The following is a 113,215-nucleotide window of genomic DNA, read 5'->3' as shown; positions in this document are numbered from 1 at the left end:
CGACGAAAAAGCCGAAATTGACGCTGGCATCGGCCGGCCCGCTCGGGTGTTTCCAGGCATTCATGTGCCCGCCCGGCCCCTGCAGCATGATACCGAAAGTCACATTCTTCTTGGTCATGACAGTTCCTTCCCGGAATGATCAGGCGGCGAGAGACAGTCGTTCTCGTGCAATGAGTTCGATCGAGGCGAAGCGTTCGGCAGCAGCAACCGAGGGCGTGTCGATGATGAATTCCTGGACGCCGTAGCGACGATGCAAGTCGTCGAGCTCCCGGCGCACCTGCCGCGGCGTGCCGGTGAGCACGCTCGGCGTCTTTATCTCGACGCGGTAATCGGTGATGCCGGCCTGGCGGGCGTATTCGGCTGCCTGCTCCTCGCTGCCGACATTTACGCTCTGGCCGTTTGCAACCAGCACCTTGAAGATCTTCAGATCGGCAACGCGTTCGCGCGCCCGCTGCTCGCTTTCGGCCGCGAAAGCTGCGAGAGCGAGGAGCGGCCGCTCGCCCTTCGTTGCGCGATCATAGGCGTCGAAGGTTCTTTGCAGATTGTCCGGATCGCCGTTGAGATGGCCGGCAAAGACAAGCTTCCAGCCCTTTTCGGCAGCCAGCAGCGCGCTGTCGACGCTCGCTCCCAGGAGGAAACGTTCCGGCGCAGCAGGCGGCAGTGGCGTCGCCAACAGCTCCGAAGCCGCGTGGCCCTCCGCCAGGAAATAATGGTTGAGATCGGTTAGTTGCTCGGGGAAGCTCGGTCGCAATGCCGGGTCAACTCCGACCTGCAACGCTTTGGTGGAGAACGGAAAACCACCAGGTGCCTTGCCGACGCCGAGATCGACCCGGGATGGGGCGAGACTGGCGAGAAGATTGAAGGTCTCGGCGACCTTATAGGCACTATAGTGCTGCAACATGACGCCACCGGAACCGATGCGGATCTTCGACGTCTTCGCCAGGAGGTACGCGATCAAGGTTTCCGGCGCGGAGCTCGCGAGGCCGGCTATGTTATGGTGCTCCGCGACCCAGAAGCGATGGTAGCCCCACTCCTCCGCCTTCACGGCAAGGTTGGCCGTCGCATGCAGGGCGTGTGTCGGTGTGCCTCCGGGATCGACGGGACTCTTGTCGAGAAGGCTGAGCAGATAGGACATGGGTTCTGAGTTCCGGCATAGTTGACATCATAACGTCATTAAATACATAATTTTTATAGATTATAGGAATGACGTTCTCTTTCGCTGCCCAAAACAAGAAAAGTTGCCGCATTCGTTGACGTCCCGAGAGGCGCCTTTCTCCAATCGTGGATCGGACCCGGATGCCTGCCGATGTTCGGGGCGTCTCAAGCGTCCGTTGTTCGACGAGGCGACACCTTATAGATTGGAACGCCACCCTGGAGATTGGAAACATGGCGCTCAAGCGGATGGACAACGTAGGAATCGTCGTCGAAGACCTGGCAGCGGCGATTGATTTCTTTCGCGAACTCGGCCTCGAGCTCGAAGGCCAGGCAACGATCGAAGGAGAATGGGCCGGACGTGTCACCGGACTGGGTGATCAGCGTGTCGAGATTGCCATGATGCGCACACCGGACGGCCACAGCCGGCTCGAGCTCTCCCGCTTCCTCACGCCACCTGTGGTCGCAGATCACCGGAACGCCCCGGTCAACGCCCTGGGCTACCTCCGCGTCATGTTCGCCGTGGACGACATCGACGAGATGCTTAAAAGGCTATTCAAGCGCGGCGCGCAGCTCGTAGGCGAAGTAGTCCAGTATAAGGACGCGTATCGGCTCTGCTACATCCGTGGACCTGAAGGGCTTCTCATCGGACTAGCCCAAGAACTCAGCTGAGTGCAATACGAAGACAAGTGGTAAAGTGTGGCCAATGTCAGCGGGCGCGTCTTGGGCCGACCCGCCTGTTCAAAGAGAGAACAAGGGCCATTGCGTACGACCTTCAAATAGCACATGCTCTCATCTTCAGTAGCCATTTTCAGGGCGCTGCTGCTTCGGGGCGTTAGTGTCCTGGCCCCAACGAAAGGAGGACCGCGTGTCTTCCGAGCTTCACCTTCACAGTACCGCGCGTAATCTCGTCAACGTTAGCGGGTTTGGATACCGCGAACGCGGTCGGCTTCAGCAAATTTGTAAAGGTGAAACTACGGCCGCACTCCGTATCAAGCGGTTCAGTTCGGCAGCACGAGGCCCCAGGCTTTCCTGCCTCCGTGGCGGAACGTTCCGTCCTTGCTGAGTGGACACAAAGGCACGGTCATGTCGCAGCATTGAAATTCTGCAACCCATAATCAACCGAAAATCCAGGAGGATCAGATGGCCAAAGGCCAAGTAAGAAGCAATCGCGAAGTTCGAAAGCCGAAAAAGGACAAGTCCGTGGCACCGGCCGCCGCCGCCGCGCAGGGCAATCAGGTCAAGTTCGCCACGAGCGCGCCCAGCGTAGGCAAGAAGCAGAAATAGCGCTAGTGGAGCAGAGGCGACTTGCATGCCGCCTCTGCCACGGCTGATGACGCCAAGGGTTATCAGCTTATCGACGGCGAGCGGTGGGCAGCTTTGAATAGGGCGGTGGCTCATCTATGGAGCTTCCGTTTTCATCCGTTCGGCTACCTGATCCGGCCGGCACGCGCCGTGGCGATCCCGGATTTGCAAGCTTTTCGAACGCCGCCCTGCAGGAGATAATTGCGCTCAACGCTATTGCATTGCGCATCCACTTCGTAGGATACGTTCCGGCACGCAGCGCCCGAAGGTTCAATGCTGCCAAGTTATGGCACCCTCCCGCGACATTCACCTTGCCACCAGAAGCGCACCCATGACGATATTTTGACCGACGAGGCCGAGCGCGATCGCCGTTATACGGCGCGCATGGCTCGTCGGGCCCGACACTCTCCACCATTGCGCTTGAAACTCCGGCGCAAGCCATAGGCCTGGCAGGTTATTTGCGAGGCGAGGAAATACGGACCAGTTTTGATGAACACACATGTCTACTCACCGGCATCACTTGTAGAAAATGATGCCCGAGCGTGGTTGAAGATCCTCGCGAAATACCGTCAGCCCCGCATTGGGCGCAGCGCCTTGGAGCTTCTTGTCACAGTCGTGCCGTTCGCCGGCTTCTGGGCCATCGCCTATTTTGCCCTCGCGTATGGGTTCTGGTACGGGCTGATCGCAATCATTCCCGCCGCAGCCTTCCTCCTACGCCTTTTCATGATCCAGCACGATTGCGGCCACGGTTCGTTCTTCGCCCGTCGCGGCCCCGACGATTGGACGGGTCGTGTCATCGGTGTGCTTACGTTGACGCCATACGACTACTGGCGCCGGGCGCACGCTGCTCATCACGCCTCGGCCGGCAATCTGGACGAGCGGGGTACCGGCGACATCACCACGCTCACGGTCTCGGAATACCGTGCACTTTCACCCGTGAAACGCCTGGGCTATCGCTTGTACCGGCACCCGCTTGTGATGTTCGGCATCGGCCCTGCCTGGCTCTTTCTCCTTAAGCAGCGTGTGCCTTTCGGGATGATGAAGGGAGGTGCCCTGCCCTGGGTCTCCACCATGGCGACGAACGCTGCGATTCTGGTGTGCGCCGCCTTGGTGGCTTGGATGGTTGGGCTCCTGCCTTTCCTCTTGATCCACCTGCCGATCGTGCTCTTGGCGGGCGCCGCCGGCATCTGGCTCTTCTACGTGCAGCACCAGTTTGAGGAGACGCACTGGTCGGCCGGCGAGGATTGGCAGTTTCCCCAGGCAGCCCTCCACGGCGCATCCCACTATGACCTGCCGCTGGTGCTGAGATGGCTGACCGGCAATATCGGCATTCATCACGTGCATCACCTGTCGAGCAGGATCCCTTACTACAGATTGCCGGAAGTTCTGCGCGACCACCCCCAACTCGCGGATATCGGCCGTATCACTCTTTGGGAAAGCTTGCGCTGCGTCAGGCTCGTCCTGTGGGATGACGGACGCCAGAGACTCGTTTCATTCCGCGATGCTGCCAATAAGGCCATTCACCCTTAACAGTCGGGTTCCGGCTTCGTCTGGGTGTTGTTCACCCGCAAAGGATCCCGCGATGATCTCTGCATTCGCCGTCAAGCACAGAGCTGGAAGGAGCAGCTTGTCCACAGCAGCCGTTTCGTGAGAGAATCGAGAAATCGGAAGTACCGAAGCGCTCGACGGGTAAGCTCGGCCAAGTCCAGTCGTGTTTCAGCCTGTTGACAAGTTGGCCGCGGAACATGGACCTTCTCTTCGCTCTTGGCCTGATCGCCATCAAGATCGCGTTGCTGATCGCAATGCTGCTTCTGCTACCCTTGCCGCTGACCTGGCTGGAACGCAAAATTGCCGGCCATATGCAGCAGCGGATGGGTCCCATGCGCGTGGGGTGGCACGGGTTGTTGCAGCCCGTGGCGGACGGTATCAAGCTTCTGACGAAAGAAGACCACATCCCTGCAGAGGCTGACCGCTTCCTGTTTAAGCTGGCGCCGATCCTGGCGCTCGCTCCGCCCTTTGTCGTATTCGTCGCGATCCCCTTCGGGGAGACAGTTTCAGTGCTCAATGCCGAGATCACGCTCTACGTTTCGAACCTGAACGTGGCACTGCTTTTCGTCTTCGCGGTGATCGGGTTGGAGGTCTATGGCGTCATCTTCGGCGGCTGGGCCGCCAACAGCAAATACGCGGTTCTAGGCAGTCTCAGGACCTGCGCGCAGATGATCAGCTACGAAATCCCCATGGGTTTCGCGGTCATCGGCGTCGTCATGCTGGCACAGTCGATGAGCCTCGTGGACATCGTGCGCGCCCAGAGCGATCTCTGGAACATTGTCTATCAGCCGATCGGGTTCTTCGTGTTCTTCGTCGCGGGCTTGGCCGAAGCGCAGCGCATTCCCTTCGACCTGGCCGAGGCGGAAGGGGATCTCGGCGCCGGGTTCCACACCGAGTACAGCGGTATCCGCTTCGCGTTATTCATGGTCAGCGAATACGTCATCGTGCTCTTGGTATCGGTCCTCTCCGTCATCCTGTTTTTCGGCGGCTGGAACGGTATCCTACTTCCGCTGCCACCGCTTCTCTGGTTTGCGCTCAAGGTGGCATTCTTCATTTATGTTTTTATGTGGTTCCGCTTCACCCTACCCCGCTACCGCTATGACCAACTGATGGCGATCGGATGGAAGGTCTTGCTTCCTTTGTCGATGGCGAACATAATTATCACCGGTATTGCTTTCACTTAGGGGCCATGGCGGCTCCTCCGCGTGCGTTCCTGGATCGGTGTCGATCCGAGGAAGGTACGTGCAGCGATCGAAGGGACTACAGCGACCCTCCTGCGTCGCAATAGACGCACGCCGCTGTAGAACGGCGCGATGATGTCACGCGTAGTCGACAGAGCTGGAACATGGATCGGCTGGGCGCTTTTTGCCGATCTGCTAAGCGCCTTTACGCTGACCTTTGGCTATATGTTCTCCAAGCCGGTGACCATGCAGTATCCGGACAAGGAGAAATGGCTCCCCTACTCGCGCTATCGCGGGCATCACTTCCTGAAACGGGACGAAGAGGGCGAAATCAAATGCGTCGCGTGCGAACTTTGCGCTCGCATCTGCCCCTGCGATTGCATCGAAGTCGTTCCTTATGAGGACGAGAAGGGCAACCGCCACCCAGCAAAATTCGAGATCGACACGGCCCGGTGCCTGTTCTGCGGCCTGTGCGAGGACGCCTGCCCTGCGGACGCCATCGCACTTGGCCAGCAGTATGAGTTCTCGAGTTTCTCGTCACGTGACCTGGTGATCGGACGTGACGATCTGCTTGGCAAACCTGGAAAGGCAATGACCGGCGGTGGCGTCGTCACCGCACGCCTGAACACGGAACAGGACGTGCTGGTCGAGACGAGCGAGCCGCATGGCTATAACTGGTGGCGCAACATCCGGCGAACGTGAGGAGCAACGATCAAACCGGCGCGCGCAGATAGGAGGCTTAGATGCTTGTCGGTGAAATCGTGAAAGAGAAGGGCGCTGGAGTGATCGCGGTCGCTCCCGACCAGACGATGGTGGAGATCCTGCGGCTCTTTCGTGACAACAATATCGGCTTCGTGGTCGTCAGCCACGCGCCCGGAAGGTATCTGGGCACGCTGTCGGAACGGGACTGCTGCAACGCACTTGCGGAATACGGGCCCGAGGCGGCGCTGATGCCGGTCGCCGATATTATGAACCGCAACGTGGCGATTTGCTCGGCTGTCGACGGGCTACCCCTGGTGATGTCGATCATGACCCAGAGACGGACACGTCACGTGCTGGTCATCGAGGAGGAGGCCATTGTGGGCGTCGTCAGCATCGGCGATGTGGTCAAGCATCGGCTGGACGAAGCGCAGCGCACGGAGCGGCACCTGCACGAATACATTGCCGGGGCCGGTTACCACTGATGAGGTTTCGCGCCGGCCGAATGGCGAGAATGGAGGGAACAGTGCCTCGCGCCCAACCTCACGCTCCACGCCAGATCCGATTCGTACCCTTGATTTCGTGGGCGGCTTGCGCCTTTTGAACCTGGACCGGACACGGGTATTCACCCCGCTGCAGCAGGCTGTTGAGGCGCAGAGACCGATAGTTTTCTGGAATGAAGACGAGGCCCTTGGGAAACGGTTTCTCGACCTTGAGTTGCGCCGTTAGTTCGCCACGGGTTGAACGAACGATAACCTGATCACCATCCGCAAGGCCAAGCTGCGCAGCATCCTCAGCGCTCGTCGCGACATAGGGGTCGTTGGCGACCGTATTCAGAATCTCCGAGCGCTCCGAAAGATAGCCATTGTGGAACAAACAGTTGCCAGTGACGAGCATGAGCCCGTCGCTCGCCCGCGAAACAGCCGGCGGTGCATAGAAGGCGCCCGAGGGTGGCGTCGGGCTCGCCTTGGTGAAGGCACCGTCGGCGCCAAGCCCGGCCCAAGTCAACGCCTGATAGGCCGGAAGCAGCCGGGCGATCTCATCGAAAATCTCGACGTGCGTCAAATGCTGCAATGCTTGGCCGCGCAGTGCTGCGACAAAATCGAAGATAGCGAGATTGCCCCGCGCCTCGAAGACCGGTTCCCGGAACTTGCGGACCTGCTGGATGCGACCTTCGTTGTTGGTAAAGCTGCCGTGCTCTTCACCGTAGCCCGCCGCTGGCAAAACGACCTCGGCCAGTGCGGCCGTCTCCGTAAGGAAACTGTCCTGCACGATCAGCAGATCAGCGGCGCCAAGGGCCCGCGCCACGAACTCCCTGTCCGGATAGGCGATCAGGGGGTCGGTTCCGACAAGATAGAGGGCGCCCATCTGCCCAGCGACGCACAGATCCAGCATCGCGTCGAGATCAGAACCAGGCTCGTGAGGGATTTCGGTGCCCCAGTTCCGGGCAAGAGCGCTGCGCACCGTATCGTTGGCGACTGCCTGCAGGCCCGGGAAGGCGCCCGCCAAAGCCCCCATATCCCACGCGCCCATCTGGTTGGCGCGGTCGAAAAGGATCTGCAATGCTGGGGTCTTGCCGAGGAGGCGGAGCAGTTGCAAGAGGTTGTTGAGCTGGTGCAACACCACCCGCGCTTCGGACGATCTCAGGAGGTCGACACCGACGAGCACGGTGACGGTGTCGCCTTCGTTGAGCGCGGCGGCCAGGCGATCCGATCCGTCGCTGCCAATGCGAGCTGCCGGGCCGCCGATCGTTGCCCCGATCTCTGCAAGAACGTCACCCGACAGTTTCTCGCCGGCTGCCACCGCAAGTGCAGCGACGACGGACGCAAGGCTCGTTGCCTCGCCACCGGGCGGTATGCGAACCACAGCCTCCGCATCGGCGTCGAGACGGGACGGCCGCGTTGTGAGCATGAGCAGTCGGGTGCCGCGCCGCCGGGCGGCATCCCGCAGCAGATATTCCGTAATCGGGTTCTCCTCGGTCACGTTGCCACCGATGACAAGCACGCGGTCGACACCGATCACCTCCTGCAGCGGCGCACGCGTGTAGCTCGCCATCAGAGGGGCGAGTGCATCGAAGGGCGTAGACCAGCGCGACGAGCAGTCGATGTTGCTGGTCCGGAAGACCGTACGCATGAGCTTCTGGAACTGATAGAGCACCTCATTGGGCAGGCGCGGCGAGACAACTCCGCCAGAAGCCTTGCTTTCGACCGCCGCCAGCCGCCGGCGCAGATAGTCTCCTGCTTCGTCCCAGGAAACCGGAACCAGCGCGCCATCGCGGCGGATCATTGGTCGTTTGATCCGGTCGTGGCCTTCGATGAAGTCAAGGCCGAACCGGCCGCGTGCGCATAGCGTTTCGCGGTTGACGCCGTGCTCCTCCTTGGAGCGAACCCGCATGAACTCGCCCTTGCGCGCGCCGACCGTCAGCTGACATCCGGTGCCGCAATGCGGGCAAATCGTGTCGACCTCGGCGAGATCCCAGGGCCGCGCCTTGTAGCGATAGGGAAAACTCATCAGCGCGCCGACCGGGCAGACTTCGATGCAGTTGCCGCATTGGTCGCAACTGGCGAGACTGCCCTCGAAGCCGGTGACGGCCGTATCCATGCCCTTCTCGACGGTGCCGAGGGCGACCGCGCCGACGACCTCCTCACACATCCGCACGCAGCGCTGGCACTGGATACAGCGGTTGACGTTCATGATGACGACGGGACTGAGGCGAATATCGCGAGAATGGAAGACGCGCTTGGGATCGTGAAAGCGGCTTCTCCCCGGACCATAGGCCATCACCATGTCCTGAAGCTCGCATTCGCCACCCTTGTCGCAGATCGGACAGTCGAGCGGGTGGTTGGCGAGCAGCATGTCCAGCATGGAAGAACGCGTTTCATCAATCAGCGGCGTGTCTGTTCGCACGACCATGCCTTCAGTGACAGCTGTGGCGCAGGACGGCTGTAGCCGACGCAACCCCTCAATCTCGATGAGACACATGCGGCAGGAGGCAAGCGGCGGCAGGCGCTTCAGGTAGCAGAAGGTCGGAATTTCGATGCCCAATCGCTGGGCGGCCTGCAACACAGTCGAGCCGGCCTCGACTTCCAGTGTTTGCCCATTGATCGTAACGCTAACCATGGCCTACTCGCCCGCGCTAGAGCGCTCCTCAGTGGAACGGACACTTCCGCTCCTCGATATGGGCGACGAACTCCTCGCGGAAATGCGCCAGCGAGGCCCGCAATCCCATCGCCGCGCCGTCACCCAAAGCACAAAACGTATTGCCGAAAATGCCCTTGCAGAGCATATCCAGTTGCTCCATGTCGCCGGGGGCGCCCTCGCCCGCTTCGATCCGGCGCAGCACTTTCACCACCCAGTTCAGCCCCTCGCGGCAGGGTGTGCACTTGCCACAGGACTCGTGGTGAAAGAACTCGATGATGCGGGTGGCGACCTTGACCATGCAGGTCGTGTCGTCGACGACGATCACCCCGGCCGAGCCCAGCATCGTGCCGGCGGCAGCAAGCGAGTCAAAGTCCATCCCGACGTCCAGGCCAGGCTCAGGGATCACCGGCGCGGAAACACCACCTGGGATCACCGCCTTGATCTTGCGACCGGCCGGCGGCCCGCCGGCATGGTCCTCGATGAGTTCGCGAAGCGGAATTCCCATCGGCAGTTCGTAAAGCCCGGGTTTGCGCACCTGCCCGCTGACGCAATAGAGCTTCGGTCCGGGGCTCTTCTCCGGTCCGATGCTGCGGAACCAATCGGCGCCCCGAGCCATGATATGCGGCACGCAGACCAGCGTCTCGACATTGTTGATGACAGTCGGGCTGGCATAGAGCCCGGCAACCGCCGGGAAAGGCGGCTTCAGGCGCGGCTGCGCCCTCTTGCCCTCCAGCGAGTCGAGCATCGCGGTCTCCTCGCCACAGATATAGGCACCCGCGCCGCAATGGACGTGCACGACGAAATTGAAATCCGAGCCCAGTATCCGGGTTCCGAGATACCCTTTGGCCTTGGCCTCCGCGATCGCCTGTTCCAGCCTTCGGATCGCCAGCACATACTCTCCGCGAATATAGACATAGGCGACCTCAGCCCCGATCGCGTAGGCACTGATCGCCATGCCCTCGATCAGCTGGTGCGGGTCGCGCTCCATGACGATACGGTCCTTGAAGGTGCCGGGCTCCCCTTCGTCGGCGTTGCAGCAGAGATATTTCGGCTTGTCGGGCCGCTTCGGCACGAAACTCCACTTCATGCCGGTCGGGAACCCGGCTCCGCCACGGCCGCGCAGGTTCGATCTCTTGACGAGATCGATGATCTCGTCGGGCGTGTATTCCTTGAGAGCTTTGGCAAGTGCGCGATAACCGCCGCAGGCCTCATAGGTGGAGAGGAGATGTCCATCCGGCACGTGCACGTTCTTCAGAAGAACCGGTTCGTACATGGCGCTATTCCCCCGGTGGTTCGGCGGCAGCGAGATCGGCGCCGGTCGTCTCGGGCACCGTCGCGCGCAGCCGGGCGAGGAGCGCATCGATCCGCTCGATGTCGAGATTGCCGTGATAGTCGTCGCCGACCTGCAGCACCGGGGCCATCTCGCAGGCGCCGAGGCATTCGACGGTCGACAACGTGAACAGCCCATCGGGGGTCGTGCCGCCCTTCTTGATCCTAAGGACCTTCTCCAGATGCGTCAGCAGCTCCTCGGATCGCCGCAGCATGCACGATACGTTGTCGCAGAGCTGTAGATGGAACGTCCCCACCGGCTCGGTATGGAAAAGCGTATAGAAGGTCGCCAGCTCGTAGACCCAGATCCGCTCGACACCAAGGATTTCGGCGACCTCTTCCAGCACCGGCCCGGGCAGATGGCCATGTTCCCTTTGCGCGATCAGAAGCGCGGGCATGATCGCCGAGCGCTGGTCGGGGTACCGCGCCGCCGCCTGTTCGATCTTTTCGCGCATCGTCATCACGTCCAAATCCCTGCTACTTGTCCACCTCTGCCATCACAGGATCGAGGCTGCCGAGCACGGCGATCATGTCCGCCAGATAGCGAGCGTTCGTCACTCCGAAGACCGCCTGGAGGTTGACGAACGAGGGTGCCCTGACCTTCATGCGAAACGGTTTCGGCGACCCGTCGCTGATGATGTAGAAGCCCAGCTCACCCTTGGGTGCCTCGATTGCCGAATAGACCTCCCCCTTCGGCACGTTGAAGCCATAGGCCGACAGGTCGAAATGCTGGATCAACGCCTCCATCGAACAATGCACGCGCTCCTTGTCGACGGGGAAGGCGATCGTCGGCATGTCGACCTGGAACGGCCCCTCGGGCATCTGGTCGATGCATTGTTCGATGATCCGCATGCTTTCGCGCATCTCGTCGACCCGGCACCGCCAACGCGCATAACAATCGCCCTCGGTGCGGGTGATGACATTGAAATCGAGCCGGTCGTAGATCTCGTAAGGCTCGTCACGGCGGATGTCCCAATCGACGCCGGAAGCCCGCAGGTTCGGACCGCTGAGGCCCAGATCAATGGCGTCCTCGGCAGAGATGACGCCGATGCCCTGGGTGCGTTTCAGGAACACCCGGTTGTCTTCGAGCAACCGCTCATAGTCGCGGATCCGGTTCGGGAAGATGTCGCAGAACTCCCGGATCTTCGGGAAAAATCCATCAGGAAGGTCCTCGCGCACGCCACCAACCCGGCAGAAGGAAGTGTGCATGCGCGCACCGGTGATCATTTCCATGAGATCCATGATCATTTCACGCTCGCGCATGACGTAAAGCAGCGCGGTCATGGCGCCAAGATCCATCGGCAGCGCGCCGGTGATCAGCAGATGACCGGAGATGCGCGCGAGTTCCGCCATCATCACGCGGATATATTGCGCCCGGATTGGTGCCTCGATGCCAAGGAGCTTCTCCACCGCGAGCGCGAAGGCCAGGTTGTTCGAAGGTGGGCAGAGATAGTCGAGCCGGTCGGTCAGCGGGAAGATCTGCGTATAGGTGAAACTTTCCGCCAGTTTTTCGGTGCCGCGATGCAGGTAGCCGATATGTGGGTCCACCCGCTTGACATATTCGCCGTCCAGTTCGAGGACGAGCCGAAGGACCCCATGGGTGCTGGGGTGCTGGGGCCCGAGGTTGAGAAGCACTTCCTTGCTGTTGAGCGCTTCGCCTTCTGGCCGCGTGAGCTCGGTGACTTCGGTCATCTCAACTCTCCGGCGTCGATAGGTCTCCGTAGTTCATAATGATTTCGGATCGGTCCCAGCGGAAAACCGCCCGCACCAGTCCTTTTCCCTCCCTATGGAATCTCCCGTGTGGCGAGGTCTGGCTGTGTCGGCGGTGGACCTTCGGCACCAAACGGGTTCAGCTTGTCCTTATAACCCCTGAGCGGGAAATCCTTTCGCTGAGGAAAGCCCTCGAAGCCCTCCCACATGTAGATCCGGCGCAAATCGGAATGCCCCTGGAACCGGATGCCATACATGTCCCAGGCTTCGCGCTCATGCCAGTTGGCGGTGCGCCAAACCGAGGTGACCGAGGGGACCTCGGGCGGGTCGCCAAGCCGACACTTGATGCGGACCCGCCAGCGGTTGGGCAGCGAATAGAGATGGTACACCGCCTCGAAGCGCGGCGTTTCGGGATAGTGGTCGACGCCGCAGATGTCGGAAAGGAAATTGAACCTGAGCTCCGGATCGTTTTTCAGGAACCGGCAGAACTCGACGATCTTTTCGGGCGGAACCACAAAGACATCGATGCCATGTGCAGTGCCGAGATCCTCGATCGTTTCCCCGAAGCGCTCCAGGATCGGAGCGCGATTGAGAGACGGCTCGACGCTCATGATACAGCAGCCCGATCGAGAGGCGTTCCGGCCAGTGCGCGGGACCTCTTGATCTTTTCTTGCAGCAGCAGGAAGCCGTGCATCAGCGCCTCGGGGCGCGGTGGGCAACCGGGGACGTGCACGTCAACCGGAACGAAGGTTTCAGACCCTTGCACCACGGCATAGGTGTTGTAGACGCCGCCCGATATGGCGCAGGTACCCATGGCGATCACCCAGCGCGGCTCCGGCATCTGGTCGTAGAGCCGGCGCACGACGGGCGCGAACTTCCGGGTCACGGTGCCGGCGATGATCATTACATCGGACTGCCGCGGCGAAGGGCGGAACACCACGCCGAACCGGTCGAGGTCGTAGCGCGCGCAACCGGCCGAGATCATTTCGATGGCACAGCAGGCGATACCGAAGGTCTCGGGCCACAAGGCCGACCTTCGGCTCCAATTGATGACGCTCTCGGCCGTGGTGAACAGCACGCTGTCCTGGATCGTGTTTCCTACTCCTCCCATTCCAGCGCTCCCTTCAGCCAGGCGTAGGCGAAGCCCACGAGAAGCAGGACGATGAAGACGAACATCTCAAGATAGCCGACGATACCGATCTCTTTGAGGACGACCGCCCAGGGAAAGAGAAACATCGCCTCGACATCGAAGACGACCAGGAGGATCGCGAGGATGAAGAACTGCACCCTGAAGCGCCCCCCAGCGGCTTCGCCTGCTGGGTCCATGCCGCATTCATAGGGCATGTTCTTTTCGGGATAAGGATTGGACGGCCGCAAGAGCGAGGAAACAAAAAGCGTCGCCCCCACCACCAGAACAATTCCGGCGATCATGAAAAGAACCGGGAGGAATTCCGCTGCAGACATATTGCGCAGCCCGGTCACCCATCGGGGACGTTGCTCAAGCCGCGATCGGCTCCTTCGGGCCGGTAACGCGGTCGCCCCGGGAAGCGACTAAGGGCATTCCTTTCCTAAACCGCTAGTTTATTCCGTCGCATAGGCCAATGCAAATCCGATCGCTCAGCCGCCAAAGGCCGACTGCTGAGCGAGCTTCAGAAACCACGCAGGAAACAGTCCGATGCCGACCGTGCCGGCGGCGGTGACGGCAAGTGCGGCGCCGACCAGAGGCGTCAGCGCCGGCTCGAACACCCGTTCCGGCTCGCGCATGAACATCACCATGACGATGCGGATGTAGAAATAGGCGGCAACAGCGCTCAAGAGCACTGCGATCACGGCCAGCAGGACAAAACCACGCTCGACGAGCGCGACCAGCACGTAGAACTTGGCAAAAAAACCGGCCGTTGGCGGAATGCCCGCTAACGAAAACAGATAGAGCAACATCAGTAGAGCCAGCCCCGGATGCAGCTTGGCGAAACCCGCATAATCCTCGATGACCTCGCCCGAGAAATTGCCATTTCGCATCATGATGACGGCGCCGAAGATGCCTAGATTCATGAAGGTGTAGATCAAGAGGTAGAGCATCACACTGGCGACCCCGTCGGCACCGCCGGCCACGATGCCGAAAATGGCAAAGCCGGCATGGGCGATGCTGGAATAGGCGAGCAGACGCTTGAAATTATCCTGCACCAGCGCCACGAAACTGCCGAGCGCCATCGTCACCACCGCGATTACGGCTAATATGATCCAGACGTTGGAGCCTGCGACCAACGGGTTGAGGAACACCCTGAGGATCACCGCGAAGCCCGCCGCCTTCGGCCCGACAGACATGAAGGCGGTTATCGTTGTCGGTGCACCCTCGTAGACATCCGGCACCCACATGTGGAACGGCACCGCGCCAATCTTGAAGACCAGTCCGGCGACAATGAAGACCACCGCCAAAAGCAAGCCCGGATCGAGCGGACCACCGGTGACTGCCGCCGCCATGCGGTCCAGTTGCGTCGTGCCGGTGAGGCCGTAGACCAGCGAGACGCCGTAAAGGAAAATCCCGGTCGAAACCGCGCCGAGGATCACATATTTCAGTGCCGCCTCGTTTGACCGTTGCTCACGCCGCAGGAAGCCGGTCAGCACGTAGGTGCAGAGCACCATCAGTTCGAGACCGACATAGATCGAGAGAAGGTCGGTTGCCGAGGCCATGATCATCATGCCGGAAAGCGCAAGGAGCAGCAGGACGTAGTATTCGCTGCCGCCGATCCCTTCGATATCGGCATAGTTGCGCGAGAGCAGGAACGTCAGGACGATCGCCAGGTAAAACAGGGACTTGAAGAAGACAGAGAACGGGTCGGCGACGAACATGCCTGCATAGGCCGGCTGCGCTCCACCCGACAGTGTGAATGTCCCCAGGGCGGCAAGCAGCACGACTGCGACCGAGGCCCAGACAAGGACAGCGTCCCGTCCCTTCGGCACGAACTGTCCGGCGATCAGCAGGATGCAGGCCCCCGTAACCACGATGATTTCGGGCAGGCTCGCGAGGATCGACGGAAGGAGCGCTACCGCGGTCATGGGCCGTTCCCCTTGTCGTGCACCTGCTGCAAGAGATGCGTGACCGAGCTATCGATGATGGCGAGAAAGGGCTTTGGGTAGAGCCCGACCCAAAACACGAAAACGGCGAGCGGCAGGATCGCCGCCATCTCGCGGCCGTTGACATCGCGGACCTTGAAGCGCGTACCGACACTCGCCGGACCAAGCGCGACCTTCCGGTACATGCCGAGCAGATAGGCTGCGCCCAGCAATGCGCCCAAAACTGAGACCGCGCCGAGGGCAAGGTTGGCCGCAAACCCGCCCGACAGCACCAGCAACTCACCCACGAACGCGTTCGTTCCCGGCAGCGCCATCGAGGACAGCACGAACAGCGCCAGAAACCCGGTGTAGACAGGCGCGACCTTCATCAAGCCGCCATAGTCGGCGATGCTGCGGGTGTGGGTCCGCTCGTAGATCAGGCCGACGAACAGAAACAGGGCGCCGGTCGTCACGCCATGATTGAACATCTGCAGGATGCTGCCTTGAAGGCCAAGCGGGTTGAGGGCAAATATCCCAAGCGTCACGAAACCCATATGGCTGATGCTGGAATAGGCCACCAGCTTCTTCAGGTCGTCTTGCGCCAGCGCCAGCAGGCCGCCATAGACGATCGCGAGCGCCGAAAGCGCCAACATCAGGGTCGAATAATGGACCGAGGCCTCCGGCAGCATCGGCAGCGAGAACCTCAGGAACCCATAGGCGCCCATCTTCAGGAGCACGCCGGCAAGGATGATGCTGCCTGCCGTTGGAGCCTGCACATGGGCGTCCGGCAGCCAGGTATGGAGCGGGACCATCGGCACCTTGACCGCGAATGCGACAAGGAAGGCAAAGAACAGCCAGGACTGAACCTCGAACGGCAGGTCGAGTTCCATCAAAGCAAGGATGTCGAAGGTTCTGCCGCCCTCGAAATACAGCACGATGATGCCGATCAGGAACAGGAGGCTGCCCGCCAGGGTGTAAAGGAAGAACTTGAACGCCGCATAGACCCGGCCGTCGCCACCCCAGATACCGATGATCAGATACATCGGGATCAGCATCGCCTCCCAGCAGACGTAGAACAGAAACAGGTCGAGGGCCGAGAACACACCCAACATCAGGGCCTGCATGGTGAGCAGGCTGATCATGAACTGCTTCACCTTGCGGTCGATGGCGATCCATGAGGCGAGCACCGAGATCCAGCCCAACAGCGCGGTGAGGAACACGAAAAGCGCGCTGATTCCGTCGACACCGAGCGCAAAGGTAATGCCGAGCGCCGGCACCCACGGGCGCTTCTCGACGAACTGCATCTCGGAGGTCCCGGTGTCAAAACCGGCGAGCATCGCGATGGCGAGTGCCAAGTCGAGCACGGTGAAGCCGAGCGCCGCCCACCGCACGAGATCGTCGCTGCGCAGGAACATCACGACCGCTGCCCCGGCGGCAGGTACGAAGACGATGAGGCTGAGCAGCGGGAACGCCATCACACCACCTACTGCCACACGACGGCAAAAACGGCGATCGCCGCGATCACACCGGCGATCATCGCCAGCGCGTAGTGAGTGACGACGCCGGTCTGCAGACGCCGCAGCGCACCGCCGCCAACAAGGATCGCACGCGCGAAGCCATTCACGGCGGCATCGACGCCGTTGAGATCGACCCGCAGCCCGGCGCGCGCCGTCCCGTGCAGAAGCGGCAGCGCTAAGGTGTCGGACACGTTGCTCACCGCCTTTTCATAGCGCGCCAGCGGCTTCTCTGCGAGCCACAGGAAGGCACGCGCACCCTTGCGGTAGAACCAGTCCGTGTCGATGCTGATTGTGTTTTCCGGATCGAGCGCTTTCAGGAACAGGACGAAGCCTAGCGCGGTAAACATCAGCAAGCCCAGGCTCTCGGTGACATGGACGCCCGTATAGGGCTCAAAGGCGACCGGATAGGGAAGCAGCGCGTAAAGCGGTTCCGGGAACACGCCGATCACGATGCAAAACACCGCCGCTATCCCCATGGCAACCAGCATGTTGCGGGGCGGCTCCCGCGCCTCCAGCTTTCGGTCCGTGCCGAAAAACATGTAGTAGGGCAGCTTGAGTCCGGTGTGCAGGAACGTCCCTGACGATGCCATCGTGAGCGCCAGAACCACGAGCGCCCGGTGGTCCTGCCCGGCGGCGGCTATCACCATCGACTTGGTGACGAAGCCCGAGAAGAACGGAAAGGCGGAGATCGCGAAAGCGCCGACCATGTAGAGGGCAACCGTCAGCGGCATGGTTTTATAGAGGCCGCCCAACTCGGTGAGCTTACGCCGCCCGGTGACCTCAATCACCGCCCCCGCGCCCATGAAGAGAAGCGCCTTGTAGAGAATATGGGCGAAGGCGTGGCTGGTTGCTCCGTTCACGGCCATCTCGGTGCCGATGCCGATACCCGCCACCATGTAACCCACCTGGCTGACGATGTGATAGGCGAGCAGCCGCCGACAGTCGTTCTCAAGCACCGCGTAGATGACGCCGTAGAGCGCCATCACAGCGCCGAGCCACACGAGAAGCTCGGTTCCAGGAAATGCGCGCGCCAGCACGTAGACGGCCGTCTTGGTGGTGAAGGCGCTCATGAACACCGCCCCCGTGACGGTCGCCTCGGGATAGGCGTCGGTCAGCCAGGCGTTGAGCGGCGGCACGGCGGCATTGAGCAGGAACCCTGCCAGGATCAGATAGCCGCCGACGTCCATTGTTCCCGCGAGAGCGCCGCCCGCGATCGGACCGAAGAGCAGCGAGCCAGCCGCGAGCCCGTGGAGCACGATACCGCCGAGCAGAGCGACGCCACCGGTGAGATGCACCATCAGATAGCGGAACGCGGCACGGATTGCCCGTTCGCCTCCTTGCGCGAAGACCAGATAGGCCGACGCAAACGCCATGCCCTCCCAGAAGAGGTAAAGGGTGAGGTAGTCGCCGGCGAAGACCACGCCGAGCGCGCTGCCGACATAGACGAAGGCCGCCACGTGCTGGCCGGCTTGCGACAGATGCAGCGCGTAGACCATGCCGATCAGCGCCATGATGGTGAAAACGGTGGCGAAGACGATGCTGAGCTTGTCAACCTTTGCAAACAGGATCTCCTGCCCGATGAAGTGCGCCGCGCCATAACTACCCGGCTCCATCGTGAGAACCACGACGATCGCCAAAACCGGGATCAGCACCAGGTAGGTCTTGCGGATCGATCCCTTCAGGAACGGGATCGGCAAGGCACCGAGCATGAACAGCAGAGCGGGATGGACGAACTCAATCATAGTAGTCCTCGCGCCGCATGAGCCCACCCTGATGGCCGAGGAATTTGGAAACGAAGATAAGCAGCAGGCAGGAGCCGAAGCCATAGACGGCAGACCAGCCAGGCAAGCGGTCCCAGAGGTATTCGGCGTGTTCGCGCGGAACCGGGAAATCGGCGACGACGATGAGAACGAGCACGATATAGAACAACCGGCGGCGCGACCGCGCATAGCCCTCGTCACCAAAGAAATCGACGACACGCTTGATCATCTGACCACTCCTTCCGCCAAGGCTAGGAAATAACCGGGGAAGACACCCATCAACACCGACAAGGCAGCGGTGGCGACCAGCGGGATCGTCACCAGCGGAATTTCACGGACAGGTTCCGCCGCTCCCGGCGCCTCCGCTTTGAAGAAGGCGATATAGCTGACGGGCAGGAAGTAGGCGGCGTTGAGGACCGAGCTCGCCAAGAGGACGGCCAGGAACGCCATCTCGCCTGCTTCGACCGAGCCGAGCGTCAGATACCACTTGCTGACGAAGCCGGCAGTTGGCGGCACGCCGATCATGCTGAGCGACGCGACGAAGAATGCCCCCATCGTCCAGGGCAGCCGGCGGCCGATGCCGGCCATGTCGCTGATGTTTCGCTTTCCCGAGGCGCAGTAGATCGATCCGGCGCAGAAGAACAGCGTGATCTTGGAGAACGCGTGCACGGCGATATGAAGGATACCGCCGACCATCGCGACGGGTGACAAAAGCACCGCGCCCAGCACCACGTAGGAGAGCTGGCTGACCGTCGAATAGGCGAGCCGCGCCTTCAGGTCGTCCCGGGTCAGGGCATAGATCGACGCCATCAGGATGGTGAAGGAGACGAGGTAGGCCGTCGCAATGCCAAGACCCAGCCTGCCCACCAGATCCACGCCGAAGACATGGAACACCACCCGCAACACGCAGAACACGCCCATCTTGACCACCGCCACGGCATGTAGGAGCGCGCTGACCGGCGTCGGTGCAACCATCGCGGCGGGCAGCCAGGCATGCATCGGCATCACCGCGGCCTTGGCGAACCCGAAGAGGTAGCAGAAATAGACAGCCGTCAGCAGCGGCGCCGAGGCATCGACCCTCGCCAGCAACCCTCCGGGCACAAAGTCGAGTGACCCGGCAATTTGATAGGTCAGCGCCAGCGCGGCGAGAAGCACGCTTTTCGATGCGCCCATCAGGTAGACGAGGTACTTGCGGCTGCCCGCCCAGGCCTCTTCGTCCTCATGGTGGTAGACGAGCGGATAGGTCACGAGGCTCAGCACCTCGTAGAAGATCACCAGCGTGAACAGATTGGCAGCAAAAGCACCACCGACGGCGGCTGCGAGACTGGTGGCAAAGCAGGCGAAGAAGCGGGTCTGCGCGTGCTCGTTCAGGTGTCGCATGTAGCCGATGGAATAGACCGCCGCGACGATCCACAGAAGCGAGGAGACGGTGGCAAACACCATGCCGAGCGCGTCGACCCGGAAAGCGAAGTCGATCCCCGGCAGGATCTCGAACAGGCGCAGTTCGACTGTGCCGCCCGCCAGCACGATGGGCGCCATCGAGATTACGATCGCGAACATGGCGACTGCAGCCAGAGGCGAGACGGCATCCCGGACTTTCTCGTGCTTGTTCAGAAGGAGAACTGCCAGTGCCGCCAGCCCGGCGATGGCGACGGCAAGTAGCGGCCGGACTGATAGCACCGGTTCCAAGCCGCTATCCTTTCATCGCCGTCACGTCGTCGATCTTGAGGGTGGACTTGTTCCTCACGAGGGCGACCAGAATGCCGAGGGCGACGGCAACCTCCGCCGCGGTGATGGCGATGACGAAGATCGCGAAGATCTGCCCGCGAAAATCATCGTAGTAACGTCCGAACGCGATGAAATTGATGTTGACCGAGTTGAGCAGCAGTTCGAGCGACATCAGCACGACCAGGATGTTGCGCCTGAGCAGCACACCCGCGGCTCCGATCACGAACAGGACCACTGCGAGCGAAATGTACCACCAGAGCGGAACCATCACCCGGGCTCCTTCCGTGCCAGCACAATGGCGCCGACAAGTGCCGCGAGAAGGATGATCGAAGCGACTTCAAACGGCAGGAGATAGTCGGCGAAAAGTGTCGTGCTGAGCTGCCTGACTTGATCGCCGGCGCGCCGTGCGATCGGCTCAACCGCCGAGAAGCGGCCGCTCCAGAACACCAGTGCAAGCATCTCGACCCCAAGCAGGACGAGCAGGGTCAATGCAGGCAGATTTCGCCCCGGCAGAAACCGCTGCAGCACCGCCTCGCGCACGTCGATCATCATGATCACGAACAGGAAGAGGACCATGATGGCGCCGACATAGACGAAGATCTGCACGACCGCGAGCAGCGGCGCCTCGAGCAGGACGAAGATTGCCGAAATCTGCAGGAAACATGCCATCAGCGCCAATGCGCTGTGAACAGGGTTGCGCGCCAGGACGACTGTCAGGGCGGTGATCACGGCCCCCGCAGCAAACAGAAGGAAGAACCCCTGGCCCATTGACGCAGCCTCTCCCGCGCGAACCGTTCCGCGGCGCGTGACGGCCGGAATTCAGATAGCGCCGCACTTCGGTTGCGTTCATAAATTGTGCCTGAGGGAAGGATTTTTCACAAGAATATTGTCGGCAACATAATCGAATGAGGCTGCGCGGAGCCCAAACCGGCTTCGTATAGGCGACTTGCCAGCGCGCGACCCTCAGGGCGACTCCCTTCTTGGCCAGTCCTCGGGCGTCACTCGCTCTGGCGGAAATTGCGGATACGATCGAAAAGAACCGCGAGGATAGTCGCGCTGCCGATGAACGTACCCTGCCAGAAGGCGTTGATGCCGAGAAGACCGAGGCTATTGCGGATCACCTCGATCAGTGCTGCGCCTACGAGCGCGCCGAAGGCAGTGCCGACGCCGCCGGCGAGATTCGCGCCCCCGATCACGGCCGCGGCGATGACCTGCAGCTCCATGCCGGCGCCGATATTGGTCGTCACCGCACCGAGCCAGCCGGTTTGGATGATGCCGGCGACGCCGGCCGAAAGCGCCGAGATCATGTAGACGCAGACCTTGATCGGTCGCACGGGGAGGCCCGTGGCAGTGGCCGCCTTCTCGTTGCCGCCGATGGCGTAAATGTAGCGGCCAATCCGGGTCCAGCGCAGCACGAAACCGGTGAACAGTGCCAGCATGATCATGTAGATCACCGGATTGGCGATACCGAAGACGGATCCGCCGCCGAGCGACAGCAGCTTGTCGTGGTCGGGGCCGAACTCGAAAACCACCGTATTGTTGGACGCGACCATGGCCAGGCTTCGGGCAATCGAGAGCATGCCGAGGGTCACGACAAAGGGCGGAAAGCCGAGATAGGCAATGAGGATGCCATTGAACGCACCGATCACCAACGCCGTCGCGATCGAAACGGCAATACCCGTCTCGATGCCGTATCCCGCGTGCATCGTGACGGCGAGCACCATGCTGCACAGGCACAGCACCGAGCCCACCGAGAGGTCGATCCCGCCGGTGATGATGACGAGCGTCATGCCAAGGGCGATGATTGCGACGAAGGTGACGTTGCGGGTGATGTTGTAAAGATTCTTTGCGGTCGCGAAGCTGTCGGTGGCGAAAGACAGAAAGATGCAGGCAAGGATGACAGCGATCAGAACCCAGAAGGTCTGGTTGCCGAGGATCGTTCCTCCGAGCGTGCGCTGCCTGCGCTCGATCGTCTGGTCCAGCGTCGTTGCCATCGTTCCTCCCATTCTTCCGGTGCAGAAGATCGAGCTCGCTTGTCCCTCATCCACCCTCGATGGCTCCGGTAATCAGCCCCGTCACCTCCTCCGGCGAAGTCTCCGATATCGGTTTGTCCGCCACCTTGCGGCCTCGGCGCATGACGACGACGCGATCGGCGACATCGAAGACATCGGGCATGCGATGGCTGATGAGCACAACCAGGATACCGCGATCGCGCAACTGCCGGATCAGATGCAGCACTTCGGCCACCTGGCGCACGGAAATTGCCGCTGTCGGCTCGTCCATCAATACGATCTTCGCCTGCGAGATCATCGTACGCGCAATCGCCACCGCTTGCCGTTGGCCACCCGACATCTGCCGCACGAGGTCGCGTGGCCTGGTCTCCGAGCGGAGTTCTTTGAAGATCTCCCCGGCGCGGCGGTACATTGCCTTGTAGTCTAGCACGCGCAAGGGGCCGATACCGCGCCTCAGTTCGCGCCCGAGGAAGACATTCGCGGCCGCGGAGAGGTTGTCACAAAGGGCCAGATCCTGATGAACGATCTCGATGCCGAACTGCCTTGCCTCTATGGGGCGATGCAGGACGATATCGCTGCCGTTAAGGCGCATGGTTCCGTGGCTCGGACGGAAATTGCCTGCGATCATTTTGACAAGCGTCGATTTGCCGGCGCCGTTGTCGCCCATCAGGCCGACAACCTGACCGGCCTCTAACGACAGCGAAATGTCATTCACTGCCTGTATGGCCCCGAAATGCTTGGAAATATTGCTGAGCTCTAGCAGCACGACCAGCCTTCCAGACTCGCCAACACGCGCCAATCCGCCTCGCCGCATGTCCGCCCCCTCGCGAGCCAGCGACTGCTTATTTACGCAAATCGTCATGAACGCGTCAATGATCTCTCACCCGATAAACCTGTTTTGTATGACAAATAGACATTGGGGCGAAGCGATCATATATTAGCTAATTCTTGGGAGATAAGCATGCTTATCCTTGTCACCGGGGCAACTGGCAAGGTCGGGCGGCACCTCATAGCAACGCTGCTTGATCGGCCACGTTATTCGCAAGCGCGCGTTCGCGCGCTCTGCCACAACCGTGTGCTCGATCCAGCCGAGCGGCTCGATATCATCCGCGGCTCTATCGCCGATCGTGCGGTCGCGGAAGACGCGATTGCCGGTGTCAGCCACGTCGTGCATCTGGCGACTTGCAAGGAAACACCGGCCGACGTCATGGACGTGACCGTCAAGGGCCTCTTCTGGCTGCTCGAAGCGTTCAGAACGAGCCCCACGGCACGGCAGTTCATCCTGATCGGCGGCGACGCCGCGGTCGGGCATTTCTTCTATTCTCATGACGGACCGATCACCGAGACGACGCCGCACCGCGCCTATCCTGGCTGCTACGCGCTCTCGAAAGTGCTCGAGGAAGTGGTCGTCGAGCAGTACGCGATCCAATACGGGTTGAACGTCTGTTGCCTCCGGGCGCCGTGGATCATGGAGAAGGACGACTTCAAATATTCGCTTTCCTTCGGCGATGACGTGTTCGGTGGACCCGACTGGAAAACGCTTTTTGCGCCCGACGAAGCCAGGCGCTACGCGGAGGCAGGAACGGTTCCGTTGCTGCGCGATGCCGACGGAAGGCCGCTCAAGCGCAACTTCGTTCACGTCAGCGACCTCGTCTCGGCAATACTCAACACGATCGACAATCCGCGCGCAGAACGCCAGCGCTTCAACGTCGCCATGGATCGCCCGGTCGACTACGGCGAGGTCGCAAGCTACCTCAGGCGCACGCGCGGTCTGCCGTCCGTCGACGTTCCAAGCCACTTCCACTCGAACTGGTTGGACAACAGCAAAGCGAAGTACCTGCTGGGCTGGCAGCCGGAATACGATCTTAAAAAGCTTATCGACCAGGCCTGGCAATACGAGCGTCCGTCAAGCGACCCTCGCATCGTCTGGTATCCGGGTTGATTTGTGCCGCGGACAGACAGTGTCCGCTTGTTCAACGGGAGGATAGAATGAGGAAAGCATTGGTGCTTGCAGTTGCAGCGCTCGCGCTGGCCGCCGGCTCGGCCGGCGCCCAGACGAAGAAGCAACTCGTCATTGTCGTCAAAGGCCTCGACAATCCGTTCTTCGAGGCAATCAACCAGGGATGCCAGAAGTGGAACAAGGAAAACACAAGCTCGGAATATGAGTGCTTCTATACCGGCCCGGCGTCGACCTCCGACGAAGCCGGCGAGGCGCAGATCGTCCAGGACATGCTCGGCAAGCCCAGCACGGCTGCGATCGCCATTTCGCCATCCAACGCCAAGCTGATTGCGCAAACCCTGAAAACCGCCAATCCGACAGTTCCGGTCATGACGCTCGACGCCGACCTCGCCAAGGAGGACGCGGGCCTGCGCAAGACTTATCTTGGCACCGACAACTACACGATGGGGGCGCGGATCGCCGATTACATCAAGAAGGCCAAACCGAACGGTGGCAAGATCTGCACGATCGAGGGCAACCCTGGTGCCGACAACATCCTGCGGCGGGCCCAGGGCATGCGTGACGTGCTCACCGGGAAAGACGGGCTTGCCGAACTGAAGGGTGAAGGCGGGTGGACGGAGGTCGCAGGTTGCCCGGTCTTTACCAATGACGACGGCGCAAAGGGCGTACAGGCGATGACGGATATCCTCGCTGCCAATCCAGACCTCGACGCCTTCGGCATCATGGGCGGTTGGCCGCTCTTCGGCGCGCCGCAACCCTATCGCGACCTGTTCAAGCCGATGGCGGACAAGATCGCGAAAAATGAATTCGTCATCGGCGCGGCGGACACGATCGGCGACGAGGTGGCGATTGCCAAGGAAGGTCTCGTAACCGCGCTCGTCGGCCAGCGGCCGTTCGAAATGGGCTACAAGGCGCCGTCGGTCATGCTGGACCTGATCGCCGGCAAGCCGGTGGAGGATCCGGTATTCACGGGTCTCGACGAATGCACCAAGGACACGGCGGATACCTGCATCCAGAAGTAAAAACGGTGGCCGGGGCGTCGTTTGAGGGCTCCCCGGCGCCTCCGCCTTATCCGCTGCGACCGTGGTCAGCACGCACTCTTGCCGGCTGGCCGCGGCACCTTGCAACGACCCCGCCTGGAAGATCCCTTTGACGAACTATCATCGATAGGCATCCCCCCATTCGTGCAGAGCATGGAGAACACAATGAACAAGCGGATCATCTTCACCGGAGGGAGCGGCAAGGCCGGCCGCCATGTCGTGCAATACCTCGTCGAACAGGGCCACCAAGTGCTCAACCTCGACACGAAGCCCCTCGACAACCCGAAGGTGCGCACGCTGATCACCGACATCACGGACAGCGGCCAAGTGTTCAATGCACTGTCAAGCTACACCGGCCTGCACGAATTCGACCCGTCGCTCGCGCCGCAGCCGATCGATGCCGTCGTCCACTTTGCCGCGATTCCGCGCATCCTGATCGCCCCCGACAACGAGCTCTTTCGCGTCAATGCGATGGGCACCTACAATGTCATCGAGGCGGCGGTGAAGCTTGGCATCCGCAAGATCGTCATCGCATCGAGTGAGACGACCTACGGCCTCGTCTTCGCCAACGAGCCGCGAAACCCGCGTTATTTTCCGCTCGACGAGGACTATGACGTCGACCCGATGGATAGCTACGCACTCTCCAAAGTCGTCAACGAAAAGACCGCGCGCGCCTTTGCACTGAGAAGCGGCGCCGACATCTATGCCTTGCGCATTGGCAATGTGATCGAGCCGCAAGAATACCATCTCTTCCCCGGCTGGTTTGCCGATCCAGGCTTTCGCAAGCGCATTGCCTGGAGCTATGTCGATGCGCGCGACCTCGGCCAGATTACACTCAGGGCCGTGGAGACGGACGGTCTTGGGTTCCAGGTCTTCAACGCAGCGAGCGACGATACGTCCTCCGACATTCCAACCCGCGAACTGATCGACCGGTTCTACCAAGGCGTTCCTGTCAAGGGGCAGATCGGCGAATACGAGACGCTCCTATCAAACCGCAAAGCCCGCGCGATGCTCGGCTTTGAGCCGCAACACAGCTGGCGGAAATATGTTGAGGTCGGGTGACGCTCTGCGCGGCTGGGCGGTACAGATGCGAGAAAATAACGAAAATGGCTGAACGACAACCAGGAAAAGTCTCCGCCGGATCGACCGCGGCGGAGGCGAAGCGTGCGAGCCGACGCCTCGATGCGCCGCGTATGTCGGGACCCAGCGTCCACATGTCGCTTGCCGATGACATCGGGCTCAGTATCGTGCGTGGCGACTATCCGCCCGGAACGATCCTGCCGAACGAGGCGCAATGGACGGAAATCTTCAACGTCAGTCGCACCGCGGTGAGAGAGGCGATCAAGATATTGATGGCCAAGGGATTGCTCGCCTCGCGCCCGAAAATCGGCAGCTGGGTGGAGCCGAGGGAGCGCTGGAACCTGCTCGATCGCGACGTTCTGAGCTGGTATGCGGTCTCACCGGACCGTCTCCAGTTCCTCAAGACCGTACAGGAATTTCGCCACATCCTGGAGCCGGAGGCGACGGCGCTCGCCGCCACCCGCCGGAACGAAAAGCAGATGATCGAAATCAGCGCGGCATTGGAAGACATGCAAGAGGCGACAACGCTGCAGACCCGCATCCAGGCTGACACGCGCTTCCACCTTGCAATCCTGCGCGCGTCGGGAAACGATCTCCTGGTACCGCTGGGCGCGCTGATCGAATCTGCACTCAACCACCTTTTCCTGCTGGTGACCCGAGAGGACAGCAGCTCCGTCCACGCACTGAAGCTCCACGAGAACATCGAGAAAAGCATTCGCCTCCGACGCCCGAACGCGGCCCGCAATGCCGTGCGGCGACTTCTAGCCAATACCGATGAGCTCATAGCGCAATCGGGGCGCTATGTATGATCGTCAGGTCGTATGGCATGAGGCCCTCGAGCGCACCTCCGCTTGTGTGAGAGTTCGCTGCCCCGCCGCGCGATATCGTGCACGAAGAATCGCAGCGCTCGCCTTCATGATCATTGGCACCGTTTACGACGGGCACGGCGAGTGGCCACAGGCGGCCTTCGCTGACAGGACACGAAAAAGCTCGACCGCGAGCCGCGAAGCGCGTGAATGCGCGGTTGCGGGAGTGGGCAGCCTTGAATAAGCTGCAGTGGCAATTTGCAGGCCACTCAGCTGACGAGGATAATCATGGCAATCGGTACCGTTAAGTTTTTCAATCAGGACAAGGGCTTTGGCTTCATCACACCGGACAACGGTGGAGCGGACGTCTTTGTCCATGTGTCAGCGGTGGAAGGCGGAAGCCCACTCCGAGAGGGTCAAAAGGTCAGCTACGAACTTGGCCAGGACCGCAAGACCGGAAAATCGAAAGCCGAAAACGTCAGGCCAGCTTGAACGTCTCGACCTACGGGACTTCTTGTGGTCGGGCGATCTCGGCAATGGCAGGCTGAGCCATCAAAGCGGAAAGTAGATCACCGCTTTAGGTTGGTTTAAAGCCAAGCACGAAATCGACGACCTTCGACGAGGACATTTCGCAGGGCTTGAGCGTGGTGCTCGCACCAGAAAGCACATAAAAGTTGAAGCTGACGACATCCGCTCCGCCCAGTTCCTCGCCATATATCCAGATCCGCCTGCCATCGGCGGAGCGCCTGACGGTCACGCCCCATGGGCGACCTGCGAAGCTTCCCTGTCCATAGCCGTCGGGAAGCTGCGCAAGCGCCTTCTCAAACTTGACCAGCACCTCAGACGATAGCTCTGGCACCGACGGCGTCATTGCGCGAGGCACTCGTCACAATTGCAGCAACCGTCGGCGTCGATTCGCGAGGCCGACCGCTTCTTTTGACAACAGAGGCCTATCATCGCGTTCCGGACTGGCCTCCGTCGTGCTCTGGCGGGATGACGTCGATGTCGATGTCGATGTCGGAAAGAACATTCGTGGCAAACTGATCCATCTCGAGGTTCCATGTCGGGGACGGCAATCTTAGCAGGATCATCATCTGTCCGAGATCGATATGGCCCGGAGATCCGGATCAGCGCTTCACGTCCTTTTTCCCCTGAAAGAGCCGGATCGTCAGGTGCTGAAGCAGAATGATCGTTTTGGCGTCGCGAATCTCACCACGGTCGATCATCTGGATCGCATCGGACAACGAGATTTCCATTACATCTATGTCTTCTCCCTCGTCAGGAGCACCTCCTCCAGTTCCCACCCTGTGTTTCTCGGTATATTCGCCGTAGAAAAATGCCAGGTATTCCGTGACCGATCCGGGGCTCATGTAGATGTCGAAAAGATGCGTCAGTTCGGAGACATCATACCCAGTTTCTTCGATCAGTTCTGCGCGCATCCGCGTTGCCGGCTCGGCACCATCAAGCAGTCCCGCCGGGGTTTCGATCAGTGATTCCAGACCGCCATTCAAAAAAACCGGCAAACGAAACTGACGGGTCAGCAGAACACGGCCACTTCGGGGATTGTACAACAGGCATGTCGCCCCGTTGCCACGATGGTAAGCCTCTCGGGTCTGCCGCTGCCAACCTCCATCCCTTAGCCGAAGTTCAAATTCGTACTTGGTCAGCCGTCCCCAATCATCCGCCAATACACGCTCCGCGATCGGCCGGAAAACACTCTCGTCCATCAAGTCACCACTCTCTTGTTTGCCGCTTCAATGGCCATGCAATCGGCCTCATACAGTCTGCCTAGGCTCTGTTGACAAAGTTTTGTCCCGTCTCCCTGCGGACGCTTTGCCGAAACTCCTGCCGCTGGCCTTTGACCGCTCGTGGAGTGGCAAGATTGCCCGAAATCCTGCCGCTCCGCGTTGTGTTGATATCTCCGCTAATCTTAGACAAGCCGACCTTCATTTTGCGGTGAAACGTCGGTTGTGCCCTCGTAGTTAGAGGTATCGTTTTCGATCACCAATCGTCCCCGGAGTTGGTCGATAGCCCGTTGGAAAACGGCTGGATCGTCCATTGCCCGAGAAAGAATAATTGCTCCTTGGATAGCGAGAACTGCCTCTTCCGCGAGGAGGCGCGATTGATCGGCTTCACGGCCCTGCCGAATAAGCGCTGACTGCAATGCGTCCACCCAAGCTACGAAATAACCTCGGATAGCTTGCGCGAAGAGGTCACGCGTATTGGCCACTGCCAAGGCACCGACGAGGCACACGCGCCTGCCGGACCGAAAATATTGGTCCGTCGAGGCGAGCATGGCACGGATGGCACCATTAACATCGCTCTCGTTACGCAACGGGGAATATACGGCATCCTCGAACCATTGGCCGATTTCGCCGAGAACAGCCCGCACCATCTCTTCCTTTCCGTTCGGGAAGAAGTGGTAGAGGCTGCCCTTGCCGAGACCGGTAGCCTTGCCGATCAAGGCAAGGCTTGCGCCTTCGTAGCCATGTTCGCGGAAAACTTCGGCCAACGGGGCTATGGCGTCGGCTCTTTCAGCGACCATGCGGGCCATGATTAGAGGCCCAGATCGCTGAGGCTGGCGTGATCATCCGGCCGACGGCCAAGAGGCCAGTGGAACAGACGATCGCTTTCAGCAATCGGCATTTCATTGATGCTCGCGTGTCTGTGCGCCATCAGACCGTCCTCTGCGAATTCCCAGTTCTCGTTACCATATGCGCGGTACCAGCGGCCGCCATCGTCGCGATATTCATACGCGTAGCGTACCGCGATGCGGTTACCGGTGAAAGCCCATAGCTCCTTTATGAGGCGGTATTCGTGCTCCTTGTTCCACTTACGTGTCAGAAATGCCTGAGCTTCTTCGCGATTGCTCGCGAACTCGACGCGGTTCCGCCAGCGGGTGTCGAGCGTATAGGCCAGAGCGACTTTCGCCGCGTCTCTAGTGTTCCAGCCGTCTTCGGCCAACCGAACCTTTTCGATGGCGCTTTCGCGGGTGAAGGGGGGGAGTGGGGGACGTGACATCTTTAGTTCCTTGTTGAATTGATGGGATTGTACCGATCGGTAATATGTTTACCGATCGGTACAATCTCGTATGAACATGTGGTTGTCAAGTGGCATTTCCGTCTGGCTGTTTGAGATCGATTTGGAGCGGCACGTGGTAGACTCGTTGGCGGCCGCTACCGACTAGGCCGGAGCGTTCTCACTCTGGCGCGATCGCGAGGGAGGCCGTACGCGACAGCGTATTGTCTTGAAGACGGAGTTAATCTGGCCCAGGTCCTGTTACCCAAGCTGATTCCCAAATCAGCGGAAGCGTGATTCAAAACTGCCTTTTAGGAGGCGGTTTTGGCTCGTGGCGACCTGACGGATATGGAGTGGCGGATCATTGAGGGGCTGTTGCCCACCGAGCGCGGGAGGAAGTCTCGCCCCGCGCACGATAATCGGCAATATCTGAACGGCATGCTGCATGTTCTTCGGGTCGGCTGCCCTTGGCGCGACATGCATGAGCGCTACGGAAAGTGGAATTCGGTCTATGTGCGCTTTCGCCGTTGGGCCGAACAGGGCGTGTGGGATGCTCTCCTTGAGACTCTCGTCGAACTGGGGCTGACGGATGATTGGCAGCACATGATCGACAGCACCACGGTTCGCGGCCACTCTCAGGCTGCGGGCGCTAAAGGGGGACTTATCAGGAGGCTTTTGGTCGATCACGCGGCGGCTTTACGACAAAAATCCACGCCCGTGCAGACGGTCAAGGACGCCCTCTCGGCTTCATCCTGACGGGTGGCGAGGCTTCGGATTACAACGCCGTTCATGATCTGCTGGCGATACCGGTCGGCAAGCCGAAGCTCTTCCTTGCCGATAAAGGCTATGACGGCGATTTCCTGCGTGAAGAACTCCTGATCCATGGGATCAGGCCGGTCATTCCGCCAAAGGCCAACCGCAAGAACCCGCTTGCCTGCGACTACCGGGCCTACAAGGACCGAAACCGTATTGAGCGGATGTTCAATCGCCTCAAGCAGTTCCGTCGCGTTGCGACCCGATACGACAAGACACGAAAATCCTTCTCAGCATTCCTCGCCCTGGCCGCCGCAAAGATATGGCTGCCATACTTTGTCAACAGGGCCTAAGGCTACAAAAGCCTCCGCTCGCTGATCTTGAACCAGGCTTTGGCAATCTTGCCGTTTTCAACTTCATAGATACAAACGACATCGACCTCGCCCTTCCCTTCCGGAAAAGTTCGCGCAACCGTATCGTGGTCGATAACGACATTGCCGACCACGATACGTGTCAGCAGAGTTCCATGTAGATCAGGCTCTTTGAACCGTTCGATATGTCGCTCCCGAATTTCGACAGCCCCCCCTGCCAGAGGTGTGGAGGGAAATGCGTAGTCTGGCAATCATCAGCCCACCAAGGCATGAATGCCTCAATATCTCGGTCGTTATAGGCTTCGAGCTGTCTTTGGACGGGGAGCTCAATTTCTGCCCTATCGATTGTACTCAATGAAACACCTCTTCTTTCCCTTTTCAAAGGCCGTGTAGCCGGCCTTCGACATGCGTGCGCGTTTCGAGCCTACCCAAATTCGGCCAACGTCATCGCGGCCCACATGAAGCCGGCCATGGCGCCCAAGACGGGTCCCCTGGGCGGCGACATAATCCCCATCAACCGCACCTCCAGCGAACAACCACTGTGCGATCGAGGCATTGAGGCTTCCGGTGACGGGGTCTTCGACGATTGCACCCAGATGGTCGCTGAAGAACGCGCGAACCTCGAAGGCTGCATCGCGACCCTTTGCATGCGGACCAACCACACCAACGTCGATCCGACCGGCCCAGTTTCGGAGCGGATTGAGCGAAAGCACTTTCTCCGCCGATGCCAATCTGATCCCCAGCCATCCAGGTCCATTGTCGATCCAGGCGGCATCAAGGATATCGCAAGGTTCAATGCCCAACAGCTGTCGGGCCCCATCCAATTCACCCTGTGTTGGCGCACCGGAACGGATCAGCGGCGGGGCGGCAAACGAAAGCCGCCCCTGCATACGCCGGATCGTGACCAGACCGGCGCGGCATTCCTGAATGATTTCCGTCGCCTTCTTCGGCACCCGCCCCGTCGAGAGCCAGACATGACAGCTTCCAAGCGTCGGGTGCCCGGCAAAAGGCATCTCCCTGTCCAGCGTGAATATCCTGACCCGGTAGTCAGCATCTGTATGCGTGGGCGATAAGAGGAAGGCGGTCTCCGACAAATTGAACCACCGCGTCAACTGCTGCATTTCATCCGTCGTCAGGGCGTCGGCACCGATGACCACTGCCAGCGGGTTACCAGAAAACGGCCCGGCGCCAAACACATCGACCATATGGACGGCAAGGGTCATGACATCGCGCTTTCAATTTGGGTCACTTCATTGGGGCATCGACGGACCCGGATATCAGCTCTGCGAAGCAAGCAGTTTAAGTCCCGCAACCGCGAACACCGCCGAGAGCACACCTTCAATCCAGCGCCGCAATCTCGCGTATAGGGCAATCATGGAGGCCGTCGAAAAGACGATGGCGTAACCACCGAACACCAGGACGCCGAGGATGGCGCAACCGCCAATGATCACCGGCAGCGTGCCTGCGGGAGCATCCTGACGGAACCCCAACGACATGATCGCTATCCAGGCCAGAATCGCCTTCGGGTTTCCGATATGCATGAGAATGCCCTGCCGATAGAGCGATCGATAACAAGGCGTGGCAGCCCTTGTGTCCTTCTTCGTGATGTCGGAGATCGGCTTCAGAGCCGACTTGCCCGCACGAAAAGCCAGATAGAGCAAATAGATACCGCCAACGATCTTGATGACGAAAAGCGCCTCTGCATAGGCGGTCAACGCGGCGGAAATGCCCGTCGCCGCCAGTACTGCCCAGAAGAGTGAGCCCGTGATGACGCCCGCCGCCAAGACGAGGGCGGGCAGGCGGCCGTCGCGCATCGCCGTTCCCATGATCGCCATGTTGCTCGGCCCAGGACTGGCGGTGGCGACGAGATAGGTGCCGTAGACGAGTGCTATCTGACTGCCGATCATTCGAAATTCTCCAAAAACAGAAGGCTTCTCCAGCATCAATGCTGGAGGTCTCCGCGGTGGACGATGTGGACCTTGTTTCCATCGGGGTCGCGCAGATACGCACCGAAGTAACCGTCGCCGTAGTGTGGGCGCGGGCCTGGGGCGCCTTCGTCAGTCCCGCCGTGCGCGAGACCCTCCGTGTAGGCCGTCCTCACAGCCTCCTGCGAGGGGGACAGAAAGGCGGCCAGGCAGCCATTGCCGGCCGTCGCCGGCTCGCCATCGAAGGGGATGTAGACATAGAAGCGCGGCAGTGGCGCTTGAATAGCCACCCAGCAAAGCGCCGGAGGCCCGCCATCGGAGGTAACGACGCGGCGTTTCAGGCCGAGCGGAGCAAGCACGGCGTCATAGAAACGACCCGCCCGCTCAAGATCGCGCGCCCCGACGGTAACATGACTGAACATCTGGCTCTCCATGCGCCCGTCATCGCGGTCAGGCGCCTCCTGCAAGTGTGTATTTCGTTCAGCGTCGTCATAGCGTATGTTACACTTGCTGTTTATATGAATAGTGTCATGTGACACTTTTATCGAGGTGGCGAACATGCTCCTTCAATCGCCATGGGCACCACGTCTCGCCGACATAGAGGCGAATGCCGCCGAGCGGCTGGTGCTCGCTCTCGCCGACGACATCATCGAAGGGCGGCTGACGGGAGGCGACCGCCTGCCGGCGCATCGCGATGTCGCATGGAAACTGGGGATTGGCCTCGGCACGGTGACGAAAGCCTATGCCGCTCTTGAACGGCGAGGTCTGACGCGTAGCGTCAAGGGCCGGGGAACGTTCGTGGCGATCCGCCACGCACACAAGGATCGGCAGATCGATCTCTCATCCAACGCCCCGCCGGCAACGCTCAACGCACGCCTTCTGGCGCGGACATTGACCGGGATCGCGCGCAAGATCGATGCGGATCATCTCAATCTCTACGCCCCACCCGCCGGACATCTGGAGCACCGCCGTGTTCTGGCCCGCTGGCTCGAAACACTGGGTCTCATCGTCGATCCGTCGCATCTGGTGCTGACGAGCGGCGCCCGCCAGGCGCTCTCACTGGCCTTCGACCTCGCCTGCGGTCCGCAGGGACTGCTTCTGACCGAACGGATCACCTATCCCGGCGCGATCGCGCTGGCCCGGCGCAAGGGATATCGGATGCAGGGTGTCAGGATCGACGCAGAAGGGATGGTGCCAGAGGCACTGGCAGAGGCGCTCGACAGCGCCGCATCGGCCGGCAGAAAGGCAGTTTACCTCACCCCGACGCTTCACAATCCGACCACCGCCACGATGGGCGGGGAGCGAAGACAGGCCATCGCGGAAATTTGCCGTCGGGCGGGCGCGTGGATCATCGAGGACGGCGTCTATGCGCCGGCCGAGCCGGCTTTGCCTCCGCTGACGGCATTGGCGCCCGAGATCGCCTTTCATGTGAACGGGCTGTCCAAGTCGCTTGGCCCCGGATTGCAGATCGGCGTGCTCGCGCTGCCGGCTGGGTTTAACGAAGCAGCGGAAGACGCCTTGCAAGACATGCCTCTGGCCCCCTCGCCGCTCTCCTGTGCAGTGGTCGAGGAATGGCTGATCACCGGCGTCATCCCTTCGATCCAGCGGGATCTGCGCCATGAGGCGCGGCGTCGATCCAGTCTGGCAGTCTCGCTTCTCGGTACGGCCGAACTTGTCTCTGATCCCGATGCCTATAACGCCTGGCTACCGATGCCGCGCGAGGCTGCCAACCGTTTCGTATCCGCCGCTGCGGAGGCCGGCATCAAACTGACCCCACCGGATTCCATGATGGTGGACCGAGAGGATCGGGCGAGCGGAATTCGGCTTTGCCTCGGCGGCGCATCGTTCGAAGATCTGAGCGAGGCACTGACACTTCTGGCGCAGTGGCTGATCGAGATGCCAAGGCAATCTGCGAAATAAGACCCGCGAACGCCCTACCTCACGCAACCGCCTGGGCGCCCGTTGTTTGGACAAGCGAGCCACAAATGAACGCGGCTTCCTCCGACACGGCGACTTTAGAACACGAAGTCGCCGTTCGCAGATAGCTCCCGATTTGCCGTAGCTGGCCCAAGCAAAGAGATTGCTTTGGGCGGGCCTAAGTTGCGATTACGACTTCAGAGGTGCTTCAACATCCGAATAGGTCTGGACAGCGTCTGGCAGCCTCGCGCCACGGATCTCGATCACTGACACGGAGACGTTCAGTTCGGCAATTTCGGCGGGCGAGAGCTGGCATGGATGTGGAAGGGGAACGCCCATCGGGCGGCGCCGATCCGGTCGATTGGAGCCGCAAGATCAAGATGAGCTTCGACGTCGTGCGCCAGGTCCACAAACCGCTGGACTGGCGGCGCTACCCGTTCCCCTTCCTCTACGGCCAGATGGATCCGACGCTGTTTGATCTCAACGCCTAGCGTGATTGCGCCCGCCGGGCGCTTGCGCGCGAGGACTTCGTGCTGATGGCGAGCGACTTTGCCGCTGCTGACGACGTGCGGCTCGTCAACTACATTTGCTCGCGCACGCTGCCGCGGCGCGGCATTCATGCCACTCCGGACGAAATCCTCGTCACCGTCGGCGCGCAGAATGCGCTCTGGATCGTCACCCGACTGATCCTGGAAAAGGGCTCAGCCGCCGTCTGCGAAAACCCCTGCCACCCGGATATCAGCGCCTCGCTCCTGCTCAGCGATGCTGACGTCACGACCGTCGACGTCGATCGCGAGGGCCTGTCGCCGGATGCGCTACCGGAGAAAGTCGACGCCGTCTTCGTGACCCCGAGCCACCATTCGCCGACAGGCGCGACCATGCCGGTCGACCGGCGAACGCAACTGCTTGAAGCTGCGGAGGAGAGAGACTTCGTCATTGTCGAGGACGACTACGAGTTCGAGATCAGCTACCTCGCTCCGCCCTCGCCGGCGCTGAAAGCGCTCGATCCGACGGGCCGGGTGCTCTACATCGGCAGCTTCTCAAAATCCCTGTTTCCCGGGCTTCGGCTCGGCAATCTCGTGGCGCCTGCACCCTTCATTCGCGAGGCGCGCGCGCTTCGCTCGCTGATGCTGCGTCACCCGCCCGGCCACCTGCAGCGCACCGCTGCCTATTTCCTGGCGCTTGGGCATTATGACGCCGTACTGCACCGCATGCGGACCGAGTATCACAAGCGCCATGTGCTGATGGCAGAGTCGCTTGGCCGCGAAAACTTGACGATCGCCGGTTCCTCAACCTTTGGCGGCACTTCCTTCTGGATGGAGGGGCCGGAGGGGCTGGATGCCGACCGTCTGGTGAGCGAACTGCGGCAGGACGGCGTGCTGGTCGAATCCGGCTCGCCCTTCTTCCCGAGAAGCGACCAGCCTTGCCGCTATTTCCGCATGGGCTACTCATCCATTCCAGGCGCGAGTATCGCCGAAGGCGTCGCCCGCGTCCGCGCCCGCATCGACGTTCTTACTTGCCGCAACAACTCTGGAAAACTGAACGAGCACCCGGCAGCGCGGGGGACCTAGCCGCTGCGCTTATTGTCGACAATCTGGCTAGAAGTAGTACTCATAATTGTCGACAAATACGTTGACAAATCCTTTTGTCGTGCGATTGTGCCGATCAGCAGCAACGAGCTAGGGAGGAGCAGGTTGATGCAAGGTCTTTGGAAGACGTCGCGACGGCGTATCCGTGCGGCTTTTGGCGACGGTCGCACACGCCAACATGCTCCGCCGGGCCGGCCAGCCTGACATCTCCTCATTCGATCCCTATTCCAACGTCCTACATCGAAACTTGGGTTTCTCAACCACATCCATGAAGGGTGCGGGGACAAGCCTGTGTTCGAGGTGGCGCGTGCGCTGGCTATCGACTGACAACTGATCGACAACAGAACTTGGTGTTTCAAGCATCGCCGGGACGCTTCAACTCGACCGCCTCACTGGCCAGGGACGCGAGTTGATCATGATCCCCGCGCACAGGCTGTCGATGGCCTGGGCGGTGACCGACAAGATCGAGCAGGTCCTTTCCGCGCCAACGACAGGCCGCGCTACTTGCCGACCCGCGTCGGGCGACCAGACGTACGGCCTGCAGGCCGTCCTTGCCTCTTTAAAAGAAGATTCCCGTTCAAGGGGACAGGTGACCTCAACCAAGGAGAACAGCAGAATGCTCAAGAAATTAATCCTCGCAGCCGTCATGTCGGCTGCGCTTTCCGCGCCGGGCCATGCGGAAACGCTCAAATGGGGCGCCTCGCGCGACATCTATTCGCTCGACCCCTATTCTTATGGCGACAGCTACACGCTGTCCTTCCTCAACCACGTTTATGAGGGGCTTGTCCGTTTTGACGCCGAACTGAAGATCGAGCCGGCGCTGGCAACGTCCTGGGAGACGGTGTCAGACACGGTCTGGCGGTTTCATCTGCGCGAGGGCGTCAAGTTCCACGATGGCGCCGATTTCACCGCGGACGACGTGATCGCCTCTCTCACTCGGGTCAGCGATCCGGTGTCTCCGCTGCGTGGCAATCTCCCCGCCTACAAGTCGGCGAAGAAGGTGGACGACCACACCGTCGATATCGAACTGGTCGGACCCTATCCGCTGCTGCTGAACGACCTGACGAACATCCACATTTTCGACGCTACCTGGCTCACCGACAACAACTCGCTGAAGCCGACCGACGTCGGCAAGAAGATCGAAGGCTACGCCACCTACCACACCAACGGCACGGGTCCGTTCAAGCTCGAGAGCCGCGCGCCCGACAGCAAGACCGTTCTCATCAAGAATGACAAGTGGTGGGACAAGTCGCAGTCCAACATCGATCGTATCGAGTTTACACCGATCGTCTCGGCCGCGACGCGCGTCGCCGCACTGCTGTCGGGTGAGATCAACTTCACCGAGAATGCGCCTGCGCAGGATCTACCGCGCCTTCTCGCGCAGCCGGATCTGAAGGTCATGGAGCGCACCGACCTGCGCACCATCATGATGGGCTTCAACCGCAAGCCGAAACTGGCCGACGGCGTCGACAACAAGTTCAACGACCTGCGTGTTCGCCAGGCCGTCGCTCACGCGCTCGACAAGGAGCTCATCCAGAAACGGGTCATGCGCGGCAAATCGAGGACGGCGGGCGCGATCATTGCGCCGGAGATTCCCGGATATAGCGAAGCACTGGACAAGGTGGTGTCGTTCGATCCCGAACTGTCGAAGAAGCTACTGGCAGAAGCCGGCGCAACCGACCTCCCATTCACACTCGTCTGCACGAACGAGGCCTATGTCAACGAGGAGGAGCTTTGCCAGAGCATCGTCAACATGCTGAGCCGCGCCGGCTTCAAGCCGCAGCTCGACATCGGCCCTACGGCCGCACAGGCGCCCAAGCGCACGGGTGGCCTCTCCGACGTCTACATCATCGGTTGGGCGAACGAGCCGATGCTGGACAGCTACTCGATCCTGCTCCAGATGATCGAGACGAAGAGCGACAAGGCGGGCGTGTTCAACTGGGGTGGCTGGAGCTATCCGGAGATTGACAAGCTCGTCATCCAGGCATCGACCGAAATGGATCGGACGAAACGGCTCGAGCTGCAGACCAAGGCACTCCAGATGGTCAAGGACGAAATGATCATGTTGCCGTTGCACCAGCAGCCCATGGCCTGGGTAATGAGCAACAGGATCGACCGGGTCGCTCAGCTGGCGGACAACAAGCCACGCCACTGGCTGACTCATTTCGCGGAGTAACCCTCGCGCGGAGCTGGAACGGCAAGGCGTTCGGGCTCCCGCTCAACATGCGAGGCGGACCGATAAATCCCCGCCCCTCACCTGCCCGGCCGCGCCAGCGACCGGGCAATGTCGGTAATGTCGTCTCTCGCTGCGGTCCGAAGCTTTCGCACAGTTGGAGGCGGGTGTTGTTTTGCCGGCCGGTCTGAACTCGCCGAAGAATGGTAGCGTGGTTCATTGCAAAGTCTGTGCGGTCCGGCGAAAATCGCGCAGTTGCCAACCTGAAAGGTTGGCAACTCACTGGTGCAGGCCGTGAGCTCCCGAGGATAAAAGGGCGCGCCCGTCAGTCGCGTTGCCGCTGTGGGGCCAACGCCATCGTCTGCGCATAGGCGAGCGGCGACCGGTTGCCTGGCAGGTTTTCGTCCAGCACCAACGTCTTGAGGTTGTCGGCGCGGATGTCGAGAGATATGGCCCGCTCGAGTTTGTCGATCGACCAAACGGCGTAGCCGAATTTCGCGTCAAATCCACAATCGCAGCCGCAATCGCCGTCGGCGATTGCCGTCGGCCTTTCAGATAGACACATGATCTGCGGTTTTGGCAGCTTGTAGCAGTGCCCCTCATAGGCATAACCATAAATCACGCCAATGCTCTTTAGATACTCTACTTCACCCCCAAAACTAACGGGAAGGAAGCTATAGTATTTTCCATCAAACAATGCGATCGTTACTCCATCGCCAACGATTCCAGAGCTTTTCTTTATGTAATCCAAAATCTCCTCTATCATCCTGTTTATATCATCAATTATCCCCGTTTCTCCAATAGATCTTAGCTTTTTCTCAATCCCATCGAGAGCTTCTCTAATATTTTTATCTTTATTCTTCCTTTCATAGAACCTTGTCGGTCGTCCATATAACCTAATATCTCCTGGTCGATACGACTTATATTCAATTATATCTTCTAGATCCTTTGGATCTAGTGGATATCCAACAACAGGATTCGCGCAACAACCACTCATTTTTTCCTCCCTTGACTTACCTTGAAGCGATGATTTCGCGCCAAGCGAAATTCTCTTCGAGCAATTCGGCGGCGGGCCCGTCCGCCGAGGCGACGATGGCCTCTGCCGCCTGCTCAAGGCGCAGTGTGTTCAGATCGAGTGTGCTCAATGACGTCGCGAGTGCCGCACCCACCGCGTCTCGCGCGGCGGTCAATGCCAGCTTGAAATATAATGGCTTGGTGCCGAAGGCCTCCGCCGTCGCCTGCCGAAAAGTATCAAATTCGTCCCGCGCCAGTTCCCGGATATCGACATCCAGAAGCCGCCTGTCGGCGCAACCGTTCGCGACCAGATCGCGATGATAAAGTGCAACGATGCTGTCAAAGATGGCGCCAACGAACGGCAGCGCGCGGTCGTGCACCTCGCGGGTAGTTGCGGACATTCGCCGGAAATTGGTGGCCAAGCGAATCTGCGTTTCGGGGCTCGTCTCCGCAAAGCGGTTCAGTTCGTTGTAGAGCAGCAGATTGCCTCTCGTTCGCCGCAAAAGCCGGTCAATCGCGGAATCAAAGTGCAAGAACGAGATCAGTGAAACACAGTCCGAAAATGCTTCGGAGAACGAAAAGAAGTCGCCATCAGGCGATGTCACAGTCGGTACACCCGTCTCCGAGAGCATGATCAGATGTCCGACCTCGTGCGCGATCGTGTCGAAATTCAACGCGTAAGGTCTCAGGATGCCGTCGACGTCGGACCAACCCAGTTCCAGAAAACCGTAGCCCGCTTGAGCATTGTCCCAATCAACAAATGGAACGATTTCTAGCCTTGGAAAGGTCTGATCGAAGAACCAGTGGACCCGCCGCCCCAAATAGCTCTGCCAAATGTCGAGAACGAAACGCACGCAGGCGTAGGCGTGAACAGCAAGAAATGGCCGGGAGGTTGGATCGATGTTGTCGAAGTGACGATCCGGACCCGGCCTCACCGGCGCGCGCTTCGCCCCGCCGAATGGCGGCAAGCTCGCGAGGCCATAGGGCTGCTTGTCATAGAGCGGATCCGCGACATACATGGAGAGGTCACTGGGGCCCTCGCCTAATTCGTCGCGTGATATCGATAGCCACACACGATCGGGCTGTTCGTATCCGGGAATGAAGGGGGGCTGCGGATAAATCCAAAACCGCGTGCCGACACGCGCATTTCCAGAGTCGAGGGCATCGTCCCGAAGCAGACGCATCGCACAATTGCCCCCCTCGATTGAAAAATCTGGGATTAAGGATTCAATTTATAAGTGGTTGCTAATGTTGAGTCAATGCCGCCCGCCTCAAGATCCCGGACAAAGGTGTTCGTTGCAACCCACGCACAGCTCACAGGCCCCGTATTTTCCTGCATCACGAGGGACCGCGCGTTTCGCAGCGCAAGCAGAGCGTCCCGTTTTTTTTGCCCCACCATCTCCTTCTGCAATTGCTTGAGCCCCTCCTCCTGCCATCCTGCATCCCGTAAAATCGCTTCGAACCGGCGCTCTCGAAAGTTCATGTTTCGCGCAGTTGTTGTGAGCAAGTCGCGATCGGCTGCCGTTATGAAATCCCGGCGTGTCAGGCTGGCGAACGTCCGCTGGAGATCGACCAAGGCGTCTGTCAAAGGAAGAAAGCCAAGCTCCGGCGGCCCCGAAAGAACGGCGACCGCATCATCGGGAGCAAGCCGCCAGCGCCGATACCACCTGTAGATCAGGCCGACACCGATCATGCCGAATTCACTGAGTTCCGCCGCCCTGAGCGCGCCCATGCTTGCCGCGCCGATCACGACGATCCCCTGTGCCATTGCCCAGAGGATTTCCTTGTGTCGGACAGCCGGCCTGTCCTCGAATTGCCCGTCGATCAGGACCATCGCCCGCGGGCGGAATGCGTGGGCGGCAAGCAGAATGTCGCCTTGCGCGGCGGGCTGCAGGTAGATGCCGTCGAGAACCGGCTCCGCCTCGGCCAGCCGAAGCGTCGGACCAAGAAACACCAGGATCGGACCTTTCTCGCTCGCATCGACCATGTGAACACTCACCGCACGATCAAAAAGGGACTGGCTCCGGGAAGGATGGTTCTCACGCACTGAACGCCTGTTTCGACGTCCGTTCCCACCGGCACGGCCAATATGGGCCCCATGCCGGCGGATAGGACCCTGTCGATGAGCGCGCCGAGATCCGAAACGCCGGGTGCTTCGATTGCCGGACGCGGCAACCCGGACGTGTCCATAAGAATAAGCTGGCGGGCCTTGGCGACGATCGCGTCGGTGCTACGTCTGTAATGCTCCCGGGTTTGATCGTCGCGGGCGCCCGATATCGCCCCGGCCCGCGCTGACAGCGCTTCGAGCATCGCGCTCTCCGCTGCCGCGGCGATGCTCGGTCCTGCCGCGTAGCCCTCGGTCGGAAGAGCAAGGATCGGTTCGCCGGGGCCTGTCTCGATCGTCTGGCACCAGACCACTGGGACATCTGCCGGCGAAGGGGCTAGCCAAAGGCTGAAGGATATATGGTGCTCGCCCGCAACGGACAGTATCTGATCAACTCCGTCACCCAGCCCCAACGGGGATATGCGCATTCGATCAAAGAAGCCGTGGGTGGCGAAGGCGCGCGCGATAGCGTCGCGCTCGATACATTCGAACAATCCATGCGCAAATGCACCGAAGACGGTCATATGACAGGCGAGACCCGTGGTCGTGCGCATGAACAGGCCATCATGAGCGGGCGGCGGGTCCGTGTAGCAGGTGTGAACAAGTTCCAGGGGGACCGATTGTGGGAAACCAGCCGTGATGTCGACGCCGGTGATCCAGGGTATCGTCCGTGCCCGCCAGTTCCCCTGGCGATCAGGTGCCAGAAGGTTTTCAAACAGGCCGTCGGCGATCTTGAGTTGATCCGCCGTGGTGGAAAATACCCGCTCCGAGGGAATGGCTTCGGCGTAAAACCGCTCAAGCGATTCCATGATCGCCCCCACCGCCGCTCCCGCCATGGAAAGGCCGCGCCCGAGCGACGTGACTTCAGAAAGAGCGGCGGGTCGAACGGCTTGAGCCACCGGCAGGCCGATCCGGTCAAGTCCGGTGAGATCGCCAAGCCGGGTTATGCCCGTACGGCGGCAGAGCGGTAAAATCGCGCGCAAGCATTGCTCGGCCTCTTCGAGGTCCGCGGGGGGAGAAAGCGGCTTGCTAAGGCCGGCAAGTATGGCGTCGCGAAAACGCGCAAGCATCCCCCCAAGGTTTGACGGATCGTCGGTTTTCTGCCTCGTTCGTTCAATGTTGACCGGCAACGCCAAGCTCCTGCATTGAATGTCTCGCCCGTCGCAGAAGTGCCTTTGCTCCTTGACGTTCGGCGATATCTACGGCTGAGCGCAGGTCGAGGATGATGGGATCCTTGGTGGTGTTGCCCCGCGCCTGAAGAACGGCGCGGCGACGGTAGAGCTCCGCGAGCCAATAGGCATGACCGGTTTCCTTCGCCTTTTCGATCGCGTCATTCGTGACCTCGAGCGCTGACTCATAGTTGCCAGCTTGCCCGAGCAGCGTGGCGTGCATGTAGAGATAAATCGGGAGATCTGCGACGACACCGAGGCTTCTCAAGAGCGACAGCCCTTCGCGAAACATCGCATGTCCGCTCGTGAGGCTTTCCCCATGCGCTAGAGCCCATCCAGCAAACAGCAGCGACAGGCCGGACAGCGACTGCATTTCATGCGATCTCGCGAAGTCTGCCATTCTCTTGGAAATTTCGGTGAGACGCCCATAGTCGTCCCGATAGAACGCAGACACCGCTTCCGTATCAAGCGAATGCGCCTTGCTGGGCGCGTGTGATATCCGGTCAACGAACGCGACCATCTTCGAAAGAGCCGAATCCGATGCTTTCGATTGTCCTGTCAGCCACAGCGAAAGGGCCAGTTGCCCTAGACCGCACACCTTGGCGTCATGGCCGCCAAATAACGTTCGGTTGGTTTTCGCCGATTGCTCGTCATAAAGCGCCAGTCCGGCCTTAATCGCATCCTGGGCCTCTCGATGGTGGCCAAGGTTAAAAGCAATGGCCCAGATGCAATGGTTAACCTGGAGCTTGATCTCCGGATCTTCCGTCCCAGCCTGCATGGCCCGCACCTGCAGAGCGCGTTCGCGCATAACGCGAAAGTCTGTTCCCGTGAGCCACCACCCCCAATAGATCGGAAACCATCTGGATTGCTCTTCCATCGGTTGCCGGCGGGCGATGGCTACGCCATCCTCATATAACTTGCGAGCCGGAGGTGAGTTCAGTCCGACAAGACCGGTCAAAACTGGGCCGAGCGAAATCAGCGCGGATAGCTGCAGTGTTTCGATCGCATGTCCCGCGCCGAACCGGTCGCAAATCTCCACGGCGTGCTCCAGGTAGTTGCGCGCCTCTACCATCGCCGATCGGCTCGAGCTTTCCTTCCCTGCCGCAGTGTACAATTCGATTGCGTTTTCGATGAAGCCCGCTCGTTCCGCATGTTCGGCGAGCGTTCCGGTGTCCATCCAAGCGGCCATTTGGCGGTTTTGACTGACAGCAATGAACAGCCGCCGATGCAATGCCTGCCGCTGCCTGCGCAAGAGCCCATTGTAGATCGTTTCCTGAATCAAAACGTGCCGGAAGCCGTAGGCGATATGCCCTCGCGTCCTGATCCGCATCAGGAACCCTGAATCACTCAGGGTATCGGCGGCCTTGACCAAAGACTTTTTGCCCAGCCCTGGCAGCAGTTCGCGAAGCAACGATAGCGTGAACCGGCTGCCCGCAACTGCTCCCGCTCGCGCCACGTCTCTGGCCGTGCCCAGGTGGTTGAGGCGTGCGTCCAGTATTTCCTCGAATGCCGACACATGGCTGGGTTTGACGTTTTCCGACAGGCTCATAGTGTCTGCAGCAACGTTCTCCGAGACCCATTGGCAGATCTGCTCGATGAAGAGTGGGACGCCGCCGGATATCCTCTCGATAACATCATAGAGCTCAGGAAGCATGCCCTGCCTCTGCTCCGGCCATCTTGCCTCTATCGCCCGTCGTGTTTCGTCACGATCAAGCGGGAGCAGCGTCAGCCGCGTGGGGTTGGCCGCGTCCAGCCAATCCGACGCAAACCCGAGACGTGAGGTCGCGACGAGGAAAATCGGAAGTTGGTGTGCAACCCGAGCGGCCTCCGCCAGCAAATCCCGGGAGGTTGGATCGATCCAGTGGATGTCTTCGACAGCCAGGACGATCGGGCCGTTCGCGCACAACGCCGCGAGTGCGCGAAACACGGCGCGATGAGCCTTTTCCCGGATGGCTTTTGGGTCGTTGTCGGCGAGCCGTTGATTTCGTCCCAGCGCACCCAGCAAATACGCGAATGTTTCAATCGTTTCTGCGTCGCGAATGCCGTTTCGTTCAAAGGGATTTGCTACAGCGGAGGCGGACAGGCCCAGTTGATCGTCTTGTCCCGACGTTGCGCCCATAAGACTGTTCAACAGGGGATGCAGCGTCGAGCGATGCCCGCCTGGCAGGCACTGAAAGAAGTACAGCCCTGATCGCCGGTCGCGTGTTATCTTGCGGACTTCCCGCAGAAGCCGCGATTTTCCGATGCCTGCATCTCCTTCGAGCAGGAGGATTTCGCCACCTTGCGCGGTGACCTTTTCCCAACAGGCGGCGATCGTTTTCAACTCGCTTTCGCGGCCAATGAAGGGGCCGCCAAGGCTCCCAAAAGCGTAGAACCTGTCGACATCAATCTTGTGACCGAGTGCGCGCCATACCTTCTCGGGCACAGTGAAGCCCTTGAGCGTCCTGGCGCCTTCGAACACGAAAGCATGCGACCTACCGGCCAGGTCGCGCGTGTCCTCCGAAACGAAAACGCTGTCTGGGTCGGCAATCTCTTCCAGACGGGTGGCTATGGCCAGTGCAGCACCCGTAACCGGTTCCCCCTTCTCCTCCTGCGTCTCTTGAATGAGCGCAACGGATGTCGCGATCCCGACTCGAACGTGCAAGTCGTCGCGCCCGGCTTCTCGGGCAACGCCCGCGCAGCCCTCGACGATCGCGAGACCCGCGCGAATGGCGAGCGAAGCCGCATCCTTCGCACCCAACTCGATCGGAAAGAGCGCCACGCCGCCATCTCCAGCCTCAAGCTGCATGACGCCGGAATGAGAGACTATCGCGTGTTTCGCTGCATTCTGAAACGCAACGATCAGTTCCTGATAGTCTTCTATGTCGAGCAGGTGGAGAAGTCTCGTCGACCCGACGAGATCATAGCAGATGGCGGTGACGATCCGCCGCTCACCTCCATATTCGGAGAGGCGTCCCTTGCGTCCCGAAGGTTTCGTCGGTTGTCGTGGGTTGTTGACCCGACTTTCGAGCATCCGCCACCCCCACCGCTCGCATGTATGATGGATTAGGAATATATAGCATAAGCGAGCGGCGTTCGCGTAGGAGCAGCAATTCTATCGGGCCGCCGCATGCCCCCAAAGCTGTATTCGTCGAGCGCCTTGCCTGGCTTAACGCTTGAGGTTCCAGCCATCGCTGACCTTTGGTTTGCGGAAGGATGCAGTATAACCCGTGTGCATCCGCTGGTGATCGGCCCATTCAATAAGTGAAACCTCCGCCTAAACCGGCGAAGCCCGTTTCAGTCCAGCATTGAGGACAGTCACATAGGACGAGCAATCGCTCAAAGACGACACCGGCGGCACTCTCAGAAGCCAGCTTCTTTCTGATGGCGCACGACGAGGATTGTCAAAATGTCCCCATCAATACGGTAGCGCGTGATGTATCCGCTATCTCCAAAATCAATGAGCCACTCTCGATATTGATCAGGCAGATCATCAATGAGGCGCCCCATTTTAGGATGTGCGCCAAGGGCTTGCACACCCTTCAGAATGGCTTCACCGGCTCGCTTGGCTGCCAATGGGCTTTTGGCCTGCAAGAATTTGCGAAGGCGTTCAAGATCACGAACAGCTGCCGGCGAGAAGACTATTTGTGGCATTCAGGTGCGGCGCTCTCGTCGTCCGTTTCCCACGTGGATAGCCATTTTTCGACCTCGTCCTCAGTGGCATGTAGGCCGGTCGCTTGATACTCCTCCCACGCGCTGAGCGTGGCGTGTCGCAATGCCTCTCGCTTCTCTTCTCGCTCCACGTATTGTGCAATCGCTTCACGCATGATCCAGTGAGAAGACCGGCGGCGGATTTCGGCCAAGTGTTGAACGCGGCCCTTGAGCTCATCATCGAGCTTGAGCGAGGTCGGGGATGCCATGGCAACCCTCCTTAGTTAAAGGTAATACCAGGCGCTAAATATAAGCGCTGTCGTTTCGCTTGTCTATGATCCAGCTGAGACTTGCACGCCCCGCGACTAACAATTCCCTTGCTCTTGACCAGGTTTGAACCGCGTACTTATGCGATCGTTGAAGCACACTTCCTGTACAGCGAGGATAGTGCGCACAGGACATCGTAGACGTGCCTAAGCCGCAATCGGCGTTTCATGCAGATGCCGCCACCGGAGCGAGCCATCCGCTGAAGCTTCCAAAACGACGGTCGAGCGTCTTGCTGTTTCAACCCCGCCCGCATCCGCGTGCGTCGCAATGGCGTTCCTCTCCTGTCACCTCGGCTGGATGCGCCGCCAGTGACGCTCGAAATCGTTAATGTCTTGCATTATGCATTGCCGTTAACGTATTGTTGTACAACACTATTTATATTACCTCAATTGATTAAAGCCATGTAACCCATGACGATGCGCACGAATGGTTCGCAGCGATTGGCCAGCTCGCCTAGGCGACCTGCCCAATGACCGAATGGCGTCATCCGGATTGTGGGCACCCCAAACATCCCAATTCTCCCGGTTCCCCGTACCTCGTAATGGAGATGATGGGAAAACTGCGGTCGCTCCCCGGCCACAATTTTTGGCCTGACGACGTGAGCCCTGTTGGGTCCGGTGATACTGGTCCCACAAAAATTCTGACTGCTGGACAGGTCACTTCGCCCGAGAGTCGCGCTTACCTGCCATGTTGAACTGCATCCTGTAATTGCCTGACGAGTACTGCGGTCCGTGGGTCATTTGGCTGGAGTCGGGCGAGCGCCTCCGCAAACTCAAGCGTCTCGGCATAGCGGCCGAGTTTGAGTCCAAGCTGAATGGCAGTGCCGAGCAGATCGGCGTCAGTCCTACTCCCCGGAACGGTCGGATCGAATAGTTCGAAAGCGTCATCCGTGCGGCCCACCGCATCCAGCGCGATTGCTGCCGTCGTCCTATATCGGGAGTTGGCAGGGGCCAGGCGCACGGCCGCCTCCAGTTCCCGGATCGCGTCCGGCATCGCCTTTTGGCGAACGAGCGATAAGCCATGTCCGTAGCGAAGGTCTGCCATATCCGGGTTGGCGGCGACCGCCTCAGCGTAGGCCTGTTCGGATTTCTCGTTGTCACCGCTGGCGCGATAGAGCTCGGCGAGATTGATGCGTACGCCGGAAAGCGTCGGATCAAGAGCAATCGCCCGGCGGAACGCCTTTTCTGCGTCGTCCGTGCGCCTCTGTTCGAACAGGAAGGATCCGTAGGTGCTCTGGGCCTCGGCGACGTCCGCGTTGGCCTGGACATAGGTGCGCAAATCGTCGACGGCCGCGTCGAAGGCTCGGCGTTGGTCGCCGAGAAGGTCCAGTGACGGGGTGCTGCCAAGAGCCCTGGCAGCGGCCACCCGGACTGCTCGGGTTTCGTCGCCAAGAAGAACGCCGATCGCGGCCAATCGAAGTTCAGGCGGCAGGCTGGCAGCCGCTTCTGCTGCCCCTAGCCGGACGAGCGGATCGGAATCTTTCGCTGCAACTTCGACGTCTGCGGCCGTGGCTCCTCCGACGAGCCTCGTCATTTCGGCAATCGCACTGCCCCTGACGATGCCTGGTTGTTCACGGTCGGCCAAAAACCTACGCAGATCATCGATCGCTGCACGATCGTCCTGCGCCGCTGCCGCGAATGCGTGCGTGATCGTCGGTCGATTGCGCCAGTTCGTGCCGTACCATTTGTCCATGGTCTCCGCTGACCATGCGTTTGTCCTGCCTTCATGACACGAGGTGCAGGCATTCGGGACAGCGTAGGCTTCGGAAAGGTCTGGGCGCGGGATCACGAACGAGTGGTCGCGTCGCGGATCCGCCTTCATGTAGGTGCGCTGGGGCATGTGACAGTTGGCGCATTGCGCGCCGGGCGACCCCGTCGGGTGATGGGTATGTGCCGTCGTGTCGAACACTCCGCTGGGATCGTACTTTTCAAAACGCTCCGGTGCCGTTTCAGTGTGGCATTGCGTGCATAGGGCGTTGCCGACGGCCTTGACCGTACTTTCATGTGGCTTGTGGCAATCAAAGCAGGTGACGCCCGCTCTCGCCATCTTGCTCTGCTGGAAGGAGCCGTACTCGAACACCTCGTCGAGAATCTGTCCGTCCGGAAAATAGAGGTCCCGTCGGAGCAGCGCCGGCGAAAAATGGTCGAGGAAGGCGTTTCCGGGTCGATAGCCATCGACAAGCTTGGTCCGCCGAGCGTGACAGGCAAAACAAGTGCCTGCATCGACCTTCGACAAGCCCAGACCGGGCGCCGCCGTCGGGGCATCTTTGGATTTGGTCTTGGCCCACTCGACATGCTTCGCACCGCCGCCGTGACAGGACTGGCAGCCGATGCTGGTCGCGACATAGGACGACTTGTATTCGTTCGTCTCCGGCTGAAAATTGACCTGAGGGTTGGTGGAATGGCAGTCGATGCAGGTGCGGTTCCAGCGGTAGAAAGGCCCTGTCCAATGATAGGTGGATGCTGGCCGCGCCGATTTGCCTTCGCCGAGCCAGAACCACGCCTGCTTGTCTGTGTCCCAGGCGACGTCGAAAGCCTGCAATCGCCCGTGGCCGAGATCGATCAGATATTGCTGCAGGGGTTCGTAGGCGAAAGTGTATTTAACCTCGAAGTCCGCTTGCCGACCGTCCGGTCCTTCCGTGCGGACGAAGAAGCGACCGTCGCGGCGGAAGAACTCTGCCGCAATGCCATCGCGCTCGAACCGGGTGTTGTTGAAATCGGCGCGCACTGTCTTGTCGTCGGCAAGGGCCATCGCCTTGGCATGGTGCGACTTGGCGAATGCGGCCGCCTCATCGGCATGGCAGGACGTACATGTCTTCTCGGCCACGAACCCGTCATGAATCGCGATCAGCGGATCGGCGGCGGCAGGCGGAGCCGTCTCGGCGGCAACGGTCTGTGCGGCGAACGCAAGCATGGCGCCAAATAATAGGGCTGCCCGAATAAATGCCGCTGAGAAAACAAACCCCGTCAATCGAACGCTCCGTATCGTTCTGGAACAAAGGTCTCCCTGCACCCGGCAGCGTGACCAAAGCATCGGGCAGAAACGAAACCAAGAGAGGCCCAATCAGCCGAATTTACTATTGGGAGGTTGCGCTCGTGCTGATTAGACCAACCAACCAGCTTAGTAGCAAGGCGGGTACGGATAGTAGCCGCATTGCGGCGGGTAGTAGTACGGATTGGCTGCTGCAGCGCCGACGGCGGCACCAGCCACCACCCCCGCGGCAACCGGAGCGCCGCGATACCAAGCCCCGTGATAGACGGGCGCGTGCCAATAGGCACCTCCGACATGGGCGAAACTGGCGTCCCCGACACGCGCATAGCTTCCATGAAACCCGCCGGCACCAAAGTCCCCACCGCGGAAGCCACCTCCGCCAAAACCACCGGCGAAATGATCGATGAAAACCGCAGCGGGTCCGGCCGCACCACTCAGACTTCCTTCCAGAACGGCAATATCGAATGTGAGCGTAGTACCTTCCAGTTTTGGCGATTTCAGAGTGACCACGACGTCACTGACGTCCGAGCCGCCACCTCCCAGCACCGACACCGTTGCGTTTGGAGGGTCGACAGCGAAGTTGTCCTTGCCCTCATCCCACTGCATGATGAACTGTTCGGTGGTTACATGTCCGGCGGCCCGCACCGGTCGGTCGGCAAAGACAATCGAATTTGCCGACACACCAGTCAGAACCAATTTGTCACCATCGATCTTGGCGCCATCCGAGTTGATGACTGCAAGTGACGGCACCGGACCGGTGGGCGCGACCGTTCCGATCGCCTTGCCCAGCGGCACATGCTGCTTCTTCGTGGAATCCTGGGCGAGTGCAGCAGTTGCTGCCAGTGCCAGGCCTCCAACAACGGCTATCAAGCCGGCGACATGATTGATTTTCATCGTGGATGTCCTTCGAGTTTGGGATAAGCGGCAGGGCCGCCTGTCCTGATGGCCTCACGAACGTGGATGGACATTGACTGCACAAGAGTGTCGCACACGATGCACGCAACGCAGTCTACTTCTTCGGAAAGATCTCTTTCCAATCTGCCTTCATGTCGACCACGGTCCATTTGTTTATCGCCGCTGCATCGAGCGCCTCGTCGAGGCGGCCGAATTCCGTGTCGCGATCGTAGGCGTATTCGCGTTCGGCATCGGTGTGATGAATGAGCATGGCGAAACGGACGCTCCCACCCGTCATTGTCGTCCATTGCAGCATTTCCAGGTCGCCGTCGGAATTGCCGAAGGCGGCGATCGGGCGGCGGCCGATATGCTCGTTGATGCCGACCGGCTTGCCGCTCTTGTCATCGATGAAGTTGACCTGCGGCAGGCGAAACAGGGTCGGCATCCCGTCACGCATCTCGAACTGGGTTTTGATCGACGAGCCTACGACCTGCTCGGGCGGGACGCCATAGACCTGTTCCGACCACGGCCGCATGAACTCGATGCCGCCGCCGGATACGATGAAGGTCTTGAAGCCGTTGGCGCGCAGATAGGCCAGCAGTTCAAGCATCGGCTGGTAGACGAGCTCGATGTAGGGACGCTTGAAGTGCGGATCGCGTGCGGTGGCAAGCCAATCGGCAACGACCTTCTGGAACTCGTCGCTGGTCATTCCGCTATGGGTTGTCATGATGAGCTCGATGAGGCCCTTTTCGCCGGATGCGGCAAGGGTCTTCATGTCGCCTTCGAGTACTGCCTTGAACGGCTGCGTGTCCTTCCATTCCGGATGGGACGGAGCCTCGGCCTTCACACGGTCGAGCGCGAAGGCGAGCTGGGTATACATCGGATGCTCGACCCATAGCGTGCCGTCATTGTCGAAGACGGCGATGCGCTCAGGCTCCGGGACGAAGTCGGGCGTGTTCTCCGTCGTCACCTTCTCGACAAAGGCGACGATGGCCGCCTTCGGGGCGGTATCGTTCCACGACGGCAGCGGATCGGTCTGGGCCTGTGAAGGATCGCCGGAGCAGGCGACAGCGATCGGAACCAAGATTGCCGCGAGCGTTACGAACAGTCGACGACGGCCGAGCTCGAAATGATGGAACACTCCCATGTCGTGTCTCCTGTTGTTGGCCGAGCAGTTGCCGCGGTAACGGCAAACGCCTTGGGGGTCGTTCCGCTACTTTCCCGTGAAAAATACCGAGCGATCCGCAGCGCGTCCGGTTGGCAGGCGGCCCTCCTGGGCCGGCTGCCATGTCGTACGCCCATTGGCGCGTCAGTCGTGACCAGTCTTCATTTCCCGGACCTTCTGCATGACCTGCTCCAGATTGTAGCTTGCCGGGTCCTGCATCGGTGGGAATTCGATGTAGCTCTCAAGGTGCCTCAGCCACAACTGCTGCCCGATGGGCAGCATGTTCCAGTCATAGACATAGGCCGTCGACGGAGAGGCGATGGCGCCGCCCATGCCGAACAGTGTCTTGATCTGCTGGCCGACCGAAGTTTCGAACGGATCACGCTTGATGTTGACGACCTGCGTCCAGGAATAGGGCTGCACGCCGGAGATAAAGCCAGCCGGGTCGTCCGACACCATCGCGAAGTACATCTTCCAGTTCTTGTATCGCACTGCCGACGGCTCCTTGCCGGAGTAGTACAAGAAGTGGTCGCGCGCGGATTTTTCCGACTTGCCTTCCAGGTAGTCGCGCTGGTTGACCCCGTCGAGCGTGGTCTTGGCGATGCCAGGATACTCGCCCTTCTCGATCCGCGCCTTCAGCTCGTTGCCCTTGGGGCCGCCGGCAATGTCGACCAAGGTGGGCAGCCAGTCGAGAGCGGCGAACATCTCGTTCTTCACCGTTCTGGGCTCGATATGCCCGGGCCAGCGTACAACCAGCGGCGCGCGCATGCCGCCTTCCCAGGTGGACAGCTTGCCGCCCTTGAAGGGGGTGGTGCCGCCGTCGGGGAAGGTGATCGTCTCGGCGCCGTTATCGGTGGTGAAGACGATGATGGTATTGTCGAGCTCGCCCATCTCCTCGAGCTTTTTCAGCACGTAGCCAATGTTGTCGTCCATCTGCTTCATGCCGGCTTCGTTGACACCCCAGTCCTTGCCGCCAGGCTCGCCGACCATGGCCAGGTACTTGTCCGGGAGCACGGTCGTGATGTGCATACGGGCCGGGTTGTACCAGACAAAGAACGGCTTCTTCGTCTTCTCGGGATCGTTGCGGTCGAGGAAGTCGATAACCTTGGCCGAGATCTCCTCGTCCACGGTCTTCGATCGCTCCAGCGTCAGCGGGCCCTGATCCTTGCAGCTTTGGTTCGCTGCAGTCCCGTCGGAGGATGTGCACGCGAGCATCGGACGCGGTGGCGTCAGGCAAGTCGTCGTCTTGGGATCAACGGCCGCGGGATCCTCCGCAAGTCCTGGGATCGGCGTGTTCTTGCAAGGCGGCGCGAGTGTCTGCTCTGTCGGTGTCTTGTTGATATCAGGGAAGCTTACTCCCTGCATGGCGTCGAGATGGTACAGATACCCCCAGAACTCCTGGAAGCCGTGCGCGGTCGGCAGGGATTCGGTGTGATCTCCGAGATGGTTCTTGCCGAACTCGCCAGTGTTGTAGCCGAGATCGAATAGGAACTTGGCGAGTGAAGGCGTGCCGGTCCGCAAGTAGGACGGGCTTCCGGGAATTTCCGGTAGGACCATGCCGACGCGCACCGGTTGCATGCCGGTGAGGAAGGCAGTGCGACCGGCAGTGCAGCTCTGCTCGGCATAGTACGTCATGAACTTTGCACCCTCATTGCCGATGCGGTCAATGTTGGGTGTTTCACCCACCGCAATGCCTTGATGATAGATGCTCGGCTGCATCCAGCCGATGTCGTCGCCCATGATGAACAGGATATTGGGCTTTCTCGTCTCCTGAGCCTGCGCCGGGGCGATCGCGCCCCAGAGAAAGGCCACAGTCGTCAACGCACCGAGACTGTAACTAAGGGTTTTGCGGCTCATTTTCAGCTCCTCCGGTGAATACGCATTTCCCGTTCGCGAGATGATCCGTTACGGTGGCTTTCACCCGGACGCATGAGAGGGCAATCCATCGAAATTCGGCGACCGCGTGTAAAACCTTGCATTGACGGATGCGCCGGAAGCACGCCGGAGCATTCGCGTCTGCTGCCCGTTGAAATTGGAATTACGCCCAGTTCAAGTAATCGCTACATATGCGAACGCCACCCATCGTATCGGAGCCTAGTGAGGATTGCGCCTCAGCGATATTGTCCTTTGGGGCAGCGCGCATGAACGGCTGCGTGTCCGTCCATTCCGGATGGGAAGCTCGTCCCTTGAGACATGCGGAGGACTGTGCCTTGGAACCAGACGGGCGGCCCTGGAGAGCCGCCCGTCGTGTTGAGCCTGCCTTCTAGTTACCTGGCTTGTTCTTAATTGCGGCGTCGATCTGCTTCTTGACTGCATCAAGATTGAACGAAGCCGGGTCTTGCATCGGCGGATAGTCAATCGCCGTGAGCGCCAGTTTCGTGACCTCCTGTTGGACGCTGACGAACCGCCAGAACTCGCGAGCGAAGAAGTCATTCATATAGCCCCCGCCGAGGTCATTGAGGCTTTGGCCGCCGATCGAGGGCGTCCGCTCGAATGGGTCCTGGCGGATATTCACCATAGTGGGCATGTCAGTGGTTACCTTCGGCCCAGGCCAGCCCTGCGGCTGTTGGAAGAACTGGAACTTGAAGTTGTCGATGCGAACCGCCCCCAGAGAAGGGCCACCGAAGTAGAAAAACTCATGACGCGCGGACGGTCCGTTGCCCTGCAGCAGGGCCAACTGGTTGTAGCCGTCGAGGTGGTTCTTATAGGTCCGGTCACCCAGTTCCTTCCCTTTCAGAAGCTCGTCGGTGATGTTGGCGTTGCCGGCTGCCGCCAGGAGCGTGGGGAACCAATCCAGAGCGGAGAAGATGCCGTTCTCGACAGTGCCCGGCTTGACTTTGCCCGGCCAGCGGATGATTGCCGGTGCGCGAAAGCCGCCTTCCATCACCGTACCCTTGGTGCCCTTGAACGGGGTCATACCACCATCGGGCCAGGTGAAGACTTCGGCACCATTGTCAGTTGTGAAGATGACGATGGTGTTGTCCGTCTCGCCCGCATCCTCCACACACTTCATGATGGCGCCGACGCTGTCATCCAGTTGCGCCATGCCGGCTTCTTCGAGGCCGTAATTGCTGTCGCTGTTCATGAGCGCCTGATACTTTGGCGACAGAAACGTCCAGACGTGCATACGTGTCGTGTTGTGCCAGACAAAGAACGGTTTGCCGCCCGTCTTGGCCTTGTCCATGAAGTCGCACGAGGCCTTGACCAGCACTTCGTCGAACGTCCCCATGTCGTACTTTGCCTTGGGCGTGATGTCATGCATGTTCGCGACGTTGGTCATGTCGGCGAATGGCGCCAGGGGTCCCTCGTCGACGATCCGCTGCTTGCCGATCTTGCCCCAACGCGGCTGTTCGGTCGTGTCGTCCGTATCCATCGCAAAGCTGTGCACCAAATTGCGCGGGCCGACTTTGTCGCGGTACGACTGGTCATTCGGGAACGAATACCAGTAGGGATCCGACATCGCGTCGAGGTGATACAGGTACCCGAAGAACTCATCGAAGCCGTGCAGCGTTGGTAGGAACTTGTTCAAATCGCCGAGATGGTTTTTACCGAATTGACCGGTGGCGTAGCCCTCGGTCTTGAGGGCGGCGGCAATGGTTGCGGCCTTGTCCGGCATGCCGACGTCTGCGCCCGCTTGTCCGACCGTCGTCAAGCCAGTGCGCAACGGGATTTCACCTGTGATGAAGCTTGCTCGGCCGGCCGTGCAGCTCGCTTCCGCGTAGTAGTCGGTAAACAGCATGCCCTCGGAGGCAAGCTTGTCGAGGTTCGGCGTCTTCCCGGACATGATGCCCCGGTGATAGGCGCCAATGTTGAACCAGCCAACATCATCGCCCATGATGACGACAATGTTGGGTTTTTGCTGATCTTGCGCGGCTGCCGGCATAATTGCTGCTGTCGCAACAAAAGTGGAAGCCAGCAGACCAAACCAGATGTTTTTCATCTTGTTCATGGTCTCGATTCCCTCCCTGGCTGCCCGAAATGGGCCGGCAGCCTGCGCCCCATATGGCAACGCCTCATGCCGCATCTTCCAGTTATCGCAGGCGGGTCGATTGTTATCGTCGACACAGCGGAGCAGTTTCCTCGAAGGGATTTCTCAGCGTGCGTGTCCGACACTTCTCCTCAACGCACCAAGACCATAATTTATGGTTGTGCGACTCATTGCCGGCCCCCCCGTCGAACGTGTGATGACGCACTCTGCCAGCCGGAAGATAGCTGACGGTGGCCTGACCACATGCCGACCTTGCATTGATGGATGCGCCGAAGCACGCCGCGCGTCTGTTGTCGTCGAAACTGGAACTACGCCGAGTTCACACAATTGCTACTTACGCGAAAGCCACTCATCGCATCTCAGCCTAGTCACGAACGCGCCTCGGCGGTATTGTCCTTTGGGGCAGCGCGCACGAGTTGGCGCGGTATGGATCGGTCAGCAATCGCATTGGGTGTGGAAGCCGTACGCAGGGCAGGAAGGTTTCGGCGCGGGGGCCGGACTAAATTTTGAAATAGTTGAACGCCGACGGGCAATCGCCCCGGCCGCATCGTCACCTCCGAACGCATTGACGGAGAATGGCGCAAAGGACGTTCAATATGGCTCGTGCATCGACGAAACCATCGAGCCCGTTCACCCGGATCGCATCCGCATTTCTTTGCCTTCTGCTGCTCGTGATCCTGATGGCGGCCGAGCCCTTGTCGGCGGAGGTCGTGGACCAGGTACCACGCATCCTCATCCTCTATCCCTATGACGAAAGGATTCCGGCAACGACCATTGCCGGCGAGACCCTGAGACATCGGCTGCAGCAGGCGACAACGGGGAAGGTCGATCTGTTCTCGGAATTTCTCGACCTTTCCAGATTCCCCGAGAAGGTTCACATCGACCGGATGGCGCGATATCTCAGTGAGAAATACGCCGACCGACGTCCGGATGTAGTGATTGCGCTTGGTGAGGAGGCAACGGGCTTCATCGTCAAGTACCGCCATGCGGTCGCCCCGGATGCGAAGATCGTGTTCTGCGGCTTCAGCAGCGCGGACGCCGAGAAGTTGAGCCTGCCGAGCGACGTCGTCGGGGCCTTCAGCGAGTATGACATCGCAAAAACCCTTCTCATGGCGCGCGGTCTCCAGCCGGATGCCCGCGATCTCGTCATCATCGGCGGGTCCTCGGATTTCGACCGTTCCTGGCTTGCGACGGCGCGCGCGGATCTCGCCGGCCCCGCAAGCGGTCTTAAAACGACCTACGTCGAGGATTTGACCATCGATGAATTCGCGGACCGCGCCTCGCGTGTGCCGGAAGGGAGCATTATTCTGGTCCTCACCGTCTTTACCGATCGCAGCGGCCGGAACTTCATTCCGCGTAACGCGCTCGAACGGATTGCCGCCAAGGCGAGCGCTCCGGTCTACGGTCCTTACTCCACGTATATCGGCCATGGCGCCGTCGGCGGTAATACCGTCACCTTCGAGTCGGTCGGAACGGCGGTCGCCGAACTCGCCCTCGACGCGATCGCGGGAAAACCGATCGCCAACGTCAACGTCCCGAAAACCTTTGTCGCCGATGCGAGAGAGTTGACGCGCTGGGGCTTGCCGGAGAGCGGGCTTCCTGCCGGAACCGTCCTGAGCTTCAAAGAGAAGAGCCTCTGGGAGGAATATTGGGTGGCGATCATCGGCATCGTCGCGGTGCTTGCGCTTCAGGGGGTGATCATCACGGTGCTTCTGGTCGAGCGGCACCGTCGGCTGGCCGCGGAGCAGGAAGCGCGGCTTCGTCTGCTCGAACTCGTGCATCTCAACCAGTCGGCAACGGCGGGGGCCCTGTCGGCATCGATCGCCCATGAACTGAACCAGCCGCTCGGAGCGATCCGCAGCAATGTCGATGCCCTCGAAATCCTGCTTCGGAAAGAGCAGCCGGATCTCGACCTCATCCGGCAGATTCTCGTCGACATCCGCGAGGACGACCAGCGCGCCAGCGATATCATTGTTCGACTGCGGGGACTGCTGAAGAAGCGAAGCGAGATCGACTGGCAGGAATTCGACCTGAATGAGGTGGTCAACAGCGCGATCCATATCCTCCACGCCGAGGCGGGACAAAAAAGCATCGTCGTCAGCTCCAGCGACCCCACCCGGGCGCTGCCGGTGCGGGCCGATAAGGTACATCTCCAGCAAGTCATTCTCAACCTCGCCACCAATGCGATGGACGCCATGGTCGATGCGGCGGCGACCGAGCGGAAGCTGGTCTTTCAGACGGCGCTGATCGAGAATTCCGAGGTCGAGTTGTCGATCTCCGATACCGGCCGCGGCATCCCGAGCGACCAGCTCGACCATGTTTTCCATGCGTTCTACACGACCAAGCCGACAGGCACCGGGCTGGGTCTCTCGATCGCCCGCGCGATCATCGAAACCTATGGCGGCAAGATATGGGCGGACAATCGCGCCGAAGGCGGCGCCGTGTTTCGTTTCGTCCTGCCGCTTGCTCAGCACGGATGACCCAGTTGGAACCCGTCATTCATATCGTCGACGACGACAAGTCCTATCGCACCGCGCTGGCACGGTTGATGGAGGCATCCGGCTATCGCGTCGTCACCTACGGCTCGGGCGAAGAGCTTTTGGCCCACCTGACGGGCTCCGACCCCGGATGCATCCTCCTCGACCTGCAGATGCCCGGTCTGAGCGGGCTCGAGTTGCAGCACCGGCTCACCGAGAAAGCGCCGCTGCTGCCGATCGTGTTTCTGACGGGGCGAGGCGACATCAAGGCGAGCGTCCGGGCGATGAAGGCCGGCGCCGAAGATTTCCTGGAGAAACCGGCCCCGAGGGAGGCGTTGCTGGAAGCCGTCGAGCGGGCGCTGCTTCGCTCGGCGATACGGCGCGCCGAACTCGATCGCGTCCAGGCACTTCAGGCGCGTCTGGAGGCCCTGACGCCACGCGAGTTCGACGTTTTCGGCCTGATCGTCCGCGGCAAGCTCAACAAGCAGATCGCCTACGATCTCGGTACCTCCGAACGGACCGTCAAGGCGCACCGGCACAACGTCATGGAAAAGCTTGGCGTGCATTCGCTGGCCGAGGCCGTGTCGATCGCAGAGAGACTGGGATTTCTCGACCCGACGGCAAAACCGTCTGAAGATGCGCACGGTGCTGTTCGCCGCGCTTCCCCATAGGACAATATCCAGCCTTCGACGTTGGTCATACGATCGTCATGATCGGGGCTGGACATGCCTTTCCGCATGGGGCCTCAGAAAGGCATCCCTTGGAAAGCCAACCACGCAAGGTAGCCGTCGTGGAAGACGATCCGAGCATGCGCAAGAGCGTCGCGCGGCTATTGAACGCGCATGGTTTCGCGACGGAAGGATATGCCTCGGCCGAGGCCTTTCTGAACCGCGCCACGTCGAGCGAGATCGGCTGCATCGTACTCGATGTCCATCTCGGCGGCATATCCGGCATCGAACTCTGGCACCGGCTGAAGGACGGCGGCTCGAAGGTAAAGGTCATCTTCATCACCGCCGTCGACGATCAGGCACTCGAACAGGAGGCGGTCAACGCGGGCTGCGTCGCCTATCTGCACAAGCCGTTCCCGGCCGAATCCCTGATCGACGCAATCAACAGGGCAATGACGGTTTCACCCGGCGATTGAATGACGACCCAGCGGGAGCCGCTCCGAAGCAGCACTCGCGGACGGCGGTTCGAAAGGGGAGACGAAACATGAAGTGGCTCGGACCGTGGCGGGGAATGTGCTTTGCATTGGCGATCGGCTCCTGTCTCGTTGCCAATGCGTTGCCTGTCGGAACAGCATCTGCGCAGCCATCGACGCCAAACATCCTCTTCGTTCTCGCCGACAACATCGGCTACGGCGACATCGGCGTCTACGGCGGCGGGGAGCTGCGCGGGTCGCCGACGCCGCGCATCGACCAGCTCGCCGCAGAGGGCCTGCGGCTGACGCAGTTCCTGGTCGAGCCATCCTGCACGCCGTCGCGCGCCGCATTGATGACAGGTCGCTATTCCATCCGCTCCGGGCTATCGCTGGTTGCGGTCGCAGGCACGCCTTTCTCGCTGCCGGACAAGGAAATCACCATGGCGGAAATGCTGCACGACGCAGGCTACGCCACGGCGATCTTCGGCAAGTGGCATCTTGGCGCCCAGATCTATAGCCAGCCGCAGAACCAGGGCTTCGACGAGTTTTACGGAATCCCTCCTGGTGACACCTGGGACGCGTTCGGGATGATCCGCCAGGGCCATCAGACCAAGTCCATCGACGTCCCGCTGGACAAGGGGCCGCATATCGTCGAGGCCAAGCGGGGAGAGCCGGTGAAGCTGGTGAAACCCTATACCGAGGAAGTGCGTCGCGGGATCGACTGGGAACTGGTGGACCGCGGCGTCGATTTCATGACGCGCCAAAAGGCGGCCGGCAAGCCATTCTTCCTGTATCTGCCGATCTCCCGGACGCACTTTCCGAACCTGCCCTCGAAGCGCTTCGAAGGAGCTTCCCGCATCGGCCAGTTCGGCGACTCGCTGATGGAGGGCGACGCGATCGTCGGCAGGATGCTTGACGCACTGAAGGATCTTGGCATCGAGGAAAACACCATCGTGGTCTTCGCCTCCGACAATGGACCGGACGGCCCCGGTGCGAGCCGCTTCGGCACCGACATGCCGGACATGGGAACGGCAGGACCCTATCGCGGCGCGCTGGGCGACGTCAGCGAGGGCGCGATCCGCACCGCCGCCGTGATCCGCTGGCCGCAACGGATCAAGCCGCGATCCTCCTACGCGATGTTCTCGATCATGGACTTCTTCCCGACATTCGCGAAGCTTGCGGGCGGCAAGGTGCCGGACGACCGGCCGTTCGACGGGATCGACCAGAGCGACCTGCTGCTCGGCGACAATGACAGCGGGCGTCGCGAGCATTTGCTGACCTTCGTCGGTTCCGATCTGGTCGCCGTCCGCTGGAAGCAATTCCGGGCCTATTTCGCCGACGTGGCGCCCGGCCGCAGCGGCGCTGGCGGCGCAATCTTGATGGGCGGTATCGGATCAAGCGCTGCGCCGATGAATGGCTACCCAAAGGTGTTCAATATCGAGGCCGACCCGCAGGAGGAGCACAATATCGGCGAGATGTATAACTGGGTCCTCGGGCCGTTGTTGAAGACGGTGGAGGAATACAAGGCGAGCCTCGCGCGGTCACCCAATCCGCCCGCCGCGAACATGACGAGGTTCTGAACGTCAATACGTTGTGAAGGCGGGCCTTTTGGTTTGAACGCGATCATATTGCCACCGCCGGCGTCACGCCGATGTAGGTCGAGGGCCGGCTAAGGACCATAGGTCGGTTCAGCCGCTCACCGCTACCAGTGGATCGGATTGGAGAAGAGGCCGCCGCCTGAGAAATGATAGCACCGCGCCAGGGACGATAAGTATGCCGACGGAGGCCAGATCGAAAGAATCGCGTGATAAAGGGAGACGCAAGGACTCCCGGCTCGAAAAATTGCTCTTCCGCCTGGAGGCCCAGCGCATCTGCCTCGAATGGGCCTTCAGAGAGATAGCCGGCCGGCCGGGCATTGTATTCGAGATGGGTCTGGGTCACGGTCGCACCTACGACCACTTGCGCATCCATCTCCCGGAGCGCGAGATCTATGTGCTGGATCGCGAGACCGACTGTTTCGCCGACTGCACGCCGCCACAGAACTATTTGCTACTCGGCGACATCGAGGACACGCTTTCTGCCGCAGCCACCCGCTTTGGCGGACAGGTCATCCTGGCACATGCGGATATGGGTTCATATGTCGAAGCGAACAATATTGCGACAAGCGCCAAACTGAGCCGATGCCTCCCGGCGGTCCTTTCGCCGCATGCCATCGTCCTGTCCGATTTGCCGCTCGAACTTGCGGGGACCCGTTCGCTACCGCATCCACCGGGCGCGCCCCAAGACACGTATTTTCTCTACGCCAATGGGCCCCGGTGATCCGCTGGCCGCAACGGATCAAGCCGCGATCCTCCTACGCGATGTTCTCGATCATGGACTTCTTCCCGACATTCGCAAAGCTTGCGGGGGGCAAGGTGCTGACGGGATCGACGAGAGCGACCTGCTGCTCTGCGACAATGACAGCGGACATCGCGAGCATTTGCTGACCTTAGTCGGTTCCGACCTGTCCGCCGTCCGCTGGAAGCAATTCCGGGCCTATTTCGCCGACGTGGCGCCCGGCTGCAGCGGCCCTGGCGGCGCAACGCTGCTGGGCGGTGTGGGAAGCAGCGCCGCACCGATGAACGGCTATCCGAAGGTGTTCAACGTCGAGTCTGATCCGGATGAGGAGCACAATATCGGCGAGATGTACAACTGGTTCCTCGGCCCGGTGTTGAAGACGGTGGAGGCCCTGGATGCGTCCTAAGACGCACCGACCTTAGCCGGTCAGTGAAACTTGCAGAGTATCGTGGCCGTCGATCCTACCAGCGGCCGGCAAGTTCAGACGACTTCCCCTAAGGACAATATCGCTCAGTGGAGTTTCGCGTAATCTCAGTTGGGACGAGTTGCTTGAGCAGCCGCGCTTGGTTGCCACCCCGTCACAAGCGCAAAACCTAGGAAGGAGCATGACAATGAACCGCATTGCGACTTTTTCTATGATTGCCGGCCTCTCCGCCCTTAGCTTCGTTGGAATCGTGCACGGCCAAGGTGCCGCAATGGATTGGCCCAAAGAGATTGAGCAAACTGTGCGCAGCTACAGCGGCGACAAGATCAATGTCGTCGATGTAAGCACACTTGCGGAGCAGAACCAAACGCGCATGTGGGTCGAGCATGCCACGCCGGAACAACGCGCAGCGCTGCTCGAGGCCGTCAAAGCGAACAAGTCCTTGGCTGAAAAGCTGAAGGCGCAGAACGTCGAGATGGACAATATTGGCGGCGCTGAACAGGCGACTGACGGCGGGCTGACGATCTACGTTCGCTAACCCTCCCCGGGGTCAGTAAAGCGGGGTGCGGAACACCGATGGTACTCGCGCCGCATCCCGCTCCATCCGCGAGCATACCGCGGCAGGCGTTCGGTACTCGTTACCTTTATAGGACGCCCCACGCGCGAAACCTCCCCCTCCCCGTCATTTCCCGCAAGCCAAGCTCGCCGACGATCCGGCGGGCTGCCTTCGGCCCAACGTCGAACGCCTTGGTGGACCATACCGGCCGAGACCAGCGGCATGGCCATGACCAACTCAACCAGTTCCGGCAGTTCCGACGAGGCGCGTCAGCCGGTCAGCTTTCGCTCCATCATCTGCCGCGCCAACGCCAGCCGGTCACTTCGAAGCGCTTCGTGCTCGCGTCAATGAACGGCCCGCCAACGCATCTCCGTTCATCGCGCCAACCATCCTCCATCAACCGGGATGACGGCACCATGCATGTAGCGCGACGCCGGCGCGAGCAGGAAAACGGCAGCATCGCCGATATCCTCGGGGGTGCCCCAGCGGCCAGCAGGAATGCGATCGATGATCGCAGCGCTGCGATCGACGTCCGTGCGAAGCGCCTCGGTGTTGTTGGAGACGATATAGCCAGGCGCGATAGCGTTGACGTTGATACCCTGGCTTGCCCATTCGTTGGCAAGAATCCGCGTGATGCCCAGCACCCCATGCTTTGATGCCGTGTAGGAGGCGACGCGAATGCCACCCTGGAAGGAAAGCAACGAGGCGATGTTGACGATCCGCCCGATGCGCTTTTCGTCAAGAAGCCTTCGGCCGTAGGCCTGGCTCAGAAGAAAGGCAGCCTTCAAGTTGAGGTCGATCACCTCGTCCCAGTCCGCCTCCGAGAGTTCGGCCGAGGCGGCGCGGCGAATGATGCCAGCGTTGTTGACCAATCCGTCCAGCGGGCCGCAACTCTCTGAGACGCGATCGATCAACTGCTTGACCGCATCGCCATCGGCAAGATCGCAGGCAAACGGCACAGCCCTGCCGCCCACTGCTTCGACCTTTTCGACCGTCTCGGTCATCGAAGAGCGCCCGACAGCAATCACCTCCCCGCCGGCCCGGCCGATCGAAATCGCTATGCCCTGGCCGATCCCGGTGTTGGCGCCGGTGACCAGCACGCGCCTCCCTTTGAGGCTGAAGGCGGAGAGATCGCTCATCGCAACGTCTCCATCGGCACCGGGTCAGCATCGGTGTAATCGACATTGTCGCCCGCCATCGCCCAGATAAAGGCGTAGTTGGAGGTGCCGCAACCGGAGTGAATGGACCAGACCGGCGACAGGACGGCCTCCTCATTGGCCATCACGATATGGCGCGTCTCGGAGGGCTCTCCGAGGAAATGGAAGACCCGTGCTGGTTCCGGCAGATCGAAATAGAGATACACTTCCATGCGCCGGTCATGGATATGCGCCGGCATGGTGTTCCACACCGAGCCTTTCTTCAATTCCGTCATGCCAACGACCAGCTGGCAGGTCTCGATGCCATTGGTGAACTGGAAGATCGAGCGTTCGTTCGATGTCTCCAGGCTACCGAGGTCGAGGCGCTTCGCGCCGGAGATCGTCATCAGCGCCGTCGGGAAGGCGCGATGCGCCGGCGCCGAAAGCAGATAGAACTTTGCCGGGTTCGCGCGATCGTCGGAGACGAGAACCACATCCTGTCCCATGCCGACATAGATCATGTCGCGCGCGCCGAGAGCATGGCTCTCGCTGGAGACCACGACACGGCCCGGCCCGCCGATGTTCACGGCAATCAGCTCGCGGCGCTCGAGAAAGGTCTTCGTCCCCATCGGCTTGATGGCTTCGAGCGTCAACTCGGTCTCGACCGGCATCGCCCCGCCGACCACCATGCGGTCGTAGTGGGTGTAGGTGAGATTGACGCGATCGCTCGCGAAGAGACCGGCGATGTGAAAGTTACGGCGCAGTTCGTCTGTCCCCATCGCGGCTGCGGCGAGCGGGTCGATGGCATGGCGGGATGAGAAATTGGGGATCGTCATCTCATGTCTTTCGTCGTTGCGGGAGGATCGGTTGATGTCAAAGCGGCACGCCACACATCAGCGTTACGGCAGTCCCCTGCTCCGACAGGAGCCGTCGGAGCGCCTCGACATCTGGCGCTGCGGGCAAGCGGGATAGTTTCCCCTCGCCACCTGCCGGGTCGGCCTGCGCGAGGACAGCGACGGCCAAGGTGCTGACGCCGACCGGAACAGTGGCGAGCAATTGAGGAACCACGGTCTTTGCGGATACCAGATTGGTATTCGGCGCCGCGATGTGGCAGCGCCCGTTGCGGGGAACCGACGAGCCGACATCGATCATGGCCGACAGGTCCGTCGCCGTGGTGACGACGGCACGACCAGCATCCTGTTCACGGACTTCGCCGGCGTCGCGTCCGATCGCAAAGCCGCCTTCGATGGTCTTAAGCGGCCGCGGCGTGTCGATGCGATGGAGCCTGACGTGAAAATCACCATCCCAGTAGAGCCAGGTCTCGACCGAGACATCGGCATAGGGCCGCCAGCGCGCATAGAGAACGTTGTCGGCGATCAGGGCCTCTTCGTTGGTTTCGCGCACGCGGAAATGCACGCCGTCGTCGCTGAAGCCAATCATGGATTCGAGCACAGAATTGTCGAACCGCCAGAGATCGTTTTCGATGCTGAAGCCGTAACGCGCCGAATAGGCGAACTTCGCATATTTCTCCGGCGCGAAGCGGATGAAGGTGTTCGCAGCACTTGTGTGCTGGCCACAGGAGAGCGCAACGGCGTCACCCGGCGGATTGGCGACCAGGAAGCCGATGTGACGCTGGGCTGAGACGGCCGGTCGCGGCGGGCAGACAGCTTCGTCGCTCGCCCAGAACGGATGGTCCTCCGGCAGCATGAGCGGAAGGAAGGCCTTCAGCGCCCAATAGGGCGATTGCGCGGAATTATAAGGTTCCGACATGATCAGGTTAGGATAGGCATAGCCGACGGGCATCACGCCGTCGCGCGCAGCAAAGGGCTGCTTTGCCCACCAGCGCAGATGACGCAGGAAGTATCCCTTCTGCTCGCCGAAGGGGATCGCTTCTTCGCCGACGAGCGCCATGGCGCCGAAGAGGCCGGCGATGGCAAAGCGATAGGTCATCGAGCGACCGAAGCAGAGCGCCGGCCCGTCATCGGCAAACCAGCGGGCCATGTCGCCCGCGATCAACCGGGCCCGCTCACAATATCTGTTCGTCCAGTCGGAACCATCGAGGGCCGCCAGGATCAAGCCATAGAAGTGGAAGGCGAAGGGAATGTAGTGATCAGCGCGGCGTGTATCGCCATCGTGATACCAGCCATCGCCGAGATAGAAGCCGTCAAGTTCGCGCCGGTACTTTTCGTCGGGCCTCCGGTCGTAGTCGACGCCGACGTGGCTCAGCCCCATGCCAACGAGCAGCCGGAAGAACTTCCAATTGTTGTCGCTGTATTCGCAGGCATGACCTTTCAGCAGATAGGCAGCGACATTGCGCCGTTCGGCCTCAGACAGGGGCGTCCAGAGCTTGTCCGGCACGAGTTTTAGCGCGAAACCGATCGCTGCCAGTTCCACCAGGCGCTGGCTGCGGTCGAAGCATTCGCCCCAATATTCCTGGTGTCCCGGATCGCAGCCGTTAGCGAGGCCGCGGGCGATCGGCGCCCAATCGATCCACGTCGCCCCGCCGATGTGCGCCGGCGCCAGGCCCCAGAGCAATCGGGAGTAGCCTTCCATGTCGGCGGATTCCTGGTCGAAATGCGCGGCGTGCGCATCGAGGCGGATGCGCGCACCGCCCGGAGACCGGTACTTTTCGACCGGCTCTACCAGCGCCCTAAGCGCTTCCTCGACATCGGCGCGGTTTTTGAGCGGATTGCCTGCCCAGGGTTTGAACAGGGTTTCGGCGAAGATCGTATCGGACATGTGAAAAGGCTTCCGTTCGGACATTGATGCGCGGGAACAGTGAGCTCCCCGCGCAGCTCGGCAAAGTGGAGCGGATGCTCAGGCCTTGAGGATGCGGTCGGCCGCCGAGATGAGCTCGCTGCCCGCATCCATCGGCGACAGCTGCCCGAAAGCCACCTTGTCGGCGAGCGGCCGGAAGACACGCTCGTCCAGTTCACCGGCGCCAAGCGGTACGGCCGGCGGGTAGGTGCCGACCCGGTCCGCGATGCTGTTGACATAATCGACGGTCTTCTTCGCGGTCGCATCGATCGACGGGAGGACTGCCGCCTGCACGTCGGTGTTCACCGGCACGCCTCGCTCGACCTGAAGGATCTTGCCGGCCTCCAGATCGTTGACGAAGAAGTCGATGAACTGCGCCGCGAGCTCCGGGTTTTTCGCCGTGCTGGCGATCGACCAATGCAGACCGGGACGGTAGAAAAGACCGGAAGGGCCGCCGGTAGCACTGACCGGCAGCGATGTGATGTCGAGTGTGCTCTTGGAGATCTTCTGGAAGGCCGGCAGTTGGTTGGAGAAGGCAATGGCCATGACCGCGTTACCGGTTGCCAACGGGTTGCTGTCGACCAGCACCTTGTCCAGCGCCTGAACCTCGGCGGAAACGCAGCCGCCGTTCTTGGTGAGGCTTTCCCAATAGCCGAACCAATCAGCGGCGTCGCTCGCCTCGTAACCGAGCTTTCCGGCCTCGGTGTAGAGCTTCTTGCCGCGCTGATGCAAAAACGCCTCGAAAGCGAATATGTAACGCGACGCGTTTCCAACCGCCCAGACGTTCTTCTTGCCCATCGCCTTGGTGAGGTCGATAGAGAGCTTGGCGAAGTCATCCCAGGTGGTCTTTGCTGAAGGCGCTGGAAGCCCGGCCTTTGCCACCGCATCCGCGTCGTAGATCATCGCGAAGGCGTTCAGCGATAGCGGCATGCCGGTGACCTTGCCGTCGACCGTTCCAAGATCGAGAACGCCCGGCACCAGCTTTTCGGTGCGGATCACCTTGCCGAGATAGTCGTTGAGCGGCAGGTTGGTGGATCGGCGGCTATAGTCGGCAAAGCGGCTCGGCTCGAGCTGGAAGATATCCGGCGCATTGCCGCCGGCGATCATCGTCGTGAGCTTCGCCCAGTAGTCGCTGCCACCTACCTCGCCGACGATCTTCACACCGGGGTGTGCGGCTTCAAAAAGCTTGGCTGCGCCCAGCGTGCGCTCGGCGCGGCTGGGTGTGCCCCACCAGTAGAGGCGCATGGAATCTTCCGCGAAGGCGCGGAAGGCCGGCATCGTCGCGAGCGTGGCGCCGGCGCCGAACAGTGCAGCGTTGCGCAAGAAATGGCGTCTGTTGATCATGTTCTCCTCCTCCATGATGTGTTTTGAGATCCCGTTTGTTAGATCATTGGCCGATGCGATCGCCGGCCTCGTCGAACAGGTGGCAGTTCTCCACGGCAATTCGGACTTCCAGCGTGGAACCGGCGCTGATCGCGCGTTGGCCGTCGAGGGCGACCGTCAGCGACTGCCCGTCGGAAAGGCGACCGTAGACAATGGTCTGGCCGCCGAGATGCTCGACATGAACGACCGTTAGCGTGCCGAGTTCGAGCCCGCCGGCTCCATCGATTCCAATGTGTTCGGGCCGGAGGCCCAGGCTGAGCTTTGCACCAGCCGCAACACGCTCCTCCATCGGCAGTCGCGCTTGCCGGCCGGCAAAGTGGACCGAAACGCCACCATCGCGGACGTCGCCAGCGACGACGTCGAGGAAATTCATCTTGGGCGAGCCGATAAAGCCGGCGACGAACCGGTTGGCGGGCCGATTGTAGATCTCGAGCGGCGTGCCGTGCTGCTCGATGACGCCGGCGCGCAAGACGACGATGCGGTCGGCGAGCGTCATCGCCTCGACCTGGTCGTGGGTGACGTAGATCATCGTCGCCCCGATGTCCCGGTGGAGCTTGGCAATTTCGACACGCGTCTGAACCCTCAGCTCCGCGTCGAGGTTAGAGAGCGGCTCGTCGAACAGGAAGATCTTCGGGTCGCGAACGATCGCCCGGCCGATCGCGACGCGCTGCCGCTGGCCGCCGGAAAGCTGCTTCGGCTTGCGGTCGAGCAGATGGGTAATCTGCAGGATGTCGGCCGCCTTGCGCACGCGCTTGTCGATCTCTGACTTCGGCATCTTTGCCGTTTCGAGGCCGAAGGACATGTTCTTGTAGACGCTCATGTGCGGGTAGAGCGCATAGGACTGGAAGACCATGGCGATTCCCCGCTCGCTCGCCGCGGTCTCGTTCATGCGCTCGCCGCCGATCGAGAGTTCGCCGCCGCTGATCGGCTCCAACCCAGCAATCATGCGCAAAAGGGTCGACTTGCCGCAGCCGGACGGGCCGACGAAGACCACGAATTCTCCGGAACTGATCGCCAGGTCGACGCCACGGATGATGTCGAGATTGCCAAAGCTCTTCTTGATCTTGCTCAAAGCCAGCGTCGTCATCGTTTTCGTCCCTATCTCTCAAATTCCGTGTGTCAGCGCTTCATGCCGGTTGTCGCGATGCCTTCGATCAGCAGTCGCTGGAACAGGATGAAGAGAATGAAGATTGGCAGCACCGTCAGCGTCGACATGGCGAAGAGTGAGCCCCAGTCGGACGTCCCGGTGGAGTCAACAAAGGTGCGAAGGCCGAGTTGGGCGGTGTATTTCTCGATGTCGTTCAGGTAGATCAGCGGCGCGAAGAAATCGTCCCAGGTCCAGATGAACGAGAAGACTGCTGCCGTCGCGAGCACCGGGGTGGAGAGCGGCAGGATCACCTTCAGGAAGATGCGCAGCGGCCCGCATCCGTCCATGATCGCCGCCTCGTCGAGCTCTCGCGGGATGCCGCGGAAGAACTGCACCATCAGGAAGATGAAGAATGCGTCGATCGCGAGGAACTTCGGCACCACGAGCGGCAGGATGGAGTTCACCCAGCCGAGCTTGAGGAACAGCACATATTGCGGGATCAGTACCGCATGTTGCGGCATCATCAACGTGCCGAGCATCAGCGTGAACCAGAAGCCGCGTCCCTTGAAACGCAAGCGCGTGAAGGCATAGGCCGCCATCGAACAGGAAAAGAGGTTGCCGACGACGACCAGCAGCGAAATCACCAGCGAATTGAAGAACATCCAGCCGAAGCTGACGCTGAGGCCACTCCAGCCGCGACGATAGGCGTCAACCGTGGGATCGGTCGGGATCAGCCCTGTCGAGGTGAAGATCTCGCTGTCCGGCTTGAAGGAACTCGCGACCATCCACAGCAGCGGATAGAGCATCAGAAAGCTGACCGCGACCAGCAGCGCGTAAAGCAAAGCGCGCGTCCACGGCGATACGCTGGGCTCGGCAGCGTCGGCACGCGGCCTGATAGTGGTCGTCGAAAGAGCGGCATCAGTCATCGTAGTGTACCCAGTACCTGGCCGTCAGGAATGACATGGCGGTGAAGAAGGCGATGATGAGCACCAGGACCCAGGCCAGCGCCGAGGCATAGCCGAAGCGGAAATTGGTGAAGGCCTCCTGGTAGAGATAGAGCGTGTAGAACAGCGTGGAGTCGATCGGGCCGCCGGTTCCGTCACTGATGACAAAGGCCGAGGTGAAGGCCTTGAAGGCATCGATCGTCAGGATCACGGCATTGAAGAAGATCACCGGCGTCAGCAACGGCAGGGTGATCTTGAAGAACTGCCGGGTTTTACCCGCGCCATCGATGCTGGCCGCCTCGTACATGTCCTGCGGGATCTGCCGCAGGCCGGCAAGAAAGATGATCATCGACGAGCCGAACTGCCAGACGGCCAGGAGAACGAGCGTATAGAGCGACGTCGAAGGGTTCGAAATCCAACTTGGCCCCTCAAAGCCGAAAAGCATGTTAAGCGCCTGATTGAGCAGACCGTCGCCGGCAAAGACCTGCCGCCAGAGCACCGCCACGGCGACGCTGCCGCCGACCAGCGACGGTAGGTAAAAGATCGCACGGAAGAACGACAGGCCTTCAAGCCCCCGGTTCAACGCCACTGCCACGGCCAGAGCAAAGATGAGCTTCAACGGCACCGACAGAAGCACGAACGTGAAGGTCACGTTCATCGCGGTCCAGAAGCGCGGATCGTCGGTGGCGATGCGCACATAGTTTTCCGCACCCACCCAGTTGGCCGCGCCAAGACCGCTATAGTCGGTCAGAGACAAATAGAATGATGCGACCGCGGGGCCGAGCGTCAGGAGAAAAAAGCCGACAAGCCACGGCGCCAGAAAGCCGTAACCCGCTAGACTGTCTCCGAATTTGAATCGCCCGCCCGCAACCGGCCTCTCCGTTGTCCCCAATGTGGACATTGTACCTTCTCCAACCATGCCCGGCTCCTCCCGAGGAACCAACATCTATCGCCAGAAATTTTTCCCGTCAATAAAAAGTTTCGTAGTTGACGAAATTATCGTAATCAGCGAAAACTTCACGAAACCAACGTGAGGCTTATCAAATGCGCATAGAACGAAACAGCTACTTCAGCGCGGTCGAGATGGTCGGCCAACGCCCCAATCGCAATCGCCATCAGCAGGCTCTTGAGCGCTGCACTGCCAAACTGCTCCAGACCATGCCGATCATTGGGCTGCGCAATCCGAAAATCGGGCTGCCGGATCAGACCTGGAGCTTCTGCGGACCCTATGATTGGGTCGTGAGCTTTCATGCTGGCCAGCTCTGGCTTGCGCTGCAGCTGACCGGCGACCCTCGCTTCCTGAACGCCGCCCGCGCTCGCCGTTCTGTGTTTCGTGACATCTTGCGCCTTCGCGATGCCCAAGACCACGATCTCGGCTTCCAGTTTTCGTTGAGCTGCGTTGCCGAATGGCTGCTGACGGGCGACCAGGAAGCACGCGATCTCGCTCTTGAGGCAGCAGGCAGGCTGCTTGAGCGCTACCGGCCGGATGGACAATACATCCAGGCCTGGAACGCTCGCTCGATCCACGGCGGCATTCGCTCCGAATTCGTCAATGGGCGCGTCATCGTCGATACGATGCAAAACCTCGCACTGCTGCACTGGGCCCATCGCGAGACCGGTCGCTACGATTTTGCCGAGGCCGCCAACGGCCACGCCGCAACGACCCTGAAGCACCTCGTTCGGGCCGATGATACGAGCTTCCATACGTTTCTGTTCGACCCGGCGAGCGGCAAGCCGCTGCGCGGCGAGACCCACCAGGGCTACGCAGACGATTCCTGCTGGTCGCGCGGCCAGGCCTGGCTGATCCATGGCTATGCGCAATGTGCAGCAACGACAGGCAACCCGACCTTCACTGACGCGGCCAGGCGATTGGCGGCGAAGGCAGAAGTGCTGATGGGCGACGACGACGTCCCTGTCTGGGACTATTCGGTGCCTGATGCCAAGACCGCGCCGCGCGACAGCTCTGCCGGCGCCATCATGGCCGCCGGTGTCTTCATCCTTGCCGGGCTCTGCGAACCGGAAGAAGCCTCGCGCTGGCATGCCTTCGGCGATCGCCTGATCGGCGGCCTGCTCGACAGCTGCGACCTCACCAAAGATCCCAAGGCCGAAGGCTTGCTCGCCCATGGAGCCGCCCATGCGAGCGCCGGCTATTCCGATGCCATGCTGCCCTATGGCGACTATTATTTCATGGAGGCACTGATGCGCTCGCTTGGGCACACGCGCTTCTTCTGGTAGTGGACGATCATGACCATGCAGCCGCGATCAATCTCGCCCACTCCGGCCAGATAGGACCTTCGTCGAAATGGATGACGAATCAAACGCCCCGACACTCAAGGATATCGCCGACGCCGCGGGCGTTTCGGTCGCATCCGTATCGAAGGTGCTCAACAATCGCGGCGGCGTCGGCGACGAAAGCCGGCGTAAAATTCTCGACCACGCGGAGCGGCTGGGATACCAGGTTCGGGCCGCCCGCTCGCTGATCCGCGCCGGCGTCGAGAGCACGGTGCTGGTGATGCCGGCGCAGTTCTATGCGAGTTCGGCCTTCTACGAGGACGTCATTCAAGGCGTCCTCTCCGAGGCCAGCACAAGCTCGCTTAGGATCGACGTCAGGCTCGTCTCTCTCGATGCGGAGATCGCAATCGGGGAAATCACCGACATTCTGCGCGACATCCGGCCGGGCGCCCTCGTCCTGCTCGGCATGGACCATCCCGTCATGATCGATAGGATCGTCGACAGCGGCATCCCTGCCGTCATCATCAACGGCATGGACCGGACCATGCGGCTCTCGTGCGTGCTGCCAGACAACTGGTCTGCCGGTTGGCTTGCCGCGCAAAGGCTGCTCGCGGCCGGCCACCGCGAAATCGTGCACGTGACAATACCCCATCGTCTGTCGCTAAGGCGACGGCTCGAAGGTTTCCGCGTCGCTCTGGAAGAAGCCGGCATCGTCTTCGATGAAAACAGGCATCTCTTCGATCTCGGTGGCATGGGCCTGCAGGAGCCCGATACGACTCCAGCGATACGGCAGGCGTTGCAGCAGGGACGCTTCACCGACACGACCGCATTCTTTTGCAGCACAGATCTGATCGCGATCAACGTCATGCAGGCTCTCGAAGCCGGCAGCCATTCGGTTCCGGATGATTTCTCGATCATCGGTGTCGATGATATCGCGATCGCCCGGCACAGCCGCCCACCGCTAACGACGATGCGGATCGACCGGGGCGAGCTTGGCCGCGCCGGCATCCAGCTCCTGCTGGAGCGGATCAACGATCCGGAAATCAATGTGCGCCGGGTCAATCTCGGCGTCCGCCTGGTGGAACGCGCCTCTGTTGCTGCGCCAAGGAAGCAGCATGAATGTTGAACGAGCGTGAAGCGCAGCACGTCTAAGTCGATGCCGATGCGACCTACCCTCGCTCTCGAACTACCAGCGCCGATCCCATTCCGCCCGTCCGAAGCAATCGGGCAGGACGCGGCATTTCGCAAAAAGTATCAGATTTCACCGAGTGAATTCCGTCACCGACATCGTTGAACAGTGCAGAGCATGCGACGCACCGACTGTGACGATCGGATGTCGTGGCAGTTATCCCTCTAGCGGGTCCGACTATTTCCGTTGGCCCGCCGGGCGGCAATCACGCGCCCTTCCATAGCAGCGGCCGTGGCGCGAAGCCGAGTTTTTCCTTCGCTCGCGCGTTCGCGGCACCGGTCAGATGGGTGTGGTAGTAGACCGCTTCCTCGCCGGCCGATTTCAGCGCGTCCTCCACACTGACCCGCCCCGGCTCCGATGCATCAACCCATCGAGCGAAAGCCGGGAGCCATTTGGCGACGGGCATCGGGTCGTCGTCGACGATATGGACGAACGACCAAACGGCATTTCCTTCGCCGATCACCACCGCCTCGCCATTGCGAACCTGATCGGCAATCGCTCCGTCCGGCCGGTACCACGTACCGGGCCCGTAGAAAAAGCCGTAGCGTAGGACGACGCCATCGAGCGACGGCGACGCAAGCACACGGTCCTCATAGGCGCCGATGGTGCGCGTACTCTCGCCGATCTCGCCAGGCGCGTCGTACCTGAGCCTCGCGGTCTCGTCGGCGAGTTGTCCTGCCGGGGCATCGAGGTAGAAGCCACGAGACTGCATGATGTAGCGGCGAACGCCCAGCTTCTGCGCCGCGGCGAGCAGGTTGGCGCCGCCCTCGCGATGAAGGCGCGTATCGTCCGGCATCGCCTTGATGATGTCAGCGGGGTTGGCCGGAAGCCAGGTGAGCTGGTCAATCACGACGTCCGGCGCTGCTGCCGCGATTGCCTCATGGACCGCCCCTGGGTTGAAGGCATCCGCGGTCGACGCGTCGGCCCCGAGTTCGCGGAGACGATCCACGCCTGGGCCTGGGCGCGTCATACCGGTCACCTGATGGCCAAGGGTCAAGAGCGCCCGCACCAGCGGCGAGCCGACGGCGCCTGTGGCGCCCGCGATGAATATCTTCATAGCCAACTCCTCAATTTGAGCGTTTCGGGCGTTCGCCCGCCTTTACTTCTCAAGTGCTGCCTGCGGCGTGTTGCGGAAACTGATCGCCATGCGGTTGTAGGCGTTCATCAGGCCGATCGCGATCGTGAGGTCGGTGAGTTCACGCTCGTCAAACAGCGCACGTGCAGCCGTGTAGGCTTCGTCCGGCACACCCGTCTCGGCGACGCGTGTGACGGTTTCGGCCCAGGCAAGGGCCGCCCGCTCACGCGCGTCGAAGAGATTGCCGGCTTCTCTCCACACCTGAACCAATGTGATCTTCTCGATCGGTTGGCCCTTCTTCAAAAGGTCGCGCGTGTGCATGTCGAGACAGTAGGCGCAATTGTTGATCTGTGAGATGCGAAGATAAACCAGATCCACCAGCACCGGCGGCAGGCCACTTTGCAGGACGTAGCCGTAGACGCCTCCAAGGGCCTTGGCGCCGGCCGGTGCGATCTGGTTGTAGTCGAGACGCTTGCTCATTGTTCTGCTCCTGAATTCGGGTTTACTTGATCGGGGTGGTGAGTTCTTTTTCATCGGTGTCGGCGACGAACACCGCCAGCAGCTTTGCCGGCTTCGTCTGGCTCGCGTTGCGGCTGACGAGATGTTTCGATGCCGGCGGCTCGTACCAGCTCTCGCCGGCGCGGTAGGTCTGTGTCGGACCGTCATTCACCTTGGACACGATTTCTCCGGAGAGAACGTAGGCGAAGATGAAGGACGACTTTGCATGCGTGTGCGGAACCGAGGCGCCGCCTGGGGGATAGTCGACGATCAGGGCGGTCAAGGTCTTGCCCGGAATATTGGGTATCGCCTTTTCGAAGTGCGGCGTGACAACGTCGCCGGGATCGTGCGCTGCGGCCGGCAGCGCGGTGACGATTGCAAGGGCGGCGGCAGCAGCGCCAATGAAGGTATCGTAGGGTCATGCCAGGGATCTCCTTTCCGCGTGGTCCTGATGACGTTTCTTCCTGCCCCTAGAAATGACGACTAACTGGTTCTAAAAAAAGCACCAAAAACCGACAAAAATCATGTACCAAGAAAGCATGGATCAGCTGCTGGAACTGAATCTCGATCGGTCGGCGCGGACGCCACTGGCCGAGCAGATACGAAAGGGCATCAGCGCCGCGATCGAAAGCGGGGTGCTTGCCCCAGGCGCGCGTCTGCCGTCCTGGCTGGATCTCGCCGCTCAGCTTGGCGTTGCACGCGGCACGGTGCGTACGGCCTACGACAAGCTTTCCGCGGCCCAGCTCATCGTCGCCTCGCGCTCGACCGGGACCCGCGTCGCCGCTCGTCCTGCAGCGGTTGCGCGGATCGAGCCGCCACCGGATCCCGGCTCGTTCATGGAGCGGTATCGGGAAATGACAGCCGGCCCGGCGATCTTCCAGATGGGCGTACCGGCGCAGGAAACCTTTCCCGCGACGCTCTTCGCGAGAATCCGCGCGCACGCCGTACGCGTGGAAACGAGCGCTCCGGCGATCTATCCCGACCCACGCGGCGAACTGGAACTGCGCCGGGAAATTGCCGCCTATCTTACCGTCGCGCGCAGCATCGAATGCTCGCCCTCCGAAATCATCATCACCGGGGGATACGCCAGCGGGCTTGGAATGGCGCTCCGCGTCCTCGGTCTCGAAGGGCAAAAGGTCTGGATGGAGGAGCCAGGGTTCCCATTCACCCGGCGCGGGCTGGAGCTTGCGCGACTGGAGATCGTGCCGGTCCCCGTCGATGCCGATGGCGTCAACGTCGAGTATGGCATCCGCCGTGCCCCGGATGCAGCGCTGGTCGTCGCGACCCCGGGGCAACAGGCGCCGCTCGGGTCCACCTTGTCACTGGCACGCCGACTGCGTCTTCTCGACTGGGCGGCGGGGGCGCAGGCCTGGGTGATCGAGGACGACTATCTCAGCGAGTTGCAGCTCGACGGCCGCGCCGCGCCGGCGCTCGCCTCCCTCGACCGCGGTGGACGCGTCATTCACATCGGCTCCTTCAGTAAGACCATCAGCCCGGCGCTCAGGCTCGGCTTTGTCGTCGCGCCGCGAGCGCTCGCCTCCCGTTTTGCGGAAGTCGCAGCCTGTCTCGCACCGCCTCCCGGGCCATCCGTGCAGCTTGCAGCCACTGAGTTCATGCGCGAAGGGCATTACTTGCGGCATCTCAGGCGGACGAAGCGGGTTTACTCCGCCCAGCGCGACGCCTTGCTGAAATCCCTGCGGCCAGAGGAAGCGACAGTTGCCGGATTGGCCGTGCTGTTGCGTTTGCCGGACGGGGCGCCGGATCTCGCTATTGCCAGAGAAACGCTGGCTTTCGGCATGTCGCCCGCGCCACTATCGGCCTGGTACGCGTCGCCGGATTCTGCAAAATCCGGCTTGCTTCTAGGCGTTGCCACGGCGCCGCCACGGCAGCTTGCGAGATCCTGCGACCGCCTGCTTGAGATTGTAAGACGGTTTGCTTGACGTGTTGCATGTGTAAGCAAAGTGCGAACTCTCAAGCGACGGAACCGTTCTGTGCGCCTTCGGACACCTCCAGCCAATGGCAAGAAAATCCTGTTCCGGTCGATACACTGTGCGACCCTTCTGCTTGTCGTGCGAAACCACGAACCTGATTAAGCGGGATACGTGGCTCACCTGCCGGCAATCGCGGATGACACATCAATGGAACTTAACTGGGAGACTTTTTTCAAATGATATCAATGGTGCGCGCCTGCCGGAACAGGCGCGCAGAGTCCCAACGTGTTGGGACTATTCCTCGATATCGACCTTGTCGAAGCGATGCGAACCCAAGGGTTCCATCATGTAGTTCTTCACCTTTTTCGACATCGGCAGCACAACGGTGGAATGAGCAATCGGAACCCAAGGTGCCTGGTCGCTGATCATGGCCTGCGCTTCTTCGTACAGTTTCGTCCGCTCGCTCTGATCCGAGCTGGTACGCGCCTTCTGGAAGATCTCGTCGAGCGGCTTGTCGCACCAGTTGGCATTGTTGCTCCCGCCGACGCCGGAGCAGCTGAAAAAGTAGCTGAGCAAGTTGTCCGGATCGCCATTGTCGCTCGTGCCGCCGAGGATGACGGCGCCGTCGCGCGCTTCGTCGCGCGACTTCTTCAGGTACTCGCCCCATTCATAGGAAACGATCTCGACACCGATACCGACCTTGGCAAGGTCCGCCTGCATCAGCTCGGCCGCGCGGCGGGCGTTCGGCATATACGGACGGCTGACGGGCATCGCCCAGATTTTCATCTTCAGATCTTTGACGCCGGCTCCGTCGAGAAGCTCCTTTGCCGCTTCCGGATCGTAGCTGTAGCCTTCGATGGTGCTGTTATAGCCCCACATCGTCGGCGGCAGGACGCTTTTGGCGACCTGGCCCATGCCCTGATAGACGGAATCAACGATCGCCTTGCGGTCGATCGCCATGTTGATGGCGCGGCGCACCTCCAGCTTGTCGAACGGCGCGACCAAGGTGTTCATCGCGAGATAGGAGACGTTGAGACCTGGTTGTTCCAATACCGTCAGGTCCGGATTTGCCTTCAGTCCGGCGACGTCAGCCGGCGCCGGGTACGGCGCGATATGGCATTCGCCCGCCTGTAGCTTCTGCATGCGTGTCGTCGGATCGGTAGTGATCGCGAAGATGAGATTGTCGATCTTCGGCGCGCCGGCCCAATAGTCTACATTGGCTGCAAAGCGGATCGCCGCATCTTGCTGGTAGTCGACAAAGCGGAACGGCCCGGTACCAACAGGCTTGCGGTCGAGGTCCTCGCGCCGTCCCTCAGCCGCCAGCTTGTCGGCATACTCCTTCGACATGATCGAGCCGAAGTTGAGGGCAAGCTTCGCCGGAAGCGACGCATCCGGTTGCTTCAGCACGAACTTGACGGTCTTTCCATCGACCTTGACGATGTCCTTGATGACCGTTGGCATGTCCATCGCGTTGAACATTTCCCAGTTCGCACCAGGAAAGTAGCTGTTCCACGGGTCGTCCTTGTCCAACTGGCGAATGTAGGTGAAGAGTACGTCGTCGGCGTTGAAATCACGCGTCGGGGTGAAATCATCCGTCGTCTGGAACTTCACGCCCTCACGCAGTTTCAGCGTGTATTTGAGATTGTCGTCGGAAATGGTCCAGCTTTCGGCAAGGCCCGGAACGACATTGGTGGTGCCGGACTCGAACTCAGTGAGGCGATCGTAGATCGTCTCGGCTGAAGCATCCCACGTGCTGTTGGCCGAGTAGAGCGCTGCGTCGAACCCCTCTGGCGCGCCCTCCGAGCAATAGACGAGCGTCTTCGCCATGGCAGGCGTCAGCGCCACGCCAGAAAGCATGGTTGCTGCAAACAGGGAAACAAGGGTTTTGCGCGTCCGCGCGAATTTCAAAGTCATTGGCGTGTCCTTCCTTGGGAATGGAATGCGAAATGCCCGGCGGATTTCTCGCCGACTGAGATCAATCGGCTTTGCCGGCCGTCGTGCCGAGGCCACGGCCTGGCGTCCAGACCGGGTCTGGCGCGGTCCAAAGCACGTCGTTGTGGATCAGCTTCACCAACTCGTTCGCCTGCAGGTCGAGGAAGCGCTCGCCCTTTTCGGCGGTTGCGCTGCGAGGATCGCCCCAGGTGCCGGTGACCGGCGCCCGCTCGGCGAAGGAATAGAAGCGCGACACGTCCGCAGGTACGTCAACGGGATGGTGCTGGTTGCCGAAGGCCTGGCCGAACATCTCGGTCTTTACCGCATCCGGAACGATCGCCAGCATGACCGACGCTTCGCCCTCGCAGGCGTGATGCGCACCGGTGTCAACCTCGAAGATCTTGCTGGCCTCCTCTGGTGCCAGCATCCACGGCGTCGTGGCGACAATCGGCGTGGCGAACTCGACCGCCAGTTCGCGCACGGCAACCGCGAGCGGGTCCATGTTGCCGCCGTGACCGTTGACGATGAACAGCCGCGCGAAACCGAGCGTCTTCAGCGATCGGACGATGCAGCGAATGACGCGGCTCAGCGTATCGTAGTCGAGCGTGATGGTGCCGCCGAAAGGCAGATGGTGATCGCTCATGCCGAGCCACAGGCCGGGAAGAACGGCGACCGGGATGTCATCGGCCACGAGACGGGCGGCACGGATGGCCGCGGCCGATGCGCTGGCGGTGTCGGTAATGACAGGCAGGTGCGGCCCATGCTGTTCCAGCGAACCGATCGGCAGAACGGCAAGCGCGCCCGGTTTTCCGGCAATTTCGCGCAGGCTCGGCGCGGTCATGCGCGCCCATTCGACTTCCTTCTTCATCTTAGGCCTCTTTCATTAGATCAGATTCATTTCGGCTCGTAGCCGCGCGGACCGCTGCACGCACGACGGCGTCCGCCGACATCGGGGAAAGACACGGAAGCGGCAGCTGACAGAGGGCACCGATCGGCATTGGTCAGGTCAATGTCGTCTCCGGCGGCGTAGGCCGCGTTTCGTTCGAGTGCAGAGGTGCGATGCGCTCCAAATATGCACAGTCGGAAATATCAATCAAATCATTTTTCCTATAAGAAAATTATCTTTCTTAAAATATCGAGACAGCGCATCAAATGACATGGAGCGGCCTCGCCGCCTCCCACGTCAGGGGTCGGCGAAGCGCGTCTGTAGCGCTCGTCTGTCCCTCATCCCTGCGCCAGATGACACCTTGCACAGCGTGCGCCCTCGCCGAGCCGCTGGAGAACCTGCGGCGTCTCACAGCCGGCGGCAGCCTTGCCGCAACGTTCCTTGTAGAAGCAACCGGCCGGCAGTCTGCGATTGTTTGGGAGCTCGGCGGTCCGCACCTCGGCAATAGTCGGCAAGGGACTTGCGAAACTCGGGGCCGCGGCCAGAAGCGTCTGCGTGTATGGGTGCCGAGGATCGCCCAGGACCTCTTCGGCCGGGCCTGATTCAACGATCTGGCCGAGATACATCACCGCGACATCGTCACAGAAGTGGCGCACCAGTGCGACATCGTGCGAGATCATGAGGTAGGCGAGCCCCCGCTCCCGCTGCAGTTTCAGAAGCAGGTTGATGATCTGCGCCTGGACCGACACGTCGAGCGCCGATGTAGGTTCGTCCAACACCATGAGGTCGGGGTCCGTGCTGATGGCGCGGGCGATGGCAATGCGCTGGCGCTGTCCGCCTGAAAACTCATGTGGCAGACGATCGAGATGTTCCGGCCTAAGACCGACGGCGGTCGCCAGTTGTTCAGCCTTCGCATGCAGCTCGGCGTTGCTATGCCCGCCGCGAATATGCAGCGGTTCGCTGATGAGCCGCCAGACCGGTAGGCGCCGATCGAGCGAGGATTGCGGATCTTGGAAAACGATCTGCATCTTCTGCCGCAGCTGGCGCTTCTCTCTCCCCTGCGCTGCCTGAAAATCCTGACCGTCGATCGCCACCCTACCCTGCTCGTATGGCGCAAGCCCGATGATCGCCTGGGCGAGCGTACTCTTGCCGCAACCGGATTCGCCGACAATGCCGAGGCTTCTGCCGGCACGAACTCTAAGGGTGACACCGTTGACGGCATGCACATGCGAAGTGGGGCGCCCGAGCCAGTTGCGGCACGCCGGGAAGCGGACATGGAGGTCGGAAACCTCCAGAACCGGCTGTGCCATCGTGTCAACGCCTTCGGTCATTGCCGGCTCCCTGCTTTGATGTTTCTGGCGCGACACCACGCCGCCAGCACGCCACCTGTTGGCTGTCGGCCCCGGCCAACTGCGGAGACTGGGATCGACAGAGATCAACCGCTTCCTTGCATCGCGGCTGGAAGTAGCAGCCCGTCGGTGGATGCAGGAGATTAGGCACCGCGCCGGGGATCGCTTCGAGCTCCTGTTTTGGCGCCACCCGCTCCGGCAGACAGCGCAATAGCGCCTGGGTATAGGGATGCTGCGGCGCCTCGAGCACGGTGCGGGTCGCACCATGCTCAACGATCCGTCCGGCATACATCACGTAGAGCCGGTCGCAGAGCTGCGACACGACGGCGACGTTGTGCGAGATGAAGATCACCGACGTCCCGGTGCGGCGCGCGCGGTTCTGGATCAGCCGCAGGATCACGGCCTGCACGGTGACATCGAGCGCGGTCGTCGGCTCGTCGGCGATGATGAGGCCGGGATTGCATGAGAACGCCATGGCGATCAGCACGCGTTGCCGCATGCCGCCGGAGAGTTCAAACGGATAGAGCTTCATGACCCGCTCTGGCTCGCCGATCAGCATGTCGGCAAGAATATCCCGCGCAATGCGCCTGGCATCCGGCAAGTTTGTCTCCTCGTGACGCATGATGACGTCAGTCAGCTGCTTGCCGATGCGGATCGTCGGGTTCAGCGCGTTCATCGGCTCTTGAAAGATGGTCGAGAACACCTTGCCGCGCACATCCTGCAACTGGCTGTCGTCCATGGCGAGGGTGCTATGGCCAAAGAGCCTGACCGAGCCGCCGGTGATCCTGTAGCGACCCCTGGGCAGCAGCCCAGTCGCGGCCATGGTCGTTACCGATTTGCCGCAGCCGGACTCGCCGACGATCCCGACGATCTCGGCCTTTCCGACATTGATCGACACATTGTCGAGCGCCTTAATCGCGCCGCTGAAGGTTGGAAACTCCAGCGACAGGTTGTGAATGGCCAGCGCCTGGCCGCGTCGTTCTGCCGTGCCTGTCATCATCTGCCCCTCAAGCGCGGGTCGAGCATATCGCGAATGCCGTCGCCAACGAGATTGCACCCCATCGCCGTGATCAGAATGGCGAGGCCCGGGAAGGTCGCGTACCACCACTGATCGAGCATGTAGCTGCGACCACTGCTGACAAGAGCGCCCCATTCGGAGGTGGGCGGCTGCGCGCCGAGGCCGATGAAGCTAAGCGCGGCCGCAATCAGCACGACGCCGCCAAGATCGAGCGTCGCCTGCACGATGATCGGCGACATCGCGTTCGGCAGGATATGCCAGCGCAGGATGTAGAATGGCGAAGCGCCGAAGGTCCGCGACGCCTTCACGAAGACCTGCTCGCGCAAGGAAAGCGTTTGACCGCGGGCCAGGCGCACATAGGCGGGAATACGCACGATCGCCACGGCCAGCATGGAGTTGAACAGGCTCGGACCAAGGGCTGCGGCCAGCGCCATGGCCAGCACCAGCGCCGGCAGAGCAAGAACGACATCCATGAGCCGCATGATGGCGGTGTCGACCCGTCCGCCGACCACGCCGGAAAAACAACCGATCAGCACCCCGACCGACATCGAAATCAGGACGATCATGAAGGCGGCGCCGCAGGACGCCCTCGCCCCATAGATCACGCGTGAGAACAGGTCGCGGCCAACCTCGTCCGTGCCGAACCAATGCGCGGTACTCGGCGGCAACAGGCGCGCCGTCAAGGAGACCTTGTCCGGGTTGAACGGTGCGATCACCGGTGCGGCGATGATCATGATGAGAACGAGCAGAATGATGGCAGCGCCAACCAGGGTCAGCGGGCTGCGGCGGCTCAGGTACCACAAATAGTGCAGCCGCTCGGAGACGGACTTGGTCCTGCGCATCGCGGCACCCGCCGCGGCAGGTTCGCTCGGCATGACGGCGGACATGATCAGACCTCCCTGATTTGCGGGTCGGCGAGCATGTAGGCGAGATCTACCAAGAGGTTGATCAGCACATAGCCGATGGATGCGACGATCGTGAAACCCATGATGGCGGGAAAATCGAGCGTCTGAATGGAGGTCACGACATAGGTGCCCATGCCCGGCCAAGCGAAGATCGTCTCGGTCAGCACTGCTCCATAGAGAAGGTCGCCAAGCGCCAGTCCCAATAGGGTGATCGAAGGGATCAGCGCGTTTCTGAGAGCGTAGTTGAAGACGATCATGCCCTTGCGCAGGCCGCTGGCGCGGGCGGTGCGGATATAATCTTCCTGTAGCACATCCAGCATCGAGGCGCGGATCTGGCGGGTGATCACGCCCATATTGGCGAAGGCCAACACAAAGCCCGGCAGGATGATGTGGTAGACGGCGCTGCGAAAGGCATCGAAGCGGCCTTGCAGCAGAGAGTCGATCAGCAGGAATCCGGTGATGCGTTCGGGTGCAACGATGCCCATGGCCAGGCGCCCGCTGCCAGGCAGTATCTGGAACTTGGCGTAGAAGAGGTAGATAAGGATCAGGCCGAACCAGAACACCGGCATTGAGATGCCGCAGACGGAGACCGTCCGCGCGATCTGGTCGATCGGGCCGTCCTTGTAGACGGCCGACAGCACGCCGAGTGGTACGCCCAGACAGATCGCGATGAAGAGCGCGACCGTTCCGAGTTCCAGTGTTGCCGGCAAGAAGGTGCGAATATCGGCTGCAACCGGGCGGTTGGTCCGCAAGGACGTTCCCAGATCGCCTTGCAGGAGATTGCCGATATAGATGGTGAATTGTTCGACGACCGGGCGATCGAGACCCAGATTGCGCCTGACGTTCTCAAGCGTTTCGGCGCTTGCCCTATCGCCCGCAATCATGCGCGCGGGATCTCCCGGAATGAGGTGAGAGATCGTGAAGGTGATGACCGCGACCCCGAGCACCACAAAAAGCAGCAATATCAGACGCGGAATGATGATGCGGGTGATTGCCATGGACGTCAGCCTTTCCAGCAGGAAAACCTTGCTTGGGAAACGATGAAACCCTGCCGTCACAGCCGTTGGGGCCGGCGGCAGGTGTTCCGTGGATTGAGGCCTGTTGAGCGAGAGGATCGCTTCAATCCGGCCCCTCACTCCGTCTTCGACATCGTCCCGAAGTTGTAGACCTGGATCAGCATGGGATTGTAGACATAGCCTTTCACCACGGCGCGACGGGCGAAGATGTCATTCTTCTCCATGATGTAGAGATAGGGCGCGTCCTCGGTCGAAAGCTTCTGCGCCTCGATGTAAAGAGCCTTGCGCTTGACCTCGTCGACGATCGATCCCGCCTCACGCACGAGATCGGTCACCTGCTTGTTGCCGTAGAAGGAACGGTTTCCCGGGCCGCCCATTTTGTCGGCGTCGAACCAATAGTTCATGAACATGTAGGGGTCGGCAAAGTCAGGCGTCCAGGCACCGGGAGCCATATCGAATTTGCCGTTGGCCACCAGTTCGCGTTTGGTCGTGTCGGCGACCGCCTGCAGATCGAGCTTGATGCCGACTTCAGCCAGTGACGCCTGCAGCGCCAGCCCAACCGGCTCCCAGGCAGGGTCCGCCTGAGAGAAGGTATAGGTCAGGTGAATATCGCTCTTGCCGGAGTCGGCAAGCAGAGCCTTGGCCTTCTCGATGTCGTATGTGTACTGGAAGCCCTGCGGGTCGTGTCCCCACATGCCGCTCGGCACCGCGCCGCGCATTTGCTTGGCCTGGCCGAGCATGATGCCGTCGATGATGCCTTGATAGTCGACCGCATAGGAAATCGCCTTGCGAACCTTGGCGTCGTCGAGCGGCGGCTGGCGGTTGTTCATGTAGATGTAGTTCACATACATGCTGGGATTGCTCTCGACCACGACGGAAGCGTCCTTTTGCAGCGCCTCCGCCTGATCGAGCGGGATCTGTTCGATGATGTCGGCATCGCCGTTGGTCAACTGAAGGCGGCGGGCCGACACGTCGCCGACGATGCGAATGACGACCTGTTTCAGCGCCGGCTCAGTGCCTGCGTAATGTTCGTTGCGGTCGAGCACGATGCTCTGGTTCCGCTCCCAGGAGGCGATACGGTAGGGCCCGCTGCCGGCGGAGTGCTCGGCAAGCCAGGCCTTCGCCATGTCGCCGTCCTTTTCATGCTCCATCACCTTGGGATTGATGATCGCTGCTCCGGAGACGGCCAGCGTCGAAATGAACGGCGCGAACGGCGCCGTCAGATGAAATCTGACAGTCTGCGGATCGACTACCTCGACCTCCTTCAGCACCGGGAACGCGTCGGACGGTCCGGCCTTCAGCTTCATCAGCCGGTCGAAGCTGAATTTGACTGCCGCGGCATCGACCGGTGAACCGTCATCGAACTTGTGGCCGCTGGCGAGCTTGAAGGTCCACACGAGGCCGGCATCGTCGGCGGTCCAGCTTTCAGCCAGTTCGGGCCCGACCTCCGTGGAGCCGCCCTTGTAGGCGACGAGCCTTTCGTAGGCGGCATAAATCAGTGTGTAGCCGCTGTTGCTGATTTCAACTCCAGGATCGGCGGTCGGCGGATCTTCCGCTCGCGCCATCACCAGCACGTCCTGCGCTGCGATCGCGCCGGAAAGAGGCGTCGACGCCAGAAGCAATGCAACGCCGATCGATTTCCACTTGGAACCGTTCATCTCGTAGTCCTCCCCAGAACTGCGGCGCACGATGCCCTCCCGGCATTCACCGCGGTGCTAGACTAGGAAACGATTTTCCTAAGTGCAATGTTTTTTCTTATCGTATTTGTTTTTTTAGTTTCGATCAGCTTTTGAGCTTGATCGTCTGCGCGTTCGCCAGTGTGGAGACCAGCTCGGTTTCCGGGGTCGAGCAAACGCACAGGATATGCGCAGGTTCTTCGCTGACGCTGAGATAGGCGTGACCCATTATCGCGTCGAAGTAGCAGGAATCGCCCTTCTTGAGCCGCAAAGGCGCATAGATCTCGGTGTGAAGTTCCAGTTCCCCTTCGAGTACGTAGAAGAACTCCTCGCCCTTGTGCCGGATAAGCGGCCCAAACTCCTCAAGTGTGCGTGCACGGGCTACCGCCACGATCGGAACCATCGACTTCTTAGAAATCTCCGTGCAAACATAAAGATAGTCGTAGTTCTGCGTGATGATCGCCCGCCCGTCGCCGGACTTGGTGTAGGTGCGCCGCCCCAGCATGTTGGGGGCTTCCTCAGCGCCCGCCATGGTCCCGAAAAGCTCGACGATGTCGACCTTCAGGCCCTGGGCGAGCTGGATCAGTCGGTCGTAGGTGAGCTGCATCTGGTTGTTCTCAACCTTGGAAAGGGTCGAGACCGCAAGCCCGGTCATGGAACTCACCTCTGCCAACGTCCAGCGATTGCGGTTGCGAATCTCCTTCAGGATATCGCCGAGGGTGGATTTCGCATCGGTCATCGTTGGCGTCTCCAATTTGCCTGCAGCCGTTCCGGACCGCGTGCCGATCCCGGCTCAGCCCGCGACGCGGCAGAATCCGACTGGCATGATAGGAAAACCATTTCCTATAATACGTGGCCGAAATCAACATTGCCTCGAAGGCAATGCGCGCCGGCGACAACCCTGCCCGCGATCGTCTTCGGATCGATACCGCCCTTGCCCTACCCTTCGAATGGGTTGGCGACCCTTGGCCAATAGGGCCGCTTCAGCTTGGTAAAGGCCAGTTCCTCGAATGAGGGCTGCAGGGCACCGGGCGCGCTGACGTAGAGAATTTCGCGCGCGATGGGTTCGAAGCCTGCGCGGAAGTGGTTGCTGGATTTCACCACGACGATCTTCTTCTGCGCCGGGTCCAGGCCGAGCGCGGTCATGCATTCCGGGTGGAAGGTTTGTGTGCGCACGGTGTTCAGCACGATGTCGACGTTGCCGGCACTGACCCAGACGGCATCGCCGATGCCGAGCGGCGTCGGCCCGAAGTGCTGGGTAATGCCCGAAGCGACACGCCTGACCGTCACCGTCAGATCGAGCGGATCGCCGGAAGCCGGCCCGACCTTGCCGCCGATCCGCAGCGCCAATGTGGCCCCCTCTCCCGCCTCGCGGCACATGCGCACCGCAATCGGGTCCCAATAGAGGCAAGTCGCCACGTCTTCGATGCCGCGCTCGATGATGCGACGCAGGATGAATGTCGAGTCTCCAGGCGCCCCACCGCCTGCATTGTCGGAGACGTCGGCGAGCACGACCGGTCCGCTCTTCGCCGCGACGGCCCGATCCAGCGCGGCATCGATACCGAGATAGTCTCCGCGCATCTTCTCGCGCGCATCGAATATCTCCCGGCCGAAGGACCGGGCGGTGCGCGCAGCCTTTTCCGGGTCATTGTCGGTCACGACGAGCATCTTGGCGCCGACATCCTCGACGTCGCCCCAGGGGAAGCCGTGGCCGAAGGAGACCGACAGCACGCCATCCTGCCCTTCCAGGGCCTTCATGCGGTCGACAATGCCGCGCAATGGCGCGCGGTGCGGGTGGAAGGTGTTGATCATGCGGCAGTCATAAACGCCCATGGCCGGTCGCACTTCGCCGGCGAGCGTCCGCTCCACCAGCCGGAACAACTGGCCGGCAACCTCCTCGATGTCCGTATGCGGATATTCCTTGTAGGTGGCGATCATGGTCGCATTGGCGAGCATGCGGTCGGTGATATGGCAATGCAGATCAAGTTCGGCGGCGACCGGCACATTCGGCCCGACCAGGCCGCGCACATGCTCGAGCAGATCCCCCTCGACATCGTCATAGCCTTCGGCGACGCAGGCGCCGTGCAGGGCAAGCATGACGGCATCGACCGGCATGGCCGCCTTGAGGTCGCCAAGGATGGTAGCGCGGAAGCTCTCATAGACCGCCCGCGTGGTCCTGCCGCCTGGCTCGGCCACGGCGCACAGGCTCTCCACCACGCACCAGGCCTTTTCTTGAGCGGCCTCGCGCCAGACAGACATCTGCGACGAGCAGCAGTTGAGCGGCCTCCTGGTGGCATCGCCATAGGCGATCAGGTTTTCCCGGAAAGCCTCAAGCCCCGTCTGCATCGGCGAAAAAGTGTTGGTCTCGGTGTCCAGCCCAGCGATGAACAGTTTCATTTTTGCCTCTCGCCTATCAAGAAAGATATTTTCTAATCATAAAACTATGTTTATCGTCGGAAAGTCAAATGTATTATCCGCGCCATCGCGCGGCTGACTGGGGAGGCAGAAGTGCGCGTCTATATTTCCGCGGATATCGAAGGGATCGTCGGGGTCGTCAGCCGCGACCAGCTGATGCCCGAAGGTTTCGAGTATGAGAATGCCCGGCGCTGGATGACGGATACCGTGGTCCACGCCTGCGAGGCCGCTCACGAGGAAGGCGTGGAGGAAGTCATCCTCAGCGATTCTCATGGAAATGGCGAGAGCATCCTGATCGACCGCCTGCCCGACTATGTGCAGGTCGTGCGCAGCTGGCCGCGGCCGCTGATGATGATGCAGGGCGTCGAGCTCGGGTCCTTCGTCGGCGCCATGCTTCTCGGCTATCACGCCGGGGCAAGCCACTCGGGGGGCGTGCTGTCGCACACCATCGGCGGCACGGCCTTTGCCGAGGTGCGGATCAACGGCGTCGTCATGGCGGAGGCCGGCATCAACGCCGCCATCGCTGGGCATTTTGGCGTGCCGGTGCTGCTCGCCTCGGGCGACAATGTGGCATTGGACGAGATAAGCCAGGTCATCGGAGACATCGTTGCGGTACCGGTGAAGCAGGTCTACAGCACGCAATCGGCGATTACGCTGACGCCGGCCGTCGCGCATCGCCGGATCCGCGAGGGCGTCAAGGCGGCGCTGGCAAGAGCAGGCTCTGCAAAACCGTTCAGACTGGAAAACCCTGTCCTGGAGATCGTGTTCCGAAATCGCCTGCCGGCCGAGTACCTTTCCTACCTCAAGGGCGTCGAGCGCACCGATGGTTACACGATCCGCTACCAGGGTGACGACATGGTCGACGTCTCGCGCTTCATCCAATTCGTGGTCGGCTACAATTCGCGCCTGACTTTCTGACGGGCCCTTCTGCGGAATCAAACAATGGCTACCTCCATCGTCCTCGGCGCCGGCATGGTCGGCGTCTCAACCGCGCTCGCACTGCAGGAGAACGGGCACCAGGTGGTGCTGCTGGATCGCCAGGCGCCGGGCCGGGAAACCAGCTACGGCAACGCCGGCATCATCCAGACCGAGGCCGTCGAGCCTTATGCCTTCCCTCGCTCCGTGACCGAGATCGCGAGGGTGGCGCTCAAGCGCGGCAACGACGTCGATTGGCGGCTGCGCGATATGCCACGCTTGGTGGGCCCGCTCTGGCGCTATTTCGCGCAGTCGGCGCCCGCGCCTTACGCAAGAACCATCGGGACCTATTCACAACTGGCGCTGCGTGCGAGTGACGATCACGCGCGTTTCATCGAACCCGCCGGCGCTGGGGAACTGATCGTCCGGCAGGGCTGGCGCGCGGTCTATCGTACGCCTGCGACATTCGAAGCGGCTGCCGCCACCGCGGAACGGCTGAAGCGTGTCTACGGCGTGCCGTCGGCGGTGCTTGGTGCAGATGAACTCGCGGCCAGCGAACCGGCGCTGCAACCTCGGCTGGCGGGGGCGGTCCATTGGACCTCTCCCTGGACCTGCCGTGACCCGGGTGAACTGGTCGCGCGCTATGCCGCCCTCTTCATTGCGCGCGGCGGAACGCTGGCCCGCGGCGACGCCATGAGCTTGCAGCAGACTGGCGCCGGCTGGCAGGTGTTGTCCGAGGGCGGCACATTTACGGCACAGAACGCGGTCGTCGCCTTGGGTCCATGGTCGCCGACGCTCGCGAAGACGTTCGGCTATCACATCCCCATGGTGTTCAAGCGCGGTTATCACAGGCATTTCGCAGACCCGAACGGACCGCGCATCTCGATGCTGGATGTCGACCGTTCCACGCTGGTTGCGCCGATGAACACAGGGTGGCGAGTTTTGACCGGTGCGCATATGGCGCCGCCGGGCACAGCGCCGGCATCGCGGCAGATACTGCATGCCGCCAATGCCGCGCGCGAGCTTTTTGGCCTGCGCGAGCCCGTCGAAGCAACGCCATGGTCGGGCACCCGCCCCTGCATGCCCGACATGCTGCCCGTTGTCGGCCCGACCCGCCATAAGGGCCTGTGGTTCCATTTTGGCCACGGCCATCAGGGATTCACATTGGGCCCGACGACCGCCTTCCTTCTGGCGGAGCAAATCGAGGGGGGACACGGCAATCCGCTCGCTCTGCCCCTGATGCCGTCCGCGCGAGGCTGGGCATAACGCGTAGGTTGGCGCCGTTCGGCATGGACGCTGGGTAGGATTACGAGCACGAGCACTTGCGGACTGGTGAGACTTTCAGCGTCTCGTCAGTCTTAACGGTGCGGTTGGCAAACACCGGTAACGCTCACAGAGCGCCGCAGTCTTACCTATTTTCTCTTCAACGGACGGTTCGATTCCGTGCCCGGTACAGCCTTCATGCGGCTGCATCCCGGAAGATGCCAGCACGGCGGCGCGCTTAGCGCTTGAGAAGCTGTCCCCCTCGCCGATTCCTCCGTGCCAGCGGCGATCGTTTTGTTCCTCGCGGCCGCTGACTTCCAATCCTCCTGCGCATTCAGCGCGAATATGCGCAGGCGGAAATATTCTCCGGTCGCCAGCTTGACTCCGTTTAGGCGTGCTTCTATCAAGTTGTAGGCCTAACCCTACAATTGGATGCCATGCACCACTCTCACTCATCTTCAACGTCCGCGCTGTCACTCGCAGACCTTCCCGGTCCGGATGTCGCCATCCGTCCACTGCACCACCCCTGGCGGTGGATCAGTGGCGGTCTCGTCATCCTGCTGCTTGCCGTAATCGGCCGCGCCTTCGCAGTCGGGCAAATCCAGTGGACGGTGGTCGGCGAGTTCCTGACGGCTGGCGTCATCATCACCGGCTTCGGTTGGACGCTCCTGATCTCGGCCTGTGCGCTGGTGCTTGGCGTCTTTCTTGGTTTCGCTTTCGGCATCATGCGGCTTTCGGAAAATCCGATCCTGCGCTTTGCTGCATGGCTCTATGTCTGGGTGTTCCGCGGCACGCCGGTGCTGCTGCAGTTGCTCATCTGGTTCAACATCGCGCTGGTCTTCCCGCGCCTCTATATCCCCGGGCTCATCGATGCCCGCATGGTCGACGTGGTGACGCCGTTCGTCGCGGCTGTCCTTGGTCTCGGCGTGAACGAAGGCTCCTATCTGACGGAAGTGGTGCGCGGCGGCATCTCTTCGGTCGACAAGGGCCAGAAGGAAGCTGCCCATACGCTCGGCATGACGCCGGGCCAGACGATGCGGCGTATCATCCTGCCACAGACCCTGCGGCTGATCCTGCCCGTACTCGGCAACAGCGCCATCGGCATGCTGAAGTTCTCCTCGCTCGCTGCCACCATCGCCATGGGCGAGATGCTGAACGCCGCACAACGCATCTACTTCATCAATGGCGCTGTGATTGAACTGCTGTTCGTCTGCGCCGTCTGGTATCTGGCGGGAACCACCGTTCTTTCCATCGGCCAATACTATCTCGAACGCCATTTCGGCCGCGATGGCGCAGCCGCAACCAGCGAGCGCCGCTGGTTCAAAGGATGGGCGCGTCGTCCCGTCGCCTCGGGGGAAGCATGACACTCGCAGTCAAGGCGGTCGGTATCCGCAAGAGTTTTGGGAGCCACGAGGTCCTGAAGGGTCTCGATCTGGAAGTCACCTATGGTCAAGTGCTCTGCATCCTCGGGCCCTCGGGCAGTGGCAAGAGCACCTTCCTGCGCTGCATCAACCATCTGGAAACGCCGAATGGCGGCTATGTCTGGGTCGACGGCGCGATCATGGGCTACGAGCTCAGCCGCGGCGCGCTTGAGGAATTGCCGGTCAAGCGGCTCAGGGCGCAGCAGAGCCAGCTCGGCATGGTGTTCCAGCATTTCAATCTTTTCGCGCACCGAACGGTGCTCGGCAACGTCATCGAGGGACCGATGGTGGTACGCGGCTTGAGCCGCGCCGAGGCCGAAGCCCGTGCCATGGGCCTACTCGAGCAGGTCGGCATGGCGGCCAAGGCATCGAGTTATCCGTCTCAGCTTTCCGGCGGCCAGAAGCAGCGTGTGGCAATCGCCCGGGCGCTCGCCATGGAGCCGCGCGTCATGCTCTTCGACGAGCCGACCAGCGCGCTCGATCCGGAACTCGTCGGCGAGGTTCTGGAAGTCATGCGCAATCTGGCGCGCGGCGGCACAACGATGATCGTCGTCACCCACGAGATCGGCTTTGCCCGGGAGGTCGCCGACCGCGTCGTGGTGATGATCGACGGCGAGATCCGCGAGATGGGCGTACCCACGCAAGTTCTGAGCAACCCCGGCGACCCGCGCGTGCGGAGTTTCCTCAGCCGCGTGCTGGCCTGAAGACAAGAGTTCAAAAAGAGGGAGAACTGAAAATGAAACAACTGCTACCAATGGTTCTGGGGCTAGCCTCCGCCACCTTCATCAGTCTCGCCGCGGGCGGCGTGGCACAGGCCGCCGACCAGAAGCTCGCGGCCGCTCTGCCGGACGCCGTGCGCGATACCGGAAAGCTGAACGTCACGATCAGCCTTGCCTATCCGCCAATGGAATACAGCGACGCCGGCTCGACGGAACTGAAGGGCTTCGACATCGATCTTGCCAAGGCAATCGCCGAACGCCTCGGCCTGACGGCCGAGTTCCAGAACGTCGAGTTCCCGCAATTGATCCCGCAGGTCGTCACCGGCCGTTCGGACCTGATCATGACCGCCTTCTCCGACAAGGTGGAGCGCCAGACGCAGCTCGATTTCATCGACTACTTCAAGTCCGGCAACGTCTTCTATTCGACCGCAGACCACCAAGGCGAGATCAAGACCGAGGCGGACCTTTGCGGCAAGACTGTCGCGGTCGCAACGGGAACCAGCTGGGTCACCTGGGCGGAAAATATCGGCAAGGCTAAATGCGCACCTGACCAGCTGATCACCGTCATCCAGATCCCGACCCAGGCCGAGCACATCATGCAGATCCGCCAGGGCCGCGCCCAGGCTTCGGTCATCGGCCTTGAGGGACTGCTCGACCTGATGAAGCAGGAGCCGGGCAAGTTCTACCAGATCGGCGAAGTCGGCGACGTCAACCACTACGGCATTGCTTTGGCCAAAGCGAATGGGCAGTTGCGCGATGCCGTAAAGGGCGCGCTCGACGCCATGAAGTCCGATGGCACTTATGCACAGATCCTCGACCGCTACGGCTTGAAACAGGCTGCCGTCCAAGAGTTCAAGATAAACGGAGCCACGAAGTAACCGAACCGCGCCGGAGCCTGCCTTGACCCATCCTTCCATGCCAGACGCCTCCACCATCGCAGCAAATGGAAACCCGGACGACAGACTGGCCCGGCTGCGCCTCGATCTCTATTCGAGCGAGCAGCTCTACCGGCAGCTCTATCGGGCGCTCCGCGCCGCGATTCTCAGCGGCGACTTCTCCGAAGGGGAAGCGATCCCCTCGGAGAACCAGTTGCGCGACCAGTTCGGCATTGCCCGAACCACCGTGCGCAATGCGATGGCGCTTTTGGTTTCGGAAGGTCTGGTTCAGCAGGTTCGCGGCCGCGGCACGATCGTCTCGCACCGGCCGATCAGCCACAACATCTGGAATTTCGGCAGCTTCACGGAGCTTGCCCGCCGCCAGGGCCAGCGCCCGGTGACGCGCGTGCTGGAACACCGGGTGGAGAATGGCGAACTCTTGCTGGTGCGCGCCCGTGGACTTGCCAATGGCGACACCGTGAGTTGGCTGAACGTCGACACGTCTCAGCTCGATCTTGCCCTCTATCCGGGGATCGACCGCTACGATTTCGCGGCGCAATCGCTCTACGAGGTTTTGCGCCGCGACTATGACCGCCACCCCTTGCGTTCGGAACTGCTGCTCAGCGTCGTGCCGTCTTCCGAGCGCCTCAGGGAGGTCTTTGCCCCGGCGCCTGACGTGCCGGGCTACCTTTGCGCCAGCGGGGATGTGCTCGATGCCGACGACCGGTTGGTCGAGCGCACGTCGATCGTCTACTCGCCGGCAGTCCAGATGAAATTTGCAACGCGCTGGGGGCGCGAGACCGCGCCGCACGGTGCGCAGGAGAGCAAGACATGAGCCGCTTCGGCGACACTTTCACGACCCCAAAACCCATTCTTGGCATGCTGCACCTGGCTGGTGACGGCCCCGCGGCCAAGCTTGCCCAGGCCGAAGAAGAGGCCCGCATCATGGCCGGCGAAGGCGTGGACGGGGTCGTGGTCGAGAACTACTTCGGTGGTGCAGAAGACGTCGAGCGGGTGTTGGACCGGCTTTTCGGGTTCGACCTCGGCACCCGCATCGGCGTCAACGTGCTCAGAGACGATGCGCGCGCCTTTGCCCTTGCCAAAACGTACCCCGTTTCCTTTATCCAGGTGGATTCTGTCGCCGGCCATCTGCCGCCGGAAGCGGACGAAGCCTTCGAAGCCGAACTCGCGGCACGCAGAGAGGGCGTTTCGGCGCTGTTGTTCGGTGGCGTTCGCTTCAAGTACCAGCCTGTTCTGTCCGGGCGGTCGGAATCGGAAGACGTGCGCATCGGCGCTGCGCGCTGCGACGGTTTAGTGGTCACCTCCGACGCCACAGGCCAGCCGACCGACATGGACAAGGTGGCGCGCTTCCACGCTGCAACCGGCGGCGGGACGCCCCTCTTGATCGGCGCCGGCCTGACCGAAGCCAATGCCGCCGAGCAACTGGCCAAGGCCGATGGCGCCGTCGTCGGCAGCTGGTTCAAGCACGACCATAAGGACACAGGCCGCGTCGAGCCCGCCCATGTTGCCGGGCTCATGCGCGTCGTGCGCGCCATCAGGAGCGACGCATGAGTGCGGCCGACACGGCTTTCGCCCGCCCGGTGACCCGGGACAATTTCTCGCGATACGGCAAGGTCTATGAACTGACCGGCGACATCGATCCCAAGGTGGTCTGGACCGCCGGTGATGGATGGCGCGACGGCTTCACGAAAACATCGTTGATCGATGGTGCCGGCCATCTCGGCGTTACGCGCGGCGGCAGCGCACCGTGGCACTGCGGCGCAATGGAGCGGCATCCGCAAACGGAGGAGGCGATCTTCTGCTTCGCCCAACCGGTTGTCCTCGCCGTCGCTCCTGCATCTGACGCCACGGCGCCGGACCGGAATGAGATCGAAGCCTTCGTGATCGCGCCCGGGCAGGCCGTGGTGATGGACCGCAACGTCTGGCACGATGCCTGCCGGGGCGTTTCCGGCCCCGCACCCTATTACTGGATGGCCGTCTGCGGTCTCGGTGAAAGCCCTTGGGTTCGGGTTGCTGGTGGCCCGAAGCTGGTGCAAGTCATTCCGGGCGAAGGACCAACCGCATGACAAGCTTCTTCATCGGCGACGTCGCGCTCGACGAATACTACACCGCCGATCGCTGGCCGGGCCGAGCCGACAAGGGCCTGGTCATGGAGCTTCCATCCGAGGCTGGCGGCTCCATTGCGAATGCTGCGGTCGTAAATGCGGGGCTTGGCGGCCAGACGCAGTTCATCTCCCTGCTCAACGACAGTCCCTTGTCGCAACGTTTGATCGCCGATTTGAAGAAGAATGGGGTTGGCGTCGATCACATGCTGATCGATCCCGCCATTCCGGAATCGCGGAACTTCATCTTCCTCGTCGACGACGAGCATGTCGTTCTGACGGTCGAGATGGGCGAGCAGCCGATGTGGCTCGACCCCGCTGCCCTCGATGCGCTGCGCCAACCAGGCTTTCTCTACACGACGCTCTATCGCGCCCGTCGTCTCCATGCGCGAACGGATCAAGGCGTGGTCAAGCAAGCCGACCTTCTTGCCGATCTCCGCCAGAACGGCCGGCGCGTCATCTTCGATCTCGACGTCGGTGGATGCACGCCGCAGGATATGCCTTATCTCACCGGTGCTGCGGTCGTCATCTTCAACCAGGTCGGCTTCCGCGCGGCTTTCGGCCACGACGAAATCACGTTTATCGGCGACTGGATGCAGACGCACGATATCGACTGGGTCGTGCGCACCCTCGCTGCGGATGGCGCCGAGGCCCGCAATGGCGACACGATCCTTCGTGTGCCCGGGTTTCCGGTCGACGTCGTTGACGTCACCGGTGCAGGCGACACCTTCGGCGGCACATTGACCTGGTGTCTGTCGCAAGGCCAGACCATCGAAGAGGCGCTGGACTTCTCCGTCGCAGCCGCCTCCCGCTCCGTCACCATTCACGGCCCGCGGGCGGGTAAAGCAGCGCCGGAAGATATCCGCCGCTGGCGCGATGACGAGCGCCGGCCGAGATCACGGTGAAACGCGGTAACTGAGCCCTTCCTTTCCGTACGAATTAAATGGACGGCTGGATGTCACGACCTGCCGTCGAGGGGCTGAACCTTGCCTCAGATCCCCAGCATGCGCCGGTTGGCGGCCTCGTCGGTGCCGCCGCCGGCGAAATCGTCGAAGGCCTTTTCGGTGACGCGGATGATGTGGTGCTTGACGAAGTCGGCACCCTCGCGCGCGCCATCCTCCGGATGTTTCAGCGCGCATTCCCATTCGACCACGGCCCAGCCCGCAAAATCATTGGCCGCCATCTTCGAGAACACCGCGCCGAAATCCACCTGACCGTCGCCGAGTGAGCGGAACCGCCCGGCCCGGTTGACCCAGCCCTGATAGCCGCCATAGACGCCCTGGCGTCCGGTCGGGTTGAACTCCGCATCCTTGACGTGGAACATCCGGATGCGATCCTTGTAGATGTCGATGTTGTCGAGATAGTCGAGGCACTGCAGCACGTAGTGCGAGGGGTCATAGAGCATGCAGGCTCTGGCGTGGTTGCCGGTGCGCTCCAGGAACATCTCGTAGGTGATGCCGTCGTGCAGGTCCTCGCCCGGATGGATCTCGTAGCAGACATCCACACCACAGTCCTCGGCATGGTCGAGGATCGGCTTCCAGCGTTTCGCCAGTTCGTCAAAGGCGGTCTCGACGAGGCCGGCCGGGCGCTGCGGCCAGGGATAGACGAAGGGCCAGGCAAGCGCGCCGGAGAAACTCGCCATCGCGTTCAGCCCGAGGTTCTTCGAGGCGGTCAGCGCCAGCTTCACCTGCTCGACCGCCCATTGCTGACGCGCCTTGGGATTGCCGCGCACTTCCGGTGCGGCAAAGCCATCGAAGGCTTCGTCATAGGCCGGGTGCACGGCGACGAGCTGGCCCTGCAGATGGGTCGAAAGCTCGGTCACCTCGACGCCGTTGTCGCGCGCCTTTCCGGCAAACTCGTCGCAATAGGCCTTGGACGTCGCTGCCTTTTTCAGATCGATCAGCCGCGCGTCCCAGCTCGGGACCTGCACGCCCTTGTAGCCGCAGTCGGCCGCCCATTTGGTGATCGCGCCCCAGGAATTGAACGGTGCCGCATCGCCGGCAAACTGCGCAAGAAAGAGTCCTGGCCCCTTGATCGTCTTCATCTCTCGTCTCCTCCGTTGGAAAATGTGCCGGGCAAAAGAAAGGCGCCGGCGATGCCCGCCTGGGGCTCAAGACGACACGACCTGTGATGTGATCGTTGTGGGATGGCAGCCCGCGCCGACCGCGGGCCGCCTTTCAGTCAAGCCTGGATCAGAACGGCGAATCCGGGAAATAGAAGTCCTTGGCATTGTCCTTGGTCACGAGGGTTGCATCGATCGTGTAGACGCCACGGACCGGAACCTGGCCGTAGAAGTTGGCGACCGTCATCTCAAGCGCCGTACCGACCATTGCCGGCGGGTAGAGCACGTCGACCGGGATCATCTTGTCGCCGTCCATGACCTTCTTGATCATTTCCTTCGAGCCGGCGCCGGCAACGACGTATTGGATGTCGGTGCGCTTCGCCTGCTCGATGGCCTGCAGCACGCCGACGGCCATGTCGTCGTCCTGGCACCAGACGACGTCGATCTTCGGGTACTTCGTCAGGTAGTCCTGCATGACCTTGAAGGCATCGTCGCGGTTCCAGTTGCCGTACTGGCGGTCGAGAACCTTGACTTTCGAGCCTTCGATGCCCTTGTCGAAGCCGTCCTGGCGCTGCTGGTCGATCGGGATCGGCAGGCCGCGAATGACGACGACTTCAGCTTCCGGCGTCGTGGCCTTGATGTATTCGCCCGCGACCTGGCCGAGCGCCGGATTGTTACCGGCGACGTAGAGATCGCGCACGGAGTTGTCGTTGACGCTCGGCGCACGGTCGACGAGCGCGACGAAGGTTCCCTTGCCCTTTACTTCCTTGATTGCGTTGACCAGCGGATCCGGATCGGTCGGCAGGATGACGAGAGCGTCGATGCCCTGTGTCTCGAGGTCCTGCACGGCGTTGGCCTGGCTTGCCGGATCGGGTGAGGTCTTGACGATGACGTTCAGGCCCGGATTGCGTTCCATCAGGATCTTGGCGACGCGCTCGGCATGGAAGACCACGCCGGCCGTCCAGCCATGATCGGCTGCCGGGATCGAGACGCCGATCGTCACTTTCTTTTCTTCCTGCGCGTGCGACACGCCAGCGAGCGCTGTCATGGCCGCGAGGGTCAGGCCGAATAGCTTATTACGCATTAAGTTCCTCCCAAATATCAGGTCAGCCTGTTGCAGGCCGGGAGACCTGTGGACCCGGCCGTCTCACGATTTCCGAACCAGCGAGCGCTGGACGAGCATCGCAATGATGATGATCGCACCCTGGATGGCGCCGATCAGGTATTCGCTGATGAAGTTGGAGAGCAGCATGATGTTGCCGACCAGTTCGAGGATGAACGCACCACAGATCGTGCCCCAGACGCGACCCGCGCCGCCTTTGAGCGCGGTGCCGCCGACGACAACGGCGGTGATTGCCTGTAGTTCCCACAGAATGCCAGTCGTTGCCGACGTCGAGCCGAGGCGCGGCACATAGAGGAGGACGGCGGCTGCCACGCAGAGCCCCTGGATCACGAAGGCGACGGTGCGGACGCGGTTGACGGAAATGCCGGAGTAACGCGCAACGTCACGATTGGAGCCGACGGCGACGACGTGGCGACCGTAGCGCGTGCGATAGAGAATGAAGGCCGCCACGGCCGTCACCGCGAGGATGACGACGATCGGTACCGGCAGGCCGAAGATCGTGCCGAAATAGGCGGGACGATAGATTTCCTGGAGCTCTGGCTCCTTAAGCGTGATCGCGCCGCCCTGCGACAACCAGGTCGTCAGTCCCCTATAGATGCCCATGGTGCCGAGCGTCGCGATGAAGGGTTCGATCTTGCCGACTGTGGTGATCAGACCGTTGGCAAGACCACAGAGTGCGCCGGCGACAATAGTAAACAGGACCGCCGCCAGAAGCATGAGCACCGGATCTGCGATGACCCCGGAGTTCATGAACAGGATCATCAGACTGGCGATGAAGGCGACCATCGCCCCGACGGAGAGATCGAGATCGCCCGACGAAATCACGAAAGTCGCTCCGACCGCGATGATGGCGATGAAGGCGCTGCGGGTAGCGACGTTGGCGAGGTTGTTGATGCTGATGAAGTTGGGATTGACCAGCGCCCCTACCAGCAAGAGCAACGCCAGTGCGACGAATGGCGCCACGGCCCTCAGATCGATGTCGCGCCAGCTGCGGCGACGAATTGCGCCCTGACTGCCTTCCTCGTTTACGCTCATATCCAATTGAACCTCCGTCCCACCTGTCGGGAATCTTGTTGTTCTCGGCATCTGCGCAGGATGCGCCGCGGCCGCCTCAGGCCGCCGTCTTCCTCTTCAATCCTGCGGCGTAGCGCATGATCTCCTGCTCGGAGATCTCGTCCCCCTCGAGAATGCCGGCGATATGGCCTTCGCGCATGACCACCACGCGACTGCATAGGCCTATGACCTCGGGCATCTCCGATGAGACGACAATGATCGAGCGACCGTCCCGGGCGAGCGCCGAGATGAAGTGGTAGATCTGCTGCTTGGTGCCGACGTCGATGCCGCGGGTCGGCTCGTCGATGATGATGATACCAGGGTCGGTTTCCATTACCTTGGCGAGAAGCAGCTTCTGCTGGTTGCCACCGGACATGCGTCCGGCGACAATCTTGTCATCCCTGACGCGGATGTCGAAGCGGCGGCGCGCCTTGACCAAAGCCGCCTCCTCGCTTCCCGGATCGAGATAGCCGAGGCGGCTATGGCGACCGAGCGACTGCAGCGTCAGGTTCGCCATCATCCCGGCATTGAGCAACAGCCCCTTGGCTTTCCGGTCCTTGGTCATGTATGCGAGACCGGCCTTGTTGACCGCGTGCACGTCACCGGATGAAACCGGCTGGCCACGAACGAGAACCTCGCCGGACACACGCGGGCGCAATCCGACAATCGCCTCCATCAATTCCGTCCGACCCGAACCGATCATCCCGGAAAAACCGAGGATTTCGCCGCGGCGGACCTCGAAGCTTGCGTCCCTAACGTAGCCTGTTGAGACCGAACTGACGCGCAGCACGACCTCCTCGTCGAAGTCGGGTTCGCTTTTGGCGGGATAGAGGCTCGAAAGCTCACGGCCGACCATCAACTGGGCGATCGCCTCGCCGTCGAGGATGGAGGTCGGCGATGTCTTGATCCATTGGCCGTCGCGCAACACCGTCACGCGATCGGTGAGTTCCATGACCTCGTCGAGCTTGTGCGACACGAAGACGAAACTCGTTCCCTTGTCGCGCAGCTTGCGCACCAAGCGGAACAGAAAGTTCGTTTCTTCGCGAGAAAGGACGGCGGTCGGCTCGTCCATGAAGACGACACGCGCGTCACGGCTGATAGCCTTGGCAATCTCCACCATCTGCTTTTCGGCGATCGACAGCGAGCCGATCATCGCGTTCTCGTCGACATGGGAGCCGAGGAGATCGAGAACGCGGCGCGTTTCCGCGCGCATGAACTTGCGGTCGAGCACGCCGAACCTGGTCACTTCGCGGCCGAGAAACAGGCTCTCTGTGACGGTGAGATGTTCGGCCAGATTGAATTCCTGATGGATGATGACGATGCCGAGCGCTTCGGCCGCACCGTTTGCTGGGAGCTTCACCGACTGGCCGTCGAGCAGGATCTCGCCCGAGGTCGGTTGCTCGAAGCCGGACAATATCTTGACGAGCGTGGATTTGCCGGCGCCGTTCTCGCCCATCAGCGCGTGAATCTCGCCCTGGCGCAGCTCGAAATCGACGCTGAAAAGCACCTGCACGCCGCTGAAGGATTTACTGATGCGGCGCGCAGACAGCACGACGGGAGCCCCGTCGACAACCTCCGTGGTCATATTCCCCTCCCTGCGGCCTCCACCGCTTTTTCAATGATGTAAACCTTTACACTGCGCGATGTAAAGGTTTACATCATGCTTGTAAGACAATTTTTTCGGCCTGCGCGTTTGACCGTCAGGCAAGTCTGTGTAGTGTCTCGCAACAAAGCCCGAGGCCAAGCGAGTGTCCGATTCCACCCCCGCAACCATCGAAGATGTCGCACGAATCGCCGAAGTGTCGATCGCGACAGTTTCGCGGGCCATTCACATGCCCGAGAAGGTTGCCAAGTCCACGCGGCTGAAGGTCAACCAGGCCATCGCGCTGACGGGCTACACCACCAATGCGATGGCGCGCAGCCTTAGGCTGGGGCGCTCGAACATGATACTCGTGGTCGCGCCCGATATCGGCGATCCGAACTTCTCCAGCATTCTGGTTGGCCTTGAAAACGAAGCGCGAGCCCATGGCTACGGCGTGCTGATCGGGCATACCCAGAATGATGCCCAACGCGGGTTGGAATATCTGAAATTCTTCAACTCGAACCAGGCGGCCGGCCTGATCCTGTTTACCGGCATTCTTCCTTTCGGCCATCAGGAGGTGACGCCGCGCCTGCCGCCGACCGTCGGTGTTTTCGAGCCCGTCTTCAACGGTGGCATTCCCTACGTCGGCGTCGACGACGTCGAAGGCGCGCGCAAGGCCGTTGATCTTCTCATTTCCGAAGGGCATCGGCGGATCGCATTCATCGGAGACTCCCATACGCGCCTTGCCTATGGCCGTCGTCGGTCGGGGTACGAGGCCGGACTTGCCGCGGCCGGCATCCCTGCGAACCGCCGCCTTATCCTCGAAGGCGACGGAACGGTGGAAAGCGGCAGGCTGGCGCTGGAGCAGCTCTTCATGCGCGACGACCTTCCGACCGCCTTCATGTGTGTCAACGATCAGACTGCTCTTGGTGTCGCGCTTGGCCTCAAAGCGCGCGGCTATGAGATACCGGATCAGTTTTCGGTCACCGGCTTCGATGACGTCCCGCAGGCCAGTTTCATGACCCCTTCCCTGACGACGATCCGCCAACCACGGACCGCGATCGGCAAGCACGCGATGGCACTGCTTCTAGAGATGCTTTCGGACCGCACCCCTTCAGAAACGGAGATCCTGCTGAGGCCCGACCTGGTGGTCCGCAACTCTGTTGGGCCGCCGCCGACACGGCGATGAAGGATTGGGCGCGACTGTCCGGTTACTCCGAGAGCAGCCACTTCGTTCCGAAAGCTAGCTGACGATCCTGTTGCGCGCCTGCATGATGATCTCGCGCAGCCACCGGTGCATCGGCGAATGATGCGAGCGGTCATGCCATAGCATGTGGAAGACCATCTGCGGGAACTCGATCGGCGGCTGGCGCACGACGAGCGGCAGAAGCCCCGCAAAGTAGCTGGCAAAATGACGGCTGGTCGAGAAGATCAGGTCCGACTGCAGCAAGAGGTACGGTGCGGTCGTAAAATAGGAAAGCGCCACGGTGCGCGCCCGGCTGACCCGAAGGCTTGACAAGTGGGTTTCGACGACACCGCGATGGGCCATCGAATAGGCCACCGGCACGATATGGGCCGCCGCCAGGTAATCGGCTTCGCTGAATTCGCCCTGCGCTAGAGAATGGCTATCCCGCATCAGGCAAACGATGTCGTCCTGCAGGAGGATTGAGCGCTTGAGATAGGCGGGCGGAGACGGCCAGTTGCCGATGACGACATCGACGTCACCCCGGGCAAGCGCTCCCTCGAAGTCGAAGTCGGGACCGAGCGCCCGGATCACGAGGCTGGCATTCGGCGCCTTGCGCCTGATCTGATCGACAATTTCCGACAGGAACACCGGCGCCATGTAGTCCGGCGAGGCGATCGTGAAGCTATGATTGCTTGATGAGGCGTCAAACGGCGCCGTGGCGTCGACCAAGCTGGTGAGATCGGCCAACAGGGCCTGAGCGCGTGGCAAAATCGCCAGAGCGCGCTCCGTCGGGACCATTCCGTCACGGCCGCGCACAAGCAATTGGTCGGAAAAGATCTCGCGCAGCTTGCCCAGCGCCAGGCTGACCGCCGGCTGGGATTGCTCCAGCTTGACCGCGGCACGCGTCACACTGCCCTCGGCCATGAGCGCGCAGAACACCTTTAGGAGATGTGCGTCAACGGTATCTTCTTTCGACATCTGATTTTCAGAATAGCCAACAAAATCCGGCAGGGCGAGCCGGCCAATAGGTCAACACCACCTTTTATTCGTCTGGCTAATAATGGGTATTTGCCTGCCCGCGTTGACCAAATCGCCCCCGCCGAGCACCGTTTGCATAGGAAACGCCCCGATGCGGCGGCTCAACTTCAGGGCATGACATGCTTGATATCGACGCGATCAACCAAATGGACTGCGACGCCTTCGTCGCTTACCTCGGTCCTGTCTTCGAGAACTCGCCTTGGGTCGCGCAGCGCAGCTGGCAGAAGCGGCCGTTCGCCGACGTCGAGGCATTGCATGGTGCGATGTTCGGCCAGATCCTGGCCCGTGACACGGCGTCCAAGGTCGCATTCCTGGGCGCGCATCCAGACCTTGCCGGCAAGGAGGCCAAGCAAGGCCGGATGACCGCGGAGTCGACCGTCGAACAGGGAACGGCCGGGCTCGACAGCCTGGCGGGCCACGAGATGGCGCTGATCGACGATCTGAACCGCCGCTATCGCGCCCGGCACGGCTTTCCCTTCATCGTTTGCGTTCGCCACTACACCAAGGCCGGCATCTTTGCCGAGTTCAAGCACCGCATCGGACGGGAGACCGAGGCTGAGCTTGCGGAAGCACTGCGGCAGATCGCCAACATCAGCCGCTATCGACTGGGCGCCCTCGTCAAGGAGGCGCAGGAGGTTATCACGCCGGCCGCATAGCGGCTGGTATCCTGAAATGGACTTATACGGGAGGTAGTCCACAATGGCATCGGCAGCACATGCGGGGCACGGAGGCGGCTCATCCGCCGCGAACCCCGAAAATCTCGAGTCGGTCTACCGCAAGGTGACATGGCGGCTCCTTCCCTTCCTGATGTTCCTGTGGATCCTGGCATGGATCGACCGGGTGAATGTCGGTTTCGCGAAGCTCACCATGCTGCAGGACCTGCAGTTCAGCGAAACCGTTTACGGTCTCGGTGCCGGCATCTTCTTCCTTGGCTACTTCTTCTTCGAGGTGCCGAGCAACATGTGGCTTGAACGGATCGGCGCCCGCGCCACGATCGCCCGCATCACCATCGGCTGGGGCATCATCTGCGTGCTGATGATGTTCGTCACCCAGCCCTGGCAGTTCTATACGCTGCGGTTCCTGCTCGGCGTGTTCGAGGCCGGCTTCTATCCCGGCATCATCCTCTACCTGACCTATTGGTATCCGTCGCTGCGTCGCGCCAAGGCCTTCGGCCTCTTCATGTCCGCCTCGGCACTTGCCGGCGTCATCGGCGGCCCGCTGGCAGGCACGATCATGACGCAGCTCGGCGGCGCCAACGGCTGGGCCGGCTGGCAGTGGGTGTTCCTGCTCGAAGGCATTCCGTCGGTCCTCGCCGGCATCGCCACCATCTTCTATCTGACCGACAAGCCTGAGAAGGCGCATTGGCTGACCTCGGAGGAAAAGGCCCTGCTCATCCAGGACATCGAGCAGGACAAGAAGGCTCTCGGCCATCGTGAGCACAGCGTGCTCAAGGCGCTGACGAACCCGACCGTATGGAAATTCATCGCCATCTATTTCTGCATCATCATGGCGAACTCGACGCTGACTTTCTTCGGCCCCTCGGTGGTACGCGAAATCGGATTCTCCAGCCCCGCGACGGTCGGCTGGATCATGGCAGCCATCTATCTCGGCGGTGCTGCGGGCATGATCCTGAACGGCATTCATTCCGATCGCACCTCGGAGGTGCGCTACCACTGCGCCTTTGCAGCACTCGCGGGTGCCACTGGCCTCATGGCCCTGGGTTTTGTCCTTCCGGCCAGCGCTGTCCTGTCGCTCGCTGCCCTGGCGCTTGCGATCGTCGGCACCATGTCCGCAATCCCGGTCTTCTGGCAGATGCCGAACCATTGCCTGGCGGGTTCGGCTGCGGCCGTCGGCATCGCGCTCATCAATTCGGTCGCGAACCTTGCCGGCTTCGGCGCCCCCTATCTCATGGGCTACCTGAAGGATACGACCGGTGTCATGACCCACGGTCTGTGGCTGGTGGCTGCCGTCGAGGCGCTGACCTTCGTGCTGATCGTCGGTTTCGTCAGCAAGGTCAGCCGGCAGTCGCATCAGCCTGCGTAGAACAAATCCGACAAGACCTCGCGCGTTGCGGGTTTTGGTAGGACGAGAAATTGTATCGGACCATCGCGGCTTTGCTCGATGGTCCGATTATCTGCGACGCGCACGACACGTGAGAGGGCGACACGGACCAAGGATTTCGGCACCCCCAATCTGCGTGCGGCCGGCGCGTTCGCAACTCGGTCCAGACGGTAGTTCTCAGATTTTCTCAGATTTTTTTCTGCGCGATGGATGAGAAGCCGCGCCGGCTCCGTATATGCGGATATGGATTCGAAGAAAGGCGCTTTTGACGTAATTGGGCAGATGGCTGCGCTGAGGCGCTATGCCCGCTCGCTTGCGCGCAATTCGCCGGACGCCGAGGATCTCGTTCATGACGCTCTGGTGAGAGCCTACGAGCGGCGCTCGACATTCCGGTCTGGGGCGAACCTTAGAAACTGGCTTCTCGCGATCGTTCGCAACACGCATATCGACCGCTTGCGATCCGCAATCTCTCGCGGCCAGCGTGAAGACCAGACGGCGCAGGAGGTCGGATCGTCTTACCCCGCCCACCAGGAGCACAGCGTACGGCTGGCTCAGGTCCGCGAAGCGTTCATGATGCTTCCGCAGGAGCAGCGCGAGGCCCTTCATCTCGTTGCCGTCGAGGACCTCTCCTATCACGAGGCTGCCGACATACTCGACATTCCCGTCGGGACTTTGATGTCGCGGGTCTCGCGGGCAAGAGCGAGTCTGAGAGACTTCGAAAACGGAACGAAAAAGCCCAACCACCTGAGGCTTGTCGGAGGCGATAATGACTGACGTCGACACGATTATCGATACCGATCTCGATTCCTATGTGGACAACCAGTTCGATGCGGCCGGCAGGCTTCGGGTTGAGACCTGGCTTGCCAGGAACCCGGACGCGGCGGCTCGTGTCATGGCTGACCTCGGCATGCGGACCACGCTCAAGCTGGCGTTGACGTCGGATGGCGTTGCCGGACGCCCCGAGACGCGAGAGGCGGCCCGCCGCCTTTCGTCGGGACTGGCGAATGCGCGCGTGTGGAACGCCCTGCAGAAGGTGGCGGCGGTCGGCTTGATGATTTCGGTGGGGTGGATTGCCCATTCGTCCGTCGGTCCGAGCGAAGTCAATGCCTCGGCCCATCCGCCGGCTTTCGTGGAATACGCCATCCGCGCGCATCAGACCTCGCTCGTCAGGGCGGGAATGCCGTCACAGCCGGAAGTGCAAACCTACGACCGCGCCGACATTCGTGCCGCGACCGCCATCGTCATGCCGGAGCTTCCGAAGGACTGGAACGTCGTCGACGTCCAGGTATTCCCCTCGGATTTCGGGCCTAGCGTCGAGACGAGCGTCAAGACCGATGCAGGCACACTCATATCACTCTTCGCCGGCAGGCCGGGGCACTTCGCGGTTGAGTCCGTGAAGGACCTCAATCTTTCCAACGCCGAGGCTGCCTGGTGGCAGGTCGGCGAGGTCGCCTATGCCGTCGTCTCAAGCACGCCGGGCATCGGCCTCAGCGATGAGGCCGAGCTTCTCAAGAACTCACTTTACTGAGGAAACCTTCATGTATTCGAACCAGAACCGCTTCGGCGGCATGAGCCAAGCTTCTGCCGCGGCCCTCGACGAAGGCCTTCGCCAGCACATGCTGCGCGTTTACAACTATATGGGCCTGGGCCTTGTCGTGACGGGCGTTGTGGCCTTCATCGTCGGCACCACGCCGGCACTCTACGTGCCGATCTTCTCCACGCCGCTGAAATGGGTGGTGATGCTGGCTCCGCTCGCCTTCGTCTTCTTCTTCTCCTTCAAGATGCATTCCATGTCGGCGTCGTCAGCGCAGATGACCTTCTGGGCCTTCTGCGCCGTCATGGGTCTATCGCTGGCCTCCGTCTTCCTGGTCTTCACCGGAGCCAGCATCGCCCGCACCTTCTTCATCGCCGCCACCATGTTCGGTGCGACGAGCCTCTACGGCTATGTAACGAAACGCGACCTGGCGAAATTCGGCTCGTTCCTGATCATGGGCCTGATCGGCGTGATGATCGCCTCGATCGTCAACATCTTCCTTGGTTCGAGCGCTCTTCAGTTTGCCGTCTCGGTGATCGGTATCGTCGTCTTCGTCGGCCTGACTGCCTGGGACACGCAGAACATCAAGGAACAGTATGCCGACAATTTCGACCAGGAATCCCAGCAGAAGCTCGCGGTTTTCGGTGCCCTGTCGCTCTATCTGAACTTCGTCAACATCTTCCAGCTGCTGCTGAACTTCACCGGCCAGCGTGAAGAGTAATACCCGCAGATAGCAAGGAACATATCTCATGGATCGCAACGACCAGCAGGCCATTGACGGCCTGTTCTCCAGGCTCGCCCATGTCGAGCGCCAGTCTGGCCCGCGAGAGGCTCAAGCCGACCGCTTCATCCAGGAACGGATCAGCGCGCAGCCGGGTGCACCCTATTACATGGCACAGACCATCGTCGTGCAGGAGCAGGCGCTGGAGGCGGCTCAACGCCGCATCGAGGAACTGGAGGCGCAGACCGCGCAGAGCCAACCGCGCGGCGGCTTCTTATCCTCGATGTTCGGCAGCAACGCCGCCCCTCAGCGCCCGGCGCCGCAACAGCCCGGATATGGCCGCGCCGCGCCCGGCTCGCCATGGGGCAGCCAGAACCAGGCCTACGGCCAGCCGATGCAACAGCGCGCCGGCGGCGGCTTCCTCGCCGGTGCGGCGCAGACCGCAATGGGCGTCGCCGGCGGCGTCCTGCTCGGCAATGCGATCGCAGGCATGTTCGGCGGAAACGAGGCTCAGGCTGCTCAGCCCAGCGCCCCGGCTGCGGAGCCGGAAGCGCCTGCGGACGACATGGATTTCGGCGGCGACGAAGACATTTGACGCCGCTATTGGCTTCCGGGGTCTAATCCCCCTCCCCCGGAAGCCTGACCCCACCTGCGCCCAAGCTACAGCCTACCCCCTGTCCGGTTCCGATGACCCTCCATCTTCCCGGATGTGGAGAATGCGCAGATCTCGGCTTGCTGTCTGCCTAACTTTCCCTGAGATGGCCGCAACATCGATAAGGTCACGATCAGGGCGCTACACATGGTTACTTGAGCATGGCAACCTGCCGATGTTCAGCAACGGTCAACGCTGCCCTTCGTCCGGGAATGCCGAAGAGTAACGCCGGCGTCGCCCGGGGGCCGCTCGCAGCGTTGCTTCGAGATGAGAGGCTCGGCAAGCCTGTGGATGATCGCGCCCGTGGGCCGGCAAGCGGAGCTTGAGGCCAGCGCTTGCGCTTCAGAACGATCGCGGCGCTGGATCCATTAGTTTCACGCTGCCGGAGGTGACCTGGTAGATCGCGCAGGTTCGCTCGACGGAACCACTCTTTTCGAAGCGGAAGGCTGCGGCCGCGCCGATGAAGCCGTTTGGAGACCGAAGGCTCTCCTGCGTGATGGCGGTTTCGCCCTGGCTGCGCACCAGGCCGGCGGCAAGCGCGATCACGTCGAAGCCATAGGCCGCATCCGTGCCTGCGGCCCGCTCGTATCGATCGAGATAGCGCGAGGTCATCCGGGAACCATTTTCAGGACCAAACAGACAGAGATGGCTGCCCGCGAGCTCGGGGCGCTTGTAAGCGGCATTTGCCCAGCCAGAACTTCCGACGACCATTGCGTTCGGTTTCAGATAGCCGTTGGCCTTCAGTTGCGACAGAGCGCCGACATCCGGATCTCCCGATCCGACCAGGAGCACGCCATCGGTGTCTTTCAATGTGGTCTTGGAGGCCGCGTCGCCGGTGAATGCCGTGGTCCCCGTCACGGCGACGAGCGCCGGTTTGATGCCATAGCCGGCAAGTCCGCGATCGAGCCTTTGCCGCTCGGCGGCGGAGACGTCGCCCGGCAACAGCACGACGAGCCGCTTGCGCCCGGACGCCACCGCATAGGATGCCCCCTCGACGGCGCTGTCGATGCGGTCGGACACGAAAGCGAAGGTGCCGGCCGGCCGCTCGGCGCCGTTGCCCCGCAGGACCAAAAGCGGCGCACGGGAAGAGCCGAGACCCTGGCGCACGGTGCTGACAGGAACGTCGGCGACCGACAGCGCGACGAGCGCGACGTTCTGGCTGGCAAGCCGCTTCGCCGCCTCTTGAATCTGCTGTGGCGAACCGTCGGTATTTTCGACTAGCAACGAGAGCTGGCCGCCACCCACCTCGTCGATGGCGAGCGACGCGCCGTCCCGGATATCGCGTTCGCGTACCGTTTCGCCTGACGGCGCCATCAACGCCGTGATGAGCGCGATCCGCGTTGCGCCCCCGCCGAAGGTTTCCTGCGGCTTTACCGCATGTTCGGCCGCGCGCCGCGCATGCCTCGCCTGCGGCGATTCCACGTCGAGAACATCCTGGGGCGTGGGTGCGCCCTGACAGCCCGCAAGTGTACCGAGTGCGAGGACGCCGAGGACTAGCCACTGCCGACAGGACGACACCCGCCTGGTCGGTGAAACGACAGCGTGGGACATGACGATCAAACCGACTGTCTCAATTCATGAAATTCCGCATCTTGGAGTAGAAGCAATCGCATTTGGCGATGTAATCCTCGTCGCGCCAGTTGGACTGCAGGTAGCCATAGGCCTTGCCGCAGGCAACCTTGGTCTCGGACGCCCAGACGAAAGTCGGCCGCGTCGAGGAGATCCAGTGCGGATCGTCGGCGACAGCGATCGCCTCGTCCATGCGCGACACGACCTCCTTGGTCAATGTCGCGACATCCTGGTCAACGGCGAGAGAGGATTGGCTGGCTTCAGCGCATAACCGAGCGGCTGGCGCATAATCGACGATGAGATCGGCCGCGAAACCTGAAACGGGCATAAGAGCGACCATCGCCCCCACCAGCATGCTTCTGATCATGAAAAGGTTCCCCCTGGAAATGCGGTTCCCGGATGATTACCGAGAACCGCTGAACTGTCGAGATCGATGTTGCGCTTATGAAACGTCCTGTGTCTTCGGCGCACCGTTTTCGGTGAACAGGATCTTCACCACCTCGGTCGAAACGTGGAAGTCTTCGAGCATCGCGACGGTGTGCCACCCCGAAGCATTGCCAGCGCTGCCATCGGTGTCCACCTGAAGATTGGCGTTCTGACCGTCCTGGACCACCTGGACAAAGTTACCGTCGAGGTTCGTGCCCGTTGGCAGATTGCCGAGCAGAGCCGTCAGGTCGACGCTATCGCCTTCGGTGTAGTTGTAGTCGGTGATGACGTCATCAATGCCGGGGAGCAAGGAGTCTGCATCGATCGCGAAGGTGTCGCTGCCCCCGCCGCCGGTCATCCTGTCGGAGCCCGCCCCTCCGTAGAGCGCGTCGTTGTCCAAACCGCCGTAGAGAGAATCAGCGCCACTCTCGCCATAAAGCGAATCATTGCCGATACCGCCAGCAAGGTAGTTGGCCCCCGAGTCGCCGTGCAGAAGGTCGTTGCCGGAACCGCCGATCAGCCCTTCGATGCCCGTCAGCGTATCGCCAGCCGCATCACCACCGCCAATGGATCCTTCCGGCTGGCTGCCTACGGTCGCAGCCGACGAAGCGTTGCCATTGTCATCGAGATTGATGAACACCGCCGACGTGCTGCCGGTATAGTCGGCAATGTCCGAACCGCCCGCACCGTTGATAGTGTCCGCCTTGGTGCTTCCGGCAATGGTGTCGTCGCCGGCCGCGCCACTCAGAGTATAGGAGCCCCCCGATCCGGCTGCCACCTGATCGACATGAAGGGTTTGAGCGACGCTGGAATCTCCGTCGCGATCCACCGCGATAATTTGGAAGTCATAATTCTGGTCTGCGGGAAGAATTGTTGTGCCGACTTCTGCTGCCGTGAATCTGGCTCCCTTTCCAGAACCCGAAACGCCATCAACGCCCTCGATCGTAAGAACATTGAAGTCAAATCCTGGATTCACCAGCAGAGATCCCGCAATTCCATTGGTGATGGTGATGAACCCAAAGTCGGTCGTGTTGGTTGCTGTGTTCGTGGCCGTCCACTTATACTGTATGAAGTTATCGGTAGCACTGTTCCCCAGGTTCACGTCGCCGTATGCGAGCGAGACGCTGCTGACATATTTCGGATTCTCTGTTGGTAGATTGTTCCCGGCTTGTCCCACATTGTGGAATTCCATCGTAAACTGCTCGCTGTTCGCGAGGCGCTGATCGTCTACACCGAATCCCGTGCCCGAACTGTTAACTGTGTGGCCCGTAGTAGTCGAAAACTCGACGAGCCCGCCAGAGGTTTCCCTGAATTGAGCATTTCCTCCGGACATGCCGGCCAATGGGACGGTTGTATTTGTTGCTGCTTTCGGCTGGATCAGGTCAAAATTATATGTTCCGTCTGAAGCAACCGTTAGCGAGAAGACAGAAGTATTGCCGGACTTCCCAAGAAGGGTTGTGGTGCCATCTGGACTTATGGACGTTGTATAGGAGATGCCGCTGATGGCGGGTCCTGTGATGTTGAAGTTCGCGATACCATCGGCCCCGGGCTGGAGCGCGAATGTGCCGGTCACCGAGCCGACTTCGTTCGGGATCACCGCCGTCATGAACTGGCCCAGCACAGGGGCATCGTCGACGATCGAAATCACCAAATTTCCCGCCGGGGCGGCGTCACCGTCCGCATCGGTAACCACGACCGCAAAGGTCGCAGACGTGTTATTGCCCGATGTGTTGTCCAACAGTGTGTAGCTGTAGACGATCGAGCCGGCACCCGTCGCCGAGTCGTAGATGTAGTGCGCCGTCAGCGAACCCGTCGCATCGACGAAAGTCTGCGGCGAAGTCGTCAGGGCATGGCCACCGAGCGTGATCGTCGAGAGACCATCCTTCGACGCGAAGTTGATCGTGCCGCCCGTCGTCTCCGATGTATCGGAGTTGTTGCCGGCATTGCCGTCCGCCATTTCACCAGTGCCGGCCGATTCGAGACCCCGCTCGGGAAGGCCCTTCTCGTAAACAACCGTTCCCTCCGAACCGGCGCCCGGGATCGATACCGTCGGCCCCGCGTCACCAATGCTGATTGTTAGCGTCGTATGCGCGAGGTCGCCGTCGCCGTCCTTCACCGTATAGGTGAACACGTCGTTGCCACCACCGGCCGAACCCGGATTGCGCACATAGCTGTAGCTGCCATCCACATTCAACGTCAGCTTGCCGAATGTGCCGGTGATCTGCGTGCCAAGGGTCAACGGATTGTCCAGCGACGCTCCGCTATTGCCGGCGGTAACGCCGACAACCTTCGCACCATCCGCACCTAGCGTATCCACTCCGTTGTTCGTCGTACCGGCGCCGCTGATCACGTTGCCCGTCGCTGGCGTGAAGTCCCCAGCTGATATGCTGTCCAGGTCCGCAACCGCCGTCGGAACGTCGTCGACAACGCTGATGCCGACCGTTGCCGTGGCACTGTCACCATCCTGATCGGAGGCGG

At 61.2% G+C, this 113,215-nt stretch carries 103 protein-coding genes and 5 pseudogenes (1 of these 108 running past the window's edge); 42 read left to right on the top strand and 66 right to left on the bottom strand.

Annotated elements, in window-relative coordinates:
- Nucleotides 1-118 carry the start of an LLM class flavin-dependent oxidoreductase gene (locus tag AC3WWH_RS19095; protein ID WP_113398458.1) on the bottom strand. Its footprint begins 1,232 nt before the window's first position, so the window shows 118 of its 1,350 coding nt (coding positions 1-118); it begins with the start codon at nt 116-118; the stop codon falls past the left edge of the window.
- A gap of 21 nt (nt 119-139) precedes the next feature.
- Nucleotides 140-1,135: an MsnO8 family LLM class oxidoreductase gene (locus AC3WWH_RS19090; protein WP_058322016.1), complete on the bottom strand. Its 996-nt coding sequence runs from the start codon at nt 1,133-1,135 to the stop codon at nt 140-142.
- 251 nt (nt 1,136-1,386) lie between these two features.
- Between AC3WWH_RS19090 and AC3WWH_RS19085 the strand changes: the two genes are divergently transcribed.
- From AC3WWH_RS19085 to AC3WWH_RS19060, 6 genes are all read left to right on the top strand, one after another.
- Nucleotides 1,387-1,824 carry a VOC family protein gene (locus AC3WWH_RS19085; RefSeq protein WP_492377159.1) on the top strand — a complete coding sequence of 146 codons (438 nt, stop codon included), beginning with the start codon at nt 1,387-1,389 and terminating at the stop codon, nt 1,822-1,824.
- A 471-nt stretch (nt 1,825-2,295) separates the two neighbouring features.
- Nucleotides 2,296-2,439: a hypothetical protein gene (locus AC3WWH_RS19080; RefSeq protein WP_197417305.1), complete on the top strand. Its 144-nt coding sequence runs from the start codon at nt 2,296-2,298 to the stop codon at nt 2,437-2,439.
- Between the two features lie 507 nt (nt 2,440-2,946).
- Nucleotides 2,947-3,987 carry a fatty acid desaturase gene (locus AC3WWH_RS19075; RefSeq protein ID WP_058322014.1) on the top strand — a complete coding sequence of 347 codons (1,041 nt, stop codon included), beginning with the start codon at nt 2,947-2,949 and terminating at the stop codon, nt 3,985-3,987.
- Nucleotides 3,988-4,202: 215 nt separating this feature from the next.
- On the top strand, nt 4,203-5,189 hold the full coding sequence (nuoH, locus tag AC3WWH_RS19070; protein WP_058322013.1) for an NADH-quinone oxidoreductase subunit NuoH: 987 nt from the start codon (nt 4,203-4,205) through the stop codon (nt 5,187-5,189).
- 132 nt (nt 5,190-5,321) lie between these two features.
- Complete coding sequence (locus tag AC3WWH_RS19065; RefSeq protein WP_058322070.1) at nt 5,322-5,888, top strand: NADH-quinone oxidoreductase subunit I; 567 nt, start codon at nt 5,322-5,324, stop codon at nt 5,886-5,888.
- A 41-nt stretch (nt 5,889-5,929) separates the two neighbouring features.
- The gene (locus AC3WWH_RS19060) at nt 5,930-6,370 is read left to right on the top strand and encodes a CBS domain-containing protein (RefSeq protein WP_058322012.1); all 441 of its coding nucleotides are present in this window, start codon (nt 5,930-5,932) and stop codon (nt 6,368-6,370) included.
- 58 nt (nt 6,371-6,428) lie between these two features.
- Here the strand turns inward: AC3WWH_RS19060 and nuoG are convergent, their stop codons facing one another.
- The 16 genes from nuoG to AC3WWH_RS18980 form a co-directional block, all read right to left on the bottom strand.
- Nucleotides 6,429-9,005: an NADH-quinone oxidoreductase subunit NuoG gene (gene nuoG, locus AC3WWH_RS19055; protein ID WP_058322011.1), complete on the bottom strand. Its 2,577-nt coding sequence runs from the start codon at nt 9,003-9,005 to the stop codon at nt 6,429-6,431.
- Nucleotides 9,006-9,033: 28 nt separating this feature from the next.
- Nucleotides 9,034-10,299, bottom strand: a complete 1,266-nt coding sequence (nuoF, locus tag AC3WWH_RS19050) for an NADH-quinone oxidoreductase subunit NuoF (protein ID WP_058322010.1) — start codon at nt 10,297-10,299, stop codon at nt 9,034-9,036.
- 4 nt (nt 10,300-10,303) lie between these two features.
- Nucleotides 10,304-10,816 (bottom strand): NADH-quinone oxidoreductase subunit NuoE, encoded by a 513-nt coding sequence (nuoE, locus tag AC3WWH_RS19045; protein ID WP_058322009.1) that lies wholly within the window; start codon nt 10,814-10,816, stop codon nt 10,304-10,306.
- A gap of 16 nt (nt 10,817-10,832) precedes the next feature.
- A complete protein-coding gene (gene nuoD / locus AC3WWH_RS19040) occupies nt 10,833-12,047 on the bottom strand; it encodes an NADH dehydrogenase (quinone) subunit D (RefSeq protein ID WP_058322008.1) in 1,215 nt (404 codons plus the stop codon).
- Nucleotides 12,048-12,139: 92 nt separating this feature from the next.
- Nucleotides 12,140-12,676, bottom strand: coding sequence for an NADH-quinone oxidoreductase subunit C (locus AC3WWH_RS19035; RefSeq protein WP_058322007.1), 537 nt, complete (start codon nt 12,674-12,676; stop codon nt 12,140-12,142).
- A complete protein-coding gene (locus AC3WWH_RS19030; RefSeq protein ID WP_058322006.1) occupies nt 12,673-13,176 on the bottom strand; it encodes a NuoB/complex I 20 kDa subunit family protein in 504 nt (167 codons plus the stop codon). The genes AC3WWH_RS19035 and AC3WWH_RS19030 overlap by 4 nt, the downstream gene beginning before the upstream one ends.
- On the bottom strand, nt 13,164-13,529 hold the full coding sequence (locus AC3WWH_RS19025) for an NADH-quinone oxidoreductase subunit A (RefSeq protein WP_058322069.1): 366 nt from the start codon (nt 13,527-13,529) through the stop codon (nt 13,164-13,166). The genes AC3WWH_RS19030 and AC3WWH_RS19025 overlap by 13 nt, the downstream gene beginning before the upstream one ends.
- 153 nt (nt 13,530-13,682) lie before the next feature.
- Nucleotides 13,683-15,122: an NADH-quinone oxidoreductase subunit N gene (locus AC3WWH_RS19020; protein ID WP_058322005.1), complete on the bottom strand. Its 1,440-nt coding sequence runs from the start codon at nt 15,120-15,122 to the stop codon at nt 13,683-13,685.
- Nucleotides 15,119-16,594: a complex I subunit 4 family protein gene (locus AC3WWH_RS19015; protein ID WP_058322004.1), complete on the bottom strand. Its 1,476-nt coding sequence runs from the start codon at nt 16,592-16,594 to the stop codon at nt 15,119-15,121. The genes AC3WWH_RS19020 and AC3WWH_RS19015 overlap by 4 nt, the downstream gene beginning before the upstream one ends.
- Nucleotides 16,595-16,602: 8 nt before the next feature.
- On the bottom strand, nt 16,603-18,378 hold the full coding sequence (locus AC3WWH_RS19010) for a Na(+)/H(+) antiporter subunit D (RefSeq protein WP_058322003.1): 1,776 nt from the start codon (nt 18,376-18,378) through the stop codon (nt 16,603-16,605).
- Nucleotides 18,371-18,625, bottom strand: coding sequence for a hypothetical protein (locus tag AC3WWH_RS19005; protein ID WP_058322002.1), 255 nt, complete (start codon nt 18,623-18,625; stop codon nt 18,371-18,373). Before AC3WWH_RS19005 ends, AC3WWH_RS19010 begins: the two co-directional genes overlap by 8 nt.
- Nucleotides 18,622-20,085: a monovalent cation/H+ antiporter subunit D family protein gene (locus AC3WWH_RS19000; RefSeq protein ID WP_058322001.1), complete on the bottom strand. Its 1,464-nt coding sequence runs from the start codon at nt 20,083-20,085 to the stop codon at nt 18,622-18,624. The genes AC3WWH_RS19005 and AC3WWH_RS19000 overlap by 4 nt, the downstream gene beginning before the upstream one ends.
- A gap of 4 nt (nt 20,086-20,089) precedes the next feature.
- Nucleotides 20,090-20,392, bottom strand: a complete 303-nt coding sequence (gene nuoK, locus AC3WWH_RS18995) for an NADH-quinone oxidoreductase subunit NuoK (protein ID WP_057248739.1) — start codon at nt 20,390-20,392, stop codon at nt 20,090-20,092.
- Nucleotides 20,392-20,892, bottom strand: a complete 501-nt coding sequence (locus AC3WWH_RS18990; RefSeq protein ID WP_058322000.1) for an NADH-quinone oxidoreductase subunit J family protein — start codon at nt 20,890-20,892, stop codon at nt 20,392-20,394. Before AC3WWH_RS18990 ends, nuoK begins: the two co-directional genes overlap by 1 nt.
- A gap of 230 nt (nt 20,893-21,122) precedes the next feature.
- Complete coding sequence (locus AC3WWH_RS18985) at nt 21,123-22,118, bottom strand: ABC transporter permease (RefSeq protein ID WP_058321999.1); 996 nt, start codon at nt 22,116-22,118, stop codon at nt 21,123-21,125.
- 46 nt (nt 22,119-22,164) lie between these two features.
- Nucleotides 22,165-22,950: an ATP-binding cassette domain-containing protein gene (locus tag AC3WWH_RS18980; RefSeq protein ID WP_058321998.1), complete on the bottom strand. Its 786-nt coding sequence runs from the start codon at nt 22,948-22,950 to the stop codon at nt 22,165-22,167.
- Between the two features lie 147 nt (nt 22,951-23,097).
- Between AC3WWH_RS18980 and AC3WWH_RS18975 the strand changes: the two genes are divergently transcribed.
- From AC3WWH_RS18975 to AC3WWH_RS18955, 5 genes are all read left to right on the top strand, one after another.
- Nucleotides 23,098-24,078, top strand: a complete 981-nt coding sequence (locus tag AC3WWH_RS18975) for an NAD-dependent epimerase/dehydratase family protein (protein ID WP_058321997.1) — start codon at nt 23,098-23,100, stop codon at nt 24,076-24,078.
- Nucleotides 24,079-24,125: 47 nt separating this feature from the next.
- On the top strand, nt 24,126-25,118 hold the full coding sequence (locus tag AC3WWH_RS18970) for a sugar-binding protein (RefSeq protein ID WP_057248744.1): 993 nt from the start codon (nt 24,126-24,128) through the stop codon (nt 25,116-25,118).
- A 183-nt stretch (nt 25,119-25,301) separates the two neighbouring features.
- A complete protein-coding gene (locus AC3WWH_RS18965) occupies nt 25,302-26,198 on the top strand; it encodes an NAD-dependent epimerase/dehydratase family protein (RefSeq protein ID WP_058321996.1) in 897 nt (298 codons plus the stop codon).
- A 44-nt stretch (nt 26,199-26,242) separates the two neighbouring features.
- Nucleotides 26,243-27,025, top strand: a complete 783-nt coding sequence (locus AC3WWH_RS18960; protein ID WP_058321995.1) for a FadR/GntR family transcriptional regulator — start codon at nt 26,243-26,245, stop codon at nt 27,023-27,025.
- Between the two features lie 285 nt (nt 27,026-27,310).
- Nucleotides 27,311-27,514: a cold-shock protein gene (locus tag AC3WWH_RS18955; RefSeq protein ID WP_057248747.1), complete on the top strand. Its 204-nt coding sequence runs from the start codon at nt 27,311-27,313 to the stop codon at nt 27,512-27,514.
- A gap of 85 nt (nt 27,515-27,599) precedes the next feature.
- Here the strand turns inward: AC3WWH_RS18955 and AC3WWH_RS18950 are convergent, their stop codons facing one another.
- The 4 genes from AC3WWH_RS18950 to AC3WWH_RS18935 form a co-directional block, all read right to left on the bottom strand.
- Complete coding sequence (locus tag AC3WWH_RS18950) at nt 27,600-27,893, bottom strand: hypothetical protein (RefSeq protein WP_156433064.1); 294 nt, start codon at nt 27,891-27,893, stop codon at nt 27,600-27,602.
- Nucleotides 27,894-28,149: 256 nt separating this feature from the next.
- Nucleotides 28,150-28,749, bottom strand: a complete 600-nt coding sequence (locus tag AC3WWH_RS18945; RefSeq protein ID WP_058321993.1) for an NUDIX domain-containing protein — start codon at nt 28,747-28,749, stop codon at nt 28,150-28,152.
- A gap of 203 nt (nt 28,750-28,952) precedes the next feature.
- Complete coding sequence (locus tag AC3WWH_RS18940) at nt 28,953-29,576, bottom strand: TetR/AcrR family transcriptional regulator (RefSeq protein ID WP_058321992.1); 624 nt, start codon at nt 29,574-29,576, stop codon at nt 28,953-28,955.
- Nucleotides 29,577-29,578: 2 nt separating this feature from the next.
- A complete protein-coding gene (locus AC3WWH_RS18935) occupies nt 29,579-30,043 on the bottom strand; it encodes a nuclear transport factor 2 family protein (RefSeq protein WP_058321991.1) in 465 nt (154 codons plus the stop codon).
- A 321-nt stretch (nt 30,044-30,364) separates the two neighbouring features.
- Between AC3WWH_RS18935 and AC3WWH_RS18930 the strand changes: the two are divergent.
- Nucleotides 30,365-31,146, top strand: a pseudogene (locus tag AC3WWH_RS18930) (IS5 family transposase).
- Between the two features lie 2 nt (nt 31,147-31,148).
- Here the strand turns inward: AC3WWH_RS18930 and AC3WWH_RS18925 are convergent.
- The 4 genes and pseudogenes from AC3WWH_RS18925 to AC3WWH_RS18910 all read right to left on the bottom strand — a co-directional run bounded on the left by AC3WWH_RS18925 (nt 31,149) and on the right by AC3WWH_RS18910 (nt 33,511).
- Entirely contained in the window at nt 31,149-31,415 is a 267-nt protein-coding gene (locus AC3WWH_RS18925) for a nuclear transport factor 2 family protein (protein WP_245299104.1), read from the bottom strand.
- Nucleotides 31,416-31,542: 127 nt separating this feature from the next.
- Nucleotides 31,543-32,387: pseudogene (locus AC3WWH_RS18920) on the bottom strand (PhzF family phenazine biosynthesis protein).
- A gap of 54 nt (nt 32,388-32,441) precedes the next feature.
- Nucleotides 32,442-33,071: a LysE family translocator gene (locus AC3WWH_RS18915; protein ID WP_058321986.1), complete on the bottom strand. Its 630-nt coding sequence runs from the start codon at nt 33,069-33,071 to the stop codon at nt 32,442-32,444.
- 35 nt (nt 33,072-33,106) lie between these two features.
- The gene (locus tag AC3WWH_RS18910; protein ID WP_058321985.1) at nt 33,107-33,511 is read right to left on the bottom strand and encodes a VOC family protein; all 405 of its coding nucleotides are present in this window, start codon (nt 33,509-33,511) and stop codon (nt 33,107-33,109) included.
- A 136-nt stretch (nt 33,512-33,647) separates the two neighbouring features.
- Between AC3WWH_RS18910 and AC3WWH_RS18905 the strand changes: the two genes are divergently transcribed.
- From AC3WWH_RS18905 to AC3WWH_RS18895, 3 genes and pseudogenes are all read left to right on the top strand, one after another.
- Nucleotides 33,648-35,009, top strand: a complete 1,362-nt coding sequence (locus AC3WWH_RS18905; RefSeq protein ID WP_058321984.1) for an aminotransferase-like domain-containing protein — start codon at nt 33,648-33,650, stop codon at nt 35,007-35,009.
- A gap of 302 nt (nt 35,010-35,311) precedes the next feature.
- Nucleotides 35,312-36,577: pseudogene (locus tag AC3WWH_RS18900) on the top strand (aminotransferase-like domain-containing protein); the annotation flags it as partial.
- Nucleotides 36,578-37,211: 634 nt separating this feature from the next.
- Nucleotides 37,212-38,771, top strand: a complete 1,560-nt coding sequence (locus AC3WWH_RS18895; RefSeq protein WP_058321983.1) for an ABC transporter substrate-binding protein — start codon at nt 37,212-37,214, stop codon at nt 38,769-38,771.
- Nucleotides 38,772-39,093: 322 nt separating this feature from the next.
- Here the strand turns inward: AC3WWH_RS18895 and AC3WWH_RS18890 are convergent, their stop codons facing one another.
- The 7 genes from AC3WWH_RS18890 to AC3WWH_RS18860 all read right to left on the bottom strand — a co-directional run bounded on the left by AC3WWH_RS18890 (nt 39,094) and on the right by AC3WWH_RS18860 (nt 46,954).
- Entirely contained in the window at nt 39,094-39,765 is a 672-nt protein-coding gene (locus AC3WWH_RS18890) for a hypothetical protein (RefSeq protein ID WP_492377158.1), read from the bottom strand.
- Between the two features lie 16 nt (nt 39,766-39,781).
- Nucleotides 39,782-40,966, bottom strand: coding sequence for a gluzincin family metallopeptidase (locus AC3WWH_RS18885; RefSeq protein ID WP_058321981.1), 1,185 nt, complete (start codon nt 40,964-40,966; stop codon nt 39,782-39,784).
- A gap of 35 nt (nt 40,967-41,001) precedes the next feature.
- Nucleotides 41,002-41,769, bottom strand: coding sequence for a TfuA-like protein (locus tag AC3WWH_RS18880; protein WP_058321980.1), 768 nt, complete (start codon nt 41,767-41,769; stop codon nt 41,002-41,004).
- 8 nt (nt 41,770-41,777) lie between these two features.
- Entirely contained in the window at nt 41,778-42,956 is a 1,179-nt protein-coding gene (locus tag AC3WWH_RS18875) for a YcaO-like family protein (protein WP_082640765.1), read from the bottom strand.
- A 43-nt stretch (nt 42,957-42,999) separates the two neighbouring features.
- Nucleotides 43,000-46,068, bottom strand: coding sequence for an ATP-binding protein (locus AC3WWH_RS18870; protein WP_058321979.1), 3,069 nt, complete (start codon nt 46,066-46,068; stop codon nt 43,000-43,002).
- A gap of 329 nt (nt 46,069-46,397) precedes the next feature.
- On the bottom strand, nt 46,398-46,688 hold the full coding sequence (locus AC3WWH_RS18865; RefSeq protein ID WP_058321978.1) for a type II toxin-antitoxin system RelE/ParE family toxin: 291 nt from the start codon (nt 46,686-46,688) through the stop codon (nt 46,398-46,400).
- A complete protein-coding gene (locus AC3WWH_RS18860; RefSeq protein ID WP_058321977.1) occupies nt 46,676-46,954 on the bottom strand; it encodes a CopG family ribbon-helix-helix protein in 279 nt (92 codons plus the stop codon). Before AC3WWH_RS18860 ends, AC3WWH_RS18865 begins: the two co-directional genes overlap by 13 nt.
- Before the next feature lie 455 nt (nt 46,955-47,409).
- On the opposite strand from AC3WWH_RS18860, the pseudogene AC3WWH_RS18855 reads away from it, so the two are divergent.
- Nucleotides 47,410-47,673, top strand: a pseudogene (locus AC3WWH_RS18855) (PIN domain-containing protein); the annotation flags it as partial.
- 17 nt (nt 47,674-47,690) lie between these two features.
- Here the strand turns inward: AC3WWH_RS18855 and AC3WWH_RS18850 are convergent.
- The 5 genes from AC3WWH_RS18850 to AC3WWH_RS18830 form a co-directional block, all read right to left on the bottom strand.
- A complete protein-coding gene (locus tag AC3WWH_RS18850) occupies nt 47,691-49,925 on the bottom strand; it encodes a tetratricopeptide repeat protein (protein WP_197417304.1) in 2,235 nt (744 codons plus the stop codon).
- A 207-nt stretch (nt 49,926-50,132) separates the two neighbouring features.
- Nucleotides 50,133-50,897, bottom strand: a complete 765-nt coding sequence (locus AC3WWH_RS18845; RefSeq protein ID WP_110879437.1) for a hypothetical protein — start codon at nt 50,895-50,897, stop codon at nt 50,133-50,135.
- Nucleotides 50,898-51,012: 115 nt separating this feature from the next.
- Nucleotides 51,013-52,044, bottom strand: a complete 1,032-nt coding sequence (locus AC3WWH_RS18840; protein WP_058321975.1) for an HAD family hydrolase — start codon at nt 52,042-52,044, stop codon at nt 51,013-51,015.
- Between the two features lie 162 nt (nt 52,045-52,206).
- Nucleotides 52,207-53,919, bottom strand: coding sequence for an arylsulfatase (locus AC3WWH_RS18835; RefSeq protein ID WP_280938323.1), 1,713 nt, complete (start codon nt 53,917-53,919; stop codon nt 52,207-52,209).
- A 406-nt stretch (nt 53,920-54,325) separates the two neighbouring features.
- Nucleotides 54,326-56,011: an arylsulfatase gene (locus tag AC3WWH_RS18830; protein WP_058321974.1), complete on the bottom strand. Its 1,686-nt coding sequence runs from the start codon at nt 56,009-56,011 to the stop codon at nt 54,326-54,328.
- Nucleotides 56,012-56,730: 719 nt separating this feature from the next.
- Here AC3WWH_RS18830 and AC3WWH_RS18825 point away from each other — a divergent pair.
- From AC3WWH_RS18825 to AC3WWH_RS18795, 7 genes are all read left to right on the top strand, one after another.
- The gene (locus AC3WWH_RS18825) at nt 56,731-58,530 is read left to right on the top strand and encodes a sensor histidine kinase (protein WP_245299105.1); all 1,800 of its coding nucleotides are present in this window, start codon (nt 56,731-56,733) and stop codon (nt 58,528-58,530) included.
- Nucleotides 58,527-59,198 carry a response regulator transcription factor gene (locus AC3WWH_RS18820; protein WP_058321972.1) on the top strand — a complete coding sequence of 224 codons (672 nt, stop codon included), beginning with the start codon at nt 58,527-58,529 and terminating at the stop codon, nt 59,196-59,198. The genes AC3WWH_RS18825 and AC3WWH_RS18820 overlap by 4 nt, the downstream gene beginning before the upstream one ends.
- Nucleotides 59,199-59,236: 38 nt before the next feature.
- The gene (locus AC3WWH_RS18815; RefSeq protein WP_058321971.1) at nt 59,237-59,671 is read left to right on the top strand and encodes a response regulator transcription factor; all 435 of its coding nucleotides are present in this window, start codon (nt 59,237-59,239) and stop codon (nt 59,669-59,671) included.
- 68 nt (nt 59,672-59,739) lie between these two features.
- Complete coding sequence (locus tag AC3WWH_RS18810) at nt 59,740-61,248, top strand: arylsulfatase (protein ID WP_245299101.1); 1,509 nt, start codon at nt 59,740-59,742, stop codon at nt 61,246-61,248.
- A gap of 193 nt (nt 61,249-61,441) precedes the next feature.
- Nucleotides 61,442-61,987 carry a class I SAM-dependent methyltransferase gene (locus AC3WWH_RS18805; protein WP_113398446.1) on the top strand — a complete coding sequence of 182 codons (546 nt, stop codon included), beginning with the start codon at nt 61,442-61,444 and terminating at the stop codon, nt 61,985-61,987.
- Nucleotides 61,974-62,411, top strand: a complete 438-nt coding sequence (locus tag AC3WWH_RS18800; RefSeq protein ID WP_058325355.1) for an alkaline phosphatase family protein — start codon at nt 61,974-61,976, stop codon at nt 62,409-62,411. Before AC3WWH_RS18805 ends, AC3WWH_RS18800 begins: the two co-directional genes overlap by 14 nt.
- Before the next feature lie 205 nt (nt 62,412-62,616).
- Nucleotides 62,617-62,967, top strand: coding sequence for a hypothetical protein (locus tag AC3WWH_RS18795; RefSeq protein WP_058325356.1), 351 nt, complete (start codon nt 62,617-62,619; stop codon nt 62,965-62,967).
- A 106-nt stretch (nt 62,968-63,073) separates the two neighbouring features.
- Here the strand turns inward: AC3WWH_RS18795 and AC3WWH_RS18790 are convergent.
- The 8 genes and pseudogenes from AC3WWH_RS18790 to AC3WWH_RS18755 form a co-directional block, all read right to left on the bottom strand.
- A pseudogene (locus tag AC3WWH_RS18790) lies at nt 63,074-63,305 on the bottom strand (helix-turn-helix domain-containing protein); the annotation flags it as partial.
- A gap of 54 nt (nt 63,306-63,359) precedes the next feature.
- Nucleotides 63,360-64,124, bottom strand: coding sequence for a 2-dehydro-3-deoxy-D-gluconate 5-dehydrogenase KduD (gene kduD, locus AC3WWH_RS18785; protein WP_058325357.1), 765 nt, complete (start codon nt 64,122-64,124; stop codon nt 63,360-63,362).
- Complete coding sequence (gene kduI / locus AC3WWH_RS18780) at nt 64,121-64,957, bottom strand: 5-dehydro-4-deoxy-D-glucuronate isomerase (protein WP_058325367.1); 837 nt, start codon at nt 64,955-64,957, stop codon at nt 64,121-64,123. Before kduI ends, kduD begins: the two co-directional genes overlap by 4 nt.
- A 37-nt stretch (nt 64,958-64,994) precedes the next feature.
- Entirely contained in the window at nt 64,995-66,860 is a 1,866-nt protein-coding gene (locus tag AC3WWH_RS18775; protein ID WP_058325358.1) for a DUF2264 domain-containing protein, read from the bottom strand.
- 78 nt (nt 66,861-66,938) lie between these two features.
- On the bottom strand, nt 66,939-68,222 hold the full coding sequence (locus AC3WWH_RS18770) for an ABC transporter substrate-binding protein (RefSeq protein ID WP_063891573.1): 1,284 nt from the start codon (nt 68,220-68,222) through the stop codon (nt 66,939-66,941).
- 43 nt (nt 68,223-68,265) lie between these two features.
- Nucleotides 68,266-69,348 (bottom strand): ABC transporter ATP-binding protein, encoded by a 1,083-nt coding sequence (locus AC3WWH_RS18765; RefSeq protein WP_058325360.1) that lies wholly within the window; start codon nt 69,346-69,348, stop codon nt 68,266-68,268.
- A 32-nt stretch (nt 69,349-69,380) separates the two neighbouring features.
- Nucleotides 69,381-70,274 (bottom strand): carbohydrate ABC transporter permease, encoded by an 894-nt coding sequence (locus AC3WWH_RS18760; protein WP_058325361.1) that lies wholly within the window; start codon nt 70,272-70,274, stop codon nt 69,381-69,383.
- Complete coding sequence (locus AC3WWH_RS18755; protein ID WP_113398444.1) at nt 70,267-71,193, bottom strand: carbohydrate ABC transporter permease; 927 nt, start codon at nt 71,191-71,193, stop codon at nt 70,267-70,269. The genes AC3WWH_RS18760 and AC3WWH_RS18755 overlap by 8 nt, the downstream gene beginning before the upstream one ends.
- A gap of 143 nt (nt 71,194-71,336) precedes the next feature.
- Here AC3WWH_RS18755 and AC3WWH_RS18750 point away from each other — a divergent pair, with 143 nt between their 5' ends.
- Both AC3WWH_RS18750 and AC3WWH_RS18745 read left to right on the top strand, forming a co-directional pair.
- The gene (locus tag AC3WWH_RS18750) at nt 71,337-72,527 is read left to right on the top strand and encodes a glycoside hydrolase family protein (protein WP_058325363.1); all 1,191 of its coding nucleotides are present in this window, start codon (nt 71,337-71,339) and stop codon (nt 72,525-72,527) included.
- Between the two features lie 67 nt (nt 72,528-72,594).
- Entirely contained in the window at nt 72,595-73,650 is a 1,056-nt protein-coding gene (locus AC3WWH_RS18745) for a LacI family DNA-binding transcriptional regulator (RefSeq protein ID WP_058325364.1), read from the top strand.
- 268 nt (nt 73,651-73,918) lie between these two features.
- Here the strand turns inward: AC3WWH_RS18745 and AC3WWH_RS18740 are convergent, their stop codons facing one another.
- Genes AC3WWH_RS18740 through AC3WWH_RS18730 form a run of 3 tightly spaced genes read right to left on the bottom strand, consistent with a single transcriptional unit; the run spans nt 73,919 to nt 75,689 of the window.
- Nucleotides 73,919-74,770 (bottom strand): NAD-dependent epimerase/dehydratase family protein, encoded by an 852-nt coding sequence (locus AC3WWH_RS18740; RefSeq protein ID WP_058325365.1) that lies wholly within the window; start codon nt 74,768-74,770, stop codon nt 73,919-73,921.
- A gap of 42 nt (nt 74,771-74,812) precedes the next feature.
- Nucleotides 74,813-75,268 carry a carboxymuconolactone decarboxylase family protein gene (locus tag AC3WWH_RS18735; protein ID WP_492377157.1) on the bottom strand — a complete coding sequence of 152 codons (456 nt, stop codon included), beginning with the start codon at nt 75,266-75,268 and terminating at the stop codon, nt 74,813-74,815.
- Nucleotides 75,269-75,290: 22 nt separating this feature from the next.
- On the bottom strand, nt 75,291-75,689 hold the full coding sequence (locus tag AC3WWH_RS18730) for a cupin domain-containing protein (protein WP_492377169.1): 399 nt from the start codon (nt 75,687-75,689) through the stop codon (nt 75,291-75,293).
- A 136-nt stretch (nt 75,690-75,825) separates the two neighbouring features.
- Between AC3WWH_RS18730 and pdxR the strand changes: the two genes are divergently transcribed.
- Nucleotides 75,826-77,226, top strand: coding sequence for a MocR-like pyridoxine biosynthesis transcription factor PdxR (pdxR, locus tag AC3WWH_RS18725; protein ID WP_058324319.1), 1,401 nt, complete (start codon nt 75,826-75,828; stop codon nt 77,224-77,226).
- Between the two features lie 285 nt (nt 77,227-77,511).
- On the opposite strand, the gene AC3WWH_RS18720 is transcribed toward pdxR, so the two are convergent.
- The 9 genes from AC3WWH_RS18720 to AC3WWH_RS18680 all read right to left on the bottom strand — a co-directional run bounded on the left by AC3WWH_RS18720 (nt 77,512) and on the right by AC3WWH_RS18680 (nt 88,396).
- Nucleotides 77,512-79,131, bottom strand: a complete 1,620-nt coding sequence (locus AC3WWH_RS18720) for an ABC transporter substrate-binding protein (RefSeq protein ID WP_058324295.1) — start codon at nt 79,129-79,131, stop codon at nt 77,512-77,514.
- A gap of 61 nt (nt 79,132-79,192) precedes the next feature.
- Complete coding sequence (locus AC3WWH_RS18715; RefSeq protein ID WP_058324296.1) at nt 79,193-80,017, bottom strand: creatininase family protein; 825 nt, start codon at nt 80,015-80,017, stop codon at nt 79,193-79,195.
- Nucleotides 80,018-80,373: 356 nt separating this feature from the next.
- Entirely contained in the window at nt 80,374-81,366 is a 993-nt protein-coding gene (locus AC3WWH_RS18710; protein WP_245299255.1) for an oligopeptide/dipeptide ABC transporter ATP-binding protein, read from the bottom strand.
- On the bottom strand, nt 81,350-82,381 hold the full coding sequence (locus AC3WWH_RS18705; RefSeq protein WP_058324321.1) for an ABC transporter ATP-binding protein: 1,032 nt from the start codon (nt 82,379-82,381) through the stop codon (nt 81,350-81,352). Before AC3WWH_RS18705 ends, AC3WWH_RS18710 begins: the two co-directional genes overlap by 17 nt.
- Nucleotides 82,381-83,289 (bottom strand): D,D-dipeptide ABC transporter permease, encoded by a 909-nt coding sequence (gene ddpC / locus AC3WWH_RS18700; RefSeq protein ID WP_245299256.1) that lies wholly within the window; start codon nt 83,287-83,289, stop codon nt 82,381-82,383. The genes AC3WWH_RS18705 and ddpC overlap by 1 nt, the downstream gene beginning before the upstream one ends.
- Nucleotides 83,290-83,291: 2 nt before the next feature.
- The gene (locus AC3WWH_RS18695; RefSeq protein WP_058324297.1) at nt 83,292-84,305 is read right to left on the bottom strand and encodes an ABC transporter permease; all 1,014 of its coding nucleotides are present in this window, start codon (nt 84,303-84,305) and stop codon (nt 83,292-83,294) included.
- 134 nt (nt 84,306-84,439) lie between these two features.
- Nucleotides 84,440-86,011 carry an ABC transporter substrate-binding protein gene (locus AC3WWH_RS18690; protein WP_245299257.1) on the bottom strand — a complete coding sequence of 524 codons (1,572 nt, stop codon included), beginning with the start codon at nt 86,009-86,011 and terminating at the stop codon, nt 84,440-84,442.
- 94 nt (nt 86,012-86,105) lie between these two features.
- Entirely contained in the window at nt 86,106-86,738 is a 633-nt protein-coding gene (locus tag AC3WWH_RS18685) for a helix-turn-helix domain-containing protein (protein ID WP_058324299.1), read from the bottom strand.
- A 200-nt stretch (nt 86,739-86,938) separates the two neighbouring features.
- Nucleotides 86,939-88,396: a M81 family metallopeptidase gene (locus AC3WWH_RS18680; protein ID WP_058324300.1), complete on the bottom strand. Its 1,458-nt coding sequence runs from the start codon at nt 88,394-88,396 to the stop codon at nt 86,939-86,941.
- Between the two features lie 111 nt (nt 88,397-88,507).
- Between AC3WWH_RS18680 and AC3WWH_RS18675 the strand changes: the two genes are divergently transcribed.
- The 9 genes from AC3WWH_RS18675 (at nt 88,508) to AC3WWH_RS18635 (ending at nt 96,635) form a co-directional block, all read left to right on the top strand.
- Nucleotides 88,508-89,332 carry a M55 family metallopeptidase gene (locus AC3WWH_RS18675; RefSeq protein WP_058324301.1) on the top strand — a complete coding sequence of 275 codons (825 nt, stop codon included), beginning with the start codon at nt 88,508-88,510 and terminating at the stop codon, nt 89,330-89,332.
- Nucleotides 89,333-89,356: 24 nt separating this feature from the next.
- Complete coding sequence (locus tag AC3WWH_RS18670; RefSeq protein ID WP_058324302.1) at nt 89,357-90,595, top strand: NAD(P)/FAD-dependent oxidoreductase; 1,239 nt, start codon at nt 89,357-89,359, stop codon at nt 90,593-90,595.
- Between the two features lie 434 nt (nt 90,596-91,029).
- Entirely contained in the window at nt 91,030-91,956 is a 927-nt protein-coding gene (locus tag AC3WWH_RS18665; RefSeq protein ID WP_082641148.1) for an amino acid ABC transporter permease, read from the top strand.
- Entirely contained in the window at nt 91,953-92,717 is a 765-nt protein-coding gene (locus AC3WWH_RS18660) for an amino acid ABC transporter ATP-binding protein (protein ID WP_058324303.1), read from the top strand. The genes AC3WWH_RS18665 and AC3WWH_RS18660 overlap by 4 nt, the downstream gene beginning before the upstream one ends.
- Before the next feature lie 32 nt (nt 92,718-92,749).
- Nucleotides 92,750-93,610 (top strand): ABC transporter substrate-binding protein, encoded by an 861-nt coding sequence (locus AC3WWH_RS18655; RefSeq protein WP_082641150.1) that lies wholly within the window; start codon nt 92,750-92,752, stop codon nt 93,608-93,610.
- A 22-nt stretch (nt 93,611-93,632) separates the two neighbouring features.
- Nucleotides 93,633-94,442 carry a GntR family transcriptional regulator gene (locus AC3WWH_RS18650; protein WP_143032942.1) on the top strand — a complete coding sequence of 270 codons (810 nt, stop codon included), beginning with the start codon at nt 93,633-93,635 and terminating at the stop codon, nt 94,440-94,442.
- Nucleotides 94,439-95,179 carry a BtpA/SgcQ family protein gene (locus tag AC3WWH_RS18645; protein WP_058324306.1) on the top strand — a complete coding sequence of 247 codons (741 nt, stop codon included), beginning with the start codon at nt 94,439-94,441 and terminating at the stop codon, nt 95,177-95,179. The genes AC3WWH_RS18650 and AC3WWH_RS18645 overlap by 4 nt, the downstream gene beginning before the upstream one ends.
- Nucleotides 95,176-95,694, top strand: a complete 519-nt coding sequence (locus tag AC3WWH_RS18640; protein WP_492377156.1) for an ureidoglycolate lyase — start codon at nt 95,176-95,178, stop codon at nt 95,692-95,694. Before AC3WWH_RS18645 ends, AC3WWH_RS18640 begins: the two co-directional genes overlap by 4 nt.
- A complete protein-coding gene (locus tag AC3WWH_RS18635) occupies nt 95,691-96,635 on the top strand; it encodes a carbohydrate kinase family protein (RefSeq protein ID WP_492377155.1) in 945 nt (314 codons plus the stop codon). The genes AC3WWH_RS18640 and AC3WWH_RS18635 overlap by 4 nt, the downstream gene beginning before the upstream one ends.
- Before the next feature lie 86 nt (nt 96,636-96,721).
- On the opposite strand, the gene AC3WWH_RS18630 is transcribed toward AC3WWH_RS18635, so the two are convergent.
- From AC3WWH_RS18630 to AC3WWH_RS18615, 4 genes are all read right to left on the bottom strand, one after another.
- The gene (locus tag AC3WWH_RS18630) at nt 96,722-97,774 is read right to left on the bottom strand and encodes a sugar phosphate isomerase/epimerase family protein (protein ID WP_492377154.1); all 1,053 of its coding nucleotides are present in this window, start codon (nt 97,772-97,774) and stop codon (nt 96,722-96,724) included.
- 148 nt (nt 97,775-97,922) lie between these two features.
- A complete protein-coding gene (locus tag AC3WWH_RS18625; RefSeq protein ID WP_057249660.1) occupies nt 97,923-98,876 on the bottom strand; it encodes a substrate-binding domain-containing protein in 954 nt (317 codons plus the stop codon).
- A gap of 63 nt (nt 98,877-98,939) precedes the next feature.
- On the bottom strand, nt 98,940-99,950 hold the full coding sequence (locus AC3WWH_RS18620; RefSeq protein WP_057249658.1) for an ABC transporter permease: 1,011 nt from the start codon (nt 99,948-99,950) through the stop codon (nt 98,940-98,942).
- 76 nt (nt 99,951-100,026) lie between these two features.
- Nucleotides 100,027-101,553, bottom strand: a complete 1,527-nt coding sequence (locus AC3WWH_RS18615; RefSeq protein WP_057249656.1) for a sugar ABC transporter ATP-binding protein — start codon at nt 101,551-101,553, stop codon at nt 100,027-100,029.
- 163 nt (nt 101,554-101,716) lie between these two features.
- Between AC3WWH_RS18615 and AC3WWH_RS18610 the strand changes: the two genes are divergently transcribed.
- Nucleotides 101,717-102,739, top strand: coding sequence for a LacI family DNA-binding transcriptional regulator (locus AC3WWH_RS18610; RefSeq protein ID WP_058327882.1), 1,023 nt, complete (start codon nt 101,717-101,719; stop codon nt 102,737-102,739).
- A gap of 54 nt (nt 102,740-102,793) precedes the next feature.
- On the opposite strand, the gene AC3WWH_RS18605 is transcribed toward AC3WWH_RS18610, so the two are convergent.
- On the bottom strand, nt 102,794-103,714 hold the full coding sequence (locus AC3WWH_RS18605) for a LysR family transcriptional regulator (RefSeq protein ID WP_492377153.1): 921 nt from the start codon (nt 103,712-103,714) through the stop codon (nt 102,794-102,796).
- A gap of 179 nt (nt 103,715-103,893) precedes the next feature.
- Here AC3WWH_RS18605 and uraD point away from each other — a divergent pair, with 179 nt between their 5' ends.
- The 6 genes from uraD (at nt 103,894) to AC3WWH_RS18575 (ending at nt 108,685) form a co-directional block, all read left to right on the top strand.
- On the top strand, nt 103,894-104,430 hold the full coding sequence (uraD, locus tag AC3WWH_RS18600; protein WP_492377152.1) for a 2-oxo-4-hydroxy-4-carboxy-5-ureidoimidazoline decarboxylase: 537 nt from the start codon (nt 103,894-103,896) through the stop codon (nt 104,428-104,430).
- A gap of 43 nt (nt 104,431-104,473) precedes the next feature.
- Nucleotides 104,474-105,817, top strand: a complete 1,344-nt coding sequence (locus AC3WWH_RS18595) for an MFS transporter (protein ID WP_492377151.1) — start codon at nt 104,474-104,476, stop codon at nt 105,815-105,817.
- A 261-nt stretch (nt 105,818-106,078) separates the two neighbouring features.
- The gene (locus AC3WWH_RS18590) at nt 106,079-106,609 is read left to right on the top strand and encodes a sigma-70 family RNA polymerase sigma factor (protein ID WP_492377150.1); all 531 of its coding nucleotides are present in this window, start codon (nt 106,079-106,081) and stop codon (nt 106,607-106,609) included.
- The gene (locus AC3WWH_RS18585) at nt 106,602-107,363 is read left to right on the top strand and encodes an anti-sigma factor family protein (protein ID WP_492377149.1); all 762 of its coding nucleotides are present in this window, start codon (nt 106,602-106,604) and stop codon (nt 107,361-107,363) included. Before AC3WWH_RS18590 ends, AC3WWH_RS18585 begins: the two co-directional genes overlap by 8 nt.
- Nucleotides 107,364-107,373: 10 nt before the next feature.
- The gene (locus AC3WWH_RS18580) at nt 107,374-108,090 is read left to right on the top strand and encodes a Bax inhibitor-1/YccA family protein (protein WP_058324315.1); all 717 of its coding nucleotides are present in this window, start codon (nt 107,374-107,376) and stop codon (nt 108,088-108,090) included.
- Nucleotides 108,091-108,118: 28 nt separating this feature from the next.
- Entirely contained in the window at nt 108,119-108,685 is a 567-nt protein-coding gene (locus AC3WWH_RS18575; protein ID WP_492377148.1) for a DUF2076 domain-containing protein, read from the top strand.
- A 399-nt stretch (nt 108,686-109,084) separates the two neighbouring features.
- Here AC3WWH_RS18575 and AC3WWH_RS18570 read toward each other — a convergent pair whose 3' ends face one another.
- The 3 genes from AC3WWH_RS18570 to AC3WWH_RS18560 all read right to left on the bottom strand — a co-directional run.
- Entirely contained in the window at nt 109,085-110,164 is a 1,080-nt protein-coding gene (locus tag AC3WWH_RS18570) for an ABC transporter substrate-binding protein (protein WP_058324316.1), read from the bottom strand.
- Between the two features lie 148 nt (nt 110,165-110,312).
- On the bottom strand, nt 110,313-110,678 hold the full coding sequence (locus tag AC3WWH_RS18565; protein WP_058324317.1) for a hypothetical protein: 366 nt from the start codon (nt 110,676-110,678) through the stop codon (nt 110,313-110,315).
- A 75-nt stretch (nt 110,679-110,753) separates the two neighbouring features.
- A partial coding sequence (locus tag AC3WWH_RS18560) for a beta strand repeat-containing protein (protein ID WP_492377147.1) occupies nt 110,754-113,215 on the bottom strand: 2,462 nt, incomplete at its 5' end.

Source organism: Ensifer sp. EB106-03-01-XG145 (assembly GCF_058792075.1).
Note: the sequence above shows the minus strand (reverse complement) of the source record. Positions and strands in the feature narration are given on the sequence as shown.

Excerpts from the sequence above, each read along its gene's own strand:
- AC3WWH_RS18750 (WP_058325363.1), top strand. The coding sequence starts at position 71,337 with ATGCGCATAGAACGAAACAGCTACTTCAGCGCGGTCGAGATGGTCGGC.
- AC3WWH_RS18760 (WP_058325361.1), bottom strand. The coding sequence starts at position 70,274 with ATGACTGATGCCGCTCTTTCGACGACCACTATCAGGCCGCGTGCCGAC.
- AC3WWH_RS18840 (WP_058321975.1), bottom strand. The coding sequence starts at position 52,044 with ATGGGAGTGTTCCATCATTTCGAGCTCGGCCGTCGTCGACTGTTCGTA.
- AC3WWH_RS18975 (WP_058321997.1), top strand. The coding sequence starts at position 23,098 with ATGCTTATCCTTGTCACCGGGGCAACTGGCAAGGTCGGGCGGCACCTC.
- AC3WWH_RS18715 (WP_058324296.1), bottom strand. The coding sequence starts at position 80,017 with ATGAAGAAGGAAGTCGAATGGGCGCGCATGACCGCGCCGAGCCTGCGC.
- AC3WWH_RS18640 (WP_492377156.1), top strand. The coding sequence starts at position 95,176 with ATGAGTGCGGCCGACACGGCTTTCGCCCGCCCGGTGACCCGGGACAAT.
- AC3WWH_RS18910 (WP_058321985.1), bottom strand. The coding sequence starts at position 33,511 with ATGTTCAGTCATGTTACCGTCGGGGCGCGCGATCTTGAGCGGGCGGGT.
- AC3WWH_RS18965 (WP_058321996.1), top strand. The coding sequence starts at position 25,302 with ATGAACAAGCGGATCATCTTCACCGGAGGGAGCGGCAAGGCCGGCCGC.
- AC3WWH_RS18670 (WP_058324302.1), top strand. The coding sequence starts at position 89,357 with ATGGCTACCTCCATCGTCCTCGGCGCCGGCATGGTCGGCGTCTCAACC.
- AC3WWH_RS18595 (WP_492377151.1), top strand. The coding sequence starts at position 104,474 with ATGGCATCGGCAGCACATGCGGGGCACGGAGGCGGCTCATCCGCCGCG.
- AC3WWH_RS18615 (WP_057249656.1), bottom strand. The coding sequence starts at position 101,553 with ATGACCACGGAGGTTGTCGACGGGGCTCCCGTCGTGCTGTCTGCGCGC.
- nuoE (WP_058322009.1), bottom strand. The coding sequence starts at position 10,816 with ATGACGATGCGCGAAAAGATCGAACAGGCGGCGGCGCGGTACCCCGAC.
- AC3WWH_RS19015 (WP_058322004.1), bottom strand. The coding sequence starts at position 16,594 with ATGGCGTTCCCGCTGCTCAGCCTCATCGTCTTCGTACCTGCCGCCGGG.
- AC3WWH_RS18665 (WP_082641148.1), top strand. The coding sequence starts at position 91,030 with ATGCACCACTCTCACTCATCTTCAACGTCCGCGCTGTCACTCGCAGAC.
- AC3WWH_RS19060 (WP_058322012.1), top strand. The coding sequence starts at position 5,930 with ATGCTTGTCGGTGAAATCGTGAAAGAGAAGGGCGCTGGAGTGATCGCG.
- AC3WWH_RS18620 (WP_057249658.1), bottom strand. The coding sequence starts at position 99,950 with ATGAGCGTAAACGAGGAAGGCAGTCAGGGCGCAATTCGTCGCCGCAGC.
- AC3WWH_RS18755 (WP_113398444.1), bottom strand. The coding sequence starts at position 71,193 with ATGTCCACATTGGGGACAACGGAGAGGCCGGTTGCGGGCGGGCGATTC.
- ddpC (WP_245299256.1), bottom strand. The coding sequence starts at position 83,289 with ATGTCCGCCGTCATGCCGAGCGAACCTGCCGCGGCGGGTGCCGCGATG.
- AC3WWH_RS18735 (WP_492377157.1), bottom strand. The coding sequence starts at position 75,268 with ATGAGCAAGCGTCTCGACTACAACCAGATCGCACCGGCCGGCGCCAAG.
- kduI (WP_058325367.1), bottom strand. The coding sequence starts at position 64,957 with ATGACGATCCCCAATTTCTCATCCCGCCATGCCATCGACCCGCTCGCC.
- AC3WWH_RS18745 (WP_058325364.1), top strand. The coding sequence starts at position 72,595 with ATGGATGACGAATCAAACGCCCCGACACTCAAGGATATCGCCGACGCC.
- AC3WWH_RS18590 (WP_492377150.1), top strand. The coding sequence starts at position 106,079 with ATGGATTCGAAGAAAGGCGCTTTTGACGTAATTGGGCAGATGGCTGCG.
- AC3WWH_RS19035 (WP_058322007.1), bottom strand. The coding sequence starts at position 12,676 with ATGAGCGTCGAGCCGTCTCTCAATCGCGCTCCGATCCTGGAGCGCTTC.
- AC3WWH_RS18875 (WP_082640765.1), bottom strand. The coding sequence starts at position 42,956 with ATGCTTGCGCGTTTTCGCGACGCCATACTTGCCGGCCTTAGCAAGCCG.
- nuoF (WP_058322010.1), bottom strand. The coding sequence starts at position 10,299 with ATGTACGAACCGGTTCTTCTGAAGAACGTGCACGTGCCGGATGGACAT.
- AC3WWH_RS19025 (WP_058322069.1), bottom strand. The coding sequence starts at position 13,529 with ATGTCTGCAGCGGAATTCCTCCCGGTTCTTTTCATGATCGCCGGAATT.
- kduD (WP_058325357.1), bottom strand. The coding sequence starts at position 64,124 with ATGAGCGATCTCTCCGCCTTCAGCCTCAAAGGGAGGCGCGTGCTGGTC.
- AC3WWH_RS18770 (WP_063891573.1), bottom strand. The coding sequence starts at position 68,222 with ATGATCAACAGACGCCATTTCTTGCGCAACGCTGCACTGTTCGGCGCC.
- AC3WWH_RS18805 (WP_113398446.1), top strand. The coding sequence starts at position 61,442 with ATGCCGACGGAGGCCAGATCGAAAGAATCGCGTGATAAAGGGAGACGC.
- AC3WWH_RS18580 (WP_058324315.1), top strand. The coding sequence starts at position 107,374 with ATGTATTCGAACCAGAACCGCTTCGGCGGCATGAGCCAAGCTTCTGCC.
- AC3WWH_RS18895 (WP_058321983.1), top strand. The coding sequence starts at position 37,212 with ATGCTCAAGAAATTAATCCTCGCAGCCGTCATGTCGGCTGCGCTTTCC.
- AC3WWH_RS18630 (WP_492377154.1), bottom strand. The coding sequence starts at position 97,774 with ATGAAGACGATCAAGGGGCCAGGACTCTTTCTTGCGCAGTTTGCCGGC.
- AC3WWH_RS19030 (WP_058322006.1), bottom strand. The coding sequence starts at position 13,176 with ATGGGAGGAGTAGGAAACACGATCCAGGACAGCGTGCTGTTCACCACG.
- AC3WWH_RS18635 (WP_492377155.1), top strand. The coding sequence starts at position 95,691 with ATGACAAGCTTCTTCATCGGCGACGTCGCGCTCGACGAATACTACACC.
- AC3WWH_RS18870 (WP_058321979.1), bottom strand. The coding sequence starts at position 46,068 with ATGCTCGAAAGTCGGGTCAACAACCCACGACAACCGACGAAACCTTCG.
- AC3WWH_RS18880 (WP_058321980.1), bottom strand. The coding sequence starts at position 41,769 with ATGGTCGATGCGAGCGAGAAAGGTCCGATCCTGGTGTTTCTTGGTCCG.
- AC3WWH_RS18710 (WP_245299255.1), bottom strand. The coding sequence starts at position 81,366 with ATGACCGAAGGCGTTGACACGATGGCACAGCCGGTTCTGGAGGTTTCC.
- AC3WWH_RS18795 (WP_058325356.1), top strand. The coding sequence starts at position 62,617 with ATGAACCGCATTGCGACTTTTTCTATGATTGCCGGCCTCTCCGCCCTT.
- AC3WWH_RS18850 (WP_197417304.1), bottom strand. The coding sequence starts at position 49,925 with ATGCTTGCGTTCGCCGCACAGACCGTTGCCGCCGAGACGGCTCCGCCT.
- AC3WWH_RS18865 (WP_058321978.1), bottom strand. The coding sequence starts at position 46,688 with ATGCCACAAATAGTCTTCTCGCCGGCAGCTGTTCGTGATCTTGAACGC.
- AC3WWH_RS18565 (WP_058324317.1), bottom strand. The coding sequence starts at position 110,678 with ATGATCAGAAGCATGCTGGTGGGGGCGATGGTCGCTCTTATGCCCGTT.
- AC3WWH_RS18815 (WP_058321971.1), top strand. The coding sequence starts at position 59,237 with ATGATCGGGGCTGGACATGCCTTTCCGCATGGGGCCTCAGAAAGGCAT.
- AC3WWH_RS18775 (WP_058325358.1), bottom strand. The coding sequence starts at position 66,860 with ATGTCCGATACGATCTTCGCCGAAACCCTGTTCAAACCCTGGGCAGGC.
- AC3WWH_RS18655 (WP_082641150.1), top strand. The coding sequence starts at position 92,750 with ATGAAACAACTGCTACCAATGGTTCTGGGGCTAGCCTCCGCCACCTTC.
- AC3WWH_RS18685 (WP_058324299.1), bottom strand. The coding sequence starts at position 86,738 with ATGACCGATGCGAAATCCACCCTCGGCGATATCCTGAAGGAGATTCGC.
- AC3WWH_RS19075 (WP_058322014.1), top strand. The coding sequence starts at position 2,947 with ATGAACACACATGTCTACTCACCGGCATCACTTGTAGAAAATGATGCC.
- AC3WWH_RS19010 (WP_058322003.1), bottom strand. The coding sequence starts at position 18,378 with ATGATTGAGTTCGTCCATCCCGCTCTGCTGTTCATGCTCGGTGCCTTG.
- AC3WWH_RS18890 (WP_492377158.1), bottom strand. The coding sequence starts at position 39,765 with ATGAGTGGTTGTTGCGCGAATCCTGTTGTTGGATATCCACTAGATCCA.
- AC3WWH_RS18980 (WP_058321998.1), bottom strand. The coding sequence starts at position 22,950 with ATGCGGCGAGGCGGATTGGCGCGTGTTGGCGAGTCTGGAAGGCTGGTC.
- AC3WWH_RS18605 (WP_492377153.1), bottom strand. The coding sequence starts at position 103,714 with ATGTCGAAAGAAGATACCGTTGACGCACATCTCCTAAAGGTGTTCTGC.
- AC3WWH_RS18985 (WP_058321999.1), bottom strand. The coding sequence starts at position 22,118 with ATGGCAACGACGCTGGACCAGACGATCGAGCGCAGGCAGCGCACGCTC.
- AC3WWH_RS18830 (WP_058321974.1), bottom strand. The coding sequence starts at position 56,011 with ATGAACAAGATGAAAAACATCTGGTTTGGTCTGCTGGCTTCCACTTTT.
- AC3WWH_RS18935 (WP_058321991.1), bottom strand. The coding sequence starts at position 30,043 with ATGTCACGTCCCCCACTCCCCCCCTTCACCCGCGAAAGCGCCATCGAA.
- AC3WWH_RS18955 (WP_057248747.1), top strand. The coding sequence starts at position 27,311 with ATGGCAATCGGTACCGTTAAGTTTTTCAATCAGGACAAGGGCTTTGGC.
- AC3WWH_RS18990 (WP_058322000.1), bottom strand. The coding sequence starts at position 20,892 with ATGGGCCAGGGGTTCTTCCTTCTGTTTGCTGCGGGGGCCGTGATCACC.
- AC3WWH_RS18575 (WP_492377148.1), top strand. The coding sequence starts at position 108,119 with ATGGATCGCAACGACCAGCAGGCCATTGACGGCCTGTTCTCCAGGCTC.
- AC3WWH_RS18915 (WP_058321986.1), bottom strand. The coding sequence starts at position 33,071 with ATGATCGGCAGTCAGATAGCACTCGTCTACGGCACCTATCTCGTCGCC.
- nuoG (WP_058322011.1), bottom strand. The coding sequence starts at position 9,005 with ATGGTTAGCGTTACGATCAATGGGCAAACACTGGAAGTCGAGGCCGGC.
- AC3WWH_RS18765 (WP_058325360.1), bottom strand. The coding sequence starts at position 69,348 with ATGACGACGCTGGCTTTGAGCAAGATCAAGAAGAGCTTTGGCAATCTC.
- AC3WWH_RS18705 (WP_058324321.1), bottom strand. The coding sequence starts at position 82,381 with ATGACAGGCACGGCAGAACGACGCGGCCAGGCGCTGGCCATTCACAAC.
- AC3WWH_RS18680 (WP_058324300.1), bottom strand. The coding sequence starts at position 88,396 with ATGAAACTGTTCATCGCTGGGCTGGACACCGAGACCAACACTTTTTCG.
- AC3WWH_RS19090 (WP_058322016.1), bottom strand. The coding sequence starts at position 1,135 with ATGTCCTATCTGCTCAGCCTTCTCGACAAGAGTCCCGTCGATCCCGGA.
- AC3WWH_RS18885 (WP_058321981.1), bottom strand. The coding sequence starts at position 40,966 with ATGCGTCTGCTTCGGGACGATGCCCTCGACTCTGGAAATGCGCGTGTC.
- AC3WWH_RS18800 (WP_058325355.1), top strand. The coding sequence starts at position 61,974 with ATGGGCCCCGGTGATCCGCTGGCCGCAACGGATCAAGCCGCGATCCTC.
- AC3WWH_RS18950 (WP_156433064.1), bottom strand. The coding sequence starts at position 27,893 with ATGACGCCGTCGGTGCCAGAGCTATCGTCTGAGGTGCTGGTCAAGTTT.
- AC3WWH_RS18905 (WP_058321984.1), top strand. The coding sequence starts at position 33,648 with ATGCTCCTTCAATCGCCATGGGCACCACGTCTCGCCGACATAGAGGCG.
- AC3WWH_RS18695 (WP_058324297.1), bottom strand. The coding sequence starts at position 84,305 with ATGGCAATCACCCGCATCATCATTCCGCGTCTGATATTGCTGCTTTTT.
- nuoD (WP_058322008.1), bottom strand. The coding sequence starts at position 12,047 with ATGACCGAAGTCACCGAGCTCACGCGGCCAGAAGGCGAAGCGCTCAAC.
- AC3WWH_RS18960 (WP_058321995.1), top strand. The coding sequence starts at position 26,243 with ATGGCTGAACGACAACCAGGAAAAGTCTCCGCCGGATCGACCGCGGCG.
- AC3WWH_RS18645 (WP_058324306.1), top strand. The coding sequence starts at position 94,439 with ATGAGCCGCTTCGGCGACACTTTCACGACCCCAAAACCCATTCTTGGC.
- AC3WWH_RS18660 (WP_058324303.1), top strand. The coding sequence starts at position 91,953 with ATGACACTCGCAGTCAAGGCGGTCGGTATCCGCAAGAGTTTTGGGAGC.
- AC3WWH_RS18970 (WP_057248744.1), top strand. The coding sequence starts at position 24,126 with ATGAGGAAAGCATTGGTGCTTGCAGTTGCAGCGCTCGCGCTGGCCGCC.
- AC3WWH_RS19005 (WP_058322002.1), bottom strand. The coding sequence starts at position 18,625 with ATGATCAAGCGTGTCGTCGATTTCTTTGGTGACGAGGGCTATGCGCGG.
- AC3WWH_RS19085 (WP_492377159.1), top strand. The coding sequence starts at position 1,387 with ATGGCGCTCAAGCGGATGGACAACGTAGGAATCGTCGTCGAAGACCTG.
- AC3WWH_RS19065 (WP_058322070.1), top strand. The coding sequence starts at position 5,322 with ATGTCACGCGTAGTCGACAGAGCTGGAACATGGATCGGCTGGGCGCTT.
- pdxR (WP_058324319.1), top strand. The coding sequence starts at position 75,826 with ATGGATCAGCTGCTGGAACTGAATCTCGATCGGTCGGCGCGGACGCCA.
- uraD (WP_492377152.1), top strand. The coding sequence starts at position 103,894 with ATGCTTGATATCGACGCGATCAACCAAATGGACTGCGACGCCTTCGTC.
- AC3WWH_RS18810 (WP_245299101.1), top strand. The coding sequence starts at position 59,740 with ATGAAGTGGCTCGGACCGTGGCGGGGAATGTGCTTTGCATTGGCGATC.
- AC3WWH_RS18820 (WP_058321972.1), top strand. The coding sequence starts at position 58,527 with ATGACCCAGTTGGAACCCGTCATTCATATCGTCGACGACGACAAGTCC.
- AC3WWH_RS18845 (WP_110879437.1), bottom strand. The coding sequence starts at position 50,897 with ATGAAAATCAATCATGTCGCCGGCTTGATAGCCGTTGTTGGAGGCCTG.
- AC3WWH_RS18585 (WP_492377149.1), top strand. The coding sequence starts at position 106,602 with ATGACTGACGTCGACACGATTATCGATACCGATCTCGATTCCTATGTG.
- AC3WWH_RS19020 (WP_058322005.1), bottom strand. The coding sequence starts at position 15,122 with ATGACCGCGGTAGCGCTCCTTCCGTCGATCCTCGCGAGCCTGCCCGAA.
- AC3WWH_RS18945 (WP_058321993.1), bottom strand. The coding sequence starts at position 28,749 with ATGGACGAGAGTGTTTTCCGGCCGATCGCGGAGCGTGTATTGGCGGAT.
- AC3WWH_RS18740 (WP_058325365.1), bottom strand. The coding sequence starts at position 74,770 with ATGAAGATATTCATCGCGGGCGCCACAGGCGCCGTCGGCTCGCCGCTG.
- AC3WWH_RS18940 (WP_058321992.1), bottom strand. The coding sequence starts at position 29,576 with ATGGCCCGCATGGTCGCTGAAAGAGCCGACGCCATAGCCCCGTTGGCC.
- AC3WWH_RS18835 (WP_280938323.1), bottom strand. The coding sequence starts at position 53,919 with ATGAGCCGCAAAACCCTTAGTTACAGTCTCGGTGCGTTGACGACTGTG.
- AC3WWH_RS18825 (WP_245299105.1), top strand. The coding sequence starts at position 56,731 with ATGGCGGCCGAGCCCTTGTCGGCGGAGGTCGTGGACCAGGTACCACGC.
- AC3WWH_RS18860 (WP_058321977.1), bottom strand. The coding sequence starts at position 46,954 with ATGGCATCCCCGACCTCGCTCAAGCTCGATGATGAGCTCAAGGGCCGC.
- nuoH (WP_058322013.1), top strand. The coding sequence starts at position 4,203 with ATGGACCTTCTCTTCGCTCTTGGCCTGATCGCCATCAAGATCGCGTTG.
- AC3WWH_RS19080 (WP_197417305.1), top strand. The coding sequence starts at position 2,296 with ATGGCCAAAGGCCAAGTAAGAAGCAATCGCGAAGTTCGAAAGCCGAAA.
- AC3WWH_RS18720 (WP_058324295.1), bottom strand. The coding sequence starts at position 79,131 with ATGACTTTGAAATTCGCGCGGACGCGCAAAACCCTTGTTTCCCTGTTT.
- AC3WWH_RS18625 (WP_057249660.1), bottom strand. The coding sequence starts at position 98,876 with ATGCGTAATAAGCTATTCGGCCTGACCCTCGCGGCCATGACAGCGCTC.
- nuoK (WP_057248739.1), bottom strand. The coding sequence starts at position 20,392 with ATGGTTCCGCTCTGGTGGTACATTTCGCTCGCAGTGGTCCTGTTCGTG.